General features: G+C 62.0%; 108 protein-coding genes, 3 pseudogenes and 1 riboswitch (2 of these 112 running past the window's edge). Of the genes and pseudogenes, 59 read left to right on the top strand and 52 right to left on the bottom strand.

Annotated features, from left to right (window positions below; all coding sequences use genetic code 11):
* The 3 genes from EJ075_RS32190 to EJ075_RS32180 form a co-directional block, all read left to right on the top strand.
* A protein-coding gene (locus tag EJ075_RS32190; RefSeq protein ID WP_126107084.1) for a hypothetical protein crosses the window boundary here: on the top strand, positions 1-142 show its 3' end. 149 nt of this gene lie to the left of the window's left edge; 142 of the gene's 291 nt are visible here — the last part of the coding sequence; the start codon falls outside the window, past its left edge; it ends in the stop codon at positions 140-142.
* Positions 143-299: 157 nt separating this feature from the next.
* Entirely contained in the window at positions 300-590 is a 291-nt protein-coding gene (locus EJ075_RS32185; RefSeq protein ID WP_126107083.1) for a hypothetical protein, read from the top strand.
* Between the two features lie 434 nt (positions 591-1,024).
* Positions 1,025-2,251 carry an anion transporter gene (locus tag EJ075_RS32180; RefSeq protein WP_126107082.1) on the top strand — a complete coding sequence of 409 codons (1,227 nt, stop codon included), beginning with the start codon at positions 1,025-1,027 and terminating at the stop codon, positions 2,249-2,251.
* A gap of 32 nt (positions 2,252-2,283) precedes the next feature.
* On the opposite strand, the gene EJ075_RS32175 is transcribed toward EJ075_RS32180, so the two are convergent.
* Entirely contained in the window at positions 2,284-2,868 is a 585-nt protein-coding gene (locus EJ075_RS32175) for a TetR/AcrR family transcriptional regulator (protein WP_126107081.1), read from the bottom strand.
* A 90-nt stretch (positions 2,869-2,958) separates the two neighbouring features.
* Between EJ075_RS32175 and EJ075_RS32170 the strand changes: the two genes are divergently transcribed.
* The gene (locus tag EJ075_RS32170; RefSeq protein WP_095489310.1) at positions 2,959-3,774 is read left to right on the top strand and encodes a crotonase/enoyl-CoA hydratase family protein; all 816 of its coding nucleotides are present in this window, start codon (positions 2,959-2,961) and stop codon (positions 3,772-3,774) included.
* 76 nt (positions 3,775-3,850) lie between these two features.
* Here EJ075_RS32170 and EJ075_RS32165 read toward each other — a convergent pair whose 3' ends face one another.
* Both EJ075_RS32165 and EJ075_RS32160 read right to left on the bottom strand, forming a co-directional pair.
* Positions 3,851-4,240 (bottom strand): YkvA family protein, encoded by a 390-nt coding sequence (locus tag EJ075_RS32165; protein ID WP_095489309.1) that lies wholly within the window; start codon positions 4,238-4,240, stop codon positions 3,851-3,853.
* 106 nt (positions 4,241-4,346) lie between these two features.
* A complete protein-coding gene (locus EJ075_RS32160; protein WP_245458063.1) occupies positions 4,347-4,844 on the bottom strand; it encodes a MarR family transcriptional regulator in 498 nt (165 codons plus the stop codon).
* A 169-nt stretch (positions 4,845-5,013) separates the two neighbouring features.
* Here EJ075_RS32160 and EJ075_RS32155 point away from each other — a divergent pair, with 169 nt between their 5' ends.
* Entirely contained in the window at positions 5,014-5,814 is an 801-nt protein-coding gene (locus EJ075_RS32155; RefSeq protein ID WP_126107080.1) for an SDR family oxidoreductase, read from the top strand.
* A gap of 45 nt (positions 5,815-5,859) precedes the next feature.
* On the opposite strand, the gene EJ075_RS32150 is transcribed toward EJ075_RS32155, so the two are convergent.
* The 5 genes from EJ075_RS32150 to EJ075_RS32130 form a co-directional block, all read right to left on the bottom strand.
* The gene (locus tag EJ075_RS32150) at positions 5,860-6,189 is read right to left on the bottom strand and encodes a cupredoxin family copper-binding protein (protein ID WP_126107079.1); all 330 of its coding nucleotides are present in this window, start codon (positions 6,187-6,189) and stop codon (positions 5,860-5,862) included.
* A complete protein-coding gene (locus EJ075_RS32145; RefSeq protein ID WP_126107078.1) occupies positions 6,186-6,710 on the bottom strand; it encodes a DUF4142 domain-containing protein in 525 nt (174 codons plus the stop codon). Before EJ075_RS32145 ends, EJ075_RS32150 begins: the two co-directional genes overlap by 4 nt.
* 97 nt (positions 6,711-6,807) lie before the next feature.
* Positions 6,808-7,479 carry an RNA polymerase sigma factor gene (locus EJ075_RS32140; RefSeq protein ID WP_095489327.1) on the bottom strand — a complete coding sequence of 224 codons (672 nt, stop codon included), beginning with the start codon at positions 7,477-7,479 and terminating at the stop codon, positions 6,808-6,810.
* A 121-nt stretch (positions 7,480-7,600) separates the two neighbouring features.
* Positions 7,601-8,689, bottom strand: a complete 1,089-nt coding sequence (locus EJ075_RS32135; protein WP_126107077.1) for an HPP family protein — start codon at positions 8,687-8,689, stop codon at positions 7,601-7,603.
* Between the two features lie 188 nt (positions 8,690-8,877).
* The gene (locus EJ075_RS32130) at positions 8,878-10,047 is read right to left on the bottom strand and encodes a cystathionine beta-lyase (RefSeq protein WP_095489303.1); all 1,170 of its coding nucleotides are present in this window, start codon (positions 10,045-10,047) and stop codon (positions 8,878-8,880) included.
* A 443-nt stretch (positions 10,048-10,490) separates the two neighbouring features.
* On the opposite strand from EJ075_RS32130, the gene EJ075_RS32125 reads away from it, so the two are divergent.
* From EJ075_RS32125 to EJ075_RS32105, 5 genes are all read left to right on the top strand, one after another.
* Positions 10,491-11,519 (top strand): amino acid ABC transporter substrate-binding protein, encoded by a 1,029-nt coding sequence (locus tag EJ075_RS32125; RefSeq protein ID WP_095489302.1) that lies wholly within the window; start codon positions 10,491-10,493, stop codon positions 11,517-11,519.
* Positions 11,520-11,582: 63 nt separating this feature from the next.
* Entirely contained in the window at positions 11,583-12,770 is a 1,188-nt protein-coding gene (locus EJ075_RS32120; RefSeq protein ID WP_126107076.1) for an amino acid ABC transporter permease, read from the top strand.
* Between the two features lie 4 nt (positions 12,771-12,774).
* Entirely contained in the window at positions 12,775-13,932 is a 1,158-nt protein-coding gene (locus EJ075_RS32115) for an amino acid ABC transporter permease (RefSeq protein WP_126107075.1), read from the top strand.
* A 21-nt stretch (positions 13,933-13,953) separates the two neighbouring features.
* Positions 13,954-14,757: an amino acid ABC transporter ATP-binding protein gene (locus EJ075_RS32110; protein ID WP_095489299.1), complete on the top strand. Its 804-nt coding sequence runs from the start codon at positions 13,954-13,956 to the stop codon at positions 14,755-14,757.
* A gap of 103 nt (positions 14,758-14,860) precedes the next feature.
* Positions 14,861-15,538: a TIGR02117 family protein gene (locus tag EJ075_RS32105; protein WP_126107074.1), complete on the top strand. Its 678-nt coding sequence runs from the start codon at positions 14,861-14,863 to the stop codon at positions 15,536-15,538.
* Between the two features lie 245 nt (positions 15,539-15,783).
* On the opposite strand, the gene EJ075_RS32100 is transcribed toward EJ075_RS32105, so the two are convergent.
* Positions 15,784-17,013 (bottom strand): FAD-dependent monooxygenase, encoded by a 1,230-nt coding sequence (locus EJ075_RS32100; protein WP_126107073.1) that lies wholly within the window; start codon positions 17,011-17,013, stop codon positions 15,784-15,786.
* A gap of 16 nt (positions 17,014-17,029) precedes the next feature.
* Entirely contained in the window at positions 17,030-17,275 is a 246-nt protein-coding gene (locus EJ075_RS32095; protein ID WP_029354249.1) for a zinc-finger domain-containing protein, read from the bottom strand.
* A 319-nt stretch (positions 17,276-17,594) separates the two neighbouring features.
* Between EJ075_RS32095 and EJ075_RS32090 the strand changes: the two genes are divergently transcribed.
* From EJ075_RS32090 to EJ075_RS32080, 3 genes are read left to right on the top strand one after another with little or no spacing between them, the layout of a single operon-like run.
* A complete protein-coding gene (locus EJ075_RS32090; RefSeq protein ID WP_126107072.1) occupies positions 17,595-19,796 on the top strand; it encodes an RNA degradosome polyphosphate kinase in 2,202 nt (733 codons plus the stop codon).
* A complete protein-coding gene (gene ppx, locus EJ075_RS32085) occupies positions 19,796-21,328 on the top strand; it encodes an exopolyphosphatase (protein WP_126107071.1) in 1,533 nt (510 codons plus the stop codon). The genes EJ075_RS32090 and ppx overlap by 1 nt, the downstream gene beginning before the upstream one ends.
* Before the next feature lie 48 nt (positions 21,329-21,376).
* On the top strand, positions 21,377-21,964 hold the full coding sequence (locus tag EJ075_RS32080) for a hypothetical protein (protein WP_126107070.1): 588 nt from the start codon (positions 21,377-21,379) through the stop codon (positions 21,962-21,964).
* Positions 21,965-22,017: 53 nt separating this feature from the next.
* Here EJ075_RS32080 and EJ075_RS32075 read toward each other — a convergent pair whose 3' ends face one another.
* From EJ075_RS32075 to fumC, 3 genes are all read right to left on the bottom strand, one after another.
* Positions 22,018-22,431: a DoxX family protein gene (locus EJ075_RS32075; protein ID WP_126107069.1), complete on the bottom strand. Its 414-nt coding sequence runs from the start codon at positions 22,429-22,431 to the stop codon at positions 22,018-22,020.
* 175 nt (positions 22,432-22,606) lie between these two features.
* Positions 22,607-23,029, bottom strand: coding sequence for a DoxX family protein (locus EJ075_RS32070; protein WP_126107068.1), 423 nt, complete (start codon positions 23,027-23,029; stop codon positions 22,607-22,609).
* Between the two features lie 141 nt (positions 23,030-23,170).
* Positions 23,171-24,568 (bottom strand): class II fumarate hydratase, encoded by a 1,398-nt coding sequence (gene fumC, locus EJ075_RS32065; protein ID WP_126107067.1) that lies wholly within the window; start codon positions 24,566-24,568, stop codon positions 23,171-23,173.
* Positions 24,569-24,913: 345 nt separating this feature from the next.
* On the opposite strand from fumC, the gene EJ075_RS32060 reads away from it, so the two are divergent.
* Positions 24,914-25,921, top strand: coding sequence for an NAD-dependent epimerase/dehydratase family protein (locus EJ075_RS32060; protein WP_126107066.1), 1,008 nt, complete (start codon positions 24,914-24,916; stop codon positions 25,919-25,921).
* Between the two features lie 163 nt (positions 25,922-26,084).
* The gene (locus EJ075_RS32055) at positions 26,085-27,017 is read left to right on the top strand and encodes a hypothetical protein (protein WP_126107065.1); all 933 of its coding nucleotides are present in this window, start codon (positions 26,085-26,087) and stop codon (positions 27,015-27,017) included.
* Positions 27,018-27,100: 83 nt separating this feature from the next.
* Here the strand turns inward: EJ075_RS32055 and EJ075_RS32050 are convergent, their stop codons facing one another.
* Positions 27,101-28,069: a glycosyltransferase gene (locus EJ075_RS32050; protein ID WP_164547238.1), complete on the bottom strand. Its 969-nt coding sequence runs from the start codon at positions 28,067-28,069 to the stop codon at positions 27,101-27,103.
* Positions 28,070-28,158: 89 nt separating this feature from the next.
* Entirely contained in the window at positions 28,159-29,301 is a 1,143-nt protein-coding gene (locus EJ075_RS32045) for a UDP-galactopyranose mutase (RefSeq protein WP_126107063.1), read from the bottom strand.
* A 27-nt stretch (positions 29,302-29,328) separates the two neighbouring features.
* On the opposite strand from EJ075_RS32045, the gene EJ075_RS32040 reads away from it, so the two are divergent.
* Entirely contained in the window at positions 29,329-30,291 is a 963-nt protein-coding gene (locus EJ075_RS32040; protein WP_126107062.1) for a glycosyl transferase family 90, read from the top strand.
* A 63-nt stretch (positions 30,292-30,354) separates the two neighbouring features.
* Here the strand turns inward: EJ075_RS32040 and EJ075_RS32035 are convergent, their stop codons facing one another.
* Complete coding sequence (locus EJ075_RS32035) at positions 30,355-31,125, bottom strand: NIPSNAP family protein (RefSeq protein WP_126107061.1); 771 nt, start codon at positions 31,123-31,125, stop codon at positions 30,355-30,357.
* Between the two features lie 82 nt (positions 31,126-31,207).
* On the opposite strand from EJ075_RS32035, the gene EJ075_RS32030 reads away from it, so the two are divergent.
* Positions 31,208-31,906, top strand: coding sequence for a TetR/AcrR family transcriptional regulator (locus tag EJ075_RS32030; RefSeq protein ID WP_164547237.1), 699 nt, complete (start codon positions 31,208-31,210; stop codon positions 31,904-31,906).
* 32 nt (positions 31,907-31,938) lie between these two features.
* Here the strand turns inward: EJ075_RS32030 and EJ075_RS32025 are convergent, their stop codons facing one another.
* A complete protein-coding gene (locus EJ075_RS32025; RefSeq protein ID WP_126107060.1) occupies positions 31,939-32,526 on the bottom strand; it encodes a hypothetical protein in 588 nt (195 codons plus the stop codon).
* Between the two features lie 127 nt (positions 32,527-32,653).
* Here EJ075_RS32025 and EJ075_RS32020 point away from each other — a divergent pair, with 127 nt between their 5' ends.
* Positions 32,654-33,784 (top strand): metallophosphoesterase, encoded by a 1,131-nt coding sequence (locus EJ075_RS32020; RefSeq protein ID WP_126107059.1) that lies wholly within the window; start codon positions 32,654-32,656, stop codon positions 33,782-33,784.
* A gap of 177 nt (positions 33,785-33,961) precedes the next feature.
* Here the strand turns inward: EJ075_RS32020 and EJ075_RS32015 are convergent, their stop codons facing one another.
* Positions 33,962-34,141 (bottom strand): CsbD family protein, encoded by a 180-nt coding sequence (locus EJ075_RS32015; protein ID WP_126107058.1) that lies wholly within the window; start codon positions 34,139-34,141, stop codon positions 33,962-33,964.
* Positions 34,142-34,691: 550 nt separating this feature from the next.
* Here EJ075_RS32015 and EJ075_RS32010 point away from each other — a divergent pair.
* The 5 genes from EJ075_RS32010 to EJ075_RS31995 all read left to right on the top strand — a co-directional run bounded on the left by EJ075_RS32010 (position 34,692) and on the right by EJ075_RS31995 (position 36,443).
* Entirely contained in the window at positions 34,692-34,901 is a 210-nt protein-coding gene (locus EJ075_RS32010) for a cold-shock protein (protein ID WP_010915421.1), read from the top strand.
* 349 nt (positions 34,902-35,250) lie between these two features.
* Positions 35,251-35,478, top strand: a complete 228-nt coding sequence (locus tag EJ075_RS32005; protein ID WP_126107536.1) for a hypothetical protein — start codon at positions 35,251-35,253, stop codon at positions 35,476-35,478.
* Positions 35,478-35,885 carry a hypothetical protein gene (locus EJ075_RS32000; protein ID WP_126107057.1) on the top strand — a complete coding sequence of 136 codons (408 nt, stop codon included), beginning with the start codon at positions 35,478-35,480 and terminating at the stop codon, positions 35,883-35,885. The genes EJ075_RS32005 and EJ075_RS32000 overlap by 1 nt, the downstream gene beginning before the upstream one ends.
* Position 35,886: 1 nt before the next feature.
* The gene (locus tag EJ075_RS33315; protein ID WP_164547236.1) at positions 35,887-36,054 is read left to right on the top strand and encodes a hypothetical protein; all 168 of its coding nucleotides are present in this window, start codon (positions 35,887-35,889) and stop codon (positions 36,052-36,054) included.
* 5 nt (positions 36,055-36,059) lie between these two features.
* Positions 36,060-36,443 carry a YkgJ family cysteine cluster protein gene (locus EJ075_RS31995; RefSeq protein WP_126107056.1) on the top strand — a complete coding sequence of 128 codons (384 nt, stop codon included), beginning with the start codon at positions 36,060-36,062 and terminating at the stop codon, positions 36,441-36,443.
* A gap of 8 nt (positions 36,444-36,451) precedes the next feature.
* Here EJ075_RS31995 and EJ075_RS31990 read toward each other — a convergent pair whose 3' ends face one another.
* The 3 genes and pseudogenes from EJ075_RS31990 to EJ075_RS34195 form a co-directional block, all read right to left on the bottom strand.
* Positions 36,452-37,750 (bottom strand): amidohydrolase family protein, encoded by a 1,299-nt coding sequence (locus EJ075_RS31990; protein ID WP_126107535.1) that lies wholly within the window; start codon positions 37,748-37,750, stop codon positions 36,452-36,454.
* A 457-nt stretch (positions 37,751-38,207) separates the two neighbouring features.
* On the bottom strand, positions 38,208-38,861 hold the full coding sequence (locus tag EJ075_RS31985; protein WP_348627385.1) for a methyltransferase domain-containing protein: 654 nt from the start codon (positions 38,859-38,861) through the stop codon (positions 38,208-38,210).
* Positions 38,750-39,052 (bottom strand): annotated as a pseudogene (locus tag EJ075_RS34195) (methyltransferase domain-containing protein); the annotation flags it as partial. The pseudogene EJ075_RS34195 and the gene EJ075_RS31985, both read right to left, overlap by 112 nt.
* 274 nt (positions 39,053-39,326) lie before the next feature.
* Here EJ075_RS34195 and EJ075_RS31980 point away from each other — a divergent pair.
* A complete protein-coding gene (locus tag EJ075_RS31980; RefSeq protein WP_126107055.1) occupies positions 39,327-39,938 on the top strand; it encodes a LysE family translocator in 612 nt (203 codons plus the stop codon).
* Positions 39,939-40,153: 215 nt separating this feature from the next.
* On the opposite strand, the gene EJ075_RS31975 is transcribed toward EJ075_RS31980, so the two are convergent.
* Complete coding sequence (locus EJ075_RS31975) at positions 40,154-40,540, bottom strand: nuclear transport factor 2 family protein (protein WP_126107054.1); 387 nt, start codon at positions 40,538-40,540, stop codon at positions 40,154-40,156.
* A 17-nt stretch (positions 40,541-40,557) separates the two neighbouring features.
* On the bottom strand, positions 40,558-41,007 hold the full coding sequence (locus EJ075_RS31970; protein ID WP_126107053.1) for an OsmC family protein: 450 nt from the start codon (positions 41,005-41,007) through the stop codon (positions 40,558-40,560).
* 113 nt (positions 41,008-41,120) lie between these two features.
* On the opposite strand from EJ075_RS31970, the gene EJ075_RS31965 reads away from it, so the two are divergent.
* Complete coding sequence (locus EJ075_RS31965; RefSeq protein WP_126107052.1) at positions 41,121-41,720, top strand: TetR/AcrR family transcriptional regulator; 600 nt, start codon at positions 41,121-41,123, stop codon at positions 41,718-41,720.
* A 110-nt stretch (positions 41,721-41,830) separates the two neighbouring features.
* Here EJ075_RS31965 and groL read toward each other — a convergent pair whose 3' ends face one another.
* From groL to EJ075_RS31945, 4 genes are all read right to left on the bottom strand, one after another.
* Positions 41,831-43,486, bottom strand: a complete 1,656-nt coding sequence (gene groL / locus EJ075_RS31960; RefSeq protein WP_126107051.1) for a chaperonin GroEL — start codon at positions 43,484-43,486, stop codon at positions 41,831-41,833.
* 62 nt (positions 43,487-43,548) lie between these two features.
* On the bottom strand, positions 43,549-43,845 hold the full coding sequence (gene groES / locus EJ075_RS31955) for a co-chaperone GroES (RefSeq protein ID WP_006203049.1): 297 nt from the start codon (positions 43,843-43,845) through the stop codon (positions 43,549-43,551).
* A 235-nt stretch (positions 43,846-44,080) separates the two neighbouring features.
* Positions 44,081-45,202 carry a hypothetical protein gene (locus EJ075_RS31950; protein WP_126107050.1) on the bottom strand — a complete coding sequence of 374 codons (1,122 nt, stop codon included), beginning with the start codon at positions 45,200-45,202 and terminating at the stop codon, positions 44,081-44,083.
* 42 nt (positions 45,203-45,244) lie between these two features.
* Entirely contained in the window at positions 45,245-46,081 is an 837-nt protein-coding gene (locus tag EJ075_RS31945) for a methyltransferase domain-containing protein (protein ID WP_126107049.1), read from the bottom strand.
* A gap of 63 nt (positions 46,082-46,144) precedes the next feature.
* Here EJ075_RS31945 and EJ075_RS31940 point away from each other — a divergent pair, with 63 nt between their 5' ends.
* Positions 46,145-47,014 carry a hypothetical protein gene (locus EJ075_RS31940; RefSeq protein WP_245458062.1) on the top strand — a complete coding sequence of 290 codons (870 nt, stop codon included), beginning with the start codon at positions 46,145-46,147 and terminating at the stop codon, positions 47,012-47,014.
* Between the two features lie 59 nt (positions 47,015-47,073).
* On the top strand, positions 47,074-48,009 hold the full coding sequence (locus EJ075_RS31935) for a helix-turn-helix domain-containing GNAT family N-acetyltransferase (RefSeq protein ID WP_126107048.1): 936 nt from the start codon (positions 47,074-47,076) through the stop codon (positions 48,007-48,009).
* Positions 48,010-48,251: 242 nt separating this feature from the next.
* On the opposite strand, the pseudogene EJ075_RS31930 reads toward EJ075_RS31935, so the two are convergent.
* A pseudogene (locus tag EJ075_RS31930) lies at positions 48,252-49,084 on the bottom strand (AraC family transcriptional regulator).
* A 297-nt stretch (positions 49,085-49,381) separates the two neighbouring features.
* A riboswitch (cobalamin riboswitch) is annotated at positions 49,382-49,586 on the top strand.
* A gap of 91 nt (positions 49,587-49,677) precedes the next feature.
* On the opposite strand from EJ075_RS31930, the gene EJ075_RS31925 reads away from it, so the two are divergent.
* The 6 genes from EJ075_RS31925 to EJ075_RS31900 all read left to right on the top strand — a co-directional run bounded on the left by EJ075_RS31925 (position 49,678) and on the right by EJ075_RS31900 (position 56,194).
* Positions 49,678-50,496, top strand: a complete 819-nt coding sequence (locus tag EJ075_RS31925; protein ID WP_095485606.1) for an ABC transporter ATP-binding protein — start codon at positions 49,678-49,680, stop codon at positions 50,494-50,496.
* Positions 50,497-50,525: 29 nt separating this feature from the next.
* Positions 50,526-51,461 carry an ABC transporter substrate-binding protein gene (locus tag EJ075_RS31920; RefSeq protein WP_126107533.1) on the top strand — a complete coding sequence of 312 codons (936 nt, stop codon included), beginning with the start codon at positions 50,526-50,528 and terminating at the stop codon, positions 51,459-51,461.
* Between the two features lie 29 nt (positions 51,462-51,490).
* Positions 51,491-52,477 carry an iron ABC transporter permease gene (locus EJ075_RS31915; protein ID WP_126107047.1) on the top strand — a complete coding sequence of 329 codons (987 nt, stop codon included), beginning with the start codon at positions 51,491-51,493 and terminating at the stop codon, positions 52,475-52,477.
* An 81-nt stretch (positions 52,478-52,558) separates the two neighbouring features.
* Entirely contained in the window at positions 52,559-53,038 is a 480-nt protein-coding gene (locus EJ075_RS31910; RefSeq protein WP_095485822.1) for a MarR family transcriptional regulator, read from the top strand.
* Positions 53,035-54,213 carry an HlyD family secretion protein gene (locus EJ075_RS31905; protein ID WP_126107046.1) on the top strand — a complete coding sequence of 393 codons (1,179 nt, stop codon included), beginning with the start codon at positions 53,035-53,037 and terminating at the stop codon, positions 54,211-54,213. Before EJ075_RS31910 ends, EJ075_RS31905 begins: the two co-directional genes overlap by 4 nt.
* Before the next feature lie 451 nt (positions 54,214-54,664).
* Positions 54,665-56,194, top strand: coding sequence for a DHA2 family efflux MFS transporter permease subunit (locus tag EJ075_RS31900; RefSeq protein WP_126107045.1), 1,530 nt, complete (start codon positions 54,665-54,667; stop codon positions 56,192-56,194).
* A 28-nt stretch (positions 56,195-56,222) separates the two neighbouring features.
* On the opposite strand, the gene EJ075_RS31895 is transcribed toward EJ075_RS31900, so the two are convergent.
* The 7 genes from EJ075_RS31895 to EJ075_RS31865 form a co-directional block, all read right to left on the bottom strand.
* A complete protein-coding gene (locus EJ075_RS31895) occupies positions 56,223-56,738 on the bottom strand; it encodes a CAP domain-containing protein (protein ID WP_126107044.1) in 516 nt (171 codons plus the stop codon).
* Positions 56,739-56,915: 177 nt separating this feature from the next.
* Positions 56,916-57,278, bottom strand: a complete 363-nt coding sequence (locus tag EJ075_RS31890; protein ID WP_095485609.1) for an AraC family ligand binding domain-containing protein — start codon at positions 57,276-57,278, stop codon at positions 56,916-56,918.
* Positions 57,279-57,281: 3 nt separating this feature from the next.
* Positions 57,282-58,715: an FAD-binding oxidoreductase gene (locus EJ075_RS31885; protein WP_245458247.1), complete on the bottom strand. Its 1,434-nt coding sequence runs from the start codon at positions 58,713-58,715 to the stop codon at positions 57,282-57,284.
* Positions 58,715-59,893 (bottom strand): M20 aminoacylase family protein, encoded by a 1,179-nt coding sequence (locus tag EJ075_RS31880; protein ID WP_126107042.1) that lies wholly within the window; start codon positions 59,891-59,893, stop codon positions 58,715-58,717. The genes EJ075_RS31885 and EJ075_RS31880 overlap by 1 nt, the downstream gene beginning before the upstream one ends.
* Positions 59,890-60,699: an ABC transporter permease gene (locus EJ075_RS31875; protein ID WP_126107041.1), complete on the bottom strand. Its 810-nt coding sequence runs from the start codon at positions 60,697-60,699 to the stop codon at positions 59,890-59,892. Before EJ075_RS31875 ends, EJ075_RS31880 begins: the two co-directional genes overlap by 4 nt.
* The gene (locus tag EJ075_RS31870; RefSeq protein ID WP_164547234.1) at positions 60,696-61,895 is read right to left on the bottom strand and encodes an ABC transporter permease; all 1,200 of its coding nucleotides are present in this window, start codon (positions 61,893-61,895) and stop codon (positions 60,696-60,698) included. Before EJ075_RS31870 ends, EJ075_RS31875 begins: the two co-directional genes overlap by 4 nt.
* Positions 61,896-61,926: 31 nt before the next feature.
* The gene (locus EJ075_RS31865; protein WP_126107039.1) at positions 61,927-62,982 is read right to left on the bottom strand and encodes an ABC transporter substrate-binding protein; all 1,056 of its coding nucleotides are present in this window, start codon (positions 62,980-62,982) and stop codon (positions 61,927-61,929) included.
* 121 nt (positions 62,983-63,103) lie between these two features.
* Here EJ075_RS31865 and EJ075_RS31860 point away from each other — a divergent pair, with 121 nt between their 5' ends.
* Genes EJ075_RS31860 through EJ075_RS31840 form a run of 5 tightly spaced genes read left to right on the top strand, consistent with a single transcriptional unit; the run spans position 63,104 to position 67,676 of the window.
* The gene (locus EJ075_RS31860; protein ID WP_126107038.1) at positions 63,104-64,438 is read left to right on the top strand and encodes an aminotransferase class III-fold pyridoxal phosphate-dependent enzyme; all 1,335 of its coding nucleotides are present in this window, start codon (positions 63,104-63,106) and stop codon (positions 64,436-64,438) included.
* Entirely contained in the window at positions 64,438-65,175 is a 738-nt protein-coding gene (locus EJ075_RS31855; RefSeq protein ID WP_126107037.1) for a GntR family transcriptional regulator, read from the top strand. The genes EJ075_RS31860 and EJ075_RS31855 overlap by 1 nt, the downstream gene beginning before the upstream one ends.
* A complete protein-coding gene (locus tag EJ075_RS31850) occupies positions 65,175-66,281 on the top strand; it encodes an ABC transporter ATP-binding protein (protein WP_126107036.1) in 1,107 nt (368 codons plus the stop codon). The genes EJ075_RS31855 and EJ075_RS31850 overlap by 1 nt, the downstream gene beginning before the upstream one ends.
* A 31-nt stretch (positions 66,282-66,312) precedes the next feature.
* The gene (locus tag EJ075_RS31845; protein WP_126107035.1) at positions 66,313-67,248 is read left to right on the top strand and encodes a 3-keto-5-aminohexanoate cleavage protein; all 936 of its coding nucleotides are present in this window, start codon (positions 66,313-66,315) and stop codon (positions 67,246-67,248) included.
* On the top strand, positions 67,245-67,676 hold the full coding sequence (locus EJ075_RS31840) for an acyl-CoA thioesterase (RefSeq protein WP_164547233.1): 432 nt from the start codon (positions 67,245-67,247) through the stop codon (positions 67,674-67,676). Before EJ075_RS31845 ends, EJ075_RS31840 begins: the two co-directional genes overlap by 4 nt.
* A 160-nt stretch (positions 67,677-67,836) precedes the next feature.
* On the opposite strand, the gene EJ075_RS31835 is transcribed toward EJ075_RS31840, so the two are convergent.
* Positions 67,837-68,202, bottom strand: a complete 366-nt coding sequence (locus tag EJ075_RS31835; protein WP_126107034.1) for a helix-turn-helix domain-containing protein — start codon at positions 68,200-68,202, stop codon at positions 67,837-67,839.
* A gap of 108 nt (positions 68,203-68,310) precedes the next feature.
* Here EJ075_RS31835 and EJ075_RS31830 point away from each other — a divergent pair, with 108 nt between their 5' ends.
* On the top strand, positions 68,311-69,015 hold the full coding sequence (locus tag EJ075_RS31830) for a glutathione S-transferase family protein (protein ID WP_126107033.1): 705 nt from the start codon (positions 68,311-68,313) through the stop codon (positions 69,013-69,015).
* Between the two features lie 99 nt (positions 69,016-69,114).
* Here the strand turns inward: EJ075_RS31830 and EJ075_RS31825 are convergent, their stop codons facing one another.
* Positions 69,115-69,486, bottom strand: coding sequence for a helix-turn-helix domain-containing protein (locus EJ075_RS31825; protein WP_126107032.1), 372 nt, complete (start codon positions 69,484-69,486; stop codon positions 69,115-69,117).
* A gap of 94 nt (positions 69,487-69,580) precedes the next feature.
* On the opposite strand from EJ075_RS31825, the gene EJ075_RS31820 reads away from it, so the two are divergent.
* Together EJ075_RS31820 and EJ075_RS31815 are read left to right on the top strand one after the other, a co-directional pair.
* Positions 69,581-70,330 (top strand): SDR family oxidoreductase, encoded by a 750-nt coding sequence (locus EJ075_RS31820; protein ID WP_126107031.1) that lies wholly within the window; start codon positions 69,581-69,583, stop codon positions 70,328-70,330.
* A 233-nt stretch (positions 70,331-70,563) separates the two neighbouring features.
* Positions 70,564-71,391: a DUF2189 domain-containing protein gene (locus EJ075_RS31815; protein ID WP_126107030.1), complete on the top strand. Its 828-nt coding sequence runs from the start codon at positions 70,564-70,566 to the stop codon at positions 71,389-71,391.
* A gap of 114 nt (positions 71,392-71,505) precedes the next feature.
* On the opposite strand, the gene EJ075_RS31810 is transcribed toward EJ075_RS31815, so the two are convergent.
* Together EJ075_RS31810 and EJ075_RS31800 are read right to left on the bottom strand one after the other, a co-directional pair.
* Complete coding sequence (locus EJ075_RS31810) at positions 71,506-72,138, bottom strand: LysE family translocator (RefSeq protein ID WP_126107029.1); 633 nt, start codon at positions 72,136-72,138, stop codon at positions 71,506-71,508.
* A gap of 316 nt (positions 72,139-72,454) precedes the next feature.
* Complete coding sequence (locus tag EJ075_RS31800; protein ID WP_095485623.1) at positions 72,455-74,407, bottom strand: pilus assembly protein; 1,953 nt, start codon at positions 74,405-74,407, stop codon at positions 72,455-72,457.
* Between the two features lie 340 nt (positions 74,408-74,747).
* Between EJ075_RS31800 and EJ075_RS31795 the strand changes: the two genes are divergently transcribed.
* Both EJ075_RS31795 and EJ075_RS31790 read left to right on the top strand, forming a co-directional pair.
* Positions 74,748-75,608, top strand: coding sequence for a TIGR01459 family HAD-type hydrolase (locus tag EJ075_RS31795; protein WP_126107028.1), 861 nt, complete (start codon positions 74,748-74,750; stop codon positions 75,606-75,608).
* Between the two features lie 26 nt (positions 75,609-75,634).
* Complete coding sequence (locus EJ075_RS31790; protein WP_095485625.1) at positions 75,635-76,618, top strand: bifunctional riboflavin kinase/FAD synthetase; 984 nt, start codon at positions 75,635-75,637, stop codon at positions 76,616-76,618.
* Positions 76,619-76,676: 58 nt separating this feature from the next.
* Here the strand turns inward: EJ075_RS31790 and EJ075_RS31785 are convergent, their stop codons facing one another.
* Positions 76,677-77,231, bottom strand: coding sequence for an HdeD family acid-resistance protein (locus EJ075_RS31785; protein WP_095485827.1), 555 nt, complete (start codon positions 77,229-77,231; stop codon positions 76,677-76,679).
* 208 nt (positions 77,232-77,439) lie between these two features.
* On the opposite strand from EJ075_RS31785, the gene EJ075_RS31780 reads away from it, so the two are divergent.
* Positions 77,440-78,252 carry a MipA/OmpV family protein gene (locus EJ075_RS31780; protein ID WP_126107027.1) on the top strand — a complete coding sequence of 271 codons (813 nt, stop codon included), beginning with the start codon at positions 77,440-77,442 and terminating at the stop codon, positions 78,250-78,252.
* Here EJ075_RS31780 and EJ075_RS31775 read toward each other — a convergent pair.
* Positions 78,228-78,515, bottom strand: a complete 288-nt coding sequence (locus EJ075_RS31775; protein ID WP_126107026.1) for a hypothetical protein — start codon at positions 78,513-78,515, stop codon at positions 78,228-78,230. The two genes, EJ075_RS31780 and EJ075_RS31775, sit on opposite strands and share 25 nt — an antisense overlap.
* 43 nt (positions 78,516-78,558) lie before the next feature.
* Here EJ075_RS31775 and ileS point away from each other — a divergent pair, with 43 nt between their 5' ends.
* Complete coding sequence (gene ileS / locus EJ075_RS31770; RefSeq protein WP_126107025.1) at positions 78,559-81,567, top strand: isoleucine--tRNA ligase; 3,009 nt, start codon at positions 78,559-78,561, stop codon at positions 81,565-81,567.
* A 310-nt stretch (positions 81,568-81,877) separates the two neighbouring features.
* The gene (locus tag EJ075_RS31765) at positions 81,878-82,555 is read left to right on the top strand and encodes a hypothetical protein (protein ID WP_126107024.1); all 678 of its coding nucleotides are present in this window, start codon (positions 81,878-81,880) and stop codon (positions 82,553-82,555) included.
* A 23-nt stretch (positions 82,556-82,578) separates the two neighbouring features.
* On the opposite strand, the gene EJ075_RS31760 is transcribed toward EJ075_RS31765, so the two are convergent.
* On the bottom strand, positions 82,579-83,031 hold the full coding sequence (locus EJ075_RS31760) for a nucleoside deaminase (RefSeq protein WP_095485627.1): 453 nt from the start codon (positions 83,029-83,031) through the stop codon (positions 82,579-82,581).
* A gap of 77 nt (positions 83,032-83,108) precedes the next feature.
* On the opposite strand from EJ075_RS31760, the gene EJ075_RS31755 reads away from it, so the two are divergent.
* The 5 genes from EJ075_RS31755 to EJ075_RS31735 all read left to right on the top strand — a co-directional run bounded on the left by EJ075_RS31755 (position 83,109) and on the right by EJ075_RS31735 (position 89,761).
* Positions 83,109-85,358, top strand: coding sequence for a pseudouridine synthase (locus EJ075_RS31755; protein ID WP_126107023.1), 2,250 nt, complete (start codon positions 83,109-83,111; stop codon positions 85,356-85,358).
* Positions 85,339-85,893 (top strand): 16S rRNA (guanine(966)-N(2))-methyltransferase RsmD, encoded by a 555-nt coding sequence (rsmD, locus tag EJ075_RS31750; protein WP_095485629.1) that lies wholly within the window; start codon positions 85,339-85,341, stop codon positions 85,891-85,893. Before EJ075_RS31755 ends, rsmD begins: the two co-directional genes overlap by 20 nt.
* Positions 85,894-85,990: 97 nt before the next feature.
* Positions 85,991-87,355, top strand: a complete 1,365-nt coding sequence (locus tag EJ075_RS31745; protein WP_126107022.1) for a pitrilysin family protein — start codon at positions 85,991-85,993, stop codon at positions 87,353-87,355.
* Positions 87,356-87,578: 223 nt separating this feature from the next.
* Positions 87,579-88,871 carry a pitrilysin family protein gene (locus EJ075_RS31740; RefSeq protein ID WP_245458246.1) on the top strand — a complete coding sequence of 431 codons (1,293 nt, stop codon included), beginning with the start codon at positions 87,579-87,581 and terminating at the stop codon, positions 88,869-88,871.
* A gap of 20 nt (positions 88,872-88,891) precedes the next feature.
* A complete protein-coding gene (locus EJ075_RS31735) occupies positions 88,892-89,761 on the top strand; it encodes a patatin-like phospholipase family protein (RefSeq protein WP_126107021.1) in 870 nt (289 codons plus the stop codon).
* A 112-nt stretch (positions 89,762-89,873) separates the two neighbouring features.
* On the opposite strand, the gene EJ075_RS31730 is transcribed toward EJ075_RS31735, so the two are convergent.
* Together EJ075_RS31730 and EJ075_RS31725 are read right to left on the bottom strand one after the other, a co-directional pair.
* Positions 89,874-90,743, bottom strand: coding sequence for an ADYC domain-containing protein (locus EJ075_RS31730; RefSeq protein WP_126107020.1), 870 nt, complete (start codon positions 90,741-90,743; stop codon positions 89,874-89,876).
* A gap of 96 nt (positions 90,744-90,839) precedes the next feature.
* The gene (locus tag EJ075_RS31725) at positions 90,840-91,325 is read right to left on the bottom strand and encodes a hypothetical protein (protein ID WP_126107019.1); all 486 of its coding nucleotides are present in this window, start codon (positions 91,323-91,325) and stop codon (positions 90,840-90,842) included.
* Positions 91,326-91,573: 248 nt separating this feature from the next.
* Between EJ075_RS31725 and EJ075_RS31720 the strand changes: the two genes are divergently transcribed.
* The gene (locus EJ075_RS31720) at positions 91,574-92,269 is read left to right on the top strand and encodes a hypothetical protein (protein WP_126107018.1); all 696 of its coding nucleotides are present in this window, start codon (positions 91,574-91,576) and stop codon (positions 92,267-92,269) included.
* Between the two features lie 49 nt (positions 92,270-92,318).
* Here the strand turns inward: EJ075_RS31720 and EJ075_RS31715 are convergent, their stop codons facing one another.
* Both EJ075_RS31715 and EJ075_RS31710 read right to left on the bottom strand, forming a co-directional pair.
* Positions 92,319-93,032 carry a response regulator transcription factor gene (locus EJ075_RS31715; RefSeq protein WP_126107017.1) on the bottom strand — a complete coding sequence of 238 codons (714 nt, stop codon included), beginning with the start codon at positions 93,030-93,032 and terminating at the stop codon, positions 92,319-92,321.
* A complete protein-coding gene (locus EJ075_RS31710) occupies positions 93,029-95,689 on the bottom strand; it encodes a PAS domain-containing sensor histidine kinase (RefSeq protein WP_126107016.1) in 2,661 nt (886 codons plus the stop codon). The genes EJ075_RS31715 and EJ075_RS31710 overlap by 4 nt, the downstream gene beginning before the upstream one ends.
* 282 nt (positions 95,690-95,971) lie before the next feature.
* Between EJ075_RS31710 and EJ075_RS31705 the strand changes: the two genes are divergently transcribed.
* A complete protein-coding gene (locus EJ075_RS31705; protein WP_126107015.1) occupies positions 95,972-96,673 on the top strand; it encodes a response regulator transcription factor in 702 nt (233 codons plus the stop codon).
* Positions 96,674-96,684: 11 nt separating this feature from the next.
* Here EJ075_RS31705 and EJ075_RS31700 read toward each other — a convergent pair whose 3' ends face one another.
* Positions 96,685-97,836: a helix-turn-helix transcriptional regulator gene (locus EJ075_RS31700; protein WP_126107014.1), complete on the bottom strand. Its 1,152-nt coding sequence runs from the start codon at positions 97,834-97,836 to the stop codon at positions 96,685-96,687.
* Between the two features lie 390 nt (positions 97,837-98,226).
* Between EJ075_RS31700 and EJ075_RS31695 the strand changes: the two genes are divergently transcribed.
* From EJ075_RS31695 to EJ075_RS31685, 3 genes are all read left to right on the top strand, one after another.
* A complete protein-coding gene (locus tag EJ075_RS31695) occupies positions 98,227-98,553 on the top strand; it encodes a hypothetical protein (protein ID WP_245458061.1) in 327 nt (108 codons plus the stop codon).
* Positions 98,554-98,666: 113 nt separating this feature from the next.
* The gene (locus EJ075_RS31690) at positions 98,667-99,284 is read left to right on the top strand and encodes a cupin domain-containing protein (protein ID WP_126107012.1); all 618 of its coding nucleotides are present in this window, start codon (positions 98,667-98,669) and stop codon (positions 99,282-99,284) included.
* Between the two features lie 163 nt (positions 99,285-99,447).
* The gene (locus EJ075_RS31685) at positions 99,448-99,852 is read left to right on the top strand and encodes a c-type cytochrome (RefSeq protein ID WP_126107011.1); all 405 of its coding nucleotides are present in this window, start codon (positions 99,448-99,450) and stop codon (positions 99,850-99,852) included.
* A 27-nt stretch (positions 99,853-99,879) separates the two neighbouring features.
* Here the strand turns inward: EJ075_RS31685 and EJ075_RS31680 are convergent, their stop codons facing one another.
* From EJ075_RS31680 to EJ075_RS31670, 3 genes are all read right to left on the bottom strand, one after another.
* The gene (locus EJ075_RS31680; RefSeq protein ID WP_126107010.1) at positions 99,880-101,025 is read right to left on the bottom strand and encodes a CapA family protein; all 1,146 of its coding nucleotides are present in this window, start codon (positions 101,023-101,025) and stop codon (positions 99,880-99,882) included.
* A 177-nt stretch (positions 101,026-101,202) separates the two neighbouring features.
* A complete protein-coding gene (locus EJ075_RS31675) occupies positions 101,203-102,312 on the bottom strand; it encodes a nitronate monooxygenase (protein WP_245458060.1) in 1,110 nt (369 codons plus the stop codon).
* A gap of 184 nt (positions 102,313-102,496) precedes the next feature.
* A complete protein-coding gene (locus EJ075_RS31670) occupies positions 102,497-103,393 on the bottom strand; it encodes an MBL fold metallo-hydrolase (RefSeq protein WP_206437521.1) in 897 nt (298 codons plus the stop codon).
* Positions 103,394-103,551: 158 nt separating this feature from the next.
* Here EJ075_RS31670 and EJ075_RS31665 point away from each other — a divergent pair, with 158 nt between their 5' ends.
* On the top strand, positions 103,552-104,463 hold the full coding sequence (locus EJ075_RS31665; protein WP_126107008.1) for a LysR family transcriptional regulator: 912 nt from the start codon (positions 103,552-103,554) through the stop codon (positions 104,461-104,463).
* A 50-nt stretch (positions 104,464-104,513) separates the two neighbouring features.
* Here EJ075_RS31665 and EJ075_RS31660 read toward each other — a convergent pair whose 3' ends face one another.
* Positions 104,514-105,866: a hypothetical protein gene (locus tag EJ075_RS31660; protein ID WP_126107007.1), complete on the bottom strand. Its 1,353-nt coding sequence runs from the start codon at positions 105,864-105,866 to the stop codon at positions 104,514-104,516.
* A gap of 134 nt (positions 105,867-106,000) precedes the next feature.
* On the opposite strand from EJ075_RS31660, the pseudogene EJ075_RS33915 reads away from it, so the two are divergent.
* Positions 106,001-106,138, top strand: a pseudogene (locus EJ075_RS33915) (LysR family transcriptional regulator); the annotation flags it as partial.
* Between the two features lie 227 nt (positions 106,139-106,365).
* On the opposite strand, the gene EJ075_RS31655 reads toward EJ075_RS33915, so the two are convergent.
* The gene (locus EJ075_RS31655) at positions 106,366-106,908 is read right to left on the bottom strand and encodes a dihydrofolate reductase family protein (protein ID WP_126107006.1); all 543 of its coding nucleotides are present in this window, start codon (positions 106,906-106,908) and stop codon (positions 106,366-106,368) included.
* A 217-nt stretch (positions 106,909-107,125) separates the two neighbouring features.
* On the opposite strand from EJ075_RS31655, the gene EJ075_RS31650 reads away from it, so the two are divergent.
* A protein-coding gene (locus tag EJ075_RS31650; protein WP_164547230.1) for a hypothetical protein crosses the window boundary here: on the top strand, positions 107,126-110,809 show its 5' portion. 885 nt of this gene lie beyond the right edge of the window; only the first 3,684 of its 4,569 coding nucleotides appear in the window; the start codon lies at positions 107,126-107,128; its stop codon lies off the right edge, out of view.

Below are 110,809 nucleotides of genomic sequence, written 5' to 3'. Positions count from 1 at the left end.
CGTAAAGGTCGAAGCGCCCAACGTTGAAGCGCCTACGGTCGAAGCGCCCAAGGTCGAAGCGCCAGCCGCGCCCGCTCCGGCGAAACCGGCCGAACCTGCTCCAGCCGCGCCCGCTCCGGCAGCACCTGCTAACGGCGGCTGATTGTGATATCGGATATCGGGCCCGGCGGGATGCTCTTCCGGGCTTGATGAAAACGTCTTGCATGGAGGCGAGCCGCTCTGCGAAGCAGCGCAGGGAAAAGAAAGCCCTTCAACGGAGTTTCAATCCTTTGGCGGGGACTTGCAGAGGGATATTGCGTATGAAGATGCTCGTAACCCTCCTGGCCGCCGGCATTGCAATAACTGGCTGCGTCAGCGTAGCGGCAGCCGATCCCTGGAAGGACGAGAGCGGGCATGGGCGCTGGGTGGGTCGCTACAACGAGGATGATCACCAGCCGCGTCGAAATAGGGAGCGCGAACGCTACAGCTACAAAGAGGAATTCCGGCGCGGGAATTGCAAGATTGAGCGCAAGTGGGAAGGCGATGAATACAAGGAAGAGGTGAAGTGCAAACGCGGCTTCAGGAGGCCGGCTTACATTTATCGTTATTGAAAACAGCGCCTTTCGGAAGGGCGGCCGGCCGGCACGCATCATCGTCGCCAGCTCAGATGGGCGAGATCGGCACGCGCAAATACGTCGGCTCGGCCTTCATTAATGCCAGCCGCGATCCGCGAGCGGCTCTGAAACGCGATCCAAGTGCGCGCCGGGCCGCCACCGAAGGGCGTGAAGCGGCCAATCACGCGATGGGTCAAGCCGGTTCTGCGCCACGACTTAGGTAATAGATAGCACCTGAGACATGGCGCGTGAACCCGAGTCTTTTTTCAGGTATCACCGATCGTCCGCACGCCTCGCAGATAAGATTCGCCGACGTCGCGGGCACCTCCTGTGCCTGCGTTCATTCTATGTCCGCAGTGAGAAGGGGGCGTTGGCGGACCCGTGTTCGCCAATGGCGGGGCAGGGCGGATCTGAACGGGGCTTTTCCACGAATGACACTGATGGGCGCGGCGGCGTTGCTGATCCTGATCCTGACCTATGCCGGCGTCGCCATCGGCAGGGTACCTGGGCTGCGCCTCGACCGGGCAGGCATCGCGTTGCTCGGCGGCGCGGCGATGATTGCCATCGGCGCGCTCAGCCTGGAGGACGCCTACCGCGCGATCAATTTTGACACCATCACGCTGCTGCTCGGCATGATGATCGTCGTGGCGCATCTGAAAGTATCGGGCGCTTTCCGCGCACTCGGCGCCGTCGCCATCGAGCATGCGCACGCGCCATTCATGCTGCTGGTGATGGTGACGCTGCTGACCGGCGTTCTGTCGGCGTTCCTGGTCAACGACGCGATCTGCCTGGTCATGGCGCCGATCGTCGTCCACGTCACCCGTGTCATCAACCGCAACCCGATTCCCTATCTGATCGCCACCGCCACGGCGTCGAATTGCGGCAGCGTCGCCACCATCACCGGCAACCCGCAGAATATGGTCATCGGCGCGCTGTCAGGGGTTTCCTATCCGGCCTTCTCGGCTGCCCTGGCGCCCGTCGCCCTGTTTGGCCTCGTCGCCGTCATCGTCATCGTGCGCATCGTCTACCGGGCCGAATTCGCGCGCAAGGCCGAACTCAGCCCCGAAGTCTATCGCGGCCGCATGCTGCCGGGACAGGTGCTGAAGGCGGTGGTCGTCTGCATCGGGCTGGCGATCGCTTTCTTTGCCGGCGTGCCGGTCGCCAAGGCGGCGCTCATCGGCGGCGCCATTCTTCTGGTGACCCGCGCCATCAAGCCGGCGCGCATCTACCGCGAGATCGACGGGCCGCTGCTGTTCATGTTCGCCGGCCTGTTCATCGTCGTCGCCGGCGCCGAGAAGACGCTGCTCAGCCCTGACATCATCGCCTCGGCCAAAAACCTCGGCCTGGACGATGTCTGGCGGCTGTCCGGCTTCACCGCGGTGCTGTCCAACATCATGAGCAACGTTCCGGCCGTGCTGGCGCTGCGGCCATTCATACCCGGCCTGGAAAACCCGGAGCGCGCCTGGCTGGTCGTCGCGATGAGCTCGACGCTGGCCGGAAATTTCACGCTGCTCGGCTCGGTCGCCAATCTGATTGTCGCGGAGCACGCGCGGGTCTCCGGCACAACTCTTTCGTTCGCCGCCTTCTTCAAGGTCGGCCTGCCGCTGACGCTGGTCACGCTGCTGGTGGGCACGGCGTGGCTGGCGCTTGGGTTTTAGCCGGCACGGATCGTCGCGGCAGCAATCCTTCGTCAGGCGCTGTCTTGGGATCTCGCCCGAACGAGCATGGCAGCGGCGTGTCCGGCTGCCTCGATATAGTCGGGGTTGCGGTGGATCAGCATGATCGAGAACGCGCCATCCATCAGAAGGACGATTTCGCGCGCCAGGGTTTGTGGCTCCAAAATGCTGCGGCCTGACATTTCGCCGGCCAGCCATTTTTCGAAATTCGCCTTGTGTCGCGACCCGACCTTGATCGCCGGGTGTCCGGGCATGGCGGCGAGCTCCGCGGCCGTTCGCAGGAAACCACATCCTTTCCATTTGGGATGGCGTGCCACGCGTGCCAGATTGGTGAAGATCGCCTCGACCTTGCGATCGGGACCGCCTTCGGCGGCGTCGAACCAGCCGGCCATCTGCTTCAGATTCGGCTGGTCACGGCCATCGAGATAAGCGGCGATCAGGTCGTCCTTGCTCTTGAAATGATAGTAAAGCGTGCGCTTGGTGAGGCCTGCCTTTTCGGCGACGGCATCGACGCTGACGCGGCCAATCCCTTCAGCATAGAACAGCTTCGTCGCGGCATCGACAATACGTTTGCGGGTAGGGCTGAGCTCTTGGGGCATGGGGCAATGTATACCGACTAGTGAATATACAAGCAATCGAGAGCCTGATCCTTTCCTGTTCCTGCCACCGCATGCTGGAAAGGAAGCCAAATGACCGGACTTGTCCTGAGCGAGGTTCGCGACGGGGTTGCCGTCCTGACCCTCAATCGCCCTGAAAAACTCAACGCGCTGAACTACGCCCTGATCGACCGCCTGCTGGCCATCCTCGACGCTATCGAGGTCGATGGCTCCATCCGGGCAGTCATCCTCACCGGCGCTGGCGAGCGGGCGTTCTCGGCGGGCGGCGACATCCACGAATTCTCGGCAAGCGTGGCGCTTGGCGCCGATGCCGCCTTGCGCGACTTCGTCATGCGTGGGCAGCGATTGACGGCCAGACTGGAAGCGTTCCGCAAACCCGTCATCGCCGCGGTCAACGGTCTTGCCTTCGGCGGAGGTTGCGAAATCACCGAGGCCGTGCCGCTCGCCATCGCCAGCGAACGTGCCTCGTTCGCCAAACCCGAAATCGTTCTCGCAATGCCGCCGACGTTCGGCGGAACGCAGCGCCTGCCGAGGCTGGCCGGACGCAAGCGGGCCCTCGAGTTGCTGCTGACAGGGGAGGCGTTTTCGCCGCAGCGCGCACTCGAACTCGGCCTCGTCAACCAGGTGGTTCCACACGACGACCTGATGCCGGCAGCACTTGACCTGGCTCAGCGAATTCTGCGGCATTCACAGCTGGCGGTCGCCAGCATCCTCACCGCAGTTACGCGCGGCATCAACCAGTCCATCGCGGAAGGGTTGATGGTTGAGGCCGAACAGTTCGCTCGCATGGCGCCGACCGCCGATCTGCGCGAAGGGCTCGATGCCTGGATCGCGCGCCGCGAGCCAAGCTATTCCGGTTCGTGGACGCGCACTGCTGCGGGTGAGTGAGGCACAAGGGGACATATCGCTGGAGCCGGTTCCGGAGATATTCGAGGCGTTCGATTGCGGAGAAGCCCTGATCGGACTATTTGGCGCGGGTGGGCCAGAACGCCCAGATCAGCAAAGCCGCTAAAGCCAGCCAGAGCGCCACGACAAAGAACATTCCCGTCCTGCTTTGCGGGTGTTTTTCGAGCGCGGCAGCCCGCGCCCGAAACTCGTCCATCAGCGGCGGCGGGATAAGCCTTATCGCCAGGATTACGCCGAGCGGCACGATGATCAGGTCGTCGAGATAGCCGAGCACCGGGATGAAATCCGGGATCAGGTCGATTGGGGAAAGCGCATAGGCGGCCACCATCCCCGCCACGAGTTTCGCGGACCAGGGCACCCGAGGATCGCGCGCTGCGAACCACAGGGCGACGACATCAAGCTTGATGTCGCGCGCCCGGCGCTTTGCCGTTTCCAGCCATGCTTTCATAGGGTTACTTTAGCACAGATTGTCCGCCGACGTCCGAGCGGCGGTTGCTGGTCGAAGAAAGACCTAGACTAAGGCCCGTGGCGCATCCCAAACGACGCGCGGCGCTCTAATGTTCCGAGGGTTCGGTGCCGCTCGCCGGCTTCTCGCCCGAAACATAGGCGTCGAGAAAGTCCTGCGAGGCGACATCGTCGGCGAGGCTCCTCAGCTTTTCGGCCGCGGCCGCCCCCAAAATCGCCTCGACGCGTCTGTTGGCCTCGACCCACACAACATATGCCTGCTGGTATCGCGCTTTTCCGAGCGGCGTCAGCACGGCATGCTTCGTTCGCCGGTCGTGGGCATCCTGGCGGACCTCGACCAGACCGTCGCGCACAAGCGGCCGCAACGCGTGCGTCAGCGCTGAAATCTGGATCGCCAGGCGGGCGGCGAGGACCTGCAGCGTCGGCCCGTCCTCGCCATAAACGGCCCCGAGCCCGTCGATCTGGCCGAGCAGAAGGGTTTGCGTTGACGTCAGCCCGGTTGGGACGAGCGCCACGTCATACAACTGGCCAAGCCGCCGCGCCGCACGACGCAGCGACGAATTGATGCAGACGAAATCGTTCGGCATGCCGGGCGCTTCCGCGTCGGGCTCGTCCCGACTTTCGAGCGATGCAAACGATTCGACCGTTTTTCCCATCTTCACAAAATAGTTGAGTGCTGAACCATTGCAATGGGGCAGAGACTTGGTTAGTTGGTTGAGCACTCAACATTTGAGTGCTAAACTTTAGGAGATAACCATGTCGAACTCAGCTTCCAAGCCGATCGCCGTCGTTACCGGCGCCTCCGCCGGCATCGGCGCCGTCTATGCCGACCGCCTCGCTGCCCGTGGCTATGATCTTGTGCTCGTGGCGCGACGCGCCGAACGCCTGAAAACCCTCTCAGCGGAGTTGTCGCGGGCCTATGGCGCCAAGGTCGAGGTGATCGGCGCCGACCTGACCAAAGAGGACGGCTTGGCGCGCGTCGAGAAGGTGCTCGCCACCAACCCCGCCATCACGCTGCTTGTGAACAACGCCGGCAACGGAACGCTTGGATCGACGATAAACACGTCCGACGAGAATGCCGCGTCGACGATCGCGCTCAACATCACGGCGCTGACGCGCCTGACCCGAGCGGCGCTGCCGGCATTCCTGTCGCGCAACGCCGGGGCGATAATCAATATAGCCTCGGTCATGGCGCTGCACTCGCTGCCGATCACCTCCCTCTACAGCGGCACCAAAGGCTATGTGGTGAACTTCAGCCGTGGCCTGCAGGAGGAGCTTGCCGGGACCGGCGTCAGGCTGCAGCTCGTTCTTCCAGCTGCGACCGCCACCGAATTCTACGAATTCGCCGGCATGCCGCTTTCAGCGTTCGACCCGGCAGTGGTGATGACCGCGGAAGACATGGTCGACGCGGCCCTGGCAGGGTTCGATCAGGGTGAAGCCATCACGCTGCCGTCAGTCCACGACCGTGCGCTGTGGGAAACCTACGACGCCGCCCGCGCCACCCTGTTCGCCGCGACACAAACCGGCGAACCGGCGCCTCGCTACCAGGCGGCTTGACGCCAGCGGACCGCCCTGCGCGCGCAGGGCGCTCCGCTGGCATGGCTAGGGCGACGCCACCGTCAGATGGCCTTTCATGTTGGGATGGAAGCGGCAGAAATAGTCGACCGAACCCGCCGTCTTCAGCGTCAGGCTCGCCGCCTTCTTCGGCGGGATCATAACCTCCCAGCCGCCCTTGACGGTCGCCGTGTGGGCGAACACGTCCTTGTTGACCCACTCGATCGTGTCGCCGACCTTCGCCTCGATGCTTGCGGGCGAAAATACAAGCTTCTCGATCGTCACCTCAATCGTGTCGGCCTTGGCTGGTGCGGCACCAATGGTTAGCGCCAAAGCAACCCACAGCTGCCGTTTCGACGCCGTCGGTGCTGTTCTCATTTCAGCTTGCCGGCGACATGTTCGGCATGCTGTTCATGGCCCTGGAATATCTTCAGGCCGGTCTCCAGCAGGCTCTTCAGTTCGGCATTCTCGGCCGAGGGGATCAGCAGGGTTTTGAGCGCGCCGTTGACCTGCTTATGGTAGGCGACCTCGTTGGCGACATAGGCCTTGTCGAAGGCGGCGCCGTCGAGTTTGGCGAGCTTGGCTCGTTCCTCGGCCGCCGCCTCGGTCAGCGCCTTGCTGGTGGCGTTGTCCTCCGGCGTCAGTTTGAGATTCTTGACCAGGTCAAGCGCTTGTTTGTTTACGGCTTCATGGTCTCGCACCATATCTTTGGCGAAATCTACAACCTCTTTGTTCTTCGATTTCTCCAGCGCTTGTTTGGCCGCCTCGACGTCAAGCACGCCGGCTGTGTAGGCGATGTGGGCGATCTGCGGGTCGGTCGGCTTGTCGGCGGCTTGCGCCAACGGCGCTGCGCTGAGCAGGAAAAGCGCTGCCAGTGCGGTGGTCGATCGAATAAACATGACGTTCTCCTTCGCCGGATGCGGTTGGCTCCGGGCATTTCAGTTGACGATGATTGGATGCCGGGCGGGGCAAACGTTCCCGGGAATTCGGGAAAAATCAGTCTGTAAAGCCAAGCCGCTGCATCAACGCGGCGGTCAGCCGTTCACACCGGCGGCCGGCGAAGGGGAAGGCATTGAGCAGCACCGGGCCGATCTGATCGTCCAGCGCCTTGCGCACGAGGGCGCGGGCGCGGTGCAGGCGGCTCTTGACGGTTTCGGGCCGCACATCAAGCAGTTCGGCGGTCTCCTCGATGCTGAGACCCTCGATCACCCGCGCCACGAACACTGTCCGGTACACATCGGGAAGCCGATCGGTCGCCCGTTGGACAAGCTCGAGGATTTGCCGTTGCGCCATCGTCCGCTCCGGATCGTCGCTGGGATCGAGGGGAAATTTGATGATTTCGGCGTGTGGAGTTTGCGGCATGGCTACCGTTCGCCGTCTTTTGCGCAAGCGCCCAAGCGCCTCATTGATGACGATGCGCGACAGCCATGTGGCGAGCGAGGATTCCCCGCGAAAATCCCCGAGATGGGCAAAGGCCTTGACATAAGCCTCCTGCACGATGTCTTCAGCCTCGCTGTCGTTGCGAACGACGCTGCGGGCGATACGATAGAGTCGCTGGTTGTGCATCTTGATAATCGTGCGGAAGGCTCCGCCCTCCCGTGCCAGCGCGCGGCCGACAAGCTGCATCTCGCCAGCTGCGGCAGGCATGACGGTCAAGACAGCCGACATGACCGGTTTCCTCATCGCAAGCCAATCTCCTGACCGGAAGCAAATCCTCCGATCGAAACATTGGACGGCCTAGCCGGGAAAAGGTTCCCGACATTTTCCGGCAGCCGGCGGCCGGCAGCGACTACGCTACCGCTTCCGCCAGCAGCCTGTCTGCAGTTTGCGTGCGGGCCGTTGCGGCCAGCAGATCGGTCTGCGTGATCAGGCCGAGGATGCGCCTGTTGTCGTCTATGATGACGACGGCGTGGCTGCGGCCGTCGGTGAGCACGGGTAGGAGGCCCATGGCAGGCGCGCTCGCCGAGGCGGTTGCCACGGCCTTTGTCACGCTTTTCACCGTATCCGAGGCCCATGCCAGTTCTCGCAGTCCGACGGCGCCAACAAGCCTAGCCTCCGAATCGACGACCGGCAGCGTCCGGATGTTGTGGGCGAGCAGCAAATGACGTGCCTGGTCGGCGCGAGCGTGTTCATCGACCGAAATTACATGGCACGACATGATGTCCCTGCACAGCAAGGTCCGGTGCGTACGCACCATCGCTTGCAACTCCACCTGCCGCAGCAGCCGTTCGAGATCGTTGCGGTCGATGTCGAATGTCTCCTCCAAGGTGCCAAGCGCAGCATCGATGTCCTCGGGCCGGAAGCCGATACGCTCTTGAGCGGGTGGATCGATGGTGCCGTGGCTGTTTTTTGGCGCGGCCACCGTCACATGTGGATAGGTCCGTCGCGACAACTTGTGAAAGCCGTATCCGAGCGCGACGAGCACGATCGAGTTCAAGGCCACCGGCACGAAAGGAAACAGGAAGCCGGCACCGATGACGGCCGGTCCGCCGATCACAGCCGTCAGGGCGGCAGCCCCACCTGGTGGATGCAGGCAGCGGGTGAACGACATGGCGGCTATGGCCAATGACACCGCAATGCCCATCGCAAGGATGGGCTCATGCACGAAATACGCCACGAGCACGCCGACGAGCGCCGATATGGTGTTGCCGCCAATGATCGACCAGGGTTGCGCCAACGGGCTCGCCGGCACCGCGAACAAAAGCACGGCCGAGGCACCCATCGGCGCCACGAGCAGCGGCACATGCGGGCCGCTACCGAGCACCAGACCGCTGATCGCGCCGGTCAACGCAATGCCGATCGTCGCACCGATACAGGCGATGATCCGCTCGCGCAGCGTAGCGCCGGCAAGTATTGGGACAAAGAGGCGAAAGGCCATGGTACTGACAACTCTGGTGGCGAAACTGGGTTTGGGACGTGCCGCTTGCGGCTGATGGCCTCGCAATGAGGCCAGAATGTTGGATTTGAAAGCCAAACCGATCCGGAAAATCACAGCTTCGGGAAATAATCTTGCTGATGCGGCCGAGACCCGGCGCATGCAGGGCCGCTGCGGCGGCAGTTCCCCGCTTATGCCGCCTTCGCCGCGGCGAGACCGCGCGCAAGATCGGCCTTGAGGTCATCGACGTCCTCGAGCCCAATCTGCAGGCGCACCAGCGGGCCGTCATAAGGGCCCTTGGCGACGACGCGGTCGCCGAGGAAGACCGGCACCGCAAGGCTCTCATAGCCGCCCCAGGAATAGCCGAGGCCGAATATCCTGAGCGCGTCGAGGAAGGCATGCTGCTGTTTCTGGCCGCCGCCCGCAAGGACGATCGAAAAAATGCCGCTTGAGCCGCAGAAGTCGCGCTTCCAGAGATCATGGTCGGGATGGCTGGGAAGCGCTGGATGCAGCACGCGCCCTACGCCCGGCTGGCCCTCCAGCCAGCCGGCGATATCAAGTGCGCTGCGCTGATGATGGTCGAGGCGCACGCCCATGGTGCGCAGGCCGCGCAGCACCTGATAGACGTCGTCCGGCCCGGCGCAGCAGCCCATCGTGTAGAAGGTCTCGCAAAGCTGTTTCCAGCAGGCCTTGTTGGCCGATGCGGTGCCGAGCAGCACGTCGGAATGGCCGGCCGGATATTTCGTCGCCGCATGGATCGAGATGTCGACGCCGTGGTCGAGCGGGCGGAAGTAGAGCGGCGTCGCCCAGGTATTGTCCATCATGACGATCGCGCCGGCGGCGTGTGCCGCGCTGGCGATGGCCGGTATGTCCTGCACCTCGAAAGTGTTGGAGGCCGGCGATTCGGTGAACACGACCCTGGTGTTGGACTTGATCAGCGCCGCTATGCCGGCACCGGCATGCGGATCGTAATACTCGACGTCAACGCCCAGGCGCTTCAGCATCGTGTCGGCGAAATTGCGGGTCGGATGATAGACAGAATCGACGATCAGGACATGGTCGCCCGCCGACAGGAAGGCTAGCAGCGGCACCGTCACCGCCGCCAGGCCAGACGGCACCACAATTGTGCCGGCCGAGCCTTCCAGCCCGTCGATGGCGCTGGCAAGCGCGTCGGTGGTCGGTGTGCCGCGCGTGCCGTAGGTGTATTTCTGGCTGCGTGCCGCCATCGTCGCCGCATTCGGATAGAGCACGGTCGAGGCATGCACGACCGGCGGATTGACGAAGCCGAAATAGTCGTGCGGATTGTTGCCCGAGTGGGCAAGCCGCGTGTTGATGCCCATTTCGTTGCCGTCTTTTGTCATTCGCTTCGCCTCTGATCAAGCGCTAGCCATAGTGCGGCGGCATTGGCCGCGCAACCGCCCGACGCTCGCCAGGCGGCGGACTTCGGATATACCAATTGATCCATGGCAACTCAGGAATGCGCAGCCTTCCGAAGGCGAATTTCAAAGGCCCCAGCCCCGATTTGCGTTGGCCGGATTTTGCCGGCTTTGTTCGCACGGCTGACTAATTTCCAGGCGTGTTTGTCTGCAATTCGGGCATTTGCGGCAATTGGTTTTCAATCTCTTTCGGTTTCGGTCATTTTCCTTGACCTCACAGGAATAATCGCCTTCGATGCAGTTCGTGAATGGGAGGCAGCGCGTTGGTTGCGATGCGGGGTTCCGGGAATGGGCCGGAACGGGAAGCTGCATTCACACCGAAAAAAAGTCAGGTTCGCCTGAAAAAAACAGAAAAGGGTCTGTGGGTTATGAAACACATTGCAATCGGCATTCTGGGCGCCGCCGCGCTTGGATTGGTGGCTTCGGCCGCGTCGGCGGCCACGCTCGACGACGTCAAGGCCAAGGGCTTCATCCAATGCGGCGTCTCGACCGGTCTGGCCGGCTTCTCGGCGCCGGATGACAAGGGCGACTGGCAAGGCATCGATGCGGATTTCTGCCGCGCTGTCGCGGCCGCCGTTTTTGGCGATGGCACCAAGGTCAAGTTCACGCCGCTCAGCGCCAAGGAACGCTTCACCGCGCTACAGTCAGGCGAGATCGACATCCTGTCGCGCAACACCACCTGGACCATCAACCGCGATACGGCGCTTGGGCTGAACTTCGTCGGTGTCACCTACTATGACGGCCAGGGCTTCATGATCAACGCCAAGAAGCTGCCGGGCGTGAATTCCGCGCTGCAGCTTTCGGGCGCGGCAGTCTGCGTGCAGAGCGGCACCACGACCGAGCTCAACCTTGCCGACTATTTCAAGTCGAACAAGATGGAGTACAACCCCGTCGTCTTCGAAAAGCTGGAAGAGGTCAACGCCGCCTATGACGCCGGCCGTTGCGACGTCTACACCACCGACCAGTCCGGCCTCTACGGCATCCGCCTGACGCTTGGCGCACCCGCCGACCACGTCGTGCTGCCCGAGATCATCTCCAAGGAACCGCTCGGACCGGCCGTGCGCCAGGGCGACGACCAGTGGTACCACATCGTCAAATGGACCTATTTCGCGCTATTGCAGGCAGAGGAACTCGGCATCACCAAGGCCAATGTCGAGGAGATGAAGGCCTCGGACAATCCCGAGATCAAGCGCGTGCTCGGCCAGGAAGCAGACACCAAGATCGGCACCGATCTCGGCGTCTCCAACGACTGGGTCGTCAACATCGTCAAGGCAGTTGGCAATTACGGCGAAATGTTCGAACGCAATGTCGGTTCGGGCAGCCCGCTGAAGATCGCGCGCGGCATCAACGCGTTGTGGACCAAGGGCGGCCTGCAATACGCTCCGCCGATCCGCTGATCGAAATGTGATCCGGAAGGCAGCTTTCCTGCCTTCCGGTTTCTCTTTCCAGGGGATGGTCGAATGGCATCGCAGGAAATTCTTCGCGAGGAGCCAAGCCGCGGCTCCTTTATCAATGATCCGAAGGTCCGCGGCATATTCTTCCAGGCGGTGGTCGTCATCGTGCTGGTGGCGTTGGTCTGGTGGATCGTCCAAAACACCATCGACAATCTGACGCGCCTGCGCATTGCATCAGGCTTCAGCTTCCTCAGGGGCCGCGCGGGCTTCGACATCAGTGACAGCGCCATCGCTTATTCGTCGGATTCGACTTATGGCCGCGCCATTGTGGTCGGCTTCATCAACACGCTCATCGTTGCCGGCGCCGGCATAATCACCGCCACCATCATTGGCTTCATCCTCGGCATCGGCCGGCTTTCGCACAACTGGCTGATCCGCAAGATCTGCATGGTCTATGTCGAGGTCTTCCGCAACATCCCGCCGCTGCTGGTCATCTTCTTCTGGTATTCCGGCGTGCTTTCGGTGCTGCCGCCGCCGCGCGAAAGCATCAATTTGCCATTCGGCTCTTTTCTCAACCAGCGCGGCTTCTACTTTTTGCGTCCGATCTGGGGCGAAGGCTCCTGGCTGATCCTGGTCGCTCTGCTTCTCGGCATTGCCATGGCGTGGTTCGTCGCCCGCAAGGCGCGTCAGCGGCAGATGGCGACCGGCCAGCAGTTCCCGGTGTTCTGGACATCGGCGGCTCTGATCGTCGGCTTGCCGTTGCTGGCCTACGCGCTGAGCGGCTTCCCGCTGAGCTTTGACTATCCAAAGCAATCAACCTTCAACCTGACTGGCGGCTTTCAGGTCAAGCCGGAGTTCCTGTCGCTCTATTTGGCGCTGTCCTTCTATACGGCGGCCTTCATCGCCGAAATCGTGCGGGCCGGCATCATGGGCGTCAGCAAGGGTCAGACCGAGGCAGCCGGCGCGCTCGGGCTTCGCCCGGGATCGATCCTGCGGCTTGTCGTCATCCCGCAAGCCATGCGCATCGTCATTCCGCCGCTGACCAGCCAATATCTGAACCTGACCAAGAACTCTTCGCTCGCCATCGCCATCGGCTACCCCGACCTGACGGCGACGACCGGCACGGTGCTGAACCAGACCGGCCAGGCGATCGAGTGCGTGCTGATCATGATGGTGGTCTATCTCGCGCTCAGCCTGTTGACGTCGGCGATCATGAACGTGGTCAACGCCAGAATGGCGCTGGTGGAGAGGTAGGGACATGCAGGAGCACGACCTTTCCTTTGTCCGCGTCGAAATGGCTCTGGCACAGTCGGCGCCGTCAAGCGAGCGCGGCCTGGGCGCCTGGATACGCAAGAACCTGATTGCTTCGGCCGGCGACACGATCATGACCATCATCGGCATCGTGCTGGTCGCGATGATCCTGCCGCAACTGATCAGCTGGGCCTTCATCAACGCCCAATGGACTGGCACGGACCGCACGTTTTGCGCCACGGTGGCGCAGGGCGGCATCCAGCCGGACGGCTGGTCCGGCGCCTGTTGGGCCTTCGTCAACGCCAAGTTCGGCCAGTTCATGTTCGGCCGCTATCCAATCGATGAGCGCTGGCGGCCGATCCTAGTTGCCATCCTGTTCGTGGCACTTCTGGTGCCGCTGCTGATCCCGAAGGTGCCGCGCAAGGGGCTGAACGCCATTTTGTTCTTCGGGGCGCTGCCGATCTTTGCCTTCATCCTGCTGGTTGGCGGCGTGTTCGGCCTGCCGCATGTCGAAACCTCGTTGTGGGGCGGGCTTCTGGTGACGCTCAGCCTGTCCTTCGTCGGCATTGCCGTTTCGCTGCCGCTCGGCATCGTGCTGGCGCTGGGCCGGCGATCGAAGATGCCGATCGTCAAGATGCTGTGCGTCATCTTCATCGAGACGGTGCGCGGCATCCCGCTGATCACCGTCCTGTTCATGGCCAGCGTCATGCTGCCGCTGTTCCTGCCGGCCGGCGTCAGCTTCGACAAGTTTCTCAGGGCACTGATCGGCGTGTCGCTGTTTGCCGCTGCCTATATGGCCGAAGTGGTGCGCGGCGGCCTGCAGGCGATCCCCAAGGGCCAGTATGAGGGGGCGGATTCGCTCGGCCTCGGCTACTGGCAGAAGATGGGCCTGATCGTGCTGCCGCAGGCGCTGAAGTTGGTCATTCCGGGCATCGTCAACACCTTCATCGGCATGTTCAAGGATACCAGCCTGGTTTCAATTATCTCGATGTTCGACCTGCTCGGCGTCGTCAAACAGAATTTTTCCGACGCCAACTGGGCAACGCCGCAGACGGCCAGGTCCGGCCTCGTGTTCGCTGCCTTCGTCTTTTGGCTGTTCTGTTTTGGCATGTCGCGCTATTCGATGTTCACGGAACGCCGGCTCGACACCAGCTACAAACGCTAAGAACAAAAAAGGGAACCTTCCATGGCCACAGAAAATGCAGTCAGCGCGGAAGAGATCAAGGTCAATGCCGCCAAGATGCAGGTTTCCACCACCGATGTCGCCATCGACATCATCGCCATGCACAAATGGTACGGCGAATTCCATGTCCTGAAGGACATCAACCTGAAGGTGATGCGCGGCGAGCGGATCGTCATTTGCGGCCCTTCGGGCTCTGGCAAATCGACGATGATCCGCTGCATCAACCGGCTGGAAGAGCACCAGAAGGGCAAAATCTTCGTCGACGGCAAGGAATTGACCAACGATCTGAAAAAAATCGACGAGGTGCGCCGCGAGGTCGGCATGGTGTTCCAGCACTTCAATCTGTTCCCGCATTTGACCATCCTGGAAAACTGCACGCTGGCGCCGATCTGGGTGCGCAAGACGCCGAAGAAGCAGGCCGAGGAAATCGCCATGCACTTCCTCACGCGCGTCAAGATCCCGGAACAGGCCAACAAATATCCCGGCCAGCTTTCCGGCGGCCAGCAGCAGCGCGTGGCCATCGCCCGCTCGCTGTGCATGAACCCGCGCATCATGCTGTTCGACGAGCCGACCTCGGCGCTCGATCCGGAAATGATCAAGGAAGTGCTGGAGACGATGGTCGGCCTCGCCGAAGAGGGCATGACCATGCTCTGCGTCACCCACGAGATGGGCTTTGCGCGCAAGGTCGCCAACCGGGTGATCTTCATGGATCAGGGCCAGATCGTCGAGCAGAATACGCCGGCCGAGTTCTTCGACCATCCGCGCCACGAGCGTACAAAACTGTTCCTGTCGCAGATCCTGCACTGATCGCTCTCGCGCAAATCGAAAAAGCCCGGCCGAAACCCGGCCGGGCTCTTTTGCGTCTGAGCTGTCAGCCGGCGATCGAGAGCCGATTGCAAGACCGTCGCCCATGAAGAAGCCATCCCTCATTGGGCGTTTTCTCGCCATTCCGGTGGTGGCGATCGTGCTCGCCGTGATGCTGGGCACGTTCATTCCACGGCCGCTCTTGCCGGCGGCGGCCGCAGATCCCATCGCCACCAGGCACATCCTGGTGCTGAAAAATCCGATCCACACCGATATCGCCATTCCGGTCGACGACGATGTGCGCAAGCGCTTCCATTTCCTGGTCGATGGCGGCATTCCCACCGACATGGCCGAAGTCCGCTACATCGTCTTCGGCTGGGGCGGCCGCGCCTTCTATCTGGAGACGCCGAGCTGGTCGGAGCTGAAGACCGTGCCGGTGATGAAGGCGCTGACCCTTGACGCTTCGGTGATGCATGTCGATGTCGCCGGCAACATTGCCGAGCCGCACCCCGACGTTGCCGGCTTCGACATCGCCGAGGAGCGTTTTGCGGCGCTGCTCGACTTCATCGCCGCGAGTTTCCAGCAAGGGCCGAACGGCCCGATCCTGATCGAGAACGCCGCCTATTCCAGGTTCGATCGCTTCTACGAAGCCAACGGCCACTTCAACGCGCTGGTCGGCTGCAACACCTGGACCGCGGCTGCTCTGCGTATCGCCGGCCTGCGGACAGGCTGGTGGAATCCGCTGCCGGCCACGCTGGACCTATCGATAAGGATTTACAATTGAGAGTTCCGGGCAATCAGTCGGCTTGGCATTGCTGAGTGGGGCAAAAGCGCCTCATTCCTTCGCGCCCCCCTCTGTCCTGCCGGACATCTCCCCCACAAGGAGGGAGATTGGCAGTTTCGGCGCTGCGCTTCATCCTGCAACGTTGGAGATTGGCGAAAGCCGAGGTGACGGCCGATCTCCCCCCAAAGTGGGGGAGATGTCCGGCAGGACAGAGGGGGGCGCTGTCCCGCCAGCCTATCGAGCTTTCATCGCCGATCGCCAGAGTCCGGCGCCTGCCAGCCATAGAGCCAGTCCAAATCCGCCGCGAGCTTTTCGGGCGAGCGCAGCTTCAGGAACAGGTTGCGCGCGACCGCCACCGGCCCGGAAGCGTGCCAGGCAAAGCGGTTGACGGCGCCGCGGCGGGCGACTTTGGCGATGCGCGGCCGCCGCATTTTTTCCCAGGCAGCAAGCGCGCCCCATGGATCGGCGGGCGAGGCGGCGATAAAGCCGGCAAGGGTTGCGGCATCCTCGACCGCCATCGCCGCGCCCTGCGCCGCAAACGGCGTCATCGCATGCGCCGCATCACCGATCAGCGCGATACCGGCGGGCGTCGTCCATGGCTGTGCCTGGTCAACAGTATGGATCGGCCATGCCGTCCACAGGCCGGCATCCTCGGCAAGCCGGGCCAGTGCTGCCGCCGTGCCACGCATGGCGCCGACGAGGATTTCGGGGTCGGCGTGGCCCGACCAGCCCTCGGCGATGATCTCGCCCCTGGTGAAGGCGGCCAGATTGAACGCCGCGCCATTGCTGACCGGATAGGCGACGAGGTGGAAGCCGGGATGCAGGAAGGCGGTCACGCAATTGGCGGCGCCAACCGCCGCAACGGCTTCTCCCGCGACACTGTCTGCGCTGACCGTCGCGCGCCAGGCAAGCTCGCCCGAAAACCGGCTTTGGGCGGCAAATCCGCCGAAGGCACGGATCGCCGACCAGACGCCGTCGGCACCGATCAGCAGAAAGCCGTCGGCTTCGATGGTCTTGCCGGCAATCTCGACTGTTGCCGTGGTATGGTGCGGTCCTGCCGCGACGCCGCCGACGCGCGCTCCGGTGACGAGACTGATGTCCGGCTGTTCGGCAAGGCGCGCCATCAGCGCCTCTTGCAGATCAGCCCGATGAGCGACGAGATAGGGCGCCTGCCAGCGCCTTTCGGCTGCTTCGCCAAGCGGCACCCGCGCCAGCTCGCGCAGCGTGGCGGCGTCCTTGAGCACGACCGCCTCCGGCCGCACCGCCGCCGGCAACAGCCGGTCGAGCACGCCGAGCTGGCGAAGGATGCGCGTCGCGTTGGGTGAGAGCTGGATGCCGGCGCCGGCCGCTTCGAGGCGCGGCGCCTGCTCAAACAGCCGCACCAGATAGCCGCGCTCGGAAAATGCCAGCGCCGCAGTCAGTCCGGCGACGCCGGCTCCGGCGATGACGACCTGCCCGGACCGCGTGTCGTCCATAGGGATGACGTGCGCGTCAGGCGGCCTGGTCGATATACAGGCATCCCGCAGGCTGCGTTTCCGTCGCCTTCAGCTTTGGCGAATAGCGATAAAGCGTCGAGCAATAGGGGCAGACCTTTTCATTGTCGTCGCCCATGTCGAGAAACACATGCGGATGGTCGAAAGGCGGGTTGGCGCCGGTGCACATGAATTCCTTGACGCCGATGTCGATCGCCGCATAGCCCGCATCGTTCTGGAAATGGGGAATGGAACCGCCTGCCATCGTCGTCTCCTAAATTTGCCGCATGACCTCGGATCATGCGCAAAATCAAAATTCTACCGCGTCCTTTGCGCGTCCAAAGGACGCGCTGCGCTGTACCTGGATTGCATCTGGATCATAAGCTGTCTCTTTGCAAGATCGATGAAATCAAACTGTCGTAAAAGCCTGTCACAGGATAAGCTAAGCCGGTTAAGGCATGGCCGCGAAAATCGAATTCGGTTTCGCTGGGGATCATGCGTAGCTTAAAAGTGGTAGAGCGTCCTTTGCGCATCCGGAACGACGCGTGACGCTCTGGGCAGCGGGTGCGAAACGAGCAGGAACCATGAACGAACTAAAGCCGGTGCAGAGCGAATTCACCACTGTCGAGGTGGCGAGCCCAGAGGGCGGCAACCCGGACCGCTTCGTCAACCGCGAGTTTTCCTGGCTGCAATTCAACCGCCGCGTCCTTGAGGAGTCGCTGAACGCCAATCATCCGCTGCTCGAGCGTGTCCGCTTCCTGTCGATATCCGCCGCCAATCTCGACGAGTTCTTCATGGTGCGCGTCGCCGGTCTCGCCGGCCAGGTTCGCGAAGGCATCACGCTGAAGAGCCCGGACGGCCGCACCCCCGAACAACAGCTGGAACAGCTGCTGCGCGAGGTCGAGCGTCTGCAGGAGGATCAGCAGAATAGCCTTTCCGCGCTGATGCTGCTGCTCGACAAGGAAGGCATCGAGAGCATCAGCCGCGATGCGCTGACCAAGGACGAGAAGACCTGGCTCGAGGATCATTTCCAGGAGCAGGTCTTTCCGGTGCTCACACCGCTTTCGATCGACCCGGCGCATCCGTTCCCGTTCATTCCCAATCTCGGCTTCTCGATGGCCCTGCAACTGCGCCATCGCAGGAATGGCGAGGAGATGAGTGCGCTGTTGCGTCTGCCGGTGGCGCTGAAGCGCTTCATCCGCTTGCCGGACCGCAAGCGTCATGTCCGCTTCATTCCACTGGAAGAGGCGGTCGGCCTCTATATCGGCAAGCTGTTCCCCGGCTACGAAGTCAAGGGCTCCGGCACGTTCCGCATCATCCGCGACAGTGACATCGAGGTCGAGGAGGAGTCCGAGGATCTCGTGCGCCTGTTCGAGACGGCGCTGAAGCGCCGCCGCCGCGGCTCGGTCATCCGCATCGAATTCGACAAGCTGATGCCGGCCGAGCTGCGCGAGTTCGTCGCCGGCGAGCTTGGCGTCTCGTCGAGCCGCATCAGCGTGCTCACCGGTCCGCTGGCGCTCAGCCAGATTTCCGAGATCGTCGCCATCGCCCGCGACGATCTCAAGTTCACGCCCTATAATCCGCGCTTTCCCGAGCGCATCCGCGAGCATGGCGGTGACTGTTTCGCTGCTATACGCGAGAAGGACATCATCGTTCACCACCCCTACGAATCCTTCGATGTGGTGGTGCAGTTCCTGCGCCAGGCGATGGCCGATCCGGAAGTGGTGGCGATCAAGCAGACGCTCTATCGCACCTCGAACGACAGCCCGATCGTGCGCGCCTTGGTCGACGCGGCCGAGGCCGGCAAGTCGGTGACGGCGCTGGTCGAGCTCAAGGCGCGTTTCGACGAGGAAGCCAACATCCGCTGGGCCCGCGATCTCGAGCGCGCCGGCGTTCAGGTCGTGTTCGGCTTCCTCGAGCTGAAGACCCACGCAAAAATGTCGCTGGTGGTGCGGCGCGAGGACGGCAAGCTGCGCAACTACGTGCATCTCGGCACCGGCAACTACCACCCGGTCACCGCGCGCATCTACACCGACTTGTCCTTCTTCACCACCGATCCGACGATCGCCCGTGATGTCGCCCAGCTGTTCAACTTCATCACCGGCTACGCCGAGCCGACCGAGGAGATGCGGCTGGCCATCTCGCCCTTCACGCTGCGCAAGCGCATCCTCAAGCACATTTCGGACGAGATTGCCCATGCGCTGGAGGGCAGGCCGGCCCGCATCTGGATGAAGATGAATTCGCTGGTCGACCCGATCATCATCGACGCGCTCTATGACGCCAGCCGCGCCGGCGTCGAGATCGATCTCGTCGTGCGCGGCATCTGCTGCCTGAGGCCTCAGGTCCCGGGCCTGTCGGAAAACATAAGGGTCAAGTCGATCGTCGGCCGTTTCCTTGAACACAGCCGCATCTACTGTTTCGGCAACGGCCATGGCCTGCCGTCGGACGGGGCGGTCGTCTACATCTCATCGGCCGATTTGATGCCGCGCAATCTCGACCGCCGCGTCGAAACCATGGTGCCGATCACCAATCCAACGGTGCATGAACAAGTGCTCGGCCAGATCATGCTGGGCAACATCATGGACAACCAGCAAAGTTTCGACGTATTGGCTGATGGAACCTCTCGGCGCTCCGTGCTTGAGGAGGGCGAGGAACCGTTCAACGCGCAGGAATATTTCATGACCAATCCGAGCCTTTCCGGACGGGGTGATGCGCTGAAATCGCATGCGCCCAAGCGCATCGCGCAGTTCAAGCGCCGCAAGAAAAACGGCGCAGCGACCGGCTGATGATTTCAACGTCCCAGGGCCGGCTTCAGGACCGCCGACCGCTGTCCATCATCGACATCGGGTCGAACTCGATCCGTCTTGTGGTCTATGAGGGGCTGTCGCGCTCGCCGACCACGCTGTTCAACGAAAAGATGCTGGCTGGCCTGGGTCGCGGCATCGTGTCGACCGGAAAGCTGGACCCCGAGGCGGTGACGCGTTCGATGGAGGAGTTTCGCCGTTTCCGTGCGCTGTCCGAGCAGGCCGGCGCCGAGCACATGTATGTGCTGGCGACCGCGGCTGCCCGCGAGGCGGTCAACGGTCCCGATTTCATCCACCGCGCCGAAGATGTGCTCAAGACCGAGGTCCAGGTGCTGAGCGGACGCCAGGAAGCCCATTATTCCGCGCTTGGCGTCATTTCCGGCTTCCATCCGGCTGACGGCATCGCCGGCGACCTCGGCGGTGGCAGTCTTGAGCTGGTAGACGTCGACGGCGAGACGATCGGCGACGGCATCACGCTGCCGCTGGGCGGCCTGCGCTTGCAGGACATGGCGAAGAACTCACTGGCCCAGGCCGGAAAGATAGCGCGCGACGAGCTCGCGAAGGCAAAGCTCCTGAAAGGCGGGCGGGGCAGGCCATTCTATGCGGTCGGCGGCACCTGGCGAAACCTAGCCCGGCTGCACATGGAAATGACCAACTATCCGCTGAGCGTCATGCACCATTACGAGATCGGCATCGAAAGCGCCGCGAACTTCCTCAAGCAGGTGGCCAAGGGTGAGATCGAGAAGGTGAAGGGTATCGAAGGCGTCTCGAAGAACCGCCGTTCGCTGCTGCCTTATGGCGCCATCGTGCTGCAGGAGATCATGGCGGCAATGCAGCCGTCCAAGATCATCGTTTCGGCGCTGGGCGTGCGCGAGGGCTTTCTCTATTCGCTGCTCGACGAGGCCGAGCAGAAGGCGGATCCGCTGATCTCGGCCTCGGAGGAACTCGCCCGGCTGCGCTCGCGCTCGGTCGCCCACGCACATGAGCTTGTCGAGTGGACCGGCAAGACCTTTGCCGCCTTCGGCATCGACGAGACCGACGACGAGAGGCGCTATCGCCAGGCCGCCTGTCTGCTTGCCGACATCGGTTGGCGCGCGCATCCCGAATATCGCGGCAAGCAGTCGCTCAACATCATCGCCCATGCCTCCTTCATCGGCGTCGACCATCCCGGGCGCGCCTTCCTGGCGCTTGTCAATCTGTTTCGCCACGAGGGCTTGTTCAACGATGCCGCTCCGGAAATCCGGGGGCTGGCGACGCCGCGCTATCTCGAGCGCGCCCGCGCACTGGCCGCGGTGATGCGCGTCGTCTACGTGCTGACGGCGGCGATGCCGGGCGTCATGCCGCGGCTGAAATGGGAGAATCGCGGCAATGGCGTGCTTGCGCTGGTGCTGCCGGCCTCTTTGTCCGATCTTTACGGCGAGCGGCCTGCCGGGCGCCTGGCGCAACTGGCGAGGGTCACCAATCGCCGGCTGGTGCTGGCGGTCGAGGGGGGGTCTAGCGGTTCGGTGAAATAGACGCCGGCGTAGTCGCGTCGCGACAGTTTGAGGAAAGAAAGGAACGCCGTGAGCTTCAGGCAGGTTCTTCAGCTGTTGATTGCGGCGATTTTCGTCCTCTTAGCGGGCACCGCCAGTGCCCAGACGCTTTACACTCGGTCCGTCGTGGCCAAGGGGACGTTCGATCTGGATCGGCATTATCCCAAAGGGATGGGCGTCAGAACGCCGTTCAATTTTCATAGAATGTTGAGAACACCCCAGAACGGGGAGCGCATAAATTACTTTGTATTCAAGCCAAGCACGGACGTTCTCAAATTTATGAAATCGCTGTCGAAGAGCGATTTGTTTTCAAGGCTCGAGCCATGTTCAAGAGGTATTGACCAAGCTCTTTCCGACAGGGCTCAGACCATCGGCGGATCGATCAAGCCCATTTTGGGTCGGGCCGATCTGTTACCATACTTGAAGAGACAAGAACTGATCCAATCAGATGGCTATGTGTACGTCGCCATAGACAGCAACCTTAGAAACTACGTTAGGGCTCCAGACGATTTTGGATACGAGTGGGTGGCAATGGCGGTTAAGAAACAGCAGCTTTGTCTGTATATGGGGGTAGGGGAGATGGGTATCGCGCTCTTGCGTCGGTACCCGTCAATGTAAGCCGTCTCGCAGACTTCGTTTTTCTGGACACCAAGTAAACCGGGGGGATTTGCTCAGGCGCGGCTTGCAAGTAGCCGCCCGTCGATCGAGTAGGCCCCTGCGCCTGCCATCGCCAGCGCCAGAAAACCGCCTGATAGGGCGATGTCCTTCATCAGCATCTGTGAATGCATGAAGGTCAGCGTCGGATCGTCGCCGCCCTGGCCATAATGGCCGATGAAGCCTGCTGCGATGCAGAAGGCGGCAAGCAGGAGCGCCACGATCGGCGTCTTGAGGCCGACGAGGATGAGCAGTCCGGCGATAAGCTCGAACAGCCCCGTCGCCCAGGCTACGAGTGTCGGCAGCGGCAGGCCGAGGCCGGCAAAATAGCCTGATGTGCCGGCAATGTCGGTGAGCGCGTGGAAGCCGGACGGAACGAATAACGCGGCGAGCAGCAATCGGGAAGCCAGAAGCAGCGCATTGCGTGGCATTGGTCACCTCCGATGTCGACCAGGCCGGTTGGCCTGTTCCTCCCCGATGCCTCGATCTTAGCAGAAATTCGGGCCAGGCCACTCGGGCCCGGCCAATCGACAGTCTGGTAGATCGACAACGAAAAAGGGACGCGGAAAATTCCGCGCCCCTTGCTGCAACAGCTACTAGCTTGCGTCAGCCGCGCCTGGCGTCGACCGAATAGGCGCCGGCGCCCGAGGAGGCCAGCACGAGGAAACCGCCGGAAATCGCCAGGTTCTTCATGAAGCTGATCATCTGCATTTGATCGGCCCAGCCGGTGTGGGCGACCAGCGCCGTGGCGACAGTGAAGACTGCCAGCACCCAGGCGGTGATCCGGGTCTGGAAACCGATGAGGATGGCGAGACCGCCGAGCAGCTCGATCAGGCCGACGACAACAGCCGTTACGGTCGGCATCGGCAGGCCCATGCTGCCGAAGTAGCCTGCGGTGCCGGCGATCGCGGTGAGCTTGCCGAAACCGGAAAGCACGAAGATGACTGAAAGCAGGACGCGGCCAAGCAGGATGGTGGCCGAGGCGTTGGAAACGGTGCCGGAACCGGCAACGGACGTGTTGGTGGACATGGTGACTCTCTCCGGAAGGGGTTGTAGTGCCATCCAGATAGAGCAGGTCGACTGTTCACCAAAGATGCGGATTTGGTTACAGATCGTTCACCGCAGTAACGTTTTTGCGATCAGCTCAAGATCATCCCGGATGACGTGCCGTCATCCCGGATGCGTCATGTCCTCCGGCCGCACCAGGCGGTCATAGTCGGCTTCGCTGACCAGTCCGGTGGCCAGCGCTTCCTCGCGCAAGGTTGTGCCCTTCTTGTGCGCGGTCTTGGCGATCTTGGCGGCATTGTCGTAGCCGATGGTCGGCGCCAGCGCTGTCACCAGCATCAGCGAACGGTCGAGGGCGGCCTTGATGTTGTCTTCCCGCGCCTCAATGCCCACAACGCAATTGTCGGTGAAGGAGATGGAGGCGTCGGCGAGCAGCTGCACCGACTGCAGGAAATTATAGGCCATCAGCGGGTTGTAGACGTTGAGCTCGAAATGGCCCTGACTGCCGGCGAAGGTCACAGCCGCATTGTTGCCGAACACCTGGATGCAGACCTGCGTCAACGCCTCGCACTGGGTGGGGTTGACCTTGCCCGGCATGATCGATGAACCCGGCTCGTTTTCCGGCAGCGACAGTTCACCAAGGCCGGAGCGCGGGCCGGAGCCGAGCAGCCGAATGTCGTTGGCAATCTTGAACATGGCGCCGGCGCAGGCGTTGATGGCGCCATGCGAGAACACCATGGAATCATGGGCCGCCAGCGCCTCGAACTTATTCGGCGCGGTGACGAAGCCGATGCCGGTGATGTCAGCGATGCGCGCCGCCACCTTCTCGGCAAAACCGATCGGCGCATTGAGACCGGTGCCGACGGCCGTGCCGCCTTGCGCCAGTTCCTGGAGGCCGGGCAGCGTCATCTCGATGCGTTTGATCGACGAGGCGACCTGGGCGGCATAGCCTGAGAATTCCTGGCCAAGGGTGAGCGGCGTCGCGTCCTGCGTATGCGTGCGGCCGATCTTGATGATGTGGGCGAAAGCTTTGGTCTTGGCTTCGAGCGCCGCATGCAAATGCTTCAGCGCCGGCAACAGGTCGTGCACTATGCGCTCGGCGCAGGCGATGTGCATGGCCGTCGGATAGGTATCGTTCGACGACTGGCTCATATTGACGTGGTCGTTGGGATGCACCGGTTTCTTGGACCCCATGACGCCGCCCAGCAGTTCGATCGCCCGATTGGAGATCACCTCGTTGGCGTTCATGTTGGATTGCGTGCCCGAGCCGGTCTGCCAGACGACCAGAGGGAAATGATCGTTGAGCTTGCCGTCGATGACTTCCTGAGAGGCTTCGATGATCGCTTTGCCGATAGCCGGATCGAGCCGCTTCAGCTCCATATTGGTTTCGGCCGCCGCCCGCTTGACGATGCCGAGCGCGCGAACGATCGACGCTGGCTGTTTTTCCCAGCCGATTTTGAAATTTCCCAGCGAACGCTGCGCCTGTGCGCCCCAGTAGCGGTCGGCGGCGACCTCGATGGGACCGAACGTGTCGGTTTCGGTTCTGGTCTCTGGCGCGCTCACTTGGTCTCTCCGGTCTGTCGAATTCGGCACCGGCGTATCGCGTTGCACAAATGGCTTCAAGCGGAGATTGCGGGCGGCAAGGATGCAAATCGGTTGAAGGAGAATCTTCTTTCTTCTCTCGCTATCGAGAAGGTGGATCGGCGCGTTGGCGCCGAGACGGTTGAGGTATGTGGAAGAAACTCCAACGCGGGCGATCCACTCGAACACCCTCATCCGAACTAGCGCGGCGCGGATAAAGTGCACTGGCAGGAAAAACTTATGGCTTTGGACTGAATGCGTGTATGGCGTCCTCCGAGAAAACAGTTCGGCTGTTTGTTGAATGGCCGAATGTCGAGGAGAAACTCCATGTCGCGGAGCGTGTTGGTGTCTGGAGGCTGCGGCTTCATCGGATCGCATTTGGTCGATCGCCTGTTGCTGCGCGCCGACCTGGGAAAGTTGGTTGTCGTCGACAATCTGTGGACCGGAGTGCAGCAGAACATTGAGCATATCAATGATCCGCGACTGAGCCTGGAAGTACAAGACGCCGAGAGCTTCGCATCGCACCAGCGCTTCGATGAAATCATGCACTTGGCGTCGCCTGCTTCTCCATCATGGTACATGCGCGAGCCGGTACGCACGATCAAGGCCAACATCGGGGGCGCGCTGAATCTTCTGACGCTACTCAAACCGGGTGGTCGCTTCTGCTTCACTTCGACGTCGGAAGTCTATGGCGACCCCTTGGTCTCTCCGCAGCCGGAGAGCTACAGGGGCTCGGTGGATTGCATAGGACCCCGATCGTCATACGACGAGAGCAAGCGCTGCACCGAAGCGCTGTTGTTTGAATCTCAGCGCATCAGCGGACTCGATATCCGTGTCGCGAGATTGTTCAACACATATGGACCGCGAACCCGTATCGACGATGGTCGCGCTATATCGAATTTTATCAGCCAAGCCCTGACCACCGGAATCCTGACGGTCTATGGTGACGGTCTTCAATCCCGCAGTTGGGGTTATGCCGAGGATATCGTCGACGGTTTGGAGCGTTTTTTCTGGCGCGACAACATATCGTACCGGGGCCCTTTGAATATCGGAAACGATTGCGAGGTGTCTGTGCTGGAGATCGCAAACTTCGTCTGTTCGCTCGTTCCAGGTTCCCGGGTCGAGCATCATCCGCCAGCTCCCCAGGATCCCACAAATCGATGCCCGGACCTGACTCTGGCCAGGCGTGTTCTTCCAGACTGGGGAGCGAAGGTCAGCTATCAAGAAGGCGTTAGGCTGACCCTTGAATGGTTTCGAGAACAGGTTTCTGAATGGCGCTCGGCCAACATGGTATCTTCGGCTGTGCCTGCGATGCGCCCTGTGAGCGGTGCGTGAAATCCTGCGCGACGATCAGGGAGACATTTATGCCGGCGATTCTCTTGGCACTGTGACCACCGCTGTGGTTTGAGCAAAGCGGCGATGTCGATCATCTCGCCGGGAGTAAAAACGGCAAGGCAACAGCCGAGCCGATGCGCGGCTATGACAGGACATCCTATTCGTGAAATTGATTGTTGTGACACCGGCCGGTCGCGAGAAATATCTCCGCCTGCTCAGCCATTATGTACTGAAGAGCCCTGAAGTATACGAATGGCATTTGTGGGACAATTGCCGCAACGAGGTCGATCGTGCCTATTTCCAACAGCTGGCTGCGACAGACACGCGTTGCAGGATAAAAACGCTTCCTGATGCTGATGGCAGCAACAACGCGATCGGCGACTTCTTTCGCTTCTGCGACGATCCGGACGCTTTCTATTTGCGCCTCGACGACGATGTGGTTTTTCTGGAAGATGGCTTCTTCCCTAGATTCATGGAGAGGGTAGCAAGCGAAAGGGGGTCGGCTCTGTGGTATGCGCCGTTGATCATCAACAACGCAATCTGCAACACGCTGATCAAGTATCTTTCCAGGGTCTTGGTCGACGGGCCACTTACGTGTCAGGCGGCATGCGAATTCTCGTGGGCCCACGCTAGTTTTCCGATGGCGCTTCACCCGGTCTTCATCGAAGCCGTCAAAGCCAACAGACTCGGCGATTTCCGCGTGCCGGACCGGGAGATCCGGCTGTCGCGCTTTTCGATCAACGCGATCGGCTTCTTTGGATCCGACATAGTGGAACTGGGTGATCTTTTTATTCCGCCAAAGAACGGTAGCGGCGGTGAGGAAGAATGGCTATCGGCTACACTGCCGGCAATGCTCAACCGCCCGGGCAAAGTGCTCGGCGATCTGGTCGTGGCGCATTTCAGCTTCTTTACCCAGGAACGGCGTCTGCTCCAAAGCAATATTCTTGACAGCTACTATGGGCTCGCCGGCCTCGTCCCCGCGCCTTACAAAACACCTGCGATCCCCTTGAAAGACCGGCTAAGGCCGTGGCGCAAGCTCAAAAGGAGTCGGGCGCCGAAATACACGATCTCGCTTCCCCCCAGCATTGCTGACTGACACGCTGCACAGGCAGCGCCTGATCTACCTCAGGCAAACTGACCGATACATACGCCTGGCCGGCCGACTGGCTGATTTTGGTCTTACCTTGCGATCCCGGCAACGCACTCGGGATATTGCGCGGCCATCATGCACCGGTCCGCGTGCTCGGCAAAAACCCCGCTTACCTGTTCGGCGTCAAACCGGGACCTTCGTTTGCGCTTCTCGTCATTGATGAGGAATCCAGTGATGGCATCGAGCTTTCGGGTGAAGCTTTTGAGGACGAACCGCGCCTGCCGGGGGAAGTGGCCGGCCCAAGGCGTATCCTTTGCAAGTTGGCGATAGATGGCCAAAACTTCTGGTTCGACGCCAATTGGGTGCTGCGACCAGGGTTTACCCCGCGTGAAGTGACGCGCAAACGACTTGCCGAACGATATCTGACTGCTGAAATTCGTCATGACGTTCCAGTAGGGATGCATCGTCTGCCATCTGCCTTCAAAGGCAACGTTGAGCGCACCTTGGTCCAGACCGTAGGTATGCTGCGAGGAGAGTTCCCGAGTCCGCTGCAATAATCCCTCTCGCCGCACCAACGGCATGTTGAACACCAGCACGCCCGCATTGAATTTCGGTGCGCCTGGCTTCATCGGCAGGTGGTTCCGGTACTTCGCGTCGAAATAGCTCTGCTCGTCGTGAGCGGCCAGCAACGGCGCGTGCAGTTGCGCGTGGGTGAGGTCGGCTATCGATCGATTGAAGAGCACGTCGCTGTCGGCATAGACGATACGATCGTAGGGCTCGAGCTCAGGCAATTGATCTGCGAACAGCCTGATATAGGTCGCCAAGGTCAGATGGCCCGGATCAAAATTCGTCGCCTCCATGAACTTCGACACGTCAAGGATGCTGACCGCGGACCCTAGCAAGCGCTCACCGACCTCCAGGTCTTTTGCGCCGGCACCAGTCTGAAGAAGAAAGCCCTTGATTGGGCCGGATACGTCCAACACACGGCGCGCGGCCAAGCAAGCGTATGGGAAGTAATTTTGATCGGCAGCGAAAAAGAAGCACGGATTTTGCGACATATCTAGACTCACCTCAGAGCGCATGCTCATCAAATACTTGTCTTGCTGTCGCAGGGCGGAAAGCTTTGACGCGTAGCTCTCTTGGTTTCTTATGGCTGAAAGAAGGCCGGCACCGGCAGATCGGTGGTAAGACAGCCGATTGTGACTGCCGCAGCATGCCTCGCCTGTCCAATGGCAACGTCCATATCGAGATATTTGAACGTCGCAAGGCGGCCTACGAAACTCACGTTGCGGAGTTGTGTGGCCTCATACCGGTAGCGATCCAGCAACGCCGATCCGGCTGCCAGATTCACGGGATAGAATGGAACGTCGTTTTCGCCGCATTCGAAGCTGAATTCACGGGAACACAGGCTCTTCTCGTGTGTTTCCCACCGCGCGAATTTTTTGTGTTCGGAAATCCGAGTGTATGGGACCTCGGGATCGGGATAGGTCACGATTGCGCTTTCCTGAAAATCTCCCGTCACGATAAAATCCTCGAATCGCAGCGACCTGTAGGGAAGTCGTCCGAATTCGAAATTGAAGAAGGCGTCCAGTCCGCCCGTGTAAAAGACCTGATCAAATTCATGATCGCCGCCGTCACGGCGGAACTTGGTATCATACTCGACCGTGATGAGCGGATGTCGAAGCATCTTTTCCACCAAGGCGGTATAGCCTTCCTGCGGAATTCCGATCCGAGAATGGTGGAAGTAATTGTTGTCCTTGGTAAAGCGTAATGGCAACCGCTTGAAAATATCGGCTGGCAACTGGTCGGGTGGACGCCCCCACTGCTTTTGCGTATAGCCCTTGAAAAACGCGTTATAAAGTGCCTCACCTATACTTGAGATTGCTTGCTCTTCGAAATTTCGAGGGTCATGGTCCAGTGGTACCGAAAGATTCCGAATATGCGCCTGCGCGTCCTCTGCGGTGAACTGCCTTCCGAAAAATTGGTTCAACGTGTTTAGATTGATTGGAAGCGAGAACAGCCGCCCGGCCACATTGGCCTTCACCTCCAACGCAAAAGGCCTGAATTCTGCAAATCGTGAAACGAACGACCAGACATCCATATCGTCGGAATGGAAGATATGCGGTCCGAACGCATGCTTCATGATGCCGGTCCGCGCGTCTCGCTCGGTGTGGCAGTGCCCACCGGGATGCGGCTTTGCCTCGACAACCCGAACGGGATTGCCGGCGTCAGCAAGCGATCTGGCCAAAGTCGCGCCTGACACACCGGCACCTACGATCAAAATCCGCACATAACCTCGCAGAAGAGCATCATTGAAATGGCAGGCCTCGACGCAGTGATCCCGAACCTACCCATTCCTGTTCGCATCGCCGAACAGGGGCGGGGTTTGGTGCATAGGCTTAATCGAGGTGAAATGTACTGCCGGTTCAGCAAGGGAAGGCTGCAGGCAAGTTTCCGCGCCGTCTGGCTTCAAAGGCACATACAAGTCCTGACCCTTATTGCCGAGGCGCTGGCATCGCTCGGCGTTCGTAGCATCCCATCTTTCTATGTCAACTTGGCCGATGTGCCGTTTGCAAAAAGACCCAGGTATTTCCGGACGCGGTTCGGCTTTTCTTCGGCAGGCGGTTATGCCGAGATTGCCGCGCCTGATTTCATCTTCAATGGCTGGCCGGAGGCGAAATTCGACGACTACGATCAAAAAACGTCGGCGATGGCAGTCGCGTCGGAAGGGCAGCCGCGCAAGAACAGCGCGTTTTGGGCAGGGCGCTGCATGAACGATGCGCGCAAGGCAACGGTCCAGGCTGCGACGGTCCGGCCCGATCTCCTGGAGGCTTATGACACCGCGCCTGATTACGACTCCGCGTCCGTGCAATATTCTGGCGCTTTCAAGACCATGGAGGAGCAGGTAGCGACATACAGATACATGATTGACGTCGAAGGTGCGGGCTATAGCGGGCGCTTGAAATTGCTGTTCCACACCAAGCGCGTCGTGCTGATGCAGGAACGACCATGGCATGAGTGGTTCTTCGGGGACATCGAGCCGTTTCGTCACTACGTCCCGGTGGCACGGAACATGTCCGACCTGGTCGAGCGTATCGAATGGTTGCGTGCCAATCCGAAAATGGAGGCCGAAATAGCCGCGGAGGCGCAGCAATTCGCGCAAACCAACCTGACGCGCTCGGCCGCGGTGGCCACATGGGCCCGCTTGCTTGAAGGCCACGTGGCTGCCGGCGGCAATTTGAAGTCCAATCTTCGGAAACTGACGCGTTCGAAACGGTAGTCCAACGAAGGCAACGTATTATTTGCGTCGCGAAGGCCTCTTCGTGAGACGCCTCACGACAGGTCACCGTCCGAGCAGCGATTGTGAGGTGGGCGAAAGACGCAGCGTTTCCGTCGGTCTGGCCTGGTCCGACTGAAATGCCTGCCACTCCGGAGAACCGGCAAGCGCCGCTTCAAAGCTTGCATGGGCGTCCGTACTGTCGAAGCCCGCGGCACTGATAAAAACGTTTTCGCCTGATCGCACCGGCAGGCGGGGAAAGCTGTTTTCGGCATGCTCGGTGACGAAAGCAGCAAGCGGCCGCGCGCCAAGTGCCGCCAAGACAGGAATGGCGTCGGTTTCGAAGCGGCTGGCGAAATCGACTTCGGCGCCGGGCCGCAGATGATGAATCTTAATGACAACAATATCCGACAAGCGGTTGTCTCTGCTTGGCTTTTCGTAAGCCGGCAAGGCTGTCCGTTGCGAGCCCGTCAGGTCGAAGCCCGCGCCCGGCCATGCCGGTTTCAGCAACAGCACGTCGTCGGAGTCAATCATCGTGGCGTTGGCGGCATCGCGCCAGGCGGCCCACACCGGTCCCTCGTAAAACGCGGTCAGCGCTTTTTTGCGCGCTTCCATGCCGTCGAAGCCGCGCAGCCAGACGAACATGTCAGGCCGGTCGAGATCGCGGAACTGGCCGATGATGGTCATCCCTGCCGTTTCCTGACCCTCGATCAGGTGACCGTCGAAGATGCTGATCAGCGCCTCGCGCCGGCCAGGTTTCAGCGTGTATTGCCTGAGCTCGACGATCGGCGAGGCGTTGAAGCTGGATTTCGACGGGGCATTCAGGGGCAGGCTCATCGAGCAATCTCCAAAACAGGGTGTTCATCCTGTTCTAAAACAGACCGGTTGTCCTGTTTTGTCAATCTGCTATCGTGTGGAGATGTCAGCAGAGATTACCGCTCGCCCAAAGGTGCGGCCCGGGAAACGCACCAACGACCCGGAAGGCCTCCGCAAACGCGTGCTCGATGTCGCCGAAGCCTCCTTTCAGGCGCGCGGCTACCACGCTTCCAGCCTCGGTGACCTGATGGCAGCGGCGGGTGTCACTGGCGGCGCGCTGCATCATCATTTCCCGACCAAGAAGGCGCTTGCGCTGGCGGTGATCGAGGAGCGGGTGGCGGCAGCCGTCGAAGAAACATGGATCGCGCCGGTGCAGGCGGCTGGCTCGGCGCGCGAGGGCGTGCGCAGCGTGTTCGAGGCCGTGGCAACGGAACTGGAGCAGCAGGGTTTCGTGCGCGGCTGCCCGCTCAACAATCTGGCGCATGAACTGTCGCTCGCCGATCCGGATTTTCGCGCTGCCCTTGCCGGCATTTTTTCGGCATGGCGCGAGGCGATCGCCGACAAGGTCAGAGCCGACCAGCAAGCGGGCAGGGATCAGGACACCGATCCGCCGCGCTTCGCCGCGCTCGCGGTCGCCACCTATTCCGGCGCCATGTCGATGGCCAAGACGACGCAGGATTCAGGCGTGCTGCGCGATTGCCTGAACGCGCTGGAGCAGGGAGCTTCCCCAGCTTCGTCCTCCAAGGGCGGAGCAATTGCGAAGCGACGTCGCAGGGTGCTGCGGCAGCACAGGGTCGTTTGATGCCGGGCGTCAGCCCTCTGCCCTGCCGGAGCCTAATTCGATAGCGGTTTGATGATCTCGTAGCCGACCACGCTTTCGGCGTTGGTGCCCTCGTCATAGCGCCTGGCCAGAACGGCTTGCAGGTCGGGCGCGTAGAGCGCGGTGAATTCATCCTGTGTCTTGCCGGCCTCGTTCTTGATCGTCTGCCTGACGGCGAGCACGTTGTATTTGCAGTCGCCCAGGCCGAACGTCTCTTTGCCCTTGACGTTGATCTCGAGCGTTTCGGTGCCCTTCGGTTGTTTGTTGGGTGCGAGGCGAACGAACAAGGTCTTGCTTTTCGCCCCGGCCTTGAGCGGAAACAGCTTTCTGAGATCGGAAAGCGGGATCATGGCAAGCTGACCGGTCTCGCTGTCGCGAAACACCTCGATCAGGCCGCCGAACAGAAACTGCGTCTGCGGCGATTGGGATTGGTATTCGTTGGCAACCGACACCATTCCACCCGCCGCCGGTCGAAACTCGCTATGGATGCCGGGCCTTTCGAGAACGAAGCCGGCCTTGGCGGCTTTGGCGTCGATGCACTCGGCACCATGAGCGGCGCTCGCCAGGATGGTGAGTGTCGTGCCGATGGATATAGTCTTCATGGCGTCCTCCTCTGCCCGTGTAAGTTGAGTGCAGCACCGGGAAGGAATGCCAGACCTGCGGCACCGTGTCGACATACTGTTCGAGGCAACTAGACGAAGAGGCGCCGGCTGTGCTGAATTTCGCGCCATGAATCGCATCTCGGCAGGATCACTCTCCCGGCGCAGCTTCCTGGCGCAGGCGGTAGGGTTTGCTGCGGCCGGCGCCGTTGCGCGACCGGCGCTCGGTCAGACCGGGCAGCGCAGTCCGCCCGTCGACGCCACCTTCCTGTTTATCGCTGATGTCCATGCCTGCCGCATGGCCAGCGGGCTGAGCCCCAATTGCCAGCAGGAAGGCAAGACCGACGCTGCCTTGCTGCGCAGTATCGCCGCCTTGAACGCCATCGACGACAAGGAATGGCCGGCCGAAATCAACGGCGTCGCCACCGGCTTGCGTTCGGCCGGCAGCCGCATCGCCACGCCGCTCGGCCTCGTCGTCGGCGGCGACATGACCGACGATGGCGGCGGCCAGATCACCCAGCCCAGCGAGGGCACGCAGCTTCTCCAGTTCAGCCAGCGCTATCAGCAAGGCGTCGGCCCGGATCGCGTGCACATGCCGGTCTATGTCGGGCTCGGCAACCATGATCTCGACCAGAATGGCCCGCCACCTCATGTCGACTGGTATAGGCGCGAATTGCGCGACTATGTCGAGGTCAACCACCGCCCGGGCGTGTTCTTCAAGCCGCCGGTGCCGGCGACCGACTACGATGTCGATACCGACTGCTATTCCTGGGACTGGGGTGGCCTGCATCTCATCCAGACGCACCGTTTTGCCGGCGACACCGGCCATGGCGCGCTCTCCAGCCTGCCATGGCTGAAGCAGGATCTGGCGACCTATGCGGCGGATGGCCGCCCCGTCATCCTCTTCCAACACTATGGCTGGGATGTTTTTTCGATCGAACGATGGGATGCCGCCAAAGGAACCTTCGACGATGACGGTCCTGGCCCGCCGCATTGGTGGAGCGAAGCGGACCGGCAGGCGCTGCTGGCGGCGCTGAAGGGCTACAATGTCATCGCTATCTTGCACGGTCACCAGCACGAGGTGCCGATGATCTACCGCCGCGACGGGGTCGATCTGTTCAAGCCGAAGGCCGCCTACATGGGCGGCTTCGCGCTGGCGCAGGTGACCAGCGACAGCATGGACGTGGTGCTTGGTGAAGCCATCGGCGATCATGGCGAGGTCGCCTTCACCAACGCTTTCTCGAAGAGCCTGAACTTCTAACGGCGGCAACTGAAGCAGACAGCAAACCCCCTAAAGCAATTCCAGGAAAAGTGCGTAGCGGTTTTCCGTCCGGAATTGCGTAAAAACAAACACTTAGAGCGGTTCGGCGCTTTTATCAAAAGCTGAACCGCTACTTAAGCCGCTTCCTCATCGCTGTTGAAAACGGCAGCGCAGCGATCAGAGCGCCTTTCTGACCCTGTCCTTCACGTCGCCATAGGCCTTCTGCAATTTGCCGGCGATTTTGTCGGCCGAGCCTTCAGCCTGGACGCGCCTGTTGCCGGTGGCCTTGCCGGCGGCTTTCTTCACGGAGCCTTTGAACTGCTTGGCTAGGCCCGCAACCTGATCCTTGTTCACCATGGCCGCATCTCCTGGGGTTTAATTTGCCTTTGTCCTGGGCAAACGGGCGGCTGGTTTTTCGGTTCCGAGGCCACGGGTCCGCGATGGCCAGAGCCGTCCGGCTCGCCGGCGCTAAGCGGCGATTGCCGCTCGCCATAAAAGAACGCCCCTCGCGCGTTTTATTGCACGGGAGGCGTCCTTTGTGTCAGCCTTTCCTGAGATTGCTCTCGTGAACTGCTGACGATACCCAAAATGCATGGATGCCAAAATGGTTCCCGGCATGGTGCGATTTTTTTCGACAGCTGACGCTCGACCGGTTTCGGCGCCAAATCCGCCATCGAATCCCTGCTTAATCCAACCTGGCGGCGATCGGTCCGCCGGGCGGCGAAAGCAAAAATTGACACGGCGTCAAAAGAAGTCTATAAGAAATTCGTCGATATTTGTTTGACTGACTTTTGTTATCCGCGTGCTCAGGCGCGCCTTTGACGAACTTCCCCCATCAAAATCGAGACAAACGTTGTTGTGCATTCGCATGACGGCGAACGAATATTTGCCACGGAAAGGGTTCGTTATGAGCACAGGCACAGTTAAATGGTTCAACGCCACCAAGGGTTTTGGTTTTATTCAGCCTGACGACGGCTCGGCCGACGTTTTTGTCCACATCTCGGCCGTAGAGCGCGCCGGAATGCGCGACATCGTTGAGGGCCAGAAGCTCGGCTACGAGATGGTCCGCGACAACAAGTCGGGCAAGATGTCCGCCGATCAGTTGAAGGCGGCCTAAAACGGAATTCAGCCTCGCTGGTGACCACGGATGTACTGGCACTGGTGAATGGCGAATTTCAACGCATGACCCCGGAAACATCAGTTTCCGGAAAGGATCATGCGCAGAATGAGAAAGTGCCAGCGCGTTCATGTGGATGCGCGGTGCTCTAGCGGAAGGTCAGGCAATGCCTGGCCTTTTGCATTTGGGGCGCTTCAAAAGTTCGAAAAGAGCACTGCGCGTTCGCTTGAACGTGTTAAGGGTGCTCCAGCAATTTGAATCCGACTGCCGTATTGCTTTGTGCGTGGTCCTGGTCGAAACACCGGTCTCGCCATTTTTCGGCATTACGCTCCGAACCGGGAGAAAGACCTTGACCCCCACTTCAAAGAAATCCCGCGACCAGGCCGAATCCATCTTCAGCAAGACCCAGACCCAGTCCATGTCGCTCAACCGCATCATTTCCGAACAGGATGCTGTCAGCCAGGCCCGGGAAGCCAAGACCGCGCGGCTGCGCGAACTGCGCCTGGAAAAGGAAGCCGACGATATGGCTGCCGCCGCCGCGCTCGCCGCCTCGCCGAAGCGCGTGGGCAAACGCTGATGGCTACCAAGCGCGTCCCGCAAAAGGCGATCGCCGCCGATTCGACCATCGCCGATGTCGTGGCAGATCTCGACAAGCCGGTCGAATATGTCCGCCGCGTGCTCGAAAAGCTCGAGCGCTGCAGGCGTGCCCATGGCGATGCCCAGGTCAGGCTCGGCGTGCGTGGCCGCTCCGAATGCCCGAACTATCTGATCGAGTATGTCCGCGAAAATGCCAAGACCCATGAGAGGGTCACCCATCAGGATGCCGCCTATAGCGGCAGCACGCATCGCGAGCTGGCGCCCCGACACATCGAGGAGGCCAGGAACTGGTCGCCCGAGGAAATGAACATCACGGCCGTCTCGGCGCTGATCGGCCGCCTTCGCAACCCGAATGCGCCATCATCGCGTTTCTCCGACGAGGATTGATATGGCCATAAAATTCTCCGCCAAGGATCAGCCGGCGGCATCCGCTGCCACCGCAAAACCGGCCAAATCGGCCGCCGCGCCGAAAACCGACGTCACCGCCGAGGCCGCGACCGATCTGTTCAAGTCGCCGGCGGATGTCGCGTCGCGCAAGACCAGGAAGAAGAAATAGCGCCCTTGCCGCGAAACGCCGATCTGAATCCGGTTGCGTCAGGGCTGCTTGCCTTGGCGAGCGCCGGAGACTTTTCGTCCCTGGAGGAGGGCGCCGCCCCTCTCTTCGATTGCCAGAGCTGCGGCGCCTGCTGTTCCTATTCATCCGAATGGCCGCGCTTCTCCACCGAAGATGACGCGCAGCTCGACCGGATCCCGCAGAAATATGTGGCTGCCGACGAAGCCGGCATGCGCTGCGACGGCGTGCGCTGTTCGGCACTTTCCGGCGAGGTCGGCAAGTCGACCGCCTGTGGTGTTTACGAGGTCCGACCGGACGTCTGCCGCGCCTGCATGCCCGGTGGCGACGATTGCCTGATGGCGCGCAGGGCGCATGGGCTGTCGACGCTGTAGTAACGGGCCTAGGTAGCGTTTTTGTAGATCAGGCCATCTTTCATGATGATTTTGAAGTTGTTGGCTGGATCGGCCACCACGTCGAGGTTCTCCAGCGGATTGCCTTCGACGAGCAGGAGGTCCGCGAGCGCGCCTTCTTCGATCACGCCGAGTTTCCCCGGATAGGGGTTGCGACGGCCCGACAGCGCGAGCAGCTCGGCATTTGTCCCGGTCGCCATGACGAGCGCTTCGGCAGGCGTGTACCAACGGACGAGCGACGCCAGGATTGCCCCCTGCTGCTTCGCCAACGCGCGGGAGAACAGGACATCGGTGCCCCATGCCGTCTTGATCTTGTATTTCTTGGCGAGTTCGTAGGTCCTGCCAATGCCCGGCCACACTTCATCGGCCTTGGCTCGCTCGACCGAACCCTCCCGGAGGCCTGTCCTCATCAATTCGGGAAGCGGCTGCAAGCTCAGCCAAATGTCCTTTTCGGCGATCAGCTTGGCGGTTGCCTCGTCCATGAGGAAGCCGTGTTCGATGCACTTAACGCCAGCCGCGATAGCCTTCCGGATCGCATCCGAGGTGAAGGCGTGCGCGGCGACGTAGGTGCCCCAATTTTCGGCAATTTCAACGGCGGCCCGCAGTTCGGGCTCGGTGAAGGTGGTGACGTCGAGCGGGCTGTGGGGCGACGACACTCCGCCGCCCGCTGTCAACTTCAGCAGCACGGCCCCCTGCATGAACTGCTCGCGGGCACGCAAACGCACCTCGTCGGGGCTGTCCACAACTATGCTGCCGCCGTTCCTCTCCATGGGAGTGAACAAGCCGCCGATCGTCCGAGGCAAATCGCTGAGCTGGCGGAAATCCCCATGCCCGCTGGTCACGGTGATCATGGCTCCGGACGGATAGATGCGTGGTCCCGCTATGATGCCTTGATCTATCGCGCGCTTGAGGCCGAACGCCGGCCCGCCCACGTCGCGAACGGTGGTGAAGCCGCGCATCAGCGTATCCGTCGCCTCGTCGCCGGCCGCAAGATTGGCGAAGCCGACGTCGCCCATCGCCTCTGCCGGCGTGGACGCAATCAGCATTGCGTGCCAATGCGCATCGATCAGCCCCGGCATTAGCGTTCGCCCGTTGCCGGCAATGCGCCGCGCGTCTTCGGCCGCGATGGGACTTGTCGAGATCCGCGCGATCACATTGCCCTCGACCAGCACATTGGATGGGGCCGAAAGTGCAGCGCCTTTTCCGTCGAAGATGCGGACGTTTTCGAAAAGCACGTCGTCAGCGGCCGCAGTTGCGCAAAGTCCGAGCACGAGGGCTGCCGCAAGCATTTCTCTGCCTGAGCGAAGGATCATGAAAGCCGTGCGGGCAGAGAAAACGGCTGCGGCGAAGGACACGGCATGCGCCACGACCTCGCCTTTTGTCAGCTCCTGCGATCCAAAGGATTTGTGACACATGACGGTTATCCTGCTTCAGGAGGAGGTGGTCACGGCGCAAGGACAAGTTCTAGCTTATACGGCATCGTCGTCAAGAAGCGTTCCACAGCGAGGGGTCGTTCGAAGGTCAGGCCGATCATGGTGATACCAGGGCAAGCAGTGCATGGTTCGCCTGAGGAAGCGATCAGACGAGGGAGCGCCCGGGATGGGTGGGAAGTCGCTGTTCGGTTCATCTGCGAGAACAAGCACGTTGCCAGGAGCGGGACATTCGCCTTGGTCTTTCCTGCGAGGCAGCCGCCCAGAACCCAGGAGAAGGATTGGTACGGGCTACCTGTTGCTCCAGGTCTTGTCACTAGTTCGGGGCACGCGACCAGGCGCCCACTTCCGAGCGGCTCACGATCACGCTACCCGCCTCGATTTCGAGCTGCATGCGCTGTCCCAAAGTTTCGATATCGACCTCAGCGGCCGTCGCAACTCCCCGGCTCTGTATTTCCGGCAGCATTGTGACAATGAGTTCAGCGGTCTGGTGTGACCAGTCGAAACCGCCCTTGGTTCCCCCAACAACCGCCTCCAAGTGCATTGAGGGGGCGGTCAATCCAGCTGCGCGGAAAGCCGCATCGAGCTTGATACCCATATTGGTCTCGATACCGCTGCGCCGGAACGTCTCGACGATCCATCGACAGCAGTCGTCGTAGGTCGGCGCTGGCGGGCTAGATCGACAGCCGTCCCAATCCGGCTCATGGAAGACGATTGTCCCTCCAGGCCGGAGGTGACGAGCGACGCCACGCAGCATGGCCACCGCATCGGCTTGAAACATCAGAACATAGCGGCCGATCACGGCGTCGAACGGTCGGTCGAACGAGAGTGCCGCGGGATCGCCTTCACGGAAGCTGACATTCTGATCGGATTCGCCGCCGCGCGCCCCTCCGCCGCCGCAAGAGCCGCTGGAGCCCGATCTGCGCCGATGACCTGACCTTCGCTGCCAACCATCTCGGAAACCAGGAATGTAACGTCGCCCGCGCCACAGCCGACGTCGAGCACGCGCATCCCGGCACTTATGCCCGCAGACAGCAAGATCCTTCGCGTGATCGGGTTAATGATGCCCGCCTGATGGCTGAGACGCCTGATCTCGCGATCGGAATGGACGAGAATATACGGGACGTGAACGTCGGCACGAGCGCCACCAGCGACTTCCATGGCTTGCCTCCCCCATACGACTGTTCCCAAAGGGGACATCGCGTAAGTCGACGACTATGCGCCGATGCGGCAGCCAGTCAACCAGACTCGCTGTAGACCGCAATGCGATGTCGCTTCAGGGTCAATGCTTGCCTTAGAAGTCCTCCGAACAAAGTGCAAAAAACGGTCGTGAGCCGAAATTCGAAATGAGACACTACCGACCCTGGGCTGGCTTGTGCCCGCGCGTTTCGCTGGCTACGTTGCTGGCGGCAGGGACAACGCCGGGAGACCATCCGTGACCATCGAATTCTTGTTGACGTCGCTGATTGTCGTGGCTTCGCCCGGCACCGGCGTTCTCTATACGCTGAGCGCCGGGCTTTCGCGTGGCGCGCGCGCCAGCATCATCGCTGCTTTCGGTTGCACGCTCGGCATCATTCCGCATATGGCGGCCGCCATCACCGGGCTGGCGGCGCTGCTGCACACCAGCGCACTCGCCTTTGAGACGATCAAATATCTGGGCGTCGCCTACCTGCTGTACATGGCGTGGAACACGTTGAAGGAGAGCGGCGGCTTGAACGTCGGGCAGGATGTCGCGCCGCGCTCGGTCGGCAAGGTGATCACCTCAGGCATCCTCATCAACATCCTCAACCCAAAACTGTCGATCTTCTTCTTCGCCTTTCTGCCGCAGTTCGTCAGCACCACCGAACCGCATGCGCTGTCGAGGATGCTGGAGCTCAGCACCGTCTTCATGCTTTTGACCTTCGTCGTCTTCGTCGGCTACGGCATCTTCGCCGCCTCGATCCGCAGTCATGTCGTGTCGCGGCCGATGGTGCTGACCTGGCTGCGCCGCACCTTCGCCGGCGCCTTCGTCGCGCTCGGCGCAAAACTGGCACTGACGGACCGGTAGACAGTAAGGATCGCGGGCAGTCGTCGAAGCTGGCGCCGCCCCTCATCTGCCTGCCGGCATCTTCTCCCCGTCTAGGACGGGGAGAAGGGGCTGGCCGCAACCTGGCATCCTTCCTTTAACGCTTGAGATTGGCGAAATCTTTCGCGAAGGCAGCTTTCTCCCCGTCACTATACGGGGAGAAATGCCCGGCAGGGCAATGAGGGGCCGCGCCAAACCTATCCCTTCACATAACCCATCACCTCGACGATCAGCCCGTCCGCTACGCGCATCAGATTGATGCCACGGATGGAGTTGCCGTCGGCACGCCAGTAACGCCAGCGGATTGTCGCCCGTTCACCGGCGACGAAGGTCTCCTCGATGTCGAAGCGGGTGCCGGGTTCGCTGGCTATCGCCGACCACAGGCGCACGCACGCCTCCCGGCCGGCATGGCGGGCGCCGTCCGGCGCCGGCACGGTATTTTCGATGACGCAGTCCTCTGCCACCAGGCCCGGGAGTGTCGATGGATCATGAAGCTGGAAAACGTCGTTGTAGCGCCGCATGATCTCGGCCGTCTGTCTGGATTGGTCGTCTGGATGGATGACCATGATGCTGTCCTGTTTCATCTCGGTATCTCCTGATTTCATTTTTTCACAGCGGCGGCCGTGACGAGGTCGGCTTTGAGCCTGATGTCAGCCACACCAGCCAGGGCGCGTGAGACCAGGCATGTCGCTTTCGCAGACTGGGCAAGGCGCTGGAATTCCTCGGGCGCCAGGCCCGGGATTTCGGCTTCCGTTTCAAGATCGATGCGGATGATCGTCGGTCCCGCCTTGCTCATGCCGAGGTGCACCTTGGCGACGGTGTGGATCCGTGCGGGGACATGGCCGCCGCTGCCGGCTATGGCGCTCAGCGCCATCGAAAAGCAGCCGGCATGCGCCGCCGCGATCAGTTCCTCGGGGTTCGTGCCGGGACCGTTCTCGAAGCGCGACGGGAAGGAATAGGCACCTTCGAAGACGCCGCTGCCGAGCCGAAGCCGGCCCGAACCTTCTTTCAACGACCCGTGCCATTGGGCTTCTGCCTCACGGATGGTCATTCTTTTTCTCCTCTGAATATTTCATTTTGTATATAGACCGATCTACATAATATATAGACCGATTGTCATATTCGGCGCAAGGCCTATAATGCTCACTCCTGACAGAGGTTGACATGGCGAACGATACCCGCACACGCATGATCGAGGCGACGGCGCTGCTGCTGAGGCAGCGCGGCTATCACGGCACCTCGCTCAACGATATTTTGAGCGCCTCCGGTGCGCCGAGAGGATCGCTCTATTTTCATTTTCCGGGCGGCAAGGACCAATTGGTCGTCGAGGTGACGCGCGACAGCGTCGAAAAGGTCACGCAATGGATGGATGAGGCGCTCGCCGCCGAGCAGGACCCGGCGGTGGCCGTCCACCACATCTACCAGGCGGTCGCACGCATGCTGGAGGACAACCAGTTCACCCTTGGCTGTCCGGTCGCGCCTGTAGTGCTGGACTCGCCGGCCAACATGCCGGAGCTGGCCGAATTATGCCGATCGGCTTTCCAGCAATGGGTAGGCTTGCTGCAGGCGGCCTTCGTCAGGGCAGGGGTGCCCGAGCGCCGCGCCCACGCTCTGGCGTTGCTTGTCGAATCATCGCTGGAAGGGCTGATGGTGATCGCGCGCGCCACCCGCGACCGCGCCCCGGTGCTGGCGGTGGCCGATGAGGTCGCCGCGCTGGTGGAAAGTGCGTTGCCGGCCAAGAAGGTCGCTGTCGCAGCGCATTGACGGTAGCATCTGAGCCGGGGGGCGCTCCGGCGAAATAATCGGCCGATGGCAACAAAAAGGGCGACCTCTCGGCCGCCCTTTCCGTATCTGAAGGCTGATGGATACGTGGATTAGAAGTCCATGCCGCCCATGCCGCCCATGCCGCCGCCGCCCATGCCGCCTGGCATGCCGCCGCCAGCCGACTCCTTCTTCGGAGCCTCCGCGATCATGGCTTCGGTGGTGACCAGCAGGCCGGCGACCGAGGCCGCATCCTGGAGAGCCGTGCGCACGACCTTGACCGGATCGACGATACCCATGGCGATCATGTCGCCATATTCGCCGGTCTGGGCATTGAAGCCGAACGTCGGGCCCTTATTCTCGAGGATCTTGCCGGCAACGATCGATGCTTCCGCACCGGCGTTGGCCGCGATCTGGCGGGCCGGAGCCTGCAGCGCGCGACGCACGATGGCGATGCCCGCGGTCTGGTCGGAGTTGGCGCCGGTCGCCTTGATGCTCAGCGAAGCGCGCAGGAGTGCGACGCCGCCGCCGGGAACGATGCCTTCTTCGACGGCCGCGCGGGTCGCGTTGAGGGCGTCATCGACGCGGTCCTTCTTTTCCTTGACTTCGATCTCGGTCGCACCGCCGACGCGGATGACGGCAACGCCGCCCGCCAGCTTGGCGAGACGTTCCTGCAGCTTCTCCTTGTCGTAGTCCGAGGTGGTCTCCTCGATCTGCTGCTTGATCTGGGCGACGCGGCCCTGGATCTCGGCCTTCTTGCCGGCACCGTCGACGATGGTGGTGTTCTCCTTGGAGATCGACACCTTCTTGGCGCGGCCGAGCATGTTGAGGCCAACATTCTCAAGCTTGATGCCGAGGTCTTCGGAAATGACCTGGCCACCGGTGAGGATGGCGATGTCTTCCAGCATGGCCTTGCGGCGATCACCGAAGCCCGGCGCCTTGACGGCGGCGATCTTCAGGCCGCCACGCAGCTTGTTGACGACGAGCGTGGCCAGAGCCTCGCCTTCGACGTCTTCCGAGATGATGACCAGCGGCTTCGAGGTCTGCACGACAGCCTCGAGGATCGGCAGCATGGCCTGCAGGTTGGAGAGCTTCTTCTCGTGGAGAAGGATGTAAGCGTCTTCCAGGTCCGCGACCATCTTGTCGGCGTTGGTTACGAAGTAGGGCGAGAGATAGCCGCGGTCGAACTGCATGCCTTCGACGACTTCGAGTTCGGTCTCGGCGGTCTTGGCTTCCTCGACCGTGATGACGCCCTCATTGCCGACCTTCTGCATCGCTTCGGCGATCATCGAGCCAACCGAAGCATCGCCATTGCCGGCGATGGTGCCGACCTGAGCAACTTCTTCCGAGGTCTTGATCTTCTTGGCGTTCTTGATCAGCGTCGCGACGACGTCGGCAACGGCGAGGTCGATGCCGCGCTTCAGGTCCATCGGGTTCATGCCGGCGGCAACCGCCTTGTGGCCTTCCTGGACGATCGACTGCGCCAGAACGGTCGCGGTCGTGGTGCCGTCGCCGGCGATGTCGTTGGTCTTCGAAGCAACTTCGCGGACCATCTGCGCGCCCATGTTCTCGAATTTGTCTTCAAGCTCGATTTCCTTGGCGACGGTGACGCCGTCCTTGGTGATGCGCGGTGCGCCGAACGACTTGTCGATGACGACGTTGCGGCCCTTGGGGCCGAGCGTGACCTTCACTGCGTCGGCGAGGATGTTGACGCCGCGCAGCATGCGCTCACGGGCATCACGGGAAAATTTTACGTCTTTGGCAGCCATTTTTAGCTCCTGGCAGGGGCTTGAATTGAGCCCGAAGATTTAAGTGACGGTGAGGCCGATATTCAGCCGATGATGCCCATGATGTCGGATTCCTTCATGATCAGAAGGTCTTCGCCATTGAGCTTGACTTCGGTGCCCGACCACTTGCCGAACAGGATGCGGTCGCCGGCCTTGACGTCCAGCGGGACGAGCTTGCCGGCTTCGTCACGGGCGCCGGAACCAACGGCGATGATCTCGCCTTCCTGCGGCTTTTCCTTCGCCGTATCGGGGATGATGATCCCGCCGGCAGTCTTGGATTCGGATTCAACCCGGCGTACGACCACGCGGTCATGAAGCGGGCGGAACTTCGACTTTGCCATTTTTTATTCCTCGATGAGAATGGTGAGAACAGTTCCTCCGTCCGGCGGCGCCGGACCTGGTTAGCACTCACCTATGGCGAGTGCTAACGTGGCGGTGAGATAAGCCGGTGGCCGGCGAGAGTCAAGGCGAGAGAGAGGGTGCCACCGCGCGAAATTTTTCCATCCTGCAACGCAATTATGGAAAATCTCAGTTGCCACCTGAAATCTGGTCGAAATCTTACGGACAGCTCGGAAGTCAGTGTCCGAGGCGCAAGCCGATCTCCCGAGTTTCAAAATCAAGCAGCAGGCTGTTCTTCTCGAAATATCGGATGCCGACGATGTTGTGCTCGAGCCCAGGAACGATCTCTACCTCGGGATTGTAGGTGGTCTTGAGATTCCAATCTTCCTGTCCGTCGGCTTTTACCAGGACTTTCGTGCCGGTGTTCAGCGACGAATACGGCCCCGAGGCGTCGGCAGGAACCATAATCGTTGAGTTGCCTGTATCGTAAAGCGTTGGCCGACACGTCGGTTCAAATCCCCATGAGATACAGGCGTCGATCGTGGGAAAATTGTATCGCCAATTGGCCTGTTTCCAGCTTTGCATCCTGAAGTCCTTTCTCACATCTTTCGGCACGCCGATATGGAGCGCTTCCACTTGCGGACAGTTGCCGTCGTCGTTCGTGCAGGCCTTCCACTTGGTGCCTATCGGAGAGAGGTAGTAGCCTTTGTGCAGGCCGGGCCCAAAGCTCACATAGGCGAGCGGGGACTTGATCATCCGGTCTGGTCCGCTTCCGCCAACAGGAGAGATACCGAAAATGCCCTTGGGCCAAAGCGGGCCCCCAACGATTTCTCCGGTACTCCGCCTGACTTTTTTGTAGCGGATGAGGAATGGGATTGAGGTGATGGTGGAGACCGGGGAGTCCGGCGAACCAAAAGTCACGCGAGCATAGGCAACATTGCCGTACTCATCGTAAGTTCCATAGTTCATAACCGCCTGTTCGGTGGTCACCATTATCCCGTCTATCTGCTGATCTTTCGTGATCTTTATTCCTGTGTCCGAACAGATTTCGGCGGGAAGCACCGATTTGCAATCGATCGTCATTCCGCTCGATCCGGTATCGAGTAGCAGAGGTTGGTTGACTGTCCGATTGCCCAAAGAAAGAATTTTCACATAGAGCATGCGAATGTTCTTTGGCTTTCCCGGGTACTCCAATTTTGTCAAAGGCACCTTAGTTGGAAGCTCTTCAGCGTCGACTGAGGCAGGTAAAAAGCACGACTGGACTGCAAAAAATAACAGTAATGTCACCCAAAAATTCTTCATTTCCCCGCCCGTGTTACTGGCCAGCGCAGTTCCAACAAGCCGGAAATGCGAGGTCACGATGATCTTTGCTATTGGATCGGCTCACCCGATGAACTAAATTCAAGATGTCCGGGTCGTAGGAACGTGCCTATGCTCTTCTCCTCGGTGCCTCGGAGAACCAAGCACCAGAAGCGGGCATCGTTCCGCCAGCGGATAGGATCCGCTCGGCACGACGCGCACTTCGTCGAACCAGTCGTTCGCCTGGTCGACGAGCATGGCAAGCGTCGCGAAGCAATAAGTCGTTTGGGAACCCGCATAGACGTCGATGGTGCCGATGGAGGCCATGCTCCACCCTGTCCGCGCGGCAAGGGCGGCGCGGTCCGGGAATATCTCGTCAAAAGCGTCGCGGATCACTTGCACATTTATGGCGCGATCGGAATCGCTGGTCGTACACGCCATAGCGATCCGCCATTTGAGCGCATGGAAATTCTCAATTCCGCCGGCCAAGGCTTGGGCCTTGATGTCCTGCAAATCCTCGAACGTCTCAGGGCCGGCGAAAACGCGGATCGCCGCGCGGCTGCCGGGCTTCAGCACTCTGGCGACTTCGCCCAGAAGAGCGTGGCGAGCGCGTGCGGAATCGACGACCGTCAGACAACCGTCGCCTATGACCGCGCCGACGCTGGCGCGGCCGAGCGGAAGGTCCAGCCAGTTCCCGGTCGTTGCCTTGCGGCAGGCGCTGTCGCCCGGCCATACGCCCGAAACCATGGCGGCGGATCCGTCGACGGCCAGCATCGTCTTGCCGAGGCCGGCCAGTTCCGGGGTAACGCCCAGCAGGAGAACATCGGCCTCGTCCAGATCAAGCTCGCGCTCGACAATGCCAACTGTCTCCGGAGTTGGCCGGAGCGGCGCCTCCAGGAGCATCCAGTGACGGTGATAACTGTCCCAATGATTGGTCATGTGTGCCCGTCGGACCTAAAAAGGCTGGCGTCAACTGCTCATAGCCGCTTAATGGAAGTGGGTATGGAAGCCAAGGGGGTAGCCGTGGCGCGTATCGTCGTCATAACGCATGAGCACGATCAGTTCCTTGGCAAGCGCGATATCCTGTTGCGCAGGGGCAGTCCCTATTTGCTTTTCGACGTTCTGGGAGAATTGAAAAGGCGCGGCCATTCGGTCCGGATTCAGCAAGGTCTGTCGAAGACATACAGCGCCGACGTCGCGGTTCTGCATGTCGATGCGACGATAACGCCCGCAGACTATCTCGACTATGCACGGAGTTTCCCATTCTGCCTCAATGTCGGGACGGCCGACATATCCAAACGACGGATCAGCGGAGCGTTGGTGAACGAGGGAGACGCCTGGCCAGGCCCGGTCATCGTCAAAAGCAATCTCAACAATCAGGGCATTCCGGAGAGGTTCCTCAATCGGCGAGCGCAGCGCGCGAGGAAACCACCGCCATTTCCGGACATGCCAGTCCTGCAGCCCTATGAGGTCTACGGATCTCTCGGCGATGTTCCGGATGGCGTCTTCGGGCGCGACGATCTGGTCGTGGACAAGTTCATTCCGGAAAAAGAACCCGATGGTTTCGCGGCGCGGTTCTGGGTGTTTTGCGGAGAGAGCGAACGTTGCACCCGCTACGTCTCGCCGAACGCCCTGGTCAAGGCGTCCGAGACGATCCGCCGCGAGCCCGTGCCTGTTCCCCAGGAAATGCGCCAGCTGCGACGCGAACTCGGTTTTGACTACGGCAAGTTCGATTTCGTCATCCATGAGGGCAGGGCGGTGCTGCTGGATGCCAACAAGACCCCCGGCCGCCCAAAAAACCTCGTGAAGATGTTCTCGGCCGGAGCCTCTCATCTGGCAAATGGCTTCGAGGAGTTGATCCGGCGAGTCTGATGCCTGGATACTTGACTAAGTCAAGCAAATGATTGATCGTGTGCGGGCAGGAGGATGCCATGACGATTCATCATCAACCCGGCAAGGAGCGGATCGATGCGGTGCGAGGCTTCAACCGCTTCTACACCCGTCAGATCGGCTTGCTCGACGAAGGATGGCTGAAAAGCACCTTCTCGCTGACCGAGGCTCGGGTGCTCTACGAACTGGCGCATCGCGATGGGCTGACCGCCACCGATCTTGCGCGCGATCTCGGTCTCGACCCTGGCTATCTCAGCCGGTTGTTGAAAAAGTTCGAGGAGCGCGGCCTGGTGGAGCGCGCAGCGACTGAAGCCGATGCGCGGCGCTCGTCGATCGCGCTGACGCCGGCGGGAAGGACGGCCTTCGCGCCGCTGAACCAGGGTTCGCACGATCAGGTCGCGGCCTTGCTCGACCGGCTTTCCGCTCCGGAACAGGACAGGCTGGTCAAGGCGATGCAGACGGTGCAGCGCCTGCTGGGCGAAGGCACTGAGCCCAAAATTCCCTACATGCTGCGGCCTTTGCAGGTCGGCGACATCGGCTGGATCGTCCATCGCCAGGGCCTGCTCTACGCGCAGGAGTATGGCTGGGACGAAACCTATGAGGCGCTGGTCGCCGAAATCCTCGGTGCCTTCGTCAAATCCTTCGATCCGAAATCGGAGCGCAGCTGGATCGCCGAGCGGGACGGGGAAGTCGTCGGCTCGGTCTTCGTCGTGCGCAATTCGGACGCGGTGGCGAAGCTGCGCCTGCTTTATGTCGAACCCTCGGCGCGCGGTCTCGGCATCGGCAAGCGACTGGTCGAGGAATGCATCGGCTTTGCCCGTGCGAAGGGATACAAGACGCTGACGCTGTGGACCAACGACATTCTCACCTCAGCGCGCCGCATCTACGAGGCATCAGGATTCAAGCTGGCCGACGAAGAACGTCATCACGCCTTCGGCAAGGATCTGGTCGGCCAGAACTGGAACCTGGAGCTGTAACGTCTTTCCCTTCTCCCCTTGTGGGAGAAGGTGGATCGGCGCGCAGCGCCGAGACGGTTGAGGGGTGCTGGACGGAACGCCATCGGCGCCAGGCTGGAGCACCCCTCATCCGTCGCCTTCGGCGACACCTTCTCCCACAAGGGGAGAAGGCAAAAACCGGGCGGAGCGCGCCTCGACAATGATCTCCAACACAAGCTGGAAGCATCATTTGTCTGAAGCAATTGCCCTTGGCTGGCCGCGCTTCACCCCTTCACCGGTATCCAGATTTCCAGCCCGCCATTGCCGCTGCGTGGATCGAATTCGGGGCCGTAGCGGTCGAATTCGGGCACATCGGCGATCTCGTGCCCGGAGGCCGGCAGCCATTTGTTCCAGATCGTGTTGACCGTGCGGCGGATGGTCGAGATGTGGTCACGATGGGCGAACACGGCGTATTTCTGCGCCGGCACGCGCACGCGCGAAAACTCCCTCGGCAGGTCCGAAAAATCGGACACCTCGACGCCGGCGATGTAGTCGAAATTGCCGGTGTCGTCGCCGTTGACGCAGACGCCATAGGCGACGTCGCCGATCTCGCCTGGAATATTGCCGATATACGGGCCGAACCGCTGCCATTGCATCGGGATGCCGGCGCTGGTTTCGCAGCTGTAGCGTTCGCCGAGACCGGCGATGAGAAACGGCCGGCTGGTCTCAAAACGCGGCGGCTCGAGATTGGTGAGGAAGGACTGGTCCATCAGGATCGGCTCCACGAGAGCGAGATTGTCGAGCGAGCCTTGCGCGCGCACCAGTTCCGGCGTGGTGCCGAATTGGTCGCGGAAGGCACGGGTGAAGGCCTCATGCGAAGCGTAGCCGGTGTCGAGCGCGAGCGAAAGGATGTCGGGTGCGCCGGCGGCGAGCTTGCGCGCCGCTTCGGTCAGCCGGCGAGAACGCATGTAGCCCATCACGAACGGCCGGTCGCAGCACCGAAAGCCCGCGTCACGTGAAAGCGCGACACGCCGCTGCTCTTGGCGACATCGTCGAGCGAGACGGATTCCGGCAGGTGGCTTTCGACGAACCACAGCGCTTTCTCGGTCGGGTTCATATGGCTCCTCGCATTTGGCCCAGTCTTCGCATTTGGCCCAGTCTTCGCATTTGGCAAAGTCATGGTGCCGCTTCCTGGTGGAGGCAGTTTGATCGAAATTGCGCACCGCGCAAATCGCGAGCGACGGCGGCCGGCAAGTCGAAGGCGTCGGGCGAAAGAGCTTGACAGGAGCAAGCGGCGTCTTTTAAATGGTAACGTTATTACATAACGAGATTCGTATGGCTCTTTCTGACAAGACCCTTCGCTCCAGCGGCTGTTTCAACCCTGGAAATTTATTGCGCTGTGATTGGCGGAAAACTAGGGTGCCTGGGTGATGGTCCCCGAGTCGAAAGGCAAGGGGTGAAAAGGGAACACGGTGAGATCTTCGGATCGAGGCCGTGGCTGCCCCCGCAACTGTAAGCGGTTAGCAAAATCCGAAATGCCACTGGCCGGCAAGGCTGGGAAGGCAGGATGGCGCAAAGACCCGCGAGCCAGGAGACCTGCCATCAGCATGAGTTGACCGGACGGGGTGTGCCGGGAGGAGACGTGGACATCGGTCTTGTCGGCCGGTCCGTCCAGCTTCCTTCCGTCGCCATTGAGAAAGTGACGGTAAGTTGGACGCCTCCCAGCCTCTTCTTGAAGCGCGTGAGCTGAGCGCGACGGCGAATGGCCAATGCCTGGTCAGCGCGGTCAGCCTTTCGGTGGCGGCGGGCGATCGCCTCGCAATCATCGGTCCCAACGGCGCCGGCAAGACGACGCTGTTGCGCATGCTATGTGGCACCCTGCGGCCAAGCGCGGGAGATGTGAGATTTTCCGGACGCCGGCTGGAGACGTTTTCGGCCGCCGAGCGGGCGCTGCACATGGCTGTCGTCGGCCAGACCGATCAGCCTGATCCGCGGCTTGCCGTGATCGACTACGTCGAGCTTGGCCGCGTCCCGCATGCCGGCTTGCGACGGAGGAGCGAGCAACGCGACATCGCCGTCGAAGCGCTTCGCAGAACCGGCCTGCTGCCGCTGCTCGGCCGCACGATCGGCTCGCTATCGGGTGGCGAGCGGCAACGCGCCCAGCTGGCACGCGCCGTTGCCCAGGAGCCAAAAATCCTGTTCCTCGATGAACCGACCAATCATCTCGATCCGCGCGCCCGCAGCGAGCTTCTCGAACTCGTGTCGCAGTTTGGCATGACCGTCGTGGCGGTGCTTCATGATCTGTCGCTGGTCACGCCATTTGCCACCAGGGTCGCGGTGATGAACGAGGCCCGCCTGCAGGCGTTTGCCGGTCCGCGCGAGGCGCTGACCAAGCAGTTGATCCGCCAGATTTTCGGCGTCGACGTGCTTCGGCTGCGCCATCCCACCGAAGACCGCGAACTCACGGTATTCGACGTTCCGAACCGTGCCTCTTCACATTCCGATTTGACCAAGGAGCAATATTCGTGAAACGCCTCGCATTGTCTTTCGCCTCCCTCCTGTTTGCCCAGACCGCCTTCGCTTTCCCGGTGACCGCCTTTGCTTTCCCGGTAACTGTAGACAGCTGCGGCACGCCGCTGACGTTCGACGCCGCGCCGAAGCGCGCCATCATCCAGGATATGAACATGGCCGAGATGGCCTTCGCGCTGGGGCTGCAACCGTCGATCCTCGGCCTGACCGGCATCACCGGATGGTACAAGGTCGGTCCGGAATTCAAGGCCGAGCAGGGCTCGATCCCGGAACTCGCGCCGAAATATCCGACACTTGAAAACCTCGTCGCGGTCGAGCCCGATTTCTTCTTCGCCGGCTGGTATTACGGCATGAAGCCGGGCGGCGAGGTGACGCCCGATACGCTGGCGCCGCACGGCATCAAGACGCTGGTGCTGACGGAAAGCTGCGTCCATCTCGACAACAACCGCCCCGCCGCCTCGATGGACCTGCTCTACGACGACATCGAAAAGCTGGGCAGGATTTTCGACAAGGAAGCCGAGGCGAAAAAACTTGTTTCGGACTGGAAAGCGCAACTCGCCGATATCACGGCGAAGGTTGGCGACCACAAGGGAACGCGCGTATTTCTTTACGACTCCGGCGAAGACAAACCCTTCACATCAGGCAAGTTCGCGATCCCCAGCGCCATGATCGCCGCTGCCGGCGGCGACAACATCATGGCCGACATGCAGACGAGCTGGGGCAATACGGATTGGGAAACGGTCGCCTCCCGCAATCCGCAGTTCCTGATCCTGCTCGATTACCAGGACGGTGGCGGCTACAGGAAACTGCTCGATTTCCTCAAAGTTCATCCGGCGATGAAGGAAACCGACGCGGTCAGGAATGAGCGCTTCGTCGCGCTGCGCTATGCCGAGCTGACGCCCGGGCCAGCCAACATCGAGGCGATCGGCAAGATCGCCAGGGCGATGCACCCGGAAGCTTTCTGAGCTTGCGCCGCAGGGCGTTCGAATTGGCAATGATAGCAGGAGCAGTGGCGATTGCCACTCTTGCACTGCTGTCGATCGCCTATGGATCGACGGTCATAGCGTTGAGCGACGTGGTTGCCGCGCTCGGACATGCGGCCGGACTGGACGGAGACATCGTGCCCGGTCCGGTCGGCAAAATCGTTGTCGATCTCAGGCTGCCGCGCACGATCATGGCCATCTGTGTCGGCGCCGGGCTGGGCGTCATCGGCGCGCTGCTGCAGACGGTAACGCGCAACGACCTCGCCGATCCGTTCCTGTTCGGCCTGTCGTCCGGTGCCGCGGCCGGCGCGGTTTCCGTTATCACCATTTTTGGCGACCATTTCGGCATCTGGACGTTGCCGGTCGCTGCCTTCACCGGCGGCATTTTGGCCGCCGGCATCGTGCTGTTGCTGGTTTCGCGGGTGAGGGGGCAAGGCCCCGAACGGCTGATATTGGCCGGGCTTGCCGTATCGTTCATGTTCACCGCCTTGACCAACTATCTCGTCTTTGCCGGTGACCAGCGCGCCGCCCACTCGGTGCTGTTCTGGACGATGGGCGGGCTCGGGCTGGCGCGGTGGGACAATGTCGGACTGGCTGCTCTGGGCGCAGGCACCATCCTTGTGTTCGGACTTTGGAACCACCGTCGGCTCGACGCTTTCCTGGCCGGCGAAAACGCCGCCGAAAGCCTCGGCGTGCCGGTTGCGCGGATGCGCAGGACGACATTTCTCGTCGCTGCTTTCTCGACGGCGATCCTCGTCTCGGTGGCAGGCGTCATAGGTTTCGTCGGTCTGATGATCCCGCATCTGTCCCGGCCCCTGGCCGGCCCGTTGCACCTGCGCCTGATTGCAAGCTGCGCCCTCTTTGGAGCGGTGCTGTTGCTGGCAAGCGACCTTCTAGCCCGCACGCTGCTGCCGCCGCAGGAACTGCCGATCGGCATCATCACCAGCTCGGTCGGCGCTTTTTTCGTGGTCACGATGCTCATTCGCAATCGTTCCTGATGTGACTGCCATCCACACTTGCCGGCTTCTGGCATAATGCCGCATCTTGAATAGTAAGCACGCTTATAATATATGCCGCTCATGGTTTCCGACGGCATCGATAGATTGGGCTTTTTGATCCACGACGTGCAGCGCCTGATGCGCAAGCGCTTCGAGGCGAAGGCCAGCGGGCTCGGCCTTTCCTCGGCGCAATGGCGGCTTATGGTCCGCGTCGCCAAGGAAGAAGGCATCACGCAAGCGCGGCTCGCCGAGCTTCTCGAGATCGAGCCGATCAGCGTGTCGCGCCTGGTCGACCGCATGGAGGAGAGCGGCTGGATCGAGCGCCGTTCCGACGCCACCGACCGCCGCGTCCGCATGATCTTCCCGACCGCCAAAGCGAGCGAGGCCTACGCAGAGATCAAGAGCCTTGCTGGCGAAGTCTATGAGGAATCGCTTACCGGCGTGTCGCTCGAAGATCGCCGCATCCTGATCAAGGGTCTGGAGGCAATGGCCAAGAACCTGGCGGACGGCGAGACGGCGTCCGGCGAAAAAGTCAAAGGTGCAGAAGGCGCAGCAGCATGAACGCGGTAGCCAAGGTAGATGAGAATGCAACCAAGCTGGAGGTTGAAGCTCCGGCGCAGCCGGCGGCAGCTCCGGTGGCGGTCGCTCCGCAGCTAGCACCGGCGCCGGTGGTGCCGAAGAAGAAGCGCCGTGTCGGCCGCTTCCTATTGATGTTTGCGCTCCCCGTGGCACTGATCGCCGGCGGCAGCTACGTCTGGGTGACCGGCGGCCGCTACCAGGAAACCGAAAACGCCAATCTGCAGCAGGCCAAGGTCTCGATAGCCGCCGATACGGCGGGTCGCATCGTTCAGGTCGATATTTTCGACAACCAGTCCGTCAAGCAGGGCGACGTGCTGTTCGCCATCGATCCCGAGCCCTACCGGATCGCATTGGCCCAGGCCGACGCGGCGGTGGCCGGCGCGCGCCTCAATGTCGAGCAGCTGCGTGCGGCCTACAGCCAGGCGCTGGCGCAGGAGAAGTCCGACGCCAGCCAGGTCGACTACGCGCAGTCGCAATACGACCGAGCCGCCGACCTTGCCCGCAAGGGCATCAATGCCAAGTCCTCGCTCGACGAGGCCAGGAACGATCTCGACAAAGCCAAGCAGCAACTGGCCGTGGCCGAGCAGGGCATCCTCAGCGCCAAGGCGGGCCTTGGCGGCAATCCCGATATCGAGACCGATAAGCATCCGACCGTGATGGCGGCGCTCGCCGCGCGCGACAAGGCTGCCTATGATTTGGCGCAGACCACTGTCAGGGCGCCGGCTGACGGCATCGTCAGCCAGGCTGCCTCGTTCAAGGTCGGCCAGTATGTCGGCTCTGGCACGCCGCTGTTTTCGCTGGTCGAGACCGGCGACACCTGGATCGATGCCAATTTCAAGGAAACGCAGCTCACCCACATGAAGCCGGGCCAGAAGGCCGAAATCGTGGTCGACACCTATCCAGGCAAGACGTTCGAGGCCACCGTCAAGGCGATCGGCGCCGGCACGGGAGCCGAGTTCTCGCTGTTGCCCGCCCAGAACGCCACCGGCAATTGGGTCAAAGTCACCCAGCGCATTCCGGTGCGCCTGGAACTGGCCGATGCCGACGCCAAGATGGCGCTGCGCACCGGCATGAGCGCGACCGTCACGGTGGACACCGGCGTTTCCCGCGGGCTTCCCAGCATCTTCGGCCACGCCACGGCGAGTGAGGCACAATAGACCGCCTCGTTCCATTGGACGATGGGGTCTGAGACGCAACAAGTAGAATGCAGGCCGCGCACGGAGAGGAACGCAGCTGACAGGATTGGTCCGACGGGAGATGCACCAGGGGTTAGGGTTTGGATCGGGCTGCGTTGCGGCCTGAGCGAAGCCTGAACAACGCGACGCAGACCCGTTTCGGTCCTCAGGTTTCCGGGCGGCAGGCGCCGTTTTATCGAGACGCTCGGTCGATGTAACCCCCACATCGATAGTCGCGTCCCACCGCGATGAGGGTCTCTCCATACGGAAGGCCGCGCCGCCCGGAAACCTCGCGCATCGGCCCGAAAATCGGAATCGATTTTCGCAAAGCACGATGCGCTGACTCAAAGTACTAGAGCGTACTTTGTGCGTCCAAATGGACGCACGTCGCTCTAGTGTACATTTTTTTGTTACCTGCCGGAAGTTCCACATCATGAGCACGCCAGAACCCTTTCGCGAAGTGCCGCACCGCGGCCTGATCACCGTGGCGCTCATGCTGGCGACGATCATGCAGGCGCTCGACACCACGATCGCCAACGTCGCGCTGCCGACCATGACCGGCGATCTTGGCGCGTCCCCCGACAACATCAACTGGGTGCTGACCTCCTACATCGTTGCCGCGGCGATCATGACGCCGGTGACCGGCTGGCTGGCCGACCGCTTTGGCCGCAAGGAACTGTTCCTGACGTCGGTGGTCGGCTTCACCATATTCTCCATGCTGTGCGGCATCGCCTGGAGCCTGGAGACCATGGTGTTCTTCCGGTTGATGCAGGGCGTGTTCGGCGCGGCAATCGTGCCGCTGTCACAGACCTTCCTGCTCGACATCAACCCGAAGGAGCGCCACGGCCAGGCCATGGCCATCTGGGGCGCCGGCATCATGCTGGGGCCGATCCTGGGCCCGACGCTCGGTGGCTGGCTGACCGAGAATTTCAACTGGCGCTGGGTGTTCTTCATCAACCTGCCGGTCGGCATCATCGCCTTCCTTGGCATGGCCGCCTACTTGCCGGCCGTTGCAAGGCGGATACGCAGCTTCGATTTCTTCGGCTTCGCCATGCTCTCGCTCGGCGTCGGAGCGCTGCAGCTGATGCTGGATCGCGGCGGCGAGGTCGACTGGTTTTCCTCGGTCGAGATCTGGATCGAGCTCGGTCTTTCGCTGACCGGCTTCTGGCTGTTCATCATTCACACGGTGACGGCGGAGCACCCCTTCATCGACCCGAAGATATTCCTCGACCGCAATTTCGTGACCGGGCTGGCATTCATCTTCGTCATGGGCGTGCTCATTTTGGCAAGCATGTCGCTGCTGCCGCCAATGCTGGCGACCATCTTCGGCTATCCGACCATGACCATCGGTGTCGTCATAGGTCCCCGCGGCATCGGCACGATGGTTGCGATGCTCCTGGTCGGCCGCATCATGCACAGGATCGATGCCAGGATCCTGGTCGTCATCGGCTTCCTTTTGACCGCGCAGTCGCTCCACACCATGTCCAGCTTCTCGCCGCAGATGGACAACTGGCTGATCCTCAGCTCCGGCGTCATCCAGGGGCTGGGAATGGGCATGGTATTCGTGCCGCTGTCGACCGTGGCCTTCGCCACGCTCGACGTGCGCTATCGCACCGATGCCACGGCGTTGTTCAGCCTGGTGCGCAATCTTGGCTCATCGATCGGCGTGTCGGTGGTGACGGTTCTGCTGGTGCGCAACACGCAGATCAACCATGCCGAGCTTTCGGCCTACATCAATCCGTTCAATCCCAACCTCTGGGCGGCGTCGCCGGCAGCGGCGGGCGGCGATCCGACGGCGCTTTCCCAGATGGATGGCATGGTCAACATCCAAGCGATGATGATCTCTTACGTCAATGACTTCAAGCTGCTGATGATGATGACGCTGCTTGCCATACCGTTCGTTTTCCTGCTGCGCAAACCAAAGGCTGGTCCGACCGCCGGTCCCGCCGCGCATATGGATTGACGGCTGGTCGACGTGCCGGTCACGCCTCCTACTTGCCCAGAACAAGGCTCCAGTAGCGCAACGAGCTGTCGCGGCCGTCCCGCACATAGGCCAGACCGAAGCGGGTGAAGCGCGGGTCGAGCATGTTGCGGCGGTGGCCGGCCGAATGCATCCAGATATCGAACAGCTTCTGCTGATCGAAGCGACCTTCGGCGATGTTTTCGGCGGCCGCACCGGTGATGCCGTTGCCCTTGACGCGCGAGGCAAATCCCTTGCCCCAGCCGGTGGTGTGGGTCATGCGGCCGCCTCGTGCCATATAGCCGGCCTGCTGCAGGGCTGCCTGTTCGAGCTGAGGATCGGGGACAAGCGGCCCGAGGCCGGCTGAGGCGCGAATGCTGGTCAGGGTGCCGGCGGCGGAAGCAGAGACACCGGCGCCTTCGCCGGTGGACAGGACAGTGGCGCAAGCGGCAAGGCCGGCCAGCGCGGCAAGACCGGCAGCTCCAAGCAGCATTCGCCTGTTAAGGTTTGATCGGGCTTGGCAATTTTCAATTTTCGCAACGGTCATGTCCGCTGACATAGCGGTGATCATGGCTTTTTGGCGGGCAGGCGCTCAAAAATCTCGGTGGCTGCGGTTCGTCTTTCTAGTGGTGAAATCTGATGCGTGGTGCCGACACGGAATATCAGTTTGCCCCATCGCTGACCTCCGTAAATGGCCAACCCTTGGAAAGGAGTGCCTCTCAGTTTAAGGTTCTATCGTTCCCTGCCGCGCCGCCCAGTCGAACGGGTAAAGGCAATAGAAATAGCCGGCGCGTTCGGTGGCGATATATTTCAGATGGGTGCCGTTGGGCAGCCAGACGATGTCGCCGGGATTGCACTCATAGCGGCCGTCGTCCAGTTCGATCGTCAAGGTGCCTTCGTGGATGAACAGCACTTCGTCGTAGGTCACGGTCCAGTCGATCGAGGCGTTCTCGAGATATTCGATGCCGCCGCCCATGGTCCGACTGATCTCGGCATTGATGACGCGGGCAATCGAGGATGTGCCGGTCGGCGTTACCGATGGCTTCAGGGTCAATTCGCTGTGCTTGAAGATCTTGGCCTTGGACATCGTTCATCCTTTCCTTGCGCGGAGGTTGGCTTTCGAAGGGGTGACGCCGGACGGGGCCAGTCCCGCGAGCCATCTGGTCACGAGGTCCGGCTTGCGGCCGGCATGTTCAAGATCGTCGCGCCGCCGCACCGCGCCACGGACGAAATGCGCGCCGACGAAACGGAATGGTTCGGGTGGGAAGCCTCGCGTCACCGGGCGCACGAGCGCTGAATGGGTGAGTTCGGATTCGCCGCCGGTCAACAGGCAGGTCAGGATCTTGCCGCCGAGATAGGCCATCGTCGTGCCGTTGCCGGAAAAGCCGTAGCCGTAGACGATGTCGCGGTTGGCGGGCAGGGCGCCGAACAGCGGCACGCCGCTGACGGTCCGATCGATCGGGCCGTTCCACGATGTCTCGAGCGGAAACTCGGCGAGCGCCGGGTGACCGTCCCGCAACGCGCGGCGCATGTCGGCGACCCTTGGCGACAAACCATGAAAACGCTGGTCGACGATGCCGCCGAGGCCGATGAAGCCGCCACTGACGCCGACGGATAGCCGGCCATCGCGCGTCGGCGACCAACCACCAACGAAGACGCGGGAGTCGATCATCAGCGGCGCGCGGCGGTAGCCGACCTTTTCGAGAAGGTCTGGAATGGGTTTCGACATGGCGTCGTCGCTGGAGATGTTGAAGATTGCCGGGGCCAGTTCCGGAATGGCGCCAGACCACGCATTCAGGGCAAGCACGATCTTGCCGCAGGACACAGTGCCTTTCGCCGTTTCCACCTTGAGTTTGCCGCCTCGTAAAAACCGCGTCATCGGCGACTTTTCATAGATGCGCACGCCGCGTTTTAGCGCTGCCCGGCGCAGGCCGCGCACCAGGAATCCCGGATGCACGGTTGCCGACGAAGCATCGAACGCGCCGCCGAGGTGGCTCGTCGTGCCGGTCATCGCCGCGATCTCGTCGCGCGAAACGCGCCGCGCCGGCACGTAGCCATGCGCTACCAGCTTGTTCAACGCGTCGTCCCAGGCACCAAGCTGGGCTTGGCACGTCGCGCCCCAGATCCAGCCGATACGATCGAACCAGCCGTCGATTCCTTCGGCCTTGCAAAAAGCCTCTATGCCGCCAATTGCGGCTTCGGATGCTTTGATGATCGAAAGCGCATCGTTTCCGCCGCGCAGGGCTGCAAGCGCGCTGTATTTCGTCCATGCCGAAAGCACCATGCCGGAATTGCGGCCGCTCGGGCCACCACCACAAATGTCGCGCTCAATAATGACAATGTCGAAGCCCGGATTGTGCTCCTTGAGGCGAATGGCGGTCCACAGTCCGAGATAGCCGCCGCCGACGATGCAGATGTCGGCCTGCGTCGCCTCTTCGAGCGGAGGCGCAAGGTCCGGGTCCTCCGCCAGCGCCTGCCGCAGCCAGTGGCTGCGCCAGCCGATGTCCTTTTCCGGCAGCTGCATCACGATGCGCCTCCCGCGGACAGGCGGCGCTCCACCAGCCTGACCCAAAGGCTCGCGCCGATCGGCAGGATCGCGTCGTTGAAATCGTAATTGGTGTCGTGCGCGGCGGCCTGGTGCGAATCGTCGGCCTGGCCGAGCAGGAAATAGCAGCCGGGCCGCTGCTGCAGCATGTAGCAGAAATCTTCCGAGCCCATCTCGGGAGGCGGATCGACGACGAGACGTTCCGGTCCCATCACCTCGCTGGCAATCGCGATCATCGCATCGGCTTGCGCCGGAGTGTTGATCGTCGGCGCGAAGGGCGACTCGTAGCGGATGTCGACGCTAGCGCCAAAAGCTTCGGCCTCGTTTTTCGCGATGCGGCGGATTGCCGTCTCCAGCGTCATTTGAACCTTATGGTCGAAGGTGCGCACGGTGCCGGTCAGAAACGCAGTGTCGGGGATGGTGTTGAAGGCTTCGCCGGCGCGCAGGCTGCTAACGGTGACGATTGCCGGAGAGTGCACATCGGTCAGGCGGCCGGGCAGAGCTTCTATCGCCAGCAGGATGCGCGCGGCGCTGGGAAGTGGATTGATCGCAAGATGCGGCATCGCCGCATGGCTGCCCCTTCCGTGCACGACGATCTCGAAGCGATCGGCCGCCGCGGCCACCGTCCCGCGGTGGACGGCGATCTCGCCGAGCGGCCGTTCGGAATTGTGCAGCGCGTAGACTTCGTCGCAGGGGAAACGCTCGAAAAGGCCTTCGTTCAGCATGGCGACCGCCCCACCTCGGCCCTCCTCGGCCGGCTGAAAGATGAAATGCACCGTGCCGGCGAAGTCAGGCGAGCGGGCAAGCGCCGAGGCTGCGCCGAGCAGCATCGTCGTGTGACCGTCATGGCCGCAGCCATGCATCTTTCCGGGAATGCGGGACGCATGCGGCAGCGGCCGGGCCTCGGTCATCGGCAGGGCGTCCATGTCGGCGCGGATGCCAAGGCTGCGACCGGTGCCGAGCCTGCCCCGGAGCGTGCCGACGACGCCTGTCCGGCCGACGCCTTCGGTCGTCTCGATGCCCCACGACCGCAGTTTGTCCGCCACGAAACACGCCGTCTCGAACTCCTCGAAGCCGAGTTCGGGATTAGCATGCAGATGCCGCCGCCACGCCGTCATCTCGGTCTCGAGTTGCTGCACCGACGGAACGAGTTTCATGCCGAGACCTTTGCGCGGAGAGTTTGTGAGCGGCTCTGCAGCATGGCAATGACACCAAGCAGGACCGCTGAGAAAGCGATCAGCAGCACGGCAACGGCCGCAATGGCAGGACTGATGGACTCGCGAACGCCGGAGAAGATCATGCGAGGCAAGGTTCGCTCCGCGCCCGTCGAGAGGAAGCTTGCGACGACGACTTCGTCGAAAGAGATGATGAAGGCGATGATGGCCCCCGTAATGACGCCCGGCGCTATCAGCGGCAGCACCACCTTGAAGAAGGTGCGCATGGTGCCGGCGCCGAGCGATGCCGCAGCGCGAAGCAGCGTCCGGTCGAAGGTCGAAAGGCTGGCGACGACGGTCGTCAGCATCACAGGCACGGCCATCGCCGTATGCACCAGAATGATCGATAGCTTGTTGCCAACGAGTCCGAGTGTGGCGAAGAATGAGAAGGCAGCGACGCCGACGATGACGACCGGTGTCACCAAGGGCGCGGCGATGATCGCGTAGATGATGCGCTTGCCGGCAAAATCGCTCCAGGCGAGCCCGATCGCCGCCGGTATGCCGAGCAGCGAGGCCAGGACCGTGGTGGATAGCCCAATGACGACCGAGTTCCACAGCGCGTTCGGCCACCGCTGGTCGACCCACAGTTCGGCATACCAGCGCAGCGACCAGCCCGGCGTCGGAAACGCCAGCGAATTGCTTGATGTCAGCGACATAGGGACCACGATCAGCAGTGGCAGGATGATGAACGCCAGCAACGTCGCCGCATAGGCATACATCAGCCATTTCCGGAAGCGATCGGCGCTCATGCGACATGCGCCTTGCGGCGGAAGAGGGCGGACGCCGTCCAGAAGAGGAACGCGAACAGCACGAGGATCATCAGCAGTTGCAGCGAAAGCGCCGCGCCCATGCCCCAGTTCAGAGTGTTGTTTGTGTAGAAAGCGATGTAGCTGGAGATCATCTGGTCGGTCGGCCCGCCGACAAGCGTCGGGGTAATGTAGTAGCCGAGCGCGAAGACAAAAACGATCGCCCCGCCGGACAGGATTCCGGGCAGGATCAACGGCAACTGGACGCGGCGCCATGCCGTGAGCCACGGCGCGCCCAGCGACAGCGCCGCGCGCATGTAGGTGGTCGGGACCCGCCGCATGACGGCTACGACCGAGAGGACCATCATGGGCAGCAGAACCTGAACCATCGCCAGGTAGAGCGAAAAGCGGGTGTAGATGAGGTCGAGGGGTTCGCTGACGATGCCCAGTGCGAGCAGCGTGGAATTCACGGGGCCGTTCTTCTGCAGTACGATGATCCAGATGACGGTACGCACCAGCAGCGATGTCCAGAGCGGAAACAGGATCAGCGCGAACATCAGCTTCGACCAGACTTGCGGCGCGCTGACGATCGCTTGCGCCAGCGGCACGGCGAGCACCGCGCAGATGACGGTCACCACGATGCTGATCCAGATCGTGCGCAGCAGCGCGTCGACGAAGATGGCGCGGTCGTCAGAAACGGCCTCGATCGTATTGTCTGCCCCTCGCTTCAGGTCGAGGCTCGCAAGCAGATAATAGTCCGTTCGCGCGCTTTGCTGACGCGCTATGACCTTCCAGAGATCGACATTTTTCCAGCCAACCTGTTTGGAGAGCACCTCGTCGCGCACGGGGCGCATGTCGAGCTTGCCGTCGGCCGCATCCTTTGCCGTCTTGATGACGAGGAAACGGCTGCCGACGACGCGCTGGTTGACGAGTTGCGCAAGGACGCCTTCCTTCCCGGCGCGCCGCGCGTCGGCGAGGTCCTCGACGAGTGCTGCAAAGACAGGTTCGTCAGGCAGGCCGCTCTCCGCTTTCCAGTCGGCCAGAGCGGCAATTGTGCGCGGCAGGTTGTTCGAGAAATCCGAGTTGTCCACGGCCAGAGCGAGGAAGCGCGCCACGGGCCACAGAAACAGAATGACGACGAACAGAACAAGCGGAGCCGTCAACAGGGCGAGCATGCCGTCCCGTTGGCGCCGCTTCATAGCCGGCTTTGTCCCGACCAGCATGCTTGGCTTACTTCGCGAGCCAGGCCTTGAAGCGTTCTTCCAGCGCTTCCTTGTGCTCGGTCCAGAAGTCGTTGTCATAGGATGCCCCGTGCTGCAGGTGCTCCGGCGACGTCGGCAGGTTGGCTTTCCAATCCGCGGGAATGAGATCGGCGGCTTCCTTGCGGCCGGTGCCATAGGCATAGAGCTTCGAGAAGCCGGCCTGATTTTCCGGGATGGAAAACCACTTGAGGAGATCCAGCCCGCCCTGCTGGTGCGGCGCGCCCTTCACCACGGCCCAGTAGTCGGTGCCGTAGAAGAAGCCGGCGTCCCATGCGATCGCGTAGGGCTTCTTCTCGTTGATGACTTCGTTGGTGATGCGCGCATTGAACCCATCGCTGAGAGCCACTTCGCCGCTGTCGAGGTTCTGGATGCCCTGCGTTGTGGTGGACCACCAGACGGCGTGCGGCTTGATCTTGTCGAGCATGGCGAAAGCCCGGTCGACGCCTTCCGGCGTGCCTAGCACCTTGTACATGTCCTCGCGCTTCACGCCGTCGGCCATTAGCGCATTTTCAAGCGTGAACTGCGCCTGCTGGTAGAGGCCGCGCTTTCCCGGAAATTTCTCGACGTTCCAGAAATCCGCCCAACTCTTCGGCGCGGCGTCGCCCTTGTAGACATCCGTGTTGTAGGCGAGGATCGTTGCCCATGTGTCGGACGCGACGCCGCATTCGTGCAGGGTGCCCGGCAGATAATTGGCCGCGTCGCCTGTGATTTCCGGCGTCAGCGGAACGAACAGGCCTTCGGCGCAGCCGACTTCCATGGCGGGCGCTTCGACCGAGACGACGTCATAGGTGATGTTGCCCGCCTGCACCTGGGCGCGAACCTTGGCGACTTCGCCGCCCCATTCTTCCATGATGATCGGAGTTCCGGTCTGCTCGGTGTACTTGTCCCAGACCCCGTCCTTGTAGGCCTTGTCCCATGTACCACCCCAGCCGACCACTGTGACGGGATCGGCCGCGGACGCGGCAAAAGTTGAGGTCGCGAAGCAGATCGCGGCGGCAGATACGATTTGCAGATAAGTCCTCATAGCAGTTCCCCTTTCTTATGGTTGTGGATTTGATCAAATTTCAAACGCAAAATGGATTGATTAGCAACAGGAATTTGCGATAAGGTCCGAGATAGTTGAAAATTTATCAGGATTTGATCGAATGCTGCAAGGCAATAGAGACGTGCGCTCCAATGTCAGCCTCGCAGCCGTTCTAGACGAGGCGCGACAGCGTTTTGCGGATGCCAACCCGAACAGCCTGGCGCGTCAGAATGAGGCTGCGGCATCCTTGCCGGGCGGCAATACGAGGGCTGTGCTCTGGTATCCGCCATTTCCCGTCTCGTTTGTTTCCGGCGAAGGCTGCAGGGTCACGGATTTCGACGGCCATACCTATGTCGACCTGGTTTCGGAATACAGCGCCGGCTTCTACGGCCACTCCGACAAGGCGATTTCTGCAGCTCTTGTGGACGTTATCCAGGGCGGCATCCTGCTTGGTGCGCCCAACCGCTACGAGGCGCGCCTTGCAGCGGCCGTGGTCGACCGTTTTCCCGCCATCGAGCGCGTGCGCTTCTGCAATTCCGGCACTGAAGCCAACGTCATGGCGATTTCGGCGGCCCGCGCCATCACGCAACGCTCGAACATACTCGCCTTCCGCGAGGGCTATCATGGCGGCGTATTGACCTTTGCGCATGGCGGCTCGCCGCTCAATCTGCCGTTCCCCTTCATTTTCGCCGACTATAACGACATTGCCGGTGCCGCGGCGCTTGTCAGGGAGCAGGGCAGCGACCTTGCCGCCGTCATCGTCGAGCCGATGTTGGGCGGCGGCGGCTGCATCCCGGCGACGCGTGAGTTCCTGGAGGCGCTGCGTGCGGCGACGAAAGAAACTGGCGCGCTGCTGATTTTCGACGAGGTGATGACCTCGCGGCTCGACTATCGCGCGCTCCATGGCGCGCACGGAGTTTTTCCCGATTTCGTGACGCTCGGAAAATATATCGGCGGCGGTGCCAGTTTTGGCGCCTTCGGCGGGCGCGCCGACCTCATCGATCGCTTCGATCCGGCCTCGCCTGGTGCGTTCTCGCATGGCGGGACTTTCAACAACAACATTCTGAGCATGGCTGCTGGCTACACCGGCTTGACGCAGGTGCTGACGCAAGAGGCGAGCCGCGCGATCAACGCGCGCGGCGACAGGTTGCGTGAAGCGATGAACGTCTCACTTGAAAGGCAAGGCGTCGAAGGTGTCGTCATTGGGCGCGGGTCGTTGATGAACCTGCATTTCGTCAAGGGGCCCGTTGAGACGCCGGCGCCGCTCGACAACGCCGATCCATCGGTGATTGCCCTGTGGCATGTCGAGATGTTGTTGCGCGGATACTACGTGACCCCGCGCGGCATGCTGGCGCTGTCGCTACCATTCGGAGACGCCGAACTCGCCGGCTTTACCGCCGCCTTCGACGATTTCCTGTCGAGCAACCTCAAAGTACTGCCGCGCCGGACCAACTGATGCTCGATCGCAAGAACATCGACGTGGGCTCCGCCGCGCAAAAGACCGCTCATGTTCGTGTACATGCGGGCTTGAAGGAAGCGCTAATGAACGGCGATTTCCTGCCCGGCCAAAGGCTGGTCGTGCGTCGGCTCGCCGAGCAATACCGGACCAGCGCTATGCCGGTGCGCGAGGCCTTGCGGCAACTCGTCAGCGACGAGGCGATGTTCGACCACCCAAACCGGGGCGTCATCGTCCCTGAGGCCACGGTGGCACGTATCTCGGATCTGGTGCGTGTGCGCTGCAGCGTCGAGGGCACGGCGGCCGAGTGGGCGGCGACGACCATCACGCCCAACGAGCTTGATGAATTGGCGAAGCTGAACAGCCTAATGCGCGACTGCGTCGAGAGGAACGTCATGGCTGACTATCTCGGCTTGAACAGGCGCTTCCATTTCACCATGTACCACGCCGCGCGATCGCCTGTCGTCCAGCAGATCATCGAGAAATTGTGGCTGCAGGCAGGACCGTTCCTGAACATCGTCCGCTCGGACGTGACCTATGGACTGGGCCTGGACCATCACGACGACATGCTCGCCGCCTTGCGCCGCGCCGATGGCGCAGCTGCGCGTAAAGCCTTGGTAGCCGATCTGCGCGAAGCTGCCGACATCATTCTTCGCGCCGCGGCAGCGGCTGAGGCTCAGCCTGCCCGCATGCGCCGGACATCGGCCCGTCGTGAGCCGAAGGCGCAGGCACGGTGATGGACGAATCTCAGCGTGGCCCGGTTCATGTCGAGTTTCGCGGCGTCAGCAAGCGCTACGGGCAGACGGTCCAGGCGGTGCGCCAGCTCGACCTCGAAATCATGCGCGGCGAATTCCTGACGCTGCTAGGGCCTTCCGGGTCTGGCAAGACGACCGCGTTGATGATGCTGGCGGGGTTCGAGGATACGACCGAGGGCGAAATCCTCATCGATGGGCAGCGCATCGACAATGTTCCTGCCAATCGTCGCGGCATCGGCATGGTATTCCAGAACTACGCGCTGTTCCCGCACATGACAGTCGCCGAAAACCTGGCTTTCCCGCTCGAAGTCCGCAAGCTCGGCCGCGAGCAGGTCACGCGACGCGTCAGGAACGTTCTGGACATGGTTCAGCTGCCCGAATTCGGCAATCGGCGTCCGGCGCAGCTTTCGGGTGGACAGCAACAGCGCGTCGCCGTTGCCCGCGCTTTGATTTTCGAGCCAAACCTTGTCTTGATGGACGAACCGCTCGGCGCCCTCGACAAGCAGCTGCGCGAGCAGATGCAGTTCGAGATCAAGGACATCCATGCCCGGCTGGGCGTCACTTTCGTTTATGTGACACACGACCAGACCGAAGCGCTCACCATGTCGGACCGGATCGCGGTGTTCAGCGCCGGCCGCATCGAGCAACTTTCGACGCCGCGCGAACTGTATGAGCGTCCGGCGGCCAGCTTTGTCGCAAGCTTCATCGGCGAGAGCAACCGCATGTCCGGCACCGTGCTTACCGGCGGTGAAAATGGTGGCGTGGCCGTCCATCTCGATGACAGCGATGTGGTGTTGAACGCCATGTCCTACGGCGCGACGCTCTCCGCGGGCGCCAGGGTGACGCTGTCGATCAGGCCGGAGCGCATGTCCATGTTGCAGGATGGCGCCACCGCCGTCAACGTGATTGCGGCGACCGTCGTCCAATCCGTCTATGTCGGCGATCACATCCGGCTCGTCGCTGTGACGGCGAGCGGCCTGAAATTCATTGTCAAGCTTGCCGCATCGTCGTCTCAGCTCGAACTCAATGCGGGCGAGGCGGTTCGGTTGGGCTGTGGTCGCGAGGATTGCCTCGCGCTCGATAGATAACAACAAAAGGCAGACAAGGGAGACTCCAACCATGAAGAAATCGCCGAAAGTCGTCATCACCTGTGCGATCACCGGCTCGATCCACACGCCGACGATGAGCCCGTATCTGCCGATAACGCCGTCCGAGATCGTCGATGCGGCCGTCGGCGCCGCCGAAGCCGGCGCCTCGGTGATCCATCTGCATGCCCGCGACCCCGAGACGGGCAAACCGACGCCCGATCCCAAGCTCTTCATGGACTTCCTGCCGCGCATCAAGCAGCAGACCGACGCCGTGATGAACATCTCCACCGGCGGCGGGCTGAAGATGACCCTTGAAGAGCGCCTTGAGGCCGCTCACGCTTCGAAGCCGGAACTCTGCTCGCTCAACATGGGATCGATGAATTTCGCCCTGCACCACATCGCGCCGAAATATACCGAATGGAAGTACGACTGGGAGAAGGGCTACCTGGAAGATACGAAGAAGGGCATCGTCTCCAACACGTTCGAGCAGATCGAGCGCATCATCGTCGAGGTCGGCCAAGCCTATGGCACGAAGTTCGAGTTCGAGTGCTATGATGTCAGTCACCTCTACACGCTTGCGCACTTTCTCGACCGGAAGCTGCTGAAACCGCCGCTTTTCGTTCAGACGATCTTCGGACTTCTGGGCGGAATCGGCGCCGACCCAGAAGACATGATGCACATGCGCAGGACGGCGGAGCGACTGTTCGGAGACGACTATCTCTGGTCGATCCTTGCCGCAGGCAAGCACCAGATGAGCCTCTGCACGATGGGCGCGATCATGGGCGGCAATGTGCGCGTCGGTTTGGAAGACAGCCTTTATGTCGGCAAGGGCACGCTCGCCAGGAGCAATGCCGAGCAGGTTGCCAAGATAAAGCGGATCCTCAACGAATTGTCGCTTGAAATCGCAACGCCGGACGAAGCCCGTCAGCTGCTGGATCTCAAGGGCGCAAACGAGGTCGGGTTTTGACGGCCCCCGGCATCGAAACCTATGTCGGCGTGGTGCATCCTTGGATGTGCGACGCGATGGGCCACCTCAACGTCCGTCACTACGTCGCCATGTTCGACGACGCTAGTTTCCAGCTGCTCGGCAGGATTGCCGATCCCCGTCTGACGCCGTCACTCGGCTGGGCGGACGTCAGGATGGAGATCGACTACACGCATGAAACCGCGGCGGGAACGCTGATCACCGTCCGCACCGTTGTCGAAAAGGTCGGGAGGTCGTCGCTGACTTATCTGCATGAAATGCGTGGTACGCTGGACGAAGTACTGCATGCGCGCTCGTTGACCATTACGGTACGATTCGATCTGAAGTCACGCAGCAAGATCGACCTGGATGCGGATGCGCGTCATGCGGCCACGAAACTCCTGAGGGTTGAAGGCGATACACGCCGGTGACGGTGAGCAAAGTGTCGTGACGGCACAGTTCGGCAATGACGGCTTCTGGCGCTACCCGCGCTTCTGGCGCTGCCTGCGCATTCCGGTATCCGACCCGGCCGGCAGATCCTACCCAAAGCGGTTGCCCAGCCTCAGGCTATCAAGCGTCAGATTTTCACCACTACGCCGCCTTCACGAGCCTAGCTTCCGCCGTCGATAAGACCCGGCCGGCCCGTTCGTCCTCGGTATCTTCCCACCAGTCGCCCAGGGCGTCGATGAGCGGCACAAGCTTCAGGCCGGGCGCCGTGAGGTCGTAGTCCACGCGTAGCGGATAGCCGGCATGCGCCGTTCGCCGCACGATCCCGGCCTCTTCCAGCTTGCGCAGTTCCAGCGCCAGAATGCGGTGCGATACGGTCGGGTTGTCCCGCCTCAGATCGCTGAAGCGCTTGGTCCCGTCTTTCAGATAGTAAAGCAGCAAAGTGGGCCAGCGACCGCTGAGCACACGCATGGTTTCTTCGATCGGGCAGCGTGAGACGACATCTTTCATGGCGGGGACCTGGTTACAGAATAGTGCGTAATTTACATGGGGCGACCAGCGTTTAGGGTCAAGTTTCGCTGCGCAGCGTGATCCCTAAATCATGGAAGAGACAAAGAAATGGAACCTATCCTCCTTTACGGCATCCCGGCGGGAAGTTCGATGGGGCTTGTCGCTGCTTTTGAACGCGTCGGACAGCCCTACCGCCTGTGCCGCGTCGACATGCTCGCTGAAATGAAGAACGACGCCTATGCCAGCATCAACGGCCGTCAGGAAACGCCGGTGTTGATCACGGACCAAGGCAAGGTGCTCACCGAGACCATGGCGATTGCCGCTTGGCTCGAAGCCCGCGACACGCAACGTCGTATCAGCTTCGACCCTCGCTCGCCGGAAGCCGACCGGATGCATCAGCTGATGGCTTTCGTGAACACCGGCTTCACCGCCGCTTTCACCCCACTCTGGGCCGCATATGAAATGGAATCGGCCGAGCCTGTCCTGCTGGCGACCTTGCGCGACTTTGGCCGCAGGGCCGTTACCAACCGCCATGACCAGCTTGAGGCGATGATCGTCGACACCGACTTTCTGGTCGGTGATCACCTGACGCTGGCGGATACCACGCTGATTGGCGTGGCGCGCTGGGCGGAGTTCCACAAGGCGGTTGACGGCGCAGCCTATCCCAAGCTGGCCGCCTTGCGCGGCAGGATCGAAGCCGATCCGTCCGTGCGCTACGCACAGGCTATCGAGGACGGCGAAAACCCCGCTGGTTCGGGCGCCTGCCTCGGCCATGTCCCGCTGGCCGAGGTGATCGATCGCTTCGCTGCCTAGCTTTTGTCACGCATCTCACCGCGCGGCGCCAAAGTGTGGCGCCGCGCGGTGACCGCCGTGGCTTTGGTCGGGCAGGGCAAACAATCCGTCCACGATCGGTCAGGTGATCAGGTGGGATGCGTTGACACGCATCCAGTCGGCAAGCGAATCCAGCGTGCCACGCAAGGTTCTACCCAGTGGCGTTATCTCGTACTCCACGCGCGGCGGCATCTCGGCATAAACCCTCCGATAGACCAGACCCCGATGTTCGAACAGGCGCAGCTGCCGCGTGAGCTCCTTTTGCGTAATCGGCGCGACGGCCCGCTGCAGCTCGCCGAAGCGGATCGGACAACCGGTGACGATCAGGCGATAAAGAATGGGAATGGCCCATTTTCCCGAAACCAGATTGACGAAATCGATCATCGGGCAACGATCGGTCGCGTCATTTCCGCCTTCGACTGACGGGACCTCGATGGCCTTTGCCTGCGCCATGAAATTATTTCCTTTAGTACCCATTCGGTGCCTACTATACAAAGCATACTATCGTGCCGACAATGCCGTTCTCATCTCATTGGGAAGGCAAATCATGGGTCGCTTAAAAGGCAAATATGCCCTCATCACCGGGGCAACCAGCGGCATCGGTCTCGAAACCGCGCGCCAGTTTCTGGCCGAGGGCGCTACGGTGGCAATCACTGGCAGAAACCCGTCCGGGCTCGACGCTGCGCAGCGCGAGCTGGGCGGATCGGCGCAGGTGATCAGGAATGATGCCGGCAATCTCGCCGATCAGCGTGCGCTTGCCGCCGAGCTTGCGCAGCGCTGGCCTCGGCTCGATATACTCAACATCAACGCCGGCGATGTGATGCACCAGCCGCTGCAGGATTGGGACGAGGCGGTCTACGACCGTCTGATGCAGACCAATCTGAAGGGGCCATTCTTTCTGATCCAGGCCCTGTTGCCGATGTTTTCCAACCCGTCGTCGATCATCCTGTGCGGTTCGGTCAGTGCCCATATCGGCCTGCCCCAGAGCAGCGCCTACGCCGCCAGCAAGGCGGGCCTCCTGTCATTGGCGCGCACCCTCTCGGGGGAGATGATCGAGCGCGGTATTCGCGTCAATGGCCTCAGCCCCGGCCCGACCGAGACGCCGGCCCTGGGCAAGCTGGGTCTGCCCGAAGCGGAAGGGAAGGCGCTGGGCGATCGGATACGCGCGCTGGTGCCGATCGGCCGGATGGGCAAACCCTGGGAGCTCGCCAAGGCGGCGGTGTTTCTGGCCTCGGATGAGTCGAGCTTCGTCGTCGGCACGGAACTGCTCGTCGATGGCGGCGTCGGAAATCTCTAGAGCATTTTGCAGCCAAGTGGTTACACTTGGCGTCGCACAAATGCGGCTGAAACACAGATAAAGCGGGATGCCCCGTTCAACCCAAATGCATCCCGCTCTAGCCGGATTTACCATCGCGACCGTCGACTTGGCGACAATCACCCCTAAATCGACTATCATAGTGCTTGTACGAGAAGTGGCAGCTACGGGCGGCCATCCTGGCGGTGACCGCCCCGACACACGGGAGAATGGTCATGGCCAGCTTTCATGTCATGTCGGACGCACGTGGAATGCACGTGCAGCCCACGGTGCGCCGCATCACGACGGCGGACCTGATGGATGTGCTGCGGCTCGGCGTCGAGGATTTCTGGGCCAAGCCATCGCATTACGTGTTCCTGTGCCTGATCTATCCGGTGGTCGGATTGATCCTGGCGCAGTGGACGACATCCGGGTCCTATGCCATCCAGCTCCTCTACCCGCTGATGTCCGGCTTCGCCCTGCTTGGACCCTTCGCCGCGATCGGGCTCTACGAGATCAGCCGCCGCCGCGAACTCGGCATGGACACGTCCTGGTGGCACGCGCTCGATGTGCGTCACTCGCCGGCGCTGCCCGCGATCGCGGTCATCGGCGTCATGCTGGTGGCACTGTTCCTGCTCTGGCTGTTCACCGCGCAATCGATCTACACCAGCCTGTTTGGCAATCAGCCGCCCGCCTCGATCGGCGGCTTTGTGCGCGAGGTGCTGACGACGACCAAAGGCTGGACGCTGATCCTGCTCGGCAATGCGGCTGGGTTCGTTTTCGCCGTGATCGTGCTGGCGACGACCGTCATCGCCTTTCCGCTGCTGCTTGACCGCGATGTCGGCGCTGTCTCGGCAATCGAGACCTCGGCACGGGCGGTGATGGCTAACCCGCTGCAGATGGCGCTGTGGGGCTTGATAGTCGCCGTGCTGCTGGTCATCGGCTCGATCCCGCTGTTTGCCGGACTCGCCGTCGTCATGCCCGTGCTTGGCCATGCGACGTGGCATCTCTATCGCAGGGTGGTCGAGCCGGAGCGGGTGCAGCAGGACCGGCGGCCGATGTAAGCAAGCGCAGCGGTGCCGCCGCTCTATCTTTTTGTTTGAGCATCGGATTTTCCCAAAACCGGTACCCACCCTCGGGTCAGGCCCGAGGGCATGCTTTTGGGTCCGATGCTCCGGTTAACGCTGCGCGTCGGTCGCCATCTTCAGGGCCAGCGCGGTCAGCACCGTGCCCATCATCCAGCGCTGGATCACCAGCCACAGCGGCCGGCCGGCGAGGAAGACGGCGATCGAGCCGGCGGTGACCGCGATGATCGCGTTGACGGTGAGGCTTATCGCGATCTGGGTGGTGCCGAGCACCAGAAGCTGCGACAGCACGTGGCCCTTACCGGGGCTGATGAACTGCGGCAGCAGCGACAGATAAAGCACCGCCACCTTCGGGTTGAGCAGATTGGTCATCAGGCCCATGGCGAATAGTTTGCGCGGCCTGTCCTTCGGCAGTTCCCGAACCTGGAACGGCGAGCGTCCGCCTGGCCTCACTGCTTGCCAGGCAAGCCACAAGAGGTACAGCGCGCCGGCAAAGCGCAGCACATCATAGGCGTATGGCACGGCAAGCAGCAGCGCGGTGATGCCGAATGCCGCCGACAACACGTAGAAGACAAAGCCGAGCGCCACGCCACCGAGCGAAATCAGGCCGGCCTTCGGTCCCTGTGACAGCGACCGCGAGATCAAATAGATCATGTTCGGGCCAGGCGTCAGCACCATGCCAAGGCAGACCAGCGCGAAGGCGAGATGGTTGGCAGCGTCGGGCACGGGCGCATCTCCGGTGGCGGTGGGGACACTCACCATGTCCGTTCGACCGCCGCAAGGGCAAGGCGGCGATAGCCTTTGCGCCAGCCCCACTGTCAGCCGGAAGAACGGTTAGGTCAGCGATCCTTCGCCCCCTCTGTCCTGCCGGACATCTCTCCCGCTTGGGGGAGATCGGATGTCGCCCTCGGCTTCGCCAATCTCCGGTGAAAGAGGGCGCGGTCGATGAAGCTACCAATCTCCCCCTCGTGGGGGAGATGGCCGGCAGGCCAGAGGGGGGCGCTGTCCCGCCAGCCTCCCTTAAGTCGCCAGTACCGTAACCTCAGCCGACGATGCGCAGGTTCGACAATTCGTTGGCGATTTCCTTGAAATTGTCCGACAGCGTCGCCCCGGTCGCGTTCCAGAACAGCTTGGCCGGCTTGGTCGGATCGGTGGGATCCTTGCGGAAGCGCGAGTCCGAGGAGCATGCCTTCAGGGCGTCGAGCGCTTTCTTGTCGCCGGCGTCGGTGGTCGACAGGTCGAGCGCAACGGTCATGACGAGAACGTTCGAATTCTTTGCATTGGCGCAAAGGGTCTGCATCTGCTCGTCCAGCGCGGCCGTGTAGTTGCCGCCAGTAAAGGTCGTCTTGCCGATGTCGGTGCTTGTGTTCATGAACAGGCGCGTCACGCTTCCCGACCCTGGATATGTGAGGCCGGTGTAGCCGTAAGCGGCATAGGTCGACCTGTTATTGGCATAGTCGCTGTCGCTGACGGCGCTGTAGGTGTTGGCGCCGTCGGTCAGCACGATGACCACTTTGTCGTTGCCCTTTTCGGCGTTCGGTCGGCCTTCCGTGAAAGGTTCGTTGCTCGACACCGTCCGCCAGCCCCAGGCAAGGCCTTCCGGCACGTTGGTGTTGCCGTTCGGTGCCATGGCGTCGATGGCGTCGTTGATCTCCTCTTTCTGGGCAAGCTGGCTTACGTCTTTGAGCGTCGTGACCGGGTTGGTCGTGCAGGACGCATTCGGGCCGTCGCCCGCGGCAGCCGACTTCGAACCGTAAGGCTTCACCAGGAAATATTTGCGCATGTCCGACTGCCGCTGCGAAGCGGTTGGGCTATCGCTGTAATACGGCCAGTCGGCCCACCAGTTGTTGCCGTAGCTATAGGACAGGTAGGTCGCGTCGTTGACACCGTCTCGGTCGAAATCGAGCCAGAGGGTGCCAGCTTCGTCCGGCGCAAACATCGGCACGAACAGCGTGGCAGGCGCGGCGGTGGTCGGCGTCGTGTCGTCGTTATTATACGGGTACGGCCTCGCCTCCACGCAACCCTGCCAGCTCGCATAGCGGCTGGTGGTGTAGATGTATTCCGGGGTGGTCCAATGGCCGCTGCTGCAGTTGCCTTTTTTGTTATAGGTGTCGCAGATGTACTGTTTCGTGTTAGGCACTTCTTCGCGGCCGGACTCGACCGTGATGTCGGCGTAAAGGCTGAAGCGGGTCAGTGGTTGATCCTGGGTGTCGCCCCAGCCGGTGCCGCGCTTGTACCAGACGCCGTTGAGCTTCTCGGCGTATTTGTCCGGATTGTTGGCGGGGGTCATCGTCGTCCAATCGAAATCCTCGTGCTGGATCGGGGAGATGCCGTCCTGATCCATCCAGCCTTCTTGGTCATGGGTGGGGCCGACATTGACCGAAGCAGCGAACGGCACGAGGGAGAACTGCACCGGTTTGCTGACCTGCTTCATCTGCTGTGCCTGCAGCGCCAGCGTGTCGACAAGCTGCTTGGCGGCAGTCTTCAGCAGGTCTATTCGCTTCACGCCGGTGCCGGAACCGAGGTTGTTCATCGAGCCGGAATTGTCGAGCACAAGGGCTACTTCCAGCGTGTTCTTGAGGCGGATTTCCGAGCAAGCCGTGAAGGCTGTACCGCTCCCACCCGTCAGCATGGCGGCAGCCGGCAGGAAATAAGGCGTATACGTCAGGGCGCTGCAGAGCTTCAACGTGCCGCCACCCGCATTGTTGTTGGGCAGGGTGACGGTAAGCGACGTATTCGCCGGATCGACGGGACCAAGATTGGCTTCGAAGAAGGTCTTGGCAAAGGCCACGGTGTCGGCGTCGCTTGCGCCGGCGACGATGTGCTGAGCGGTGGCGAGGCCGGCGGCGTCAAGGGCGTTCAACGTACCGTGCTTCTGGCGGAGCAGTTCCGAGTAATCGACGCTGAGCGCCAAGCCCCCCATGAGCGGCACAATCGTGATGGCCGTCATGAGCGTATAGTTGCCACGCCGGTCCCTACCGAATTTACGGAACATTGCCTTCAGAACCCCGCCAGAACCCTTTGTCGGCGAACGATGCCACCAATAGTTAAATTTCAGATTGCTAAAATATGTCCAAGATCGGCACAGTTTTTTAAAGCTCGTTAACCATGCCGCAGATGGCGGCAGTGCTGCCCACGATTGGACCCCGGGGAAGACTCCGCAATGGGCTAAACCTCTGGAAAGAGGCGGCTTTTATGCTTTGTGCGCCTGCCTTGATCATCGCCAGGCAATCCTGAACGTTGCGAAAGCTGGTGACAGGATCAAGCGCTTCGGTTAATGCGGGCCTGCCGCACGGACCGTCGGTAGCGGCCGATCATGACTTGGGAAAAATAGTATGGCGGATTCACCCGACATCATCGGCTCGCTCGCAGATTTGTCGGGAGCCTATTCGGCCATCCTGTGCGATGTCTGGGGCGTGGTTCACAATGGCGAACGGCATTTTCCGGCCGCGGCTCTGGCGCTGGCCACTGCGCGCGAGGCGAAAATACCTGTCGTGCTGATCACCAATTCGCCGCGGCGAAGCACCGACGTGGTGGCGCAGATGAATGCGATCGGTGTTCCCCCAAGCGCCTATGACCGCGTCGTCACGTCCGGCGACGTGACCCGCGACCTGATCATCGAGGGGCCGCGAAAAATCTTCCACATCGGCGGTGATCGCGATCTCACGCTCTATGACGGTCTTGATGTCGAGCTCGTCGAGGAGTTCGAGGCGTCCGGCGTGGTCTGCACCGGGTTGTTCGACGACGAGGTGGAGAAGCCGGAAGACTACGCCGAACTTCTGCGGCGGTTGCGCGCCAGGAACCTGCCGTTCATCTGCGCCAATCCCGACATCGTGGTCGAGCGCGGCGAGCGGATGATATGGTGCGCGGGGGCCTTGGCCCGCGACTATGCCCAGCTCGGCGGGCGCACGCTGATCGCCGGAAAACCTTATGCCCCCGTCTATGACGTCGCGATGAAAGAGATCGCCGAACTGCTCGGCGGCCCGATCGAGCGCTCGGACGTGCTGGCCATCGGCGATGGCATGATGACCGACATCAAAGGTGCTGCCGACAACGGCTTCGACGTGCTCTACGTATCGGGCGGCATCCATGCCCGCGACTATGGCGATCCGCTACAACCGGATCCGGCCAGGCTAATTGCCTTTCTGGAAAAGCACGGCTGCCGGCCGGTCGCGGTCATTCCGAGACTGCGGTAGGGTCGCTCGATGACGGAAGCCTCGAAATGACGCAAGCCTTCGAACGCGTTTCTGCAATCTCGCCGCTGCCGGCCCATTTGCGCGGCGGCGTGGTGGCGATCGGCAATTTCGACGGCGTTCACCGCGGCCATCAGGCCGTGCTCGAGCGCGCGCTTGCCGAGGCCCGCCAGCGCGACGTGCCGGCTCTGGTGCTGACCTTCGAGCCGCATCCGAGAAAGGTGTTCCGACCTGATATACCGCTGTTCGTGCTGACGCCGCCGCCGATGAAGGCACGACTGCTGTCGTATCTAGGCTTTGCCGCACTCGTCGAACAGCCGTTCACGCGCGACTTCGCCGCGCTGTCGGCGGAAGCGTTCGTGACCGACGTGCTGGACAGGAATCTCGGCATCGTTCACGCCGTGACCGGCTTCGACTTCCACTTCGGCAAGGACAGGCAGGGCGGCCCGGCCTATCTGATGGCGGCCGGCGAACGCCACGGCTTCGGTGTCACGCTGGTCGACGCGTTTCGCGACGAGGGCGCCGAGGTGGTGTCGTCGAGCCGCATTCGCGCGCAGCTCGGCGAGGGCGAGGTGGCCGAGGCCGCCGGCCTGCTCGGTTATCGCTTCACGGTCGAGAGCGAGGTGATCGGCGGCCAACGGCTTGGCCGGACGCTGGGCTTTCCAACCGCCAATATGAGGCTTTCGCCGGAAGCCACTCTGAAGGAAGGGATTTATGCCGTCCGCTTCCGTCGCGCCGACGGCACGCTTCATGACGGCGTTGCCAGCTTCGGCCGCCGCCCGACCGTCGACGACAACGGCACGCCGCTTCTGGAAACCTTCGTTTTCGATTTTTACGGCGACCTCTACGGTGAGATATGCGCGGTATCCTTCTTCGGCTTCCTGCGCGCCGAGGTGAAGTTCGACGGGCTCGACGCGCTGGTCGCGCAGATGAAACGCGACGAAGCGGAGGCGAGGGCGCTGCTGGCCGGCGTCAGCCCGCTTTCCGAGCTCGACGCGGCCATTGCTTTCTAAAGCATGATCCCAAAAAGTGGGAACCGGTTTTCGGACAAGATCATGCTAAAACAAGAACCTATTTCTTCAGCGCCAGGCCGACGGCAATGAAGGCCCAGCCCTGGAAGATCAGGTCGATAGCGAGAAACAGTCCCAGCACCCATACGCTGTTGACTGGCCAGCCCATGGCGATGACCAGGCCTGCCAGCGCGCTGATGACACCCGCCGCAACGAGCCAGCCCCAACCCTTGGCCGGTCTGTGCTTGTACCCGACCCAGGCCCTGAGCACGCCTGAAGCGAGAAGGGCGACCGCCAGCAGGAAGGTCAGCACCGCCGAGGCCAGCAGCGGATTATAGAAGGCGAAGAACCCGGCGACTGCATAGAGAAGACCGCTGAGCAGCCAATAGAAGAACCGGCTCCATGTCTTCACACCGAAGGCATGCATGATCTCGATGACACCGGCCATCAGCATCAGCCAGCCGACGACGTAGACCGAGGCGACCGTGGCAATGAACAGATTGCCGAAGGCGATGCCGCCGAGGATCAACAGCAGCACGCCGAGCCCGACGAACCACCCCCATTTCGCCTGTGTCTGCCCAATCGCATCCTTTAAAACATCGCCTTGCAGGGTCATTGCCGCCATCTCCATCGAAGTTGCCTGGCATCTTGCCAATTGGAGGGTAGCGCCGAAGGCCTTGCCCGTCCAGCGAGCAGCGTGCGCCAGACGCATGCCAAAAAAGCGAGGAAGCGTTTCGAATTTAAATCAAAGTTTACTGAACCGGCGCCATGGCTCTTGGCCAGGCCGGTTGTTCCTGCCGGTGTTCCGTGCGTATGGAGTGACGATGCGTTCTGTCAGGGTGTTTCAGCTGGTCTTGGCCACCTTCATGCTTGGCGCGCCCGGTGCCGCCGAAGCAGGCGAGGGCGCCTTGGGCTGGCTGTCCGGCGACTGGTATCTGACGGTCGGCGCCACCGGCATGGTCGCGCCGGATTTCGAGGGCAGCAAGAAATACCTGCTCAGCGCCTCGCCGATCATCTCGCTCGGCAAGGCGGGTCCCGCGGCCCGCTTCACCTCACGCAACGACAACATCTCGCTGGCGCTGATCGACGATGGCGGCCTGCGCGCCGGCCTGACCGGAAAGATCCTGTTTTCGCGCGATGGCGGCGACGCCGACGAGCCGAAGGGCCTCGACCCGGTGCGCTGGGGCGGCGAGGCCGGCGGCTTCTTCGAATTCTATCCTTTTGACTGGTTGCGCGCTCGCGCCGAATTGCGGCACGGCATTCGCGCCCATAGCGGCTTTGTCGCCGACATCGCCGCCGACGCCTTTTATGATGTGACGCCGGAGGTCAGGATTTCGGGCGGGCCGCGCGTTTCGTTCGCCTCATCGGACTATTTCGACGCCTATTACGGCGTCAATGCCGAGGAAGCCGTGGCTTCGGGCCTCAGCGAATACCATCCGGGCGGCGGGGTGAGATCGGCGGGCCTTGGTGGCGCGGTGACCTGGAAGGTGACCGAGCCGATGACGGCCAGCCTGTTCGGCGAATATTCGCGCCTGATGGCTCCGGCGGCCGATTCCAGCCTGGTCAAGGAGCGCGGCGACCGCAACCAGTTCACGATCGGCGTGTCGACGACCTACCGGTTTGATTTCTCGATGTGAGTGCTTTGTTCCGGCAATCGCCTATTGGCCGGATGCATCCGGATGCATTGTGACGGCACAAGCTGCAAGGAAGGCACCGAGAGTTCGGGCTTTTCAATGTCGCCTGTCTCGGTTAAAAGCCCAGCCATGACGAGCTTTTCGCGCCTTCTCGCGATTGCGATACGAATTACGAGCCCGGTGTTCCGGGCGGCCTGACCGCCGCCGGAGCCGCCGGGAATCTTGCGTGCGGCCTCTCGCGCTTTTTCCAGATCATGATAGTTCAACACCCGGGCTCTTTTGCCGCCGGGCAATGCATATGGCAGACCAATGACCGACACCCCAACGACCGACGCCGTCGAAACGATCGACTATTCCAAGACGCTTTATCTGCCGCAGACGGACTTCCCGATGCGCGCCGGCTTGCCCGAGAAGGAGCCGCTGCTGGTCAAGCGCTGGCAGGACATGGACCTTTACCGCAAGCTGCGCGAAAACGCCGCCGGCCGCGAAAAATACGTGCTGCATGACGGGCCGCCCTACGCCAACGGCAATATCCACATCGGCCACGCGCTGAACAAGATCCTCAAGGACGTCATCACCCGCTCGTTCCAGATGCGCGGCTATGACTCGAACTATGTGCCCGGCTGGGATTGCCACGGCCTGCCGATCGAATGGAAGATCGAGGAGCAGTACCGCGCCAAGGGCAAGAACAAGGACGAGGTGCCGGTCAACGAGTTCCGCAAGGAATGCCGCGAGTTCGCCGCGCACTGGATCAAGGTGCAGGGCGCAGAATTCCAGCGGCTCGGCGTCGTCGGCGATTTCGACAATCCCTATACGACCATGGCGTTCCATGCCGAGGCGCGCATCGCCGGCGAATTGTTGAAATTCGCCACGTCGGGCCAGCTCTATCGCGGCTCCAAGCCGGTGATGTGGAGCGTGGTCGAGCGCACCGCATTGGCCGAGGCCGAGGTCGAGTACCAGGACTACGAGAGCGACACGATCTGGGCGAAGTTTCCGGTCGTTCACAATGACCGTGACATCTTCGTGGATATGACAGGAGATGAAAGCGGCGAAAATCACGGCCTCGCCGTTATCTCTGAAGGTGCTTCCACTTATGATGCAAGTGTCGTCATCTGGACGACCACGCCGTGGACCATCCCCGGCAACCGCGCCGTCAACTTTTCGCCACGCATCAACTATGGCCTCTACGAGGTCACGGTAGCTGAGAACGCTTTCGGCCCGCAGCCGGGCGAAAAGCTGATCTTTGCCGACGCGTTGGCGGAAGAGTCTGCGACCAAGGCCAAAGTGACAATGGATCGTCTCCGCAGCGTTTCGGCAGAAGAGCTTGGAGGCCTTACGCTTTCGCATCCCTTCAAGGGTCTCGGTGGCGGTTACGAATTTCCCGTGCCGATGCTCGCTGGCGATCATGTCACCGACGAAGCCGGCACCGGCTTCGTGCACACTGCGCCGGGCCATGGCCGCGAAGACTTTGACGCCTGGATGGATGCTGCGTCGGACCTTCGCGAGCGCGGCATCGACACCGCCATCCCGTTCACCGTCGACGATGCCGGCTTCTTCACCAAGGACGCGCCGGGTTTTGGTCCGGACCGCGAGGGCGGAGCGGCGCGCGTCATCGACGACAACGGCAAGAAGGGCAATGCCAATCAGGCGGTCATCGACGAGCTGATCAAGCGCAACGCGCTGTTCGCGCGCGGGCGATTGAAGCATTCCTATCCGCATTCGTGGCGCTCGAAGAAGCCGATCATCTTCCGCAACACGCCGCAATGGTTCGTCTATATGGACAAGGAACTGGGCGACGGCACGACGCTGCGCAGCCGTGCCTTGAAGGCGATCGACGACACCCGCTTCGTGCCCGCCGCCGGCCAGAACCGCATCCGCGCCATGATCGAGGAGCGTCCCGATTGGGTGCTGTCGCGCCAGCGCGCCTGGGGCGTGCCGATCGCCGTCTTCGCCGATGCCGACGGCAACGTCCTGCGCGACGAGGCGGTCAGCCAGCGCATCATGGACGCCTTCGAGAAGGAAGGCGCCGACGCCTGGTTTGCAGCCGGCGCCAAGGAGCGTTTCCTTGGCAATCACGATGCCTCGAAATGGCAGCAGGTGATGGACATCCTCGACGTCTGGTTCGATTCGGGCTCGACCCATGCCTTCACCCTGGAGGATCGTCCGGACCTGAAATGGCCGGCCGACGTCTATCTCGAAGGGTCCGATCAGCATCGCGGCTGGTTCCACTCCTCGCTGCTCGAAAGCTGCGGCACCAGGGGCAGGGCGCCTTACGACACCGTCGTCACCCATGGCTTCACCATGGACGAGGAAGGACGGAAAATGTCGAAGTCGCTCGGCAACACTGTCGTGCCGCAGGACGTCATCAAGCAGTCGGGCGCCGATATCCTGCGGCTATGGGTGGTGACGACCGATTACTGGGAAGACCAGCGGCTCGGCAAGAACGTGCTGCAGACCAACATCGACGCCTATCGCAAGCTGCGCAACACCATCCGCTGGATGCTGGGCACGCTTGCTCATGACAATGGCGAGGATGTGCCGCTGGACAAGATGCCGGAGCTGGAGCGGCTGATGCTGCATCGGCTCTCCGAACTCGATGAAGTCGTGCGCGCGGGCTACGACGCTTTCGAGTTCAAGCGCATCACCCGCATGCTGCTCGATTTCATGGTGGTCGAGCTGTCGGCCTTCTATTTCGACATCCGCAAGGACGCGCTCTACTGCGAGGCCCCGTCCAGCGTGAAGCGCAAGGCCTCCGTGCAGGTGGTGCGCCATCTCTTCGACTGCCTGGTGAAATGGCTGGCGCCGATGCTGCCCTTCACCATGGAGGAGGCCTGGCTCGACCGTCATCCGGACGCCGTCTCGGTGCATCTCGACCAGTTTCCGCAAATCCCGGCCGACTGGAAGAACGAGGCTCTGGCGGAAAAATGGCGCAAGGTGCGGCAGGTTCGCCGCGTCGTCACCGGCGCGCTGGAGATCGCACGCGCCCAGAAGGTCATCGGCTCGTCGCTGGAAGCGGTGCCGGTCGTCACGCTCGACGATGCGGCGCTCGAAGCGGCGATATCAGATGTCGACATGGCCGAAATGGCGATCACCAGCGATCTGGTCATTGCGCATGGCAACGCGCCTTCTGGCGCCTTCACGCTGGACGATGTCAAGGGCGTCGCCGTCGTGGTCGAGAAGGCCGAGGACCGGGGCCTGGTCAAGTGCGCGCGCTCATGGCGCTATACCGCCGATGTCGGCAGCGACGCGGAATTCCCCGATGTTTCGGCCCGGGATGCCGCTGTGCTGCACGAGTTGAAGTCGCTTGGTCGTATATGATGCATGTCGCCCAAAAGTGTGAAGCGGTTTTGGGATAACGACATGCACAGCCGCCATATCGGTGCATGTCGCCCAAAAGTGTGAAGCGGTTTTGGGATAACGACATGCACAGCCACCATATCGGTGCACAAATGCCACGGCGGGCGGCTGATCGGCCCCCGCGCGTTGCCCTTAACGAGTGGTTGAGGTAAACACGCGAAACTCCGGACGACAAATTGTCGCCGGATTTCCGTCGGAAGAGCATAGGCGATGGGGACCGGACCTTTTGGCCGGTGCGATCGAGAGGCTGTCTAGAGTGGGACTTTTTGGCATGACCGAAAGAACTTGCGCGCGCGTTGCGCTGCTGGCGCCGCTTGTCGTATCCGGCCTGGCCCTGTCCGGCTGCATGGGCTCGCCGACCTACGGCACCGACAAGCCCGCCGCCGCCCAGCTTGCCGGCGATCTCACCAGCGCTTTTTCAGTCATGCCAAAGAACAAGGACAGGATCGACTACAAGCCGCGTCCCGAGCTGGTGAAGCCGGCGCCGGGGCAGAAGGAACTGCCGCCGCCGCAAGACAGTATCGCGACGGCGAGCGCCGATTGGCCCGAATCGCCCGAGCAACGCCGCGCTCGCCTGCGCGCCGATGCTACCCTCCATCAGGACGATCCGGACTATCAGGCGCAGATCGTCGATGACGTCCAGACGGATCCGGTGGCGATCAAGGCTGCGATGGCGCAGTCGGCATCCAGCCATCCGCCGGCCTGGTCTCCGGCGGATTCGGACAAGGGCCGCGCCGCCGAGGTCAAGCGCCGCCTCGCCCAAGGTAAGCAGGGTGATCCGAATACCCGCAAATATCTGAGCGAGCCGCCTGTGCAGTACCGCGCCGCTGCCGGCACCGCGCCGACGGGCGACCTCGGCGAGGACGAGTACAAGAAAGAACGCCGCCTCAAGAAGGAAGCGGCCGCCAAGAACAAGAGCGGCGGCATGTTCGACTGGCTGCCGTGGTAAGCTGCTAGGGAAAGCTGGCGCCGCTACGGTTCGCGTCGCTCCCTGAAAAAATCCTTCAGAAGCAGCGCCGCGTCGCTCTCGGCCATGCCTGGGTAGATGTCTGGCACATGGTGGCAGGTCGGTGAGGCGAAGAAGCGGACGCCGTTGACCACAGCGCCGCCCTTCTCGTCGGCGGCGCCGAAATAGAGCCGGCGCAGCCTGGCGAAGGAAATGGCGCCGGCGCACATGGCGCAGGGCTCCAGCGTCACATAGAGATCGTGGCCGGTGAGCCGCTCGCTCGACAGCTTGCTGCAGGCTTCGCGGATCACCAGCATTTCGGCATGGGCCGTGGGATCGGCAAGCTCGCGGGTGCGGTTGCCGGCACTGGCAACGACCGTATCGCCGCTGGCGATGACCGCGCCGACCGGCACTTCGCCGCGCAAGGCGGCAGTTTCGGCCTCTTTCAGCGCCAGCGCCATGAAATCCGGCCGCCTCAAGCGGTTTCCATTCCTATTATCTCCTCGCTACTCAGGCGCGATCCTGTTATCTACCCGCCCAAACGAGCAAAGGCCACATGGACGACAAAAACAAGAAATTCCCGGGTCAAAAAGGCCCGCGCAAGAACGGCCCGAAACCGTCGGGCCCGCGTGGTCGTGACGCCGCTGCCGGCAAAGGCGGTAAGCCGTCTTTCGGCGCGAAAAAACCTTACGCGCCACGCGGCGACCGACCGATGGCGGCTGACGGCGAGCGGCCGAAGCGCGACTTCAAAAGCGGCGATAAGCCGTTCAGCAAGGGACCGCGCCCTGAAGGCAAGCCCTATGAAAAGCGCGAGGGTCCACGCAAGCCCTACGCGCCGCGCGGCGACCGGCCGATGGCGGCTGATGGCGAGCGGCCAAAGCGTGACTTCAAAAGCGGCGATAGGCCATTCAGCAAAGGGCCGCGTCCGGAAGGCAAGCCTTTTGAAAAGCGCGAGGGTCCGCGCAAGCCCTACGCGCCGCGCGGCGACCGACCGATGGCTGCCGACGGCGAGCGGCCGACGCGCGACTTCAAAAGTGGCGATAGGCCGTTCAGCAAGGGACCGCGCCCTGAAGGCAAGCCCTATGAAAAGCGTGAGGGGCCGCGCAAGCCATATGCGCCGCGGGGCGACCGCCCGATGGCGGCCGAAGGCGAGCGGCCGAAGCGCGACTTCAAAAGTGGCGACCGGCCGTTCAGCAAAGGGCCGCGTCCGGAAGGCAAGCCTTATGAGAAGCGCGAAGAACCGCGCAAGCCCTACGCGCCACGCGGCGACCGGCCGGCAGCTGCCGAAGGCGAGCGCGGCGAAAGGCGCTTCGACCGTCCCAAGGGAGACTTCAGTGATCGCCCCAAGCGCGACTTCGGCGATCGGCCCAAGCGCGATTTCGGCGGTGATCGACCCCAGGGGACATCAGGCGGTGGTTTCAAGCCGCGCCCGCGTCCCGCCGAGGCGACGGAAGAGGCTGGCGAGCGCATTGCCAAGCGGCTGGCCCGCGCCGGCCTTGCCTCGCGCCGCGATGCAGAGGAGCTGATCGCAGCCGGCCGCGTCAAGGTCAATGGAAGGGTGCTGTCCTCGCCCGCCTTCAATGTGATGCCCGGCGATATCATCCATCTCGACGGCATGGAGATCCCGCCGATCGAGCGCACCCGGCTGTTCCTGTTCCACAAGCCGGCTGGCGTGGTCACCACCAACCGTGATCCCGAGGGCCGCAAGACCGTCTTCGACGTGCTGCCGGCCGACCTGCCGCGGCTGATGACCATCGGCCGGCTCGACATCAACACCGAAGGGCTGCTGTTGCTTACCAATGATGGCGGCCTGTCGCGCGTGCTCGAATTGCCGGCCACCGGCTGGCTCAGGCGCTACCGCGTGCGCGTCCACGGCAAGGTCGAGGAAAGTGCGCTCGCCGGCTTGCGCGAAGGCATCGCCGTCGACGGCGTCTTCTACGGCGCCATCGAGGCGACGCTCGACCGCGAGCAAGGCACCAATGCCTGGCTGACGCTTGGCCTGCGCGAAGGCAAGAACCGCGAGGTCAGGAACATACTGGGCTCGCTTGGTCTCGACGTGACACGGCTGATCCGCATTTCCTACGGGCCGTTCCAGCTCGACGACCTGCCCGAGGGTCATGTGCTGGAGATCAAGGGCCGCGTGCTGCGCGACCAGCTCGGCGAACGCCTGGTAGAGGAATCCGGCGCCAATTTCGACGCCGAGATCACCAAGCCGTTTTCCAACAAGCCGGTACGGCGTGAAGCGGTGCGGGAAGAGGAACCGGAGCGGCCGAAATTCACCCGCGACGGCGAACGCCGTCCGATCGGCGAAGGCGGATTGATCAAGAACCGCAAGCGCCGCGAAGGCAGCCGCGACGAGGCGCTGGGCAAGCTGTCGACAAGTCCAGGCAGAAGCTCTGGGCCGGAAAAGAGCTTTGGTGAGCGTGGCCCTAAATCTGAGCGTAGCGGGCCAGGCGGCTTTGGCGGCAAACCGGGCGGCGGGAAAAAGTCCGAACGCGAGCAGCGCCCGATCGAGCCGCCGGGCCAGCGCAAGGCCAATGTCTGGATGGCGCCAGGCGCGCGGCCGATCGGCAAAGGCAGGGCGGAGGCCGATGCCGCCAAGGCAGCCGAAACCAAGGCGCGCAAGGCCTCGTTCAAGCCGTCCTATGGCAAGCCCGCCAGTGGACCGGGAGGTGGAAAACCCGGAGGCGCAAAGCCGTTCGGCAAGCCGCGTGGCGAACGCCCAAATTCCGGCAAGAGTGATGGCGACCGGCCGCGCAGTGGCCCTGGGGGATCAAGGGGAGGCAATGCGGATCGTCGGCGGTGAATTTCGCGGGCGTCCGCTGGCGACGCCCCGTTCAAGCGCCATCCGCCCGACGACCGACCGCACGCGCGAGGCTGTCTTCAACGTGCTGGCGCATCGCTTCCCCGATAGGCTGGACGGGGCGCGTGTGCTCGACCTGTTCGCTGGCACCGGCGCGCTCGGCCTCGAGGCGCTGTCACGCGGTGCGTCTTACGGCGTCTTCATCGAAGAATCGGCCGAAGGGCGCGGCCTGATCCGCACCAATGTCGAGGCCTTCGGCCTGACCGGGCGCACCAAGATATTCCGCCGCGACGCCACGGCTTTGGGCGAGGCGGGCACGATGGCCGCGTTCGGCCTGGTGTTCGCCGATCCGCCCTATGGCAAGGGCCTGGGCGAGCGTGCCTTGCGCTCGGCCAAGGCTGGCGGCTGGCTCGCGCCCGGCGGGCTCTGCGTCGTCGAGGAGGCGGCGGTGGCGCCCTTCGAGGCAGGGCCGGGCTTTTCGGTTGTCGACGAGCGCAACTACGGCGAGACCGTCATCCGCTTCATCGAAGCCGCCTGAGTTCGGCCGCCTTTGCGCGCGAAAATGACGAACAAATCACTTTGCCTGTTTCGCAATCCCCGCCTATCGTCCCACCCCATGACACCTGGAGCCATTGATGACATCTCAGGCTGAATGGCTGCGCGGAACGCTCTTGGCGCTGGCTCTCGTGATGACCGGCCCGGTTCTGGCCGACACCAAGCCGGACGACGGCAAGGTGACGGATTTCCTGCTCGACAACGGCATGGAGGTTGTCGTCATCCCCGATCACCGTGCGCCGATCGTCACTCATATGGTGTGGTACAAGATCGGCAGCGCGGATGAGCCGCCGGGCAAGTCCGGCATCGCCCATTTCTTCGAGCATCTGATGTTCAAGGCGACGACCAATCATGCGGCCGGCGCGTTCGACCGTGCCGTCTCCGCCATCGGCGGTTCCAACAACGCTTTCACCTCGTATGACTACACCGCCTTTTACGAGACGGTGGTGCCACAGGCGCTCGAGCAGATGATGGATTTCGAGGCCGATCGCATGCGCAACCTCATCCTCAACGACGATGTCATCGCCACCGAGCGCGACGTGATCCTCGAGGAGCGCCGCTCCCGCATCGACAGCAATCCGCAGGCAGTGCTCGGCGAGGAGGTCGACGCCACGCTCTGGCAGAACCAGCCCTACCGCATTCCGGTGATCGGCTGGATGCAGGAGATGGAGAAGCTGAACCGCACCGACGCCAAGGCCTTTTACGACAAATATTACACGCCCAACAACGCCGTGCTGGTGGTGGCCGGCGATGTCGAGCCGGAAGTGGTCAAGGCGCTGGCCGAAAAGACCTATGGCAAGATTGCGCGTGGCCCAGACCTGCCGCCGCGCATCCGTCCGGTCGAACCCGAACAGAACACCAGGCGCACGGTGACACTCACTGACGCGCGCGTCAGCGTGCCGAACTTTTCGACGCAATGGGTGGTTCCCTCCTATCACACTGCAAAGCCGGGCGAAGCGGAAGCGCTGGACCTGCTGGCGGAGATCCTCGGCGGCGGCAGCCGCAGCCGGCTCCACCAGCAGCTGGTCGTCAAGCAAGGCATCGCCGCCGAGGCCGGCGCCTTCTTCCAGGGCACCATGCTCGATGCCAGCAACTTCACCGTCTATGGCGCGCCGCGCGGCGACGCCAAGCTGGCCGACGTCCAGGCGGCAGTCGAGGTCGAGGTCGCCCGCATCGCCAAGGACGGCGTCACACCAGGCGAGTTGGAGAAGGCCAAGGATCGTTTCGTTCGCTCGATGATCTTCGCCCGCGACAAGCAGGATTCGATGGCCAACATCTACGGCGCGACGCTCGCCACCGGCGGCACCGTCAGGGATGTCGAGGAATGGCCGGGCCGCATCCGCAAGGTCACCGCCGACGAAGTCAAGGCGGTTGCCGCGCGCTACCTCAATCTCAACCATTCGACATCAGGCTATCTCTTGCCGCAGACACAGGCAGGGAATTGATTTGATGATGAGGAAACAGCATAGCGGCGACTTCCCTTCTCCCCTTGTGGGAGAAGGTGGATTGGCGCGCAGCGCCAAGACGGATGAGGGGTGTTGGAAGAAACTCCAACGCTGCGATCCGTCCAGCACCCCTCATCCGTCGCCTTCGGCGACACCTTCTCCCACAAGGGGAGAAGGTAAGGCCCGGCGTGCCGTCGCACCTGTACTCACTTTACTTCTCTCCCTGCTCTTCCTCGTCCTGCCGGCGCTTTCCGCTCGCGCGGCCATGAGCATCCAGGAGGTGACCTCGTCAAAGGGCATCACTGCCTGGCTGGTGGAGGACTATTCCGTGCCGCTCGTCGCCATCCGCTTCGTCTTCGACGGCGGCACGACGCAGGATCCGGCTGGTAAGGAAGGTCTCGCCAATCTGATGAGCGGCCTGTTCGACGAGGGCGCCGGCGATCTCGACAGCGAGGCCTTCCAGATAAAGCTGGACGACGTCGGCGCCGAGATGAGCTTCGAAGCGGCGCGCGACGGCACCTACGGCTCGATGCGCATGCTGGCCGAGCAGCGGGACGCGGCGTTCGACCTGTTGCGGCTGGCGGTCACAGAGCCGCGTTTCGACCAGGCGCCAATCGACCGCATCCGCGCGCAAGTGCTGTCCGGCATCATCGCCAACGAGCTTGACCCCGACACGGTCGCCCAGCGCAAATGGCTGGAAGCATTATACCGCACCCATCCCTATGCGCGACCCGACCAGGGCACCAGGCAAAGCATCGCGACGATCGCACCGGGGGATCTGATCGCCTTTCACAAGGCGAATTTCGCCCGCGACGGGCTGCATGTGGCGGTGGTCGGCGCTATCGATGCCGAGACGTTGAAAAAAAAGCTCGATATGGTCTTCGGCGGCCTGCCGGAACACCAGGCGCTCAGCGCGGTCGCCGATACGGATCCGAAACTCAACCAGCAGCTCGAGGTCAATTACGACCAGCCGCAGACTTCGCTGCAACTGGCCTATCCCGGCGTCAAGCGCAGTGCGCCGGATTTCTTCGCCGCGGTGCTGATGAACGAGATCCTCGGCGGCAGCGCCTTCACCTCACGGCTGTTCGACGAGGTGCGCGAAAAGCGTGGCCTGGCCTACAGCGTCAGTTCCGACCTGGTCGATCATCAGCATGCCAACGCACTGGCCATCACCACTGCGACCCGCTCGGACCGGGCGGCGGAGACGCTGGCTGTCGTGCGCGAGGTGGTGAGGCGCATGGCTGAGGAGGGGCCGACCGAAGCGGAACTGGCGGCGACCAAGAAATACATGATCGGCGCCTATGCAATCAACAATCTGAACTCCTCCGGCGCCATTGCCGCGACGCTGCTCGAACTGCAGCTCGACAAGCTCGGCATCGATTACATGCAGCGGCGCGCCGCCTTTATCAACGGGGTGACGCTGGACCAGGTCAAGGCGGTGGCGAAAAAGCTGCTCTCCGCCGAGCCGGCCATCATGGTCGTCGGGCCGAAACTCGGCGAGGCCAAGAAGGAATGAGCCCAAATGGGGGGCAAAGGATGAGCCCGAGCTTCGGCATCGCCTTTGGCGGCGGCGGCGCACGTGGTCTGGCGCATATCCATGTCATCGAGGCGCTGGACGAGCTGGGCATAAGACCGGTTGCCATCTCAGGCTCGTCGATCGGCGCCATCATGGGCGCCTGCATGGCGTCGGGCATGACAGGCAAGGACATGCACGCCTATACGCGCTCGATCCTCAGCCGCCGCGCCGAGGTGGCGACGCGCATGTGGCGGGCGCGGCCCGGCACCTTCGCCGAGGTGCTGCAAGGCGGGCTGCGGGTCAGCCAGTTCAATGTCGAGCGCATTCTCAAGGCATTCCTGCCCGACGCCATTCCCGAAACCTTCGCCGAACTGTCCATACCGCTGAAGGTGACGGCGACGGATTTCTTCGGCCATAAGCTAGCCGTGCTCAACGACGGCGACCTGCACTCGGCGCTGGCCGCCTCGGCGGCTATTCCCGCGGTGTTCCGCCCGGTGATGCGCGACGGCACGCTGCTGATCGACGGCGGCATCTACAATCCGGTGCCGTTCGACTTGATCGAACTCGACGCCGACATCATCATCGCCGTCGACGTGGTCGGCGCACCGACCGAAGCCGGGCGCAAACATCCAACCTCCGTCGACCTGATGTTCGGCGCGACGCAATTGATGATGCAGTCGATCATCGCCGCCAAGCTGATGCAGAGCCGACCCGACATTCTGATCCGACCGGCAGTGTCGAAATACCGGGTGCTCGATTTCATGAAGATCGATGCCTTGCTGGCCGAAACGGTAGCGATCAAGGACGAGCTGAAGCGCGAGATCGAGAAGGCGGTGGAGGCGCGGGCCAAGATCGAAACGGCCAAGCGCACCAAGCAGGTGGGAGGGTGAGGGAGTGGCGCGGAAGGTCGGATGCTTGATGGCCTCAGTCGAACGAGCGCATGCGTTTGACCATTCGGGACATCCGCACTCCGACAAGCCCAGCAGATCTTCCGCGCTATGACTATTTCGCTGCGGCCTGAACCGTTCGCGGATCGATCGAACGGTTGAGGATCAGCGCCCCGGCATCGCTTTCGCACGCCGCTATCTGTGGCTGCTGCCGCACGCCTGGGCAGATCGCCGCCAGACCCTCCATCGTGAGCACGTCGGGTATTCTGGTGTGGCTGACGCAAAGCGCGCCGTCGGCACTCCACGCCGCCTCGAACGACATATCAGGCGCGGCCTCGTCCTGCTGAATGCCCTTGCGATCATAGATGACGATCGGCGTCCCGTTGCGGGTATGGCCGACGCCATCGCCGCAATAATCAGCGCGGATCATGCGGGTGCATGCTTGATGATGATCCCAGAGCGAAGTGCCGTCCGGTGACTTTTCCCAGGGGCGATAGCCGAAGCGCACGCATTTCGCCTGGGCGCCGCCGGTGCAGGTAATGCTGAACGCCGTGTCGGATGGCAAATGGCGACCATCCTGCGTCCAGGTGCCGCCGAGCGGAAAGCCCATGCGCCGGCCCTCGATGTCCGGCTCGCAGATGTTGCGCCATGCACCGCTTGCCGCGTCGCGGGCCGACATGGTGTAGAGCATGATCTCGCCATCCGGGTTCCTCGGATCGATCTCGACCGCGTCGATGCGCAGTGGCATCCGGTCCTGTCCGTCACCACCAATCGTCAGAACGGCACCGACGAGATCCTCTTGAGCGACAATGCGACCATCTTCCATCGTCACCTCGAACCTTGTGCCGACAACGGAGATCGAGCCGATCGCTTGCCTGGTGCCGGCATTGGCAAAAGGCACCGCGGCCATGCTGGAAATGGCTACGGCGACCGCGAGCAATGCGTAGCGGCTGATATGGACGAGGCGGTTTTTGTGGGCTGACACTGTTGGCTCCTGACGGCATGTCTTGCGAATGAAAGCACAGCCAATGAGAACGGACGGCACAACGCCATCCGTTCCATTGATCACGGACGCCGGATATCAACGCCTCGGCGAAGGGGTTGGCCGGTCATGGTTGGTCCCGGCGCCGCTACCGGTGCCGTGCTGGCCAGACGGAAGGCCGCTGCTTTTCTTACCTGCGGTCGATGCCCGGACGTTGCCCTTCTGGACAGCCGGCAGATTGCCGAAATTAGGATCGATCACCGAGCCGCTGCCGTGCTGGACAGCCGGTAGACTGCGAATATTTGGGTCGATGATGGAGCGGACATTCGGGTCGACGATAGACTTGCTGGCCGGAGCGAGACTCTTCGCCAGAACGATGCCGTCAGCATGCACGCCGTTGAGCGCAAGGACGCCGAGGCCGTTGCTGGTCAACGAATTGCTGGTGAGCGAGTTACTGGTCAGCGAATTCTTCTCCAGGCCGTTCAGCGATTTGCCGTTGGAGCCTTCCGGGCCCGCCGCGCTAGCCGGAGCCGCGACGCAGGCCATTGCTGAGGCAGCAGCTAGGTAAGTCTTGAAGCGATTCATCTTGATCTCCTTTTTCGTTTTTCAGCGGAGCCGTCCCGTCGGTTCGCTCCATGGCGTGGCTTTTCGCTCCCGACTGTTTCGGACGAATGCCGAAATCCGTCCGAATTGTTTCATTTGTTGCGATCCCTCGGGCACTGCGCCTGGTGCACCGGCGCGACGACACAAAGGAAACCTTAGGCCGGCAAATCGGCAAATCCGCGCAACACCCCTGCGCCATTGGTGACGCCAGAACGAGGAGATTTCTGGCGATGCAAGCTTTGCGAAAAACCAATGGCCGACCGACCGGCGAGGCGACGGCGGCCCGGACGGCACGTCTGGCCGTGCTGGCGGGCACCCCGGGCTTGCTGCTGACCGCATATGCAGCGGCGACATCCACGTCGCTGACCATCCGTGCCGATCTCGCCCTGACGCTGATGGACATGCTGGTGCTGGTCTCAGTCCTGGTTGTGGCTGGCGGCAGCAAGAAACTGGGCATGAACAAGCGGCGAGCAGCCCTGGCCGAGACGCTCGTCAATGGGCTGGCCGCCGTCGGCATGTGCTTTTCCATGGCAGTCGTCGCCGGCATCGCCATCCAGCGGATCACCGTCGGCGGCGTCGAACCCCACGGTCCCGGCATTGTTCTCGCCATGAGCCTGAACGGGGCCTACGCGGCGATCAATTTCTGGATCCTGCGCCGGTGGAAAGCCCGCAACAATGCTGCCGCTTCCGCGCTTGCCCGCGCGCAAATCTGCCTGTTCTCGGACAAGCTTTCGTCGAACCTGCTTATCACCGCATCGCTCGCAACAGCCATGATTTGGGAAGGCACGATCATTGCCCGCTTCATCGATCCGGTTGCCGGGCTGCTGATCGCGACGATGACCGCGCGCTGGACCATCCCGGTCGCGCGCGACACGGTTCGAAGCCTGCGAAGGGAATTTCGCCGGGCGCGCAAGCCGATCGCGTAAGCTGTGAACCGTCACAGCTGGACGGCTCAGCCTCTTTGAAGCGCCGTATCTACCGGCGCCGCGCCTCGTCCTGGGCAGGCTCGTAGACATAGCCTTCGCCGCGAACCGTCACCAGAACGGTCGGAGCGTCGGGCTCGCTCTCGAACTTCTTGCGCAGTCGGGTGATGCGGATGTCGATGCTCCGGTCGCCCGGCTCGAGGTCGCGGTTGTGGGCCAGCCTGCACAGCTGGTCGCGCGACAATATCTGCCGGGGATGGCGCGCGAAGACGCACAGCAGGTCGAATTCCATGGACGTCAACTGCACGTCGGTGCCATCCAAATCGACCATCGTGCGGCCGTCCATATCGAGGATGCAGCCACCGAAACGGATGCGATTTTCCGGGGTCTGTTCTTCCTCGCCCAGGCGCCGGATGACGCTCCTGACACGCGCCAGGAGTTCGCGCGGCTCGAACGGCTTGGCCATATAGTCGTCGGCGCCGGCGGCAAGACCTTCGAGCCGATGCGGCAGGTCTCCGACCGCGGTCAGCATCAGGATGCCGACGCGGCTGCCCTTGGCGATTTCGCGGGCGAGGTCGTAGCCGCTTTCGCCGACGAGATTGACGTCGAGAATGACGAGGTCGGGGCCAAAGCGATCGAGTTCGGTCAGCATTCCCGCCCCATCCGGAACGGATCGAACGTCGAAGCCGTGCATGAGCAGGTAATCCGACAGCATCTCGCGCAAGGGCGCTTCGTCGTCGACAATGAGCAATTTCTGTTTTGTCACGCTTTAGCCTCTTCCATTGCGCTGGTCTCCATCGCCCTCAGGCGCTCCATCACGAGCCTCCGAAAGGTCTGCGGATCGAGTGGTTTCTCGATCACCGGCGCGCCCGTCTCGCCGATGAAACGATCGATCTCGGGCGCCAGCGTGTCGCCGGTCACGAACAGAAGCCGATTGGCGAGTCCGGGACGCAGTTGCTCCAGCGCGCGATAGAGGCCGGGGCCGTCGAGGCCGGGCATGCGTATATCGCTGATCAACAGATCGATTCCATCCGCGCGCACAGCCTTGAGGGCGGCATTCGCATCGTCGGCAATGGTGACGTCGTGGCCGTCGCGGCGCAGCATCTCGGCGATCATCGAGGCAATGTCGGCATCGTCGTCGACCACCAGAATTCGTGCCGCCGATGGCGCAGGCGGCGCCCTTCCGGCAGCCTCGGGCGCAGGAGCCGTCTCTGCCTTGCCGCTCGGAAGCCGGACCGTGAACCGTGCGCCGCCGCCCTGCGTCGAATCCAGCTCTATGCTGCCGTCGTGTGCCGTCACGATGCCCTGGCAGACAGACAGCCCGACCCCGGTGCCTTCGCCGGCCATTTTGGTCGTGTAGAAAGGCTCAAAAGCGCGCGCGCGCACAGTCTCCGGCATGCCTGGGCCATTGTCAGCGACAACCACCTCGACGGCATCGCCTTCCCCTGACGTGACGATGGTCAGCCGCCGCGGGTGCGGGACCTGCAGCAGAGCTTGCTGCGCATTGACCACCAGGTTGGTGATGACCTGATGAAGCTGGTCCCTATCACCCCAGATATTGGGGAGCGGTTCCGCCAGCTCGGTGCGGATCTCGACCCCAGCCGAACGCAGGCTGTAGGCGGCGAGCTCCAGCGAAGCGACCACGACTTCATTGATGTCGACGGCGCCCCGTGTCGGCGGCTTCTTGCGGGCCATCGCCAGAAAGGTGCGGACGATTCGCGAGCATCGCTCGGCCGCTGCGTGGATCTTGTCGGCGCGTCCCACGGTCGCCTTGTCCGTCGAGAATTCCTTCAGCATCGAGCTATAGCCGATGACGACCGACAGCGGATTGTTGAGCTCGTGCGCCACGCCGGCCAGTAGCGAACCGAGAGCGGAGAGCTTTTCCGACTGGTACAGCGTTTCACGCTGGCGGGCGATCTCCGCCTCGGCTTCGCGCTGACGGGTGATGTCGGTGACGGCAGCAAGCATTGCCGAACGGCCGGCCTGCGTGATCAGCCGCGCCGAAACCAGCGTATCCATTCTTGAGCCTTGCATATTGGTCATGCCGGCTTCGAATGCGTCGACGATGCCATCTCTCAGCAACAGCCGCAGGAGATGGTCTCGCCGCGAGAGGTCTTCCCAGGTCGACGTCGCTTCGGCTCCGATCTGGCCGACTTCGATGCCGAGCGTCCTGCGCGCCGGCTCGTTGACGAACAGTATTTCGGGGCCTTCTATTGCCGAGATGGTGATCGGCAGCGGCACGCCTTCAGCTATGGCGCGAAACTGCGCCTCCCGTTCGGCCAACAGTTTTTCGGCTTCAATTCTGGCTTGCTCGGCCAGGACGCGGTCGGAGATATCGCGGCCGACGGACTGCACTTCGACAAGGCGCCCGTCGCTGTCGAAAATGCCATGATCGTTCCAGGCGAGCCATCGGCGCACGCCATCCGGCATCGCATTGAGAAGTTCCATGCTGGCATCCGGCGCCTGCGGGGTGAGGCGGGCAAGGTGGTCCAGGAACCTGCGCCGTTCGTCGGGCGGCAGCACATCGAGTTCGCACCAGGACGGGTCGAGAAGCTGTTCACGGGTCATCCGGCACGCCCGGCAATAGGCGTCGTTGACGAAGCTCAAATGACCCTCCGGCGACATCCGGACGACGAACTCGGTCTGCAGCTCGACCACGCTGCGGTAGCGCTGCTCGCTGGCCTCGAGTGCCTGACGGGCGAGTTTCTGCTCGGCAACATCGCGTCCGATCGACTGTATTTCGATGAGCTTGCCGCTGGCGTCGAAGATGCCGCGATCGGTCCAATGAATGTGGACCTCGCGGCCATCGCTCAGGGCGCCGGTCTCTTCCACTTCGCAAACCGGCCGTTCCGGGGTCACTCGACCGATGATCTCGTCGAAGCTGCCGAAATCGGCGGAAAACGAGTTGAAATAGTGCCAGTCCGGGCTCAGCAACTCCTCACGCGTCCTGCCGACGAGGCGGCAGTAGGCGTCATTGGCGAAGCTCATGCGCCCATCGGGCGCGACCCGGATGATATATTCCGTCTGCGCCTCGACAACATTGCGGTAGCGCTGCTCACTGTCGGCCAGCTCGCGCAGCGCCCTGCGGTTTTCGGCGAAGATGCTCGAAGCCATGTCTATCCAGGGCTGCCAAAGCGCCGAGGTTTTGATCGCGGCCCCGGGGTCGGTGCTTTCGCCGGCGGCGCCGGAGCGGACATGCTCGACAAGCGAGATCGCCGGGCCGACGACCTCCCTCAGAAGCATTCGGTGCAAAGCGAATGCCGAGACAAGCAACCCGACCAAAATGATCGAATAGGGAAAAAATGACTGTTGCAGGGCGTAGGACTGGTAGAGGCTGATGCCGGCGACAAGCGCGACGAGAGGCAAAACGCAGGCCGCCATCAACGACGCGAAATGCCTGGACAGCTTCGAGGAGGTCGTCACGCGAGGTCTCCACAGACGGATGCGCCGTCACGACGGTTGCTGTTCCGTGCGGGCCAATGGACTGAACGGCCCGCGGCCTGTCAAGCCGCCTGCTCGGCCATCCGCCTGGGACGTTCGACAAATAACCGCGGGATGTTTCACGAAGATGCCGCGAACCGAATCTCCCTGCCTCTATTGTTTCAATTGTGTCGAACCAGCCCGAAATCGGCAGCAGACGGGGCACATTGACCCGGGGTTAATGCGCCCTGTAGGTTTGGAGCGTCGCTCGCCGCGGGGGAACGCATGGCCGACATCATTGTCGTGGACGACGAGACCGACGTTGCGTTCATGATCGCCGACTATTTGCAGGCGAAAGGCTACCGCATGCGCACGGCATCCGGCGGTGCCGAATTGCGCGAGACGATCGCGGCGGCGAAGGCGGATCTTGTCGTGCTCGACCTCAATATGCCCGGCGAGAACGGCTTTAGCCTGGCCCGCTGGCTGCGCGAGCATCACGACACCGGCATCCTGATGCTGACGGGCGCCGATTCGGTCTTCGACAAGGTGGCGGGTCTCGAGGTCGGCGCGGACGACTATCTGGCAAAGCCCTTTGCACCGGTCGAGCTGGAAGCCAGGATCGCCGCGGTGTTGCGCAGGCGCAGGCCGAAGGGATTGAACAATGCCGACGCTTTGCCGGCCGGGCATTTCGCCTTCGGAACCTATGTGTTTGACGCCCGCGCGAGAAACCTCGTCGACACCAACGGCGTGGCCATTCCGCTGACGCCGATGGAGCTTGATCTGGTGGCCGCCTTCGCCACCCGGGCCGGCCAGGTCATTGGTCGCGACGAATTGCTCGACCTTGCGCCACCCAGGGGCGACGAGCCCTTCGACCGCAGCATCGACAGCCGTATCACGCGGCTGCGCCGCCGGCTCGAAAAGAACCCGGCCAAGCCGGAGCTGATCAAGACGATCCGCGGCGTTGGATACCTGTATCCAAAGCGGTGAATGACTGTAGTTCAGGGACCAGGCTGCCCTGCGGGCGGAACGATCTGCATGACTAGGCGCATCAGATCGGCCTGGCGGGAGACGCCGGTCTTCTGGAAGATATTGTCGAGATGCGTCTTCGTGGTCGTGCTGGCAATGTGAAGGCTGACGCCCGTCTCGGCCAGGGTGTGCCCGGCGAGAAGGCTGGCGAGCACGCGGGTTTCGGCGAGCGTGAGCCCAAAGGCTGTCGCCAGCATGTCGGCGGCGTCGTGCTCGTCCGGTGCATTGCCGATGAACACTGCGGCTACCGCCGCGGGGTCCATGCCGGCGCGCAGATCGCCACCGGCCATCGGCAGCACGCGGGCGAAGACGGGCGGCAGGCCGGGTTCGGTAAGGAGGACGGCAAGCCCTGTCTTGCCGATGCTCGCATCATCCTGAGCCGCAAGCATGATGGCGCTGTGAAGCTCCCTGGAAGCCGACGGGATCTTCGCTTGCAGAATGCCCCGGACATCCTGGACCGGGCCGCCGCTCCGCAGCATGTGCTTGGCCGCGTGGTTGGCGTGCAGGATCGCGCCGCGTTCATTGGTGAGGACTACGGCGCATGTGAGCGCATCGAGCGCCTCGGCCACCCGTGCGCGCTCGATCGTGCCCATGTCGAGCATGTTGCTGATCATCACGGAGCGGCGCACATGCGGCAGCAACAATCCGCCAAGCTTGATTTCACGCTCGGTGATAATGCCTTGCCGCTTATGCCGGGCAATGGCGAAGCCCGCAAGGCGGGTAGGGGTGTGGATCAGGAAGAACGACATGACGTCGACCAGGCCTTGCGGCTTCAGCCACTCCTGAAAATATCGGGAGGTCTCCACGGCGGTTTGAGGGATATGGCGTGAGACCACATGCGGCATTTCGAGTGAAGGCCATGTCGCGAGATCCTCGATCAGCCGAGCATGGATCTCGGGGATATGTTTCGCCTGTTGCTCCAGCCAGTATGGCTCTATTCCCACGGTCCTGAGGATCAGCAGCCGGTCGTTGGTGAGGTCGTCAAGGTGCAGGACCGCGGTCTGGGCGTTGAGCGCATCTCTGATCCCGGCAAGCGCGTGCTCCCATCGCTCCGGGTCGAGTGCGCAATCGTAGATCGAGCCGATCAGCTTCGACAGCTCATGATGCGACAATGCCTTGGCCATCGACGGCCCCCCGCATGTCGACAGCGCGTCCGACGCGGAAAGCCGCGCGCTCTCACAGGTGCTCTCGCCTCTCCAAACTTTAGCGATCGCTTAAATTCCGATTATCTCCCCCAAACAGGGGATGCGCAAGCAACCGGGCAGTGAAATGCTTGCGCCCCAGAAGAAAAGGTCACACGGAACTGTGACAACCAGTGGGGTTCAGCGCCGTTCCCGGCTCGCGAGCCTTCGCCACAGTGATGCAGCCGGGGGGACTAATCAAGAATTCTGCCTGCGTGCGCCGACTATCACGGCGCACGACCGCTATTGCTGAAACCTTGAGCCGGGTTCGGCCCGGACAATTCGGGATGGAGCAGCATTATGTACAGGTACATTGCTTTTGCAGCATTTTGCATGGCGGCGATGCCCGCGCATGCCGGCGAGCTTGGAGCCATGAAGGCCGAAAGCATCGATCTCGCCGGCTTTCTTGGTGTCGTCTATTACACGCCGGAGGAGGACGGCTATCGGGTGGTCACCACAATTGCGCAGGGCGAGGCTGGCTTGCCCGTGCGTTTCGTGGCGACACTGACCGAGAATCAGAAGGTCGCGCTCTCGGTGCCAGGCAAGCTGGGAGAGTCGGACCAGATCGTCGAGATATTGCGCGTTGGCGGTAAGCTTGTCGTCAGCCCGCATCCGATAGACGGGATCGTGGTTTCTTCTCCGAAGCTCGCCGTTGACTGATGACCGCCGTCGAGTGATCCGGGGGCAGGCGCGTTGCGGCGGCGCTGGCTGCATCATCGTAGCCGCCGACCAACCGCAATCCGGGGCACGTTGCATCGATAGGAGGACCAACCATGAAGCGGCATTCCCTCAGCGCCCGCCGTATTGGCCTGCTTATGTTCTCACTGTGTGCTTTCGGACTGACGACGTCAGCCTCAATGCCCGCAGACGGCAAATTCGCCGTCGAGCCGGTGGTTGAGAAAAAGGTGAGGGAACTGCCCTCCGGACCGTTGTACTGGCGGCTGGAAAATTTCCCAACGCTGGCGCAGGCCCAAAGCGCTGCGGGCCCGACCTCGCTTGCGGCGGAGGTTGCAGGCAAGGTCTGGCTGTTCACGCTTGGAGCGAAGGATGGCTCTACGACCGGCGGAACCAAGGTCGTCGAGATCGGACCGGTCCCTCCGATCAGCGCAAGCGAGTATTTGCTGCGCGTCAACCGCGCCGGTGGAGCGCCCGGCGTCAAGACGAAGATCCATACGCATCCGGGACCGGAGGCCTTCTATGTGCTGGCCGGCAAGCTCGGCCAGAGAACACCCCACGGGGTGGCCTATGCCGAAGCCGGCACGACGATGGTCGGACACGGGGCCGACACGCCGATGGAGGTGTTCAACGCCGGCACAAGCGATCTCGATGAGCTGGCCATCTTCGTTGTCGACGCCAATCGGCCGTTCTCGTCGCCGGCCAATTTCGACTGAGACGTTTCGAGTAGTGGCGCGAATGTTTGGGACGAGCGGAGGCGCGCCAAACCCAGCGAAAATCCGCACGGTTCCAACTATTTTGGATTTTCGCTTGCGCTCGCGACAGCGCGCAGAGGCGATTAGTCGAAGTCAGTCACTCTTCGCACGCGCGTCCTTGGCGATGTCTCCATGGCTCATCCCGGCTGTCGTCGTCTTTACCGTTGCCGCCGGCTTCGGCGCGCCTTCGCAAGCTGAGCTGGCCGCGGGCAAGTTCTACGAAGTTGTCGGCGCTAAGGTCGACGCGCGAACCTACAACGGCTTCCGTCGCTACCATGGCAGCTGCAATCACTGCCATGGCCCCGATGGCATGGGCTCGACGTTCGCCTCGGCCCTTGTCGACCGGCTGCCCGCCATCGAGGTCTTCCGCCGCAACGTTCGCGACGGCGTGCGCAGCGGCCCTTCGGTCATGAACGGCTTCGCCGACGACCCCAACGTCGCCCCTTACATTGACGACATCTACGCCTACCTGCAGGCCCGCGCCGACGGTGCGCTTGGCCGAGGACGGCCGGAGAGGCTTGAAAATTAGTATCGCTGGCTGCTGACCGCAGGCGCTTCACCAAAGGACAGTGAGACGGTTATCGAGCGCCACATGAGTGCCGAAAGGCGAGCTCTTACGCTCAAGCATCGCCGCGAGCCAGGCGGCATCTTCGGGCCGGGCGCGGTTTAGCCGGAATTTGCGGAGCTGGAACGGCACGACGTCGAGCGAAACAAGCGTGCCGTCCGGTATGGCGAGCCGCGGCAGGTACATCAGCGCAAGCTCACCGCGAAAGGTTTCGTACCCCGTAATTCCCTCATAGTCGGTGAGGAAGTCGCCGCATCCATAAAGGATCAGCCGGCCGTCATGGATTTCGATCGGCTTGGGATGGTGGGAGGAGTGCCCATGCACGACGTCGAAACCTGCAACATCGATGAGAGCATGGGCAAGCGCGCGTTCTTCCGCGAGGACTTCGTAGCCCCAGTTGCCGCCCCAGTGGATCGAGGCCACCGCGAGGTCGCCGGGCTGTTTTATGGCCTCCACGGATCGGGCGATCTGCGCGAGCGACCGGGCAGAGACATCCGCCAGCAGATTGATCCCTGGCTTGTAGGCTCCGGCTGCCCATGAAGCTGGAACGCCGCTCGTCTCGAGCGCGAAGCCGAAGACGAGCACGCGGCCGCCGCCGGCCAGTTCGATGGCGGCAGGCGCCGCCGCCTCGTCCGCGTCAAGGCCGGCCCCGGCATAGGCGAGGCCGGCATGCCGGAGCGTATCGAGGGTTTCGACGAGGCCAGGCTCATCCCAGTCGAGCACATGGTTGTTGGCGAGCACGCAGCAGCTGACCCGCGCCGCCGCCAGGCAGCCGATGTTGGCGGGGTTCATTTTGTAATTGATCCCCTTGGGCGCCAAAGACAGGCTGGCAGTGACGCTGGTCTCGAGATTGATGATGCGCGCATCGGGAGCTTCACGGTCCAATTCGCTGAGCGCATCGCCCCAGACATAGGCATCGTCGACCTTTCTCGGGATCGGGCCATTGATGCGTTCGGCAAGCTCGACATAGGTCGTCGCCGATTTGACATAGCGCTCGCAGAGGTGCGGATCGCCAGGATTGGCGAGGATCTGGTCGATCCCGCGCCCGAGCATCACGTCGCCGCACAGGAACAGTTTTGCGCTGCTTCGGACGGGCCGTCCGGCGTCGGCGTCGGCGTTGTTTGCGATCTGCGGCATCCTGGACCTCCTCCGTGCCAACCTCCAGCGAGGCTGAGGGTGACCACCAAATTCTCAGCCCTACAAGCTCGCACCCGGTTCGAAAGGCGCGCGGCGCGCCCGACGAGACGGATCGGGAAACCTCATATGTTGTTATTTCTGCAAATAATCAGGTAGGGTCGAAGAGAAACTGAGCAGTCAATCGACGATACGTTGCGGCCCGTCCGCGAGCAGACACTCGGCTTGTCCGACCATGTCCTCGATCACACGTCCAGCCGACTCGACGCCTTGGATCACTCCGGCGACTTCCCCCATCAAAACGCCGGTGTTCTCAGCATCGCCAGCATAAAAAGCGTCCCAATAGTCGCTGCTCTGGGTGGCCAGCGTCTCCTCTTCAGCCAACTGACCTTCGCGGCCATGCCAGGCGGCGACAAATCGATTCCTCAACACACGCGCGACGAATTCGTCTGTCGGCCAACGATAATTCCGGGCAATGTCGACGGTTGTGGTCTTGATCGTCTTGTCGCCATCGGCGGCGATGATAGCCTCCTGGAATCCGCGCGGCGCAGCGGACTCTGCAGCCGCAATGAACCGCGTGCCGACAAGCACGCCGTCGGCGCCAAGCATCAATGCCGCGGCAAGCGCTCGACCGTCGCCAACGCCACCCGCCGCCACGAGAAGCGTCTCCGGCGACTGTTTCGCGAGAAGATCGGCAATCTCGGGAACGAGTGTGAAGGTCGAGCGATGACCGCTGTGGCCGCCGGCTTCTTTGCCCTGCGCCACAATTACATCTGCGCCGACGTCGAGTGCCTCGCGGGCATGCAACATCGACTGGACTTGGCAGATGATAGGCACTCCCGCTTCTCTGATATGTGCGGCGAAGGGCGCAGGCGAGCCGAATGAAAGCATGAGCGCCGCGGGTTGCCGCTCCAATACGCGGTCGAGCAGATGCGGCCTGGTTGCCAGCGACCATGTGATAAAGCCGCATCCGACCCGCGCGTTGCCTGCGGCGGCAAATTCCTTGTCCAGCCAGGCTTCGTCGCCGTAGCCTCCGCCGATCAGACCGAGCCCGCCGGCATGCGATACCGCTGCTGCAAGCCGTCCGCCTGCCATCACGCCCATCGGAGCGAGGAGGATGGGATGCCTGATCGCGAAACGCTCTGTCAGTCGGGTTTTCAGGGGCACGTTTGCGCTCGTCAGATCATCAAAGGCGATGCACAATAGCAGGATAGTGGTCCCGCTTACACCGCCAGAACCGGGAAGAGAGTAGGGCGCTTGGCGTTTGAGACGACCGCGAAGGGCAATCACTCCAGGTTTGCGCTGCCCATCGCCCCTTGCCTTCTCCCCTTGTGGAGAAGGTGGATCGGCGCGCAGCGTCGAGCCGGATGAGGGGTGTTGGACGGAGCGCCGTCCTTGCCAAGCTGGAGCACCCCTCATCCGACCGCTTCGCGGCCACCTTCTCCCACAAGGGGAGAAGGAAAGATTGCCCATCTCAGCCCCACTTCATCTCGCCGGTGGCGACCTTGGAGCCGATGTCGAGCGCGACTCCCATGCCGAGGCCGGGGAAGCGGGCTTCCATGGCGGCCTTGAGCGCGGCCGCGTCCTTGGCCTTGGCCAGTTCTTCCTCGAAGGCAATGAGGTAGGCCTTGGTGTGCTCGACGCCCGAAAGGTCGGTGGCGGCCTGCGGCGTCATGTGGCCGGGCACGACGATTTCAGGCTTGGCGGCAGCGATCTTTTCGAGATTGGCGAGCCAGGCGGCGCGCTGTTCCCTGGTCGGCGTGTCGGCCGTCCAGACATGCACGCCCGAAAAAATCATCACCCCGCCGAACACCGCATTCAGCGACGGCACCGAGAGATAGCGCCGGTTGGCGAGGCCTTCCGCATCGACAATCTCGATTGTCTCGCCATCGACGGTGAGCGTCTTGCCGTCGAACACTTCGGGGATGACGACATCGGCGAGCGCCTGCGGACCGTTCTCCTTGAGCTGCGGCCCCCAAACGGCGATCTTCTTGTCGACGCTGCCGTTGATGGCGGCCACCGTCTCGGCTGCGGCGATCACCCGTGCCTGCGGAAAAACCTCCTTGATCGGCTTGAGGCCGAAATAATAATCCGGGTCGGACTGGCTGACATAGATGGTGGTGAGCGTCTTGCCAGTCGCTTTGATCGCCTCGGCCACGGCTCGCCCGTCAGGGAAGGTGAAACCGCCGTCGATCAGCAGCGCCTCGGAAGCGCCGGTGATCAGCACCGGGGCGCGAAAGAAGCCGTTTTCCCCGGCCGGAAAATGTTTCCAGGAAAGCCCGCCGGCTGCATGACTAAGCCCGGCGGGAGCAAAGACTGCGGCGGCGCCGGCGGCGAGGGTGGTTTTCATGATGGCTCTCCGTGTGAACATGGATGTCTCCTGGGCTTTGGAATGCGGACTTCGGGCGGCTGCCGCGCAGCCTCGATTTCAGGAAGATGGCAAAAGCGGGACGCGTATTGAAGGCCACCAAAATAGACGTAATGTATGCCATTGCCTGACAATGAGGTCGCAGCTGCCATGAGCCACGCATGAACCTGAACCGGCTGGCCTACTTCGCGGCGGTGGTCGATGCCGGCTCGTTCACGCGGGCTGCTGAGCGATTGGGCATCACCAAGGCGGTCGTCAGCCAGCAGGTGGCGCGGCTGGAGCGCGATGTCGGAACGACGCTGCTGATCCGCACGACGCGGCGCGTCCATCCGACCGAGGCCGGCCGGACATTCCATGCCCGCTGCCTGCAAGTCCTGCAGCAGGCCGAGGATGCCTTCGACGAGCTCGCGCAAGCCGCCGCCGAGCCGACCGGCACGCTGCGCATCGCGGCGCCCAACGACTACGGCACGTCGGCGGTGGTGCCGGTGGTCGCCGCCTTCAGCGCGCGCTATCCCGCCTGCCGGGTGGAGCTGACGCTGGGCGACGAGACCATCGACCTGGCTTCCGGTGGAATGGACGTGGCGATCCGCGTCGGCTGGCTGGCCGATTCCAGCCTGCAGGCGCGACGGATCGGCACCTTCCGGCAATTCATGGTGTGCGGCGCGGAGTTTGCCGGACGGTTCACGGCTGGCGAACCGCAAGACCTTGCCGGACTGCCCTTCGTCGCCAACTTGGCGCTGCGCGAACCGCTGCTATGGCAATTTTCACGCGGCGATGACGAGCATGAGGCTGTGCGCATGCAGGCAACGATCGCCATCGACGCAACGCCGGCTGTACTGGCGGCCGTCCGCGCCGGCGCCGGCCTGTCGGTGCTGCCGGATTTTTTGGTGCGCGATGAGCTGGCGGCGGGGCGGCTCGTCCAGATCCTGCCCGAGTGGCGGCTGCCCTCCGGAGGCATCTACACAGTCTATCCCGCCGCGCGCTTCCGGCCGCCCAAGGTGACGAGGTTTGTTGAGATGCTGGTTGCGGCTGAGCAGCGGACGGGTTCAGTCGCGGAGGGGAGCGCGCTGTGAAATGTCACGCGCGTTGTTGGAGGGAATGGTCTTCGCTCAAGCCTGCCGGGTCAAATCGATTTCAGGTATTCGATCAGATCACTCTTTTCCTGATCGGTTAGGTCAAGGCTCAGATGACCGTCATAGTGCTCGACAACGTCATCGAGTGTGGCGAACCGCCCATCGTGGTAGAAACCGCCCTTGTGAATTTTCTCGATGTCCCAAAGGGCTCGCAGCGATGCCGTCCGGTAGCGCTCGTCCGGAGATCGCATCGCCTGGAAATCATCGATCCCTATCTCGTCGGCGGTATGCAGGTTCCAGCCCGGTTCCGTGAAGAGCGGTGGCACGTGGCAAGTGCCGCATTTGGCCTTGTCGTTGAAGAGAACCTCTCCTTTCTCCGCAGCGGCGCTGTCGAAGGCGCCGTCCGGCGGTTTCGGTGTCGGCAGCGAAAGTTGATAGAAATGGAGCGCCGGCAACTTGGCCGTAATCCGATCCTGCTTGTCCTGCTTGTGGCCCTGCTTCGTTCGTGCTGCGACCGGATACTTCTCGGCGTCATCAAGGCGCGGATCGTAAAACACGCCTTTCCCGTGCATCTCGAGATTGCCCACATAAGCGTTCCAGTAGCTCACCGTGCCCCAGGCTCCGGTCCATGTGTGGTTGTTTACACCGGCCAATCCGAATGCCGCCGGATTGAGCGTGGCGGCCGTCTTGCCGTCCGGCCGGAATGCTTTGCCATCGAGGTTCAGTTCGGCATCGAACTTCCCGGGACCCCACGCCTCAACCGCCTTCTTCACCTCCGCTTCGGATATCTGCAGCATCTCGGTGAACGCCGTGAGATCAGGTGCGAGGGCAACGATCGCGCCGATATTCAGGTCACGGTTGGGCCAGCCGTCCAGCCGTTGTCCGATCCCGGGCGCATAGGCGTCATCGACGGTTGAATGGCACACCGCGCATTGGATGCCCACCGAAGTCAGCGTCTTTCCGTCCTCGGCGAAGAACCCGGTCACCCCGACAACGGCATTGGCTCTCAGCAGGACAAGCGTGCTCGCGGGATCTGCGAGGTCGACCGCGCCCTTGTTGAGCGCATCGGCCACATCCTTGGGAATGGCGTTCACATCGACCTTGAGGCCGAGTTCGAGGGCTTTCTGTGGGCTCAGGCCGGGCCCCGTGCCGCCCAGCTTCTCACCTGCGATTGCCCCGTGGAGTTTAAGTTTGCCGCCCCAGAAATCCTCGCTGCCGAAGGTGTCGAAGCGGAATGTCTCGCGGCCTTCCTCGAGATATCGCTTGGCCTGCTCGGCGGCAGCGTTGTCGAAATCCTTCCCGCTTATTTTCTCTTTCGCGCTCATTTGAGCCGCGGCGGGGATCAAGCTTGAAGACAGGAGCAGAGCGAAAATTGTTGCTGTACCGTTGAAACGCAAGGGCATGTCACGTCCCTCCCAAAGACGATTGCCAATCGGCGGTCATCTTTGGTTCGCGGGGCCACGCGAAACGGAATGCAGCCGAAGCATTAGAACATTCTAAAACAACAAAGGTTCCGGCGCCGATTGTCGAAAGGCGCGGGGCGCTCGTCCAGATCCTGCCCGAATGGCAGCCGCCCTCCGGAGGCATCTACACAGTCCACCCCACCGCGCGCTTCCGCCCGCCTAAGGTGACCAGGTTTGTTGAGATTCTGGTTGCGGCCGAGCAGAAGGGTTGAAGCGGGGAGGGGCGCTGTAAGCTTTGGGCGAGGCGCTGATGGCCGAAGCTGCCGATCTCCCCCCTTGAGGGGGAGATGGCCGGCAGGCCAAAGGGGGTCGTCTCGCGTAATGCGCCAACCTCCACTGTCGCAAGAGGAGGCCGCGCCCGGTCGAACCGACCCCCTCTGCCCTGCCGGGCATCTCCCCCTCAAGGGGGGAGATCGGCCGTCATCGGCGCTCGCCCTCATCACGCCTTCCCCATCACAGGCGCATACTCCAGCGCCACCACGCCGTTGCTGAATGGCGTGGCCGAGATCAGCTCGAGCGGCACTTGCTCGCCGGGCGGGAACAGCTTCTTGCCCTGGCCGACGGCGCCGGGATAGCTGAGCAGCCTGACGCGGTCGACCAGGCCGTGGCGCAGTAACTCCTGCGCTACGCTGAGGCTGCCATGCACATAGATATTGCCGCCGCTGCTGTGCTTCAGTTCCCTGGCCGCATCCGGCAAGGCGCCCTTCAGCAGCTCGGCCGGTTTCCAGTCGAGCCCCTTCAGGCTCATCGACGCGACATATTTCGGCAGCGCGTTGAACCGGTCGGCGAAGTCTCCGGTTTCCTCAGGCCAGGAGCCGGCAAAAATCTCATAGGTGGTGCGCCCCAAAAGCATGGCGCCGCTGTCGGCAAGCTCGTCCTCCTTGAACCTTTGCATTTCATCGTTCCAGGTCACGCCCAGCAGCTTCTCGACCTCGGCAATGCCATCGACGCTGATGAATTCGGTGACGATGAGTTTTCGCATGGCGCTCTCCTTTTGACGGAGGACGGATGGCGCGGTCTTTTGCGACCGCTAGACACTTGCAGCTGTGCTGATGACAACCCTGCATCGCCGGCCGGTCATTGACCAATTTCTATTTTAGTGACGGTTTCGATGCCAAAAAGCTGATATCTGTTGAGAGAATCATGCCGCGGAGAGGCAGCTGGTAGACATTAGATTTCCTACGACCGCGCTGGAACACGTGAATACGCACGTGGTGTTTGTTCATGGGCTTACGGGACATTTCGAGACTACATGGCAATCGAGATCATCCACGCCTGAATTCTGGCCGGATTGGCTGACGGCAGATCACCCGAATATTGCTGTTTGGAGCATTGGTTATCCGTCAGCAGCGACTCGATGGCAGCGCGGTGGGGCAATGGCCCTTCCTGATCGGGCCGCGAATCTTCTTCCCTTGCTCGTCAACGAGCCGAAGCTTGCTACCGGCAATATTGTTTTCGTAGGACACAGCTTGGGCGGGCTAGTTATTGAGCAGCTCCTCCGTCAGGCCGAATCCGAAGCCCCGCACAAGGCCGGCGTTGCCAGCTTTCTTAGGAGGGTGAGGAAGGTCGCATTTGTCGGAACTCCTCACCGTGGCTCTGACCAAGCATCATTGGCAAATCGCTTTCGATCCCTGTTGCGTCCGCGCGAAACGGTTGCGGGTCTTGGGCGGAACGACCCAAATCTTTTGGGTCTCAACGCGTGGTTTCGCAACTTCAGCGCACAACACGGCATTGAAGCCATCGTACTCCAGGAGCGGCGGGCGTTTGGATGGCTAGGTACCATCGTCAAGCCAGATAGTGCCGACCCGGGTCTATCCCCGTCGACGTCGGTTATTCCGCTCGATGAGGATCATGTTTCCATCGTGAAGCCTGCTAGTCGAAATTCAGATGTCTACAGGCATTTGAGTCACTTTGTCTCCCAGCCGCCAATTGGCGCGCACGCCGACACGCTTATTGCCGAACGGCTGGATGGTCTCGAAGAAACAGTAAGAGTTGCGGGCGCGAGCACGGGCGATGCTTTGGACAGAGTCTTGACTGGCATCGCCAGCCTTGCGCCGCCCTCGGTTTCAGGAAACGCGGTCCTTGACGATGCAGTCCGACTGCGCGTGCTCGACGTTCGCCGGGGCCGGTACTTCGGCGACTTCGATCTCGTAGGAGCGGCTCGAAGGCTCGCTCACGATCTTCTGCAAGGCGAGTTGAACCAAGCGTCCAAACAGGAACGGTCACGGGGGCTAGGGTGGTGCGCGCGGGTGCTTTCGACATCGGCGCCAGCGGTGGAAGTTGAAGGTCTGATCGAGAAAGCCAGACCTCTTGGAGACGGTCCGGAAATCACCATCGCATCCGCGTTTGCGACTGTATCGAACGGTGACAAGGAAGGCGCGCTATCGCAGCTAGGGGCCATTACCTCTCCGATGGCGCGATCTGCCTCCTTCATCATCGCCGCGCGCGACGTATCTCCGTCTGCGGCGCTCGATTGGCTGAATGCCACGGGTATGTCCCTTTCGGATATGGATGGCGACGGCAAACTGATGGTCATTCTGAAATACCTCGAGGCCGCTGACTGGCCGAGCGCCATTTCGGCCGCGAGCCAACTCACCGAAGCGGACTACGAGGAGACGCCGGCACTCTTGAGGGCGAAGGCAACCACGCATCTTATTCAGGCGGTACCTGATGAGCTTAGGACTGCGGTGCTCTGGCTGCCGCCCTTTCATTCCGGAAGGTTTCCCTTGGCAACTGATACGATGGCCCTTGCTCAACGGCGAGCCGCTCAAGACTTGTTTGAACGTGCAGCAGAGAAGGCTAAAAGGTTGGGATGTCACGATAGCCGCCAAGTGTGGGAAGATATGGCGATCTGGCTAGGACTGCGCGACCCAGACCGCGCGGATGACGCCCGAGCGACGCTGGTTTCGAAACTAAGCACGCCAGGCGAGTCCTTGCATTACGTGCCTATAGCCCTTCAGTTTGGTTTTGATTTGGACCGGCCGACCATTCGGCGGGAGATTGAGCGCCAGGATGCGTTGGCCGGTGGGAAATCGCGAGATGCGATACTAGCGGGTTTTGTCTTAACTCTCGACGATGACGATCCCCGAGAAATTGCAGCTTACATCAAGCAGAACCAGTCGAAATTGATCGACGTCATAGAAGGCACTTGGCTTGACGGCATGCACGTCAGAGCACTTGCAGCATCTGACCAGATTTCAGAAGCAGAAGTTCTGCTTGCTGAATTGAACACCAAAGGGCTGGATAAGCACCAGTTCGAGAGCCTCCAGCGATCGATCGACGAAGCAAAGGGCATAGACACGATCAGTGCGCGCGAGCAGGAATACCAACAGAGTCCGACGGTAGATAATCTGAATAATCTTGTTGCCGTCCTGCAGGCCAAGGGGGACTGGCCGCGCCTGGTCGATCGTGCAGGTGAGTTGTTTGAACGCACTCACGATCTCAGTTCCGCCCATGTGTACTCAAGGGCGCTGGTGGAAACCCGTCAGGATCGGTCACTTGTGGGTTTTATTGATCGGTTCCCCGAGCTTCTGGCTCAATCCAATTTCTTTCCTACGACATTGGCATGGGCGCTCTTTCGTCTAGGCGATTGCACTAGGTCATCAGCTGTTCTCGCCGACCTTAGACTTAAGCGGGATGATGAGAATGATCGAATACTGTTGACTAATCTGGCGATCGTCTCTGGGGAGTGGGAAACATTGATCCCGTTCGTAGAGGCGGAGTGGGAACGTCGGCATGACCGGTCACCAGAAGAGCTTCTCCGTGCGGGGCAGTTGGGCACCCAATTGGGATCACCCCGAGCAAAAGGTCTGGTGCTGGAGGCTGCTCAACGAGGTGATGACGACCCGAAGATTCTGCTTGGATGTTACGGCGCAGCGGTACAGGGCGATTGGGAAGATGACCCGGTTGTTCACGGCTGGATGGAGAAGGCGACGCAACTGTCAGGACCCGACGGACCGATTCAACAAGTCTCGTTCGAGGAAATCGCGCAGCGCCAACCGGCCTGGGAGCGCCGGGAGAATAACACCGCAGAAAGGCTCTGGTCGGGAAACGCACCTTTGTTCGCCGCCGCGCAGATTCTCAACCGAACGCTGGTCGATCTCTTCCTCCTCCCCATGCTGGGGAATGTGATGGAAGGAGACGTTAGACGCCGCGTTCTCATTCCGGCGTACAGTGGCAGCAGGGGCACGCTGGCGATCGCCCCTGCGACGCTCGCTGTCGAGCCCAATGCTCTCATGACGCTGTCGCATCACGGGTTGCTTGACCGGACGTTGGACCACTTTGAAAAGATATACATCCCACACTCCACGCTGGGCTGGCTTTTTGACGAAACGCAGCGGGTAGAATTTCATCAGCCTAGCCGAGTGACCGCAGCACGCCGGCTGAAGCAACTGCTGGACAGTGGTCATCTGCAAAGGTTCGAAGCTAGCACACAGCCAGATGTGGGCTTGGTCAAAGACGTTGGAGACGACCTAGCCTCGCTGATAGCAGTCGCGGAAAGTGATCACGGCGACAAACGTCAACGGATTGTTGTTAGACCGTATCCCGTGCATCGCATTGATTCTCTCATGCGAGAAACAGTAGAGCTTGCCGATCACGCGTCGTACATTTGTGGGTGCGCGGACCTGATTGCGGCGCTGCGGCAACGAGGGCAGCTCACCGCGAACGAAGAAGAAAGAGCGCGCTCCTATTTGTCGGTGCAAGAGCGGCCATGGCCGCATTCAACAGCGATCGAGCCTAATGCCGTGCTCTATCTCGACGAACTCGCGGTCACATATCTGCAGCACCTAGGCATTTTGGACCGGTTGAAAGGCGCCGGTTTCACGGCTTATGTCGCGGCGCCGGAACTTAGCGAAATGGATGCACTAATACGGCACAGCGCG

Source organism: Mesorhizobium sp. M6A.T.Cr.TU.016.01.1.1 (assembly GCF_003952585.1).
GTDB lineage: Bacteria > Pseudomonadota > Alphaproteobacteria > Rhizobiales > Rhizobiaceae > Mesorhizobium > Mesorhizobium mediterraneum.
Note: the sequence above shows the minus strand (reverse complement) of the source record. Positions and strands in the feature narration are given on the sequence as shown.

Bases quoted from the DNA above. Each gene is read 5' to 3' on its own strand.
- EJ075_RS32105 (WP_126107074.1), top strand. From the start codon at position 14,861: ATGAAGAAGCCATCCCTCATTGGGCGTTTTCTCGCCATTCCGGTGGTG.
- EJ075_RS31975 (WP_126107054.1), bottom strand. From the start codon at position 40,540: ATGAAACAGGACAGCATCATGGTCATCCATCCAGACGACCAATCCAGA.
- EJ075_RS31745 (WP_126107022.1), top strand. From the start codon at position 85,991: ATGACATCTCAGGCTGAATGGCTGCGCGGAACGCTCTTGGCGCTGGCT.
- EJ075_RS32020 (WP_126107059.1), top strand. From the start codon at position 32,654: ATGAATCGCATCTCGGCAGGATCACTCTCCCGGCGCAGCTTCCTGGCG.
- EJ075_RS31795 (WP_126107028.1), top strand. From the start codon at position 74,748: ATGGCGGATTCACCCGACATCATCGGCTCGCTCGCAGATTTGTCGGGA.
- EJ075_RS33315 (WP_164547236.1), top strand. From the start codon at position 35,887: ATGGCCATAAAATTCTCCGCCAAGGATCAGCCGGCGGCATCCGCTGCC.
- EJ075_RS32160 (WP_245458063.1), bottom strand. From the start codon at position 4,844: ATGCCGAACGATTTCGTCTGCATCAATTCGTCGCTGCGTCGTGCGGCG.
- EJ075_RS32090 (WP_126107072.1), top strand. From the start codon at position 17,595: ATGAACGAACTAAAGCCGGTGCAGAGCGAATTCACCACTGTCGAGGTG.
- EJ075_RS31765 (WP_126107024.1), top strand. From the start codon at position 81,878: ATGACCGAAAGAACTTGCGCGCGCGTTGCGCTGCTGGCGCCGCTTGTC.
- EJ075_RS31850 (WP_126107036.1), top strand. From the start codon at position 65,175: ATGGACGAATCTCAGCGTGGCCCGGTTCATGTCGAGTTTCGCGGCGTC.
- EJ075_RS31725 (WP_126107019.1), bottom strand. From the start codon at position 91,325: ATGAATCGCTTCAAGACTTACCTAGCTGCTGCCTCAGCAATGGCCTGC.
- EJ075_RS32140 (WP_095489327.1), bottom strand. From the start codon at position 7,479: ATGTCGGCTGTCTTGACCGTCATGCCTGCCGCAGCTGGCGAGATGCAG.
- EJ075_RS32170 (WP_095489310.1), top strand. From the start codon at position 2,959: ATGACCGGACTTGTCCTGAGCGAGGTTCGCGACGGGGTTGCCGTCCTG.
- EJ075_RS31940 (WP_245458062.1), top strand. From the start codon at position 46,145: ATGGAAGCCAAGGGGGTAGCCGTGGCGCGTATCGTCGTCATAACGCAT.
- EJ075_RS31785 (WP_095485827.1), bottom strand. From the start codon at position 77,231: ATGACCCTGCAAGGCGATGTTTTAAAGGATGCGATTGGGCAGACACAG.
- EJ075_RS32010 (WP_010915421.1), top strand. From the start codon at position 34,692: ATGAGCACAGGCACAGTTAAATGGTTCAACGCCACCAAGGGTTTTGGT.
- EJ075_RS32035 (WP_126107061.1), bottom strand. From the start codon at position 31,125: ATGAGCCTGCCCCTGAATGCCCCGTCGAAATCCAGCTTCAACGCCTCG.
- EJ075_RS32115 (WP_126107075.1), top strand. From the start codon at position 12,775: ATGCAGGAGCACGACCTTTCCTTTGTCCGCGTCGAAATGGCTCTGGCA.
- EJ075_RS31665 (WP_126107008.1), top strand. From the start codon at position 103,552: ATGAACCTGAACCGGCTGGCCTACTTCGCGGCGGTGGTCGATGCCGGC.
- EJ075_RS32175 (WP_126107081.1), bottom strand. From the start codon at position 2,868: ATGCCCCAAGAGCTCAGCCCTACCCGCAAACGTATTGTCGATGCCGCG.
- EJ075_RS31990 (WP_126107535.1), bottom strand. From the start codon at position 37,750: ATGCTTGCGGCAGCCCTCGTGCTCGGACTTTGCGCAACTGCGGCCGCT.
- EJ075_RS32120 (WP_126107076.1), top strand. From the start codon at position 11,583: ATGGCATCGCAGGAAATTCTTCGCGAGGAGCCAAGCCGCGGCTCCTTT.
- EJ075_RS31900 (WP_126107045.1), top strand. From the start codon at position 54,665: ATGAGCACGCCAGAACCCTTTCGCGAAGTGCCGCACCGCGGCCTGATC.
- EJ075_RS31705 (WP_126107015.1), top strand. From the start codon at position 95,972: ATGGCCGACATCATTGTCGTGGACGACGAGACCGACGTTGCGTTCATG.
- EJ075_RS31860 (WP_126107038.1), top strand. From the start codon at position 63,104: ATGCTGCAAGGCAATAGAGACGTGCGCTCCAATGTCAGCCTCGCAGCC.
- groES (WP_006203049.1), bottom strand. From the start codon at position 43,845: ATGGCAAAGTCGAAGTTCCGCCCGCTTCATGACCGCGTGGTCGTACGC.
- EJ075_RS32180 (WP_126107082.1), top strand. From the start codon at position 1,025: ATGACACTGATGGGCGCGGCGGCGTTGCTGATCCTGATCCTGACCTAT.
- EJ075_RS32075 (WP_126107069.1), bottom strand. From the start codon at position 22,431: ATGCCACGCAATGCGCTGCTTCTGGCTTCCCGATTGCTGCTCGCCGCG.
- groL (WP_126107051.1), bottom strand. From the start codon at position 43,486: ATGGCTGCCAAAGACGTAAAATTTTCCCGTGATGCCCGTGAGCGCATG.
- EJ075_RS31755 (WP_126107023.1), top strand. From the start codon at position 83,109: ATGGACGACAAAAACAAGAAATTCCCGGGTCAAAAAGGCCCGCGCAAG.
- EJ075_RS31690 (WP_126107012.1), top strand. From the start codon at position 98,667: ATGAAGCGGCATTCCCTCAGCGCCCGCCGTATTGGCCTGCTTATGTTC.
- EJ075_RS31885 (WP_245458247.1), bottom strand. From the start codon at position 58,715: ATGCAGCTGCCGGAAAAGGACATCGGCTGGCGCAGCCACTGGCTGCGG.
- EJ075_RS32095 (WP_029354249.1), bottom strand. From the start codon at position 17,275: ATGGCAGGCGGTTCCATTCCCCATTTCCAGAACGATGCGGGCTATGCG.
- EJ075_RS31880 (WP_126107042.1), bottom strand. From the start codon at position 59,893: ATGAAACTCGTTCCGTCGGTGCAGCAACTCGAGACCGAGATGACGGCG.
- EJ075_RS32000 (WP_126107057.1), top strand. From the start codon at position 35,478: ATGGCTACCAAGCGCGTCCCGCAAAAGGCGATCGCCGCCGATTCGACC.
- EJ075_RS31915 (WP_126107047.1), top strand. From the start codon at position 51,491: ATGATAGCAGGAGCAGTGGCGATTGCCACTCTTGCACTGCTGTCGATC.
- EJ075_RS32015 (WP_126107058.1), bottom strand. From the start codon at position 34,141: ATGGTGAACAAGGATCAGGTTGCGGGCCTAGCCAAGCAGTTCAAAGGC.
- EJ075_RS31855 (WP_126107037.1), top strand. From the start codon at position 64,438: ATGCTCGATCGCAAGAACATCGACGTGGGCTCCGCCGCGCAAAAGACC.
- EJ075_RS32030 (WP_164547237.1), top strand. From the start codon at position 31,208: ATGTCAGCAGAGATTACCGCTCGCCCAAAGGTGCGGCCCGGGAAACGC.
- EJ075_RS32155 (WP_126107080.1), top strand. From the start codon at position 5,014: ATGTCGAACTCAGCTTCCAAGCCGATCGCCGTCGTTACCGGCGCCTCC.
- EJ075_RS31700 (WP_126107014.1), bottom strand. From the start codon at position 97,836: ATGGCCAAGGCATTGTCGCATCATGAGCTGTCGAAGCTGATCGGCTCG.
- EJ075_RS32185 (WP_126107083.1), top strand. From the start codon at position 300: ATGAAGATGCTCGTAACCCTCCTGGCCGCCGGCATTGCAATAACTGGC.
- EJ075_RS31670 (WP_206437521.1), bottom strand. From the start codon at position 103,393: ATGTTCACACGGAGAGCCATCATGAAAACCACCCTCGCCGCCGGCGCC.
- EJ075_RS31845 (WP_126107035.1), top strand. From the start codon at position 66,313: ATGAAGAAATCGCCGAAAGTCGTCATCACCTGTGCGATCACCGGCTCG.
- EJ075_RS31875 (WP_126107041.1), bottom strand. From the start codon at position 60,699: ATGAGCGCCGATCGCTTCCGGAAATGGCTGATGTATGCCTATGCGGCG.
- EJ075_RS31965 (WP_126107052.1), top strand. From the start codon at position 41,121: ATGGCGAACGATACCCGCACACGCATGATCGAGGCGACGGCGCTGCTG.
- EJ075_RS31655 (WP_126107006.1), bottom strand. From the start codon at position 106,908: ATGCGAAAACTCATCGTCACCGAATTCATCAGCGTCGATGGCATTGCC.
- EJ075_RS31680 (WP_126107010.1), bottom strand. From the start codon at position 101,025: ATGCCGCAGATCGCAAACAACGCCGACGCCGACGCCGGACGGCCCGTC.
- EJ075_RS31720 (WP_126107018.1), top strand. From the start codon at position 91,574: ATGCAAGCTTTGCGAAAAACCAATGGCCGACCGACCGGCGAGGCGACG.
- EJ075_RS31815 (WP_126107030.1), top strand. From the start codon at position 70,564: ATGGCCAGCTTTCATGTCATGTCGGACGCACGTGGAATGCACGTGCAG.
- EJ075_RS32060 (WP_126107066.1), top strand. From the start codon at position 24,914: ATGTCGCGGAGCGTGTTGGTGTCTGGAGGCTGCGGCTTCATCGGATCG.
- ileS (WP_126107025.1), top strand. From the start codon at position 78,559: ATGACCGACACCCCAACGACCGACGCCGTCGAAACGATCGACTATTCC.
- EJ075_RS31695 (WP_245458061.1), top strand. From the start codon at position 98,227: ATGGCGGCGATGCCCGCGCATGCCGGCGAGCTTGGAGCCATGAAGGCC.
- EJ075_RS31945 (WP_126107049.1), bottom strand. From the start codon at position 46,081: ATGACCAATCATTGGGACAGTTATCACCGTCACTGGATGCTCCTGGAG.
- EJ075_RS32165 (WP_095489309.1), bottom strand. From the start codon at position 4,240: ATGAAAGCATGGCTGGAAACGGCAAAGCGCCGGGCGCGCGACATCAAG.
- EJ075_RS31800 (WP_095485623.1), bottom strand. From the start codon at position 74,407: ATGTTCCGTAAATTCGGTAGGGACCGGCGTGGCAACTATACGCTCATG.
- EJ075_RS31660 (WP_126107007.1), bottom strand. From the start codon at position 105,866: ATGCCCTTGCGTTTCAACGGTACAGCAACAATTTTCGCTCTGCTCCTG.
- EJ075_RS32050 (WP_164547238.1), bottom strand. From the start codon at position 28,069: ATGTCGCAAAATCCGTGCTTCTTTTTCGCTGCCGATCAAAATTACTTC.
- EJ075_RS32100 (WP_126107073.1), bottom strand. From the start codon at position 17,013: ATGGACGACACGCGGTCCGGGCAGGTCGTCATCGCCGGAGCCGGCGTC.
- EJ075_RS31830 (WP_126107033.1), top strand. From the start codon at position 68,311: ATGGAACCTATCCTCCTTTACGGCATCCCGGCGGGAAGTTCGATGGGG.
- rsmD (WP_095485629.1), top strand. From the start codon at position 85,339: ATGCGGATCGTCGGCGGTGAATTTCGCGGGCGTCCGCTGGCGACGCCC.
- EJ075_RS31935 (WP_126107048.1), top strand. From the start codon at position 47,074: ATGACGATTCATCATCAACCCGGCAAGGAGCGGATCGATGCGGTGCGA.
- EJ075_RS31910 (WP_095485822.1), top strand. From the start codon at position 52,559: ATGGTTTCCGACGGCATCGATAGATTGGGCTTTTTGATCCACGACGTG.
- EJ075_RS31870 (WP_164547234.1), bottom strand. From the start codon at position 61,895: ATGAAGCGGCGCCAACGGGACGGCATGCTCGCCCTGTTGACGGCTCCG.
- EJ075_RS31790 (WP_095485625.1), top strand. From the start codon at position 75,635: ATGACGCAAGCCTTCGAACGCGTTTCTGCAATCTCGCCGCTGCCGGCC.
- EJ075_RS31970 (WP_126107053.1), bottom strand. From the start codon at position 41,007: ATGACCATCCGTGAGGCAGAAGCCCAATGGCACGGGTCGTTGAAAGAA.
- EJ075_RS32145 (WP_126107078.1), bottom strand. From the start codon at position 6,710: ATGTTTATTCGATCGACCACCGCACTGGCAGCGCTTTTCCTGCTCAGC.
- EJ075_RS31735 (WP_126107021.1), top strand. From the start codon at position 88,892: ATGAGCCCGAGCTTCGGCATCGCCTTTGGCGGCGGCGGCGCACGTGGT.
- ppx (WP_126107071.1), top strand. From the start codon at position 19,796: ATGATTTCAACGTCCCAGGGCCGGCTTCAGGACCGCCGACCGCTGTCC.
- EJ075_RS31835 (WP_126107034.1), bottom strand. From the start codon at position 68,202: ATGAAAGATGTCGTCTCACGCTGCCCGATCGAAGAAACCATGCGTGTG.
- EJ075_RS32150 (WP_126107079.1), bottom strand. From the start codon at position 6,189: ATGAGAACAGCACCGACGGCGTCGAAACGGCAGCTGTGGGTTGCTTTG.
- EJ075_RS32025 (WP_126107060.1), bottom strand. From the start codon at position 32,526: ATGAAGACTATATCCATCGGCACGACACTCACCATCCTGGCGAGCGCC.
- EJ075_RS31820 (WP_126107031.1), top strand. From the start codon at position 69,581: ATGGGTCGCTTAAAAGGCAAATATGCCCTCATCACCGGGGCAACCAGC.
- EJ075_RS32135 (WP_126107077.1), bottom strand. From the start codon at position 8,689: ATGGCCTTTCGCCTCTTTGTCCCAATACTTGCCGGCGCTACGCTGCGC.
- EJ075_RS31905 (WP_126107046.1), top strand. From the start codon at position 53,035: ATGAACGCGGTAGCCAAGGTAGATGAGAATGCAACCAAGCTGGAGGTT.
- EJ075_RS32130 (WP_095489303.1), bottom strand. From the start codon at position 10,047: ATGACAAAAGACGGCAACGAAATGGGCATCAACACGCGGCTTGCCCAC.
- EJ075_RS31780 (WP_126107027.1), top strand. From the start codon at position 77,440: ATGCGTTCTGTCAGGGTGTTTCAGCTGGTCTTGGCCACCTTCATGCTT.
- EJ075_RS31890 (WP_095485609.1), bottom strand. From the start codon at position 57,278: ATGTCCAAGGCCAAGATCTTCAAGCACAGCGAATTGACCCTGAAGCCA.
- EJ075_RS32070 (WP_126107068.1), bottom strand. From the start codon at position 23,029: ATGTCCACCAACACGTCCGTTGCCGGTTCCGGCACCGTTTCCAACGCC.
- EJ075_RS31865 (WP_126107039.1), bottom strand. From the start codon at position 62,982: ATGAGGACTTATCTGCAAATCGTATCTGCCGCCGCGATCTGCTTCGCG.
- EJ075_RS32125 (WP_095489302.1), top strand. From the start codon at position 10,491: ATGAAACACATTGCAATCGGCATTCTGGGCGCCGCCGCGCTTGGATTG.
- EJ075_RS31685 (WP_126107011.1), top strand. From the start codon at position 99,448: ATGTCTCCATGGCTCATCCCGGCTGTCGTCGTCTTTACCGTTGCCGCC.
- EJ075_RS32040 (WP_126107062.1), top strand. From the start codon at position 29,329: ATGGCAGGCCTCGACGCAGTGATCCCGAACCTACCCATTCCTGTTCGC.
- EJ075_RS31825 (WP_126107032.1), bottom strand. From the start codon at position 69,486: ATGGCGCAGGCAAAGGCCATCGAGGTCCCGTCAGTCGAAGGCGGAAAT.
- EJ075_RS32110 (WP_095489299.1), top strand. From the start codon at position 13,954: ATGGCCACAGAAAATGCAGTCAGCGCGGAAGAGATCAAGGTCAATGCC.
- EJ075_RS31895 (WP_126107044.1), bottom strand. From the start codon at position 56,738: ATGACCGTTGCGAAAATTGAAAATTGCCAAGCCCGATCAAACCTTAAC.